At 29.8% G+C, this 115,343-nt stretch carries 111 protein-coding genes and 1 tRNA gene; 68 read left to right on the forward strand and 44 right to left on the reverse strand.

Translation table 11 applies throughout. The features are described 5' to 3' along the window. Positions 1-74: transfer RNA gene (locus tag Q0842_RS03745), tRNA-Thr, on the forward strand. A 70-nt stretch (positions 75-144) separates the two neighbouring features. Here Q0842_RS03745 and Q0842_RS03750 read toward each other — a convergent pair. Together Q0842_RS03750 and Q0842_RS03755 are read right to left on the reverse strand one after the other, a co-directional pair. Continuing rightward, positions 145-849 (reverse strand): DUF4369 domain-containing protein, encoded by a 705-nt coding sequence (locus Q0842_RS03750; RefSeq protein WP_298494487.1) that lies wholly within the window; start codon positions 847-849, stop codon positions 145-147. Positions 850-1,406: 557 nt separating this feature from the next. Next, the gene (locus Q0842_RS03755) at positions 1,407-2,000 is read right to left on the reverse strand and encodes an alpha-ketoglutarate-dependent dioxygenase AlkB (protein ID WP_298494489.1); all 594 of its coding nucleotides are present in this window, start codon (positions 1,998-2,000) and stop codon (positions 1,407-1,409) included. 39 nt (positions 2,001-2,039) lie between these two features. Here Q0842_RS03755 and Q0842_RS03760 point away from each other — a divergent pair, with 39 nt between their 5' ends. Continuing rightward, a complete protein-coding gene (locus tag Q0842_RS03760; RefSeq protein WP_298494491.1) occupies positions 2,040-2,705 on the forward strand; it encodes a M15 family metallopeptidase in 666 nt (221 codons plus the stop codon). A gap of 9 nt (positions 2,706-2,714) precedes the next feature. Here Q0842_RS03760 and Q0842_RS03765 read toward each other — a convergent pair whose 3' ends face one another. The 7 genes from Q0842_RS03765 to htpG form a co-directional block, all read right to left on the reverse strand. Beyond that, on the reverse strand, positions 2,715-3,956 hold the full coding sequence (locus Q0842_RS03765) for a DEAD/DEAH box helicase (RefSeq protein WP_298494493.1): 1,242 nt from the start codon (positions 3,954-3,956) through the stop codon (positions 2,715-2,717). A 44-nt stretch (positions 3,957-4,000) separates the two neighbouring features. Beyond that, complete coding sequence (locus tag Q0842_RS03770; protein ID WP_298494495.1) at positions 4,001-4,636, reverse strand: MOSC domain-containing protein; 636 nt, start codon at positions 4,634-4,636, stop codon at positions 4,001-4,003. 10 nt (positions 4,637-4,646) lie between these two features. Then, on the reverse strand, positions 4,647-5,042 hold the full coding sequence (locus tag Q0842_RS03775; protein WP_298494497.1) for a hypothetical protein: 396 nt from the start codon (positions 5,040-5,042) through the stop codon (positions 4,647-4,649). Positions 5,043-5,213: 171 nt separating this feature from the next. Then, positions 5,214-6,368: an iron-containing alcohol dehydrogenase gene (locus tag Q0842_RS03780; RefSeq protein WP_298494499.1), complete on the reverse strand. Its 1,155-nt coding sequence runs from the start codon at positions 6,366-6,368 to the stop codon at positions 5,214-5,216. A 279-nt stretch (positions 6,369-6,647) separates the two neighbouring features. Further along, positions 6,648-7,472: an FKBP-type peptidyl-prolyl cis-trans isomerase gene (locus tag Q0842_RS16375; protein WP_366941099.1), complete on the reverse strand. Its 825-nt coding sequence runs from the start codon at positions 7,470-7,472 to the stop codon at positions 6,648-6,650. Positions 7,473-7,528: 56 nt separating this feature from the next. After that, positions 7,529-8,488, reverse strand: coding sequence for a tRNA-dihydrouridine synthase family protein (locus tag Q0842_RS03795; RefSeq protein WP_298494501.1), 960 nt, complete (start codon positions 8,486-8,488; stop codon positions 7,529-7,531). A 218-nt stretch (positions 8,489-8,706) separates the two neighbouring features. Next, positions 8,707-10,620, reverse strand: coding sequence for a molecular chaperone HtpG (gene htpG, locus Q0842_RS03800; protein WP_298494503.1), 1,914 nt, complete (start codon positions 10,618-10,620; stop codon positions 8,707-8,709). 207 nt (positions 10,621-10,827) lie between these two features. On the opposite strand from htpG, the gene Q0842_RS03805 reads away from it, so the two are divergent. Then, positions 10,828-11,835 (forward strand): 3-oxoacyl-ACP synthase III family protein, encoded by a 1,008-nt coding sequence (locus Q0842_RS03805; protein ID WP_298494506.1) that lies wholly within the window; start codon positions 10,828-10,830, stop codon positions 11,833-11,835. A gap of 573 nt (positions 11,836-12,408) precedes the next feature. Here the strand turns inward: Q0842_RS03805 and Q0842_RS03810 are convergent. Then, entirely contained in the window at positions 12,409-14,883 is a 2,475-nt protein-coding gene (locus Q0842_RS03810) for an outer membrane beta-barrel protein (RefSeq protein WP_298494508.1), read from the reverse strand. Between the two features lie 105 nt (positions 14,884-14,988). Here Q0842_RS03810 and Q0842_RS03815 point away from each other — a divergent pair, with 105 nt between their 5' ends. Further along, positions 14,989-15,351, forward strand: a complete 363-nt coding sequence (locus tag Q0842_RS03815; RefSeq protein WP_298494509.1) for a CoA-binding protein — start codon at positions 14,989-14,991, stop codon at positions 15,349-15,351. Here Q0842_RS03815 and Q0842_RS03820 read toward each other — a convergent pair. Next, a complete protein-coding gene (locus Q0842_RS03820; protein WP_298494511.1) occupies positions 15,328-16,770 on the reverse strand; it encodes a sodium:solute symporter in 1,443 nt (480 codons plus the stop codon). The genes Q0842_RS03815 and Q0842_RS03820 overlap by 24 nt on opposite strands. Before the next feature lie 182 nt (positions 16,771-16,952). Here Q0842_RS03820 and recR point away from each other — a divergent pair, with 182 nt between their 5' ends. The 4 genes from recR (at position 16,953) to Q0842_RS03840 (ending at position 23,254) form a co-directional block, all read left to right on the forward strand. After that, positions 16,953-17,570: a recombination mediator RecR gene (gene recR / locus Q0842_RS03825; protein WP_298494513.1), complete on the forward strand. Its 618-nt coding sequence runs from the start codon at positions 16,953-16,955 to the stop codon at positions 17,568-17,570. A gap of 11 nt (positions 17,571-17,581) precedes the next feature. Further along, positions 17,582-18,673 (forward strand): glycosyltransferase family 2 protein, encoded by a 1,092-nt coding sequence (locus Q0842_RS03830; RefSeq protein WP_298494515.1) that lies wholly within the window; start codon positions 17,582-17,584, stop codon positions 18,671-18,673. 88 nt (positions 18,674-18,761) lie between these two features. Then, positions 18,762-20,090: a dihydrolipoamide acetyltransferase family protein gene (locus tag Q0842_RS03835; protein ID WP_298494517.1), complete on the forward strand. Its 1,329-nt coding sequence runs from the start codon at positions 18,762-18,764 to the stop codon at positions 20,088-20,090. Between the two features lie 233 nt (positions 20,091-20,323). Continuing rightward, complete coding sequence (locus Q0842_RS03840; protein WP_298494519.1) at positions 20,324-23,254, forward strand: hypothetical protein; 2,931 nt, start codon at positions 20,324-20,326, stop codon at positions 23,252-23,254. Between the two features lie 66 nt (positions 23,255-23,320). Here Q0842_RS03840 and Q0842_RS03845 read toward each other — a convergent pair whose 3' ends face one another. Then, positions 23,321-23,971 carry a hypothetical protein gene (locus Q0842_RS03845; RefSeq protein ID WP_298494521.1) on the reverse strand — a complete coding sequence of 217 codons (651 nt, stop codon included), beginning with the start codon at positions 23,969-23,971 and terminating at the stop codon, positions 23,321-23,323. A 60-nt stretch (positions 23,972-24,031) separates the two neighbouring features. On the opposite strand from Q0842_RS03845, the gene Q0842_RS03850 reads away from it, so the two are divergent. The 8 genes from Q0842_RS03850 (at position 24,032) to ftsY (ending at position 29,092) form a co-directional block, all read left to right on the forward strand. After that, a complete protein-coding gene (locus tag Q0842_RS03850; protein ID WP_298494523.1) occupies positions 24,032-24,808 on the forward strand; it encodes a 3'-5' exonuclease in 777 nt (258 codons plus the stop codon). 137 nt (positions 24,809-24,945) lie between these two features. Further along, the gene (locus tag Q0842_RS03855) at positions 24,946-25,557 is read left to right on the forward strand and encodes a fumarylacetoacetate hydrolase family protein (protein ID WP_298494525.1); all 612 of its coding nucleotides are present in this window, start codon (positions 24,946-24,948) and stop codon (positions 25,555-25,557) included. A gap of 1 nt (position 25,558) precedes the next feature. Continuing rightward, positions 25,559-25,900, forward strand: a complete 342-nt coding sequence (locus Q0842_RS03860) for an Hpt domain-containing protein (RefSeq protein WP_298494527.1) — start codon at positions 25,559-25,561, stop codon at positions 25,898-25,900. Further along, a complete protein-coding gene (locus tag Q0842_RS03865) occupies positions 25,900-27,150 on the forward strand; it encodes a competence/damage-inducible protein A (RefSeq protein WP_298494529.1) in 1,251 nt (416 codons plus the stop codon). The genes Q0842_RS03860 and Q0842_RS03865 overlap by 1 nt, the downstream gene beginning before the upstream one ends. 82 nt (positions 27,151-27,232) lie before the next feature. Next, the gene (gene rpmB, locus Q0842_RS03870; RefSeq protein ID WP_298494531.1) at positions 27,233-27,469 is read left to right on the forward strand and encodes a 50S ribosomal protein L28; all 237 of its coding nucleotides are present in this window, start codon (positions 27,233-27,235) and stop codon (positions 27,467-27,469) included. 25 nt (positions 27,470-27,494) lie between these two features. Further along, positions 27,495-27,677, forward strand: a complete 183-nt coding sequence (rpmG, locus tag Q0842_RS03875; protein WP_007648529.1) for a 50S ribosomal protein L33 — start codon at positions 27,495-27,497, stop codon at positions 27,675-27,677. A gap of 11 nt (positions 27,678-27,688) precedes the next feature. After that, on the forward strand, positions 27,689-27,841 hold the full coding sequence (locus Q0842_RS03880) for a DUF4295 domain-containing protein (RefSeq protein WP_092852940.1): 153 nt from the start codon (positions 27,689-27,691) through the stop codon (positions 27,839-27,841). A 276-nt stretch (positions 27,842-28,117) separates the two neighbouring features. After that, complete coding sequence (ftsY, locus tag Q0842_RS03885) at positions 28,118-29,092, forward strand: signal recognition particle-docking protein FtsY (RefSeq protein ID WP_298494536.1); 975 nt, start codon at positions 28,118-28,120, stop codon at positions 29,090-29,092. 93 nt (positions 29,093-29,185) lie between these two features. Here the strand turns inward: ftsY and Q0842_RS03890 are convergent, their stop codons facing one another. Beyond that, positions 29,186-30,259, reverse strand: coding sequence for a serine hydrolase (locus Q0842_RS03890; RefSeq protein WP_298494538.1), 1,074 nt, complete (start codon positions 30,257-30,259; stop codon positions 29,186-29,188). 82 nt (positions 30,260-30,341) lie between these two features. On the opposite strand from Q0842_RS03890, the gene rimO reads away from it, so the two are divergent. Then, positions 30,342-31,649, forward strand: coding sequence for a 30S ribosomal protein S12 methylthiotransferase RimO (gene rimO / locus Q0842_RS03895; RefSeq protein WP_298494540.1), 1,308 nt, complete (start codon positions 30,342-30,344; stop codon positions 31,647-31,649). 7 nt (positions 31,650-31,656) lie between these two features. Here the strand turns inward: rimO and ttcA are convergent, their stop codons facing one another. After that, positions 31,657-32,454 carry a tRNA 2-thiocytidine(32) synthetase TtcA gene (gene ttcA / locus Q0842_RS03900; protein WP_298494542.1) on the reverse strand — a complete coding sequence of 266 codons (798 nt, stop codon included), beginning with the start codon at positions 32,452-32,454 and terminating at the stop codon, positions 31,657-31,659. 78 nt (positions 32,455-32,532) lie between these two features. On the opposite strand from ttcA, the gene Q0842_RS03905 reads away from it, so the two are divergent. After that, on the forward strand, positions 32,533-33,213 hold the full coding sequence (locus Q0842_RS03905) for a peptidoglycan DD-metalloendopeptidase family protein (RefSeq protein ID WP_298494544.1): 681 nt from the start codon (positions 32,533-32,535) through the stop codon (positions 33,211-33,213). A 12-nt stretch (positions 33,214-33,225) separates the two neighbouring features. Here the strand turns inward: Q0842_RS03905 and Q0842_RS03910 are convergent, their stop codons facing one another. Together Q0842_RS03910 and Q0842_RS03915 are read right to left on the reverse strand one after the other, a co-directional pair. Beyond that, a complete protein-coding gene (locus Q0842_RS03910) occupies positions 33,226-33,648 on the reverse strand; it encodes a BLUF domain-containing protein (protein ID WP_298494546.1) in 423 nt (140 codons plus the stop codon). A gap of 511 nt (positions 33,649-34,159) precedes the next feature. After that, on the reverse strand, positions 34,160-35,062 hold the full coding sequence (locus Q0842_RS03915; RefSeq protein WP_298494548.1) for a LysR family transcriptional regulator: 903 nt from the start codon (positions 35,060-35,062) through the stop codon (positions 34,160-34,162). Positions 35,063-35,155: 93 nt separating this feature from the next. Between Q0842_RS03915 and Q0842_RS03920 the strand changes: the two genes are divergently transcribed. Further along, positions 35,156-35,752, forward strand: coding sequence for an NAD(P)H-dependent oxidoreductase (locus Q0842_RS03920; RefSeq protein ID WP_298494550.1), 597 nt, complete (start codon positions 35,156-35,158; stop codon positions 35,750-35,752). Positions 35,753-35,954: 202 nt separating this feature from the next. On the opposite strand, the gene secA is transcribed toward Q0842_RS03920, so the two are convergent. From secA to Q0842_RS03935, 3 genes are all read right to left on the reverse strand, one after another. Next, entirely contained in the window at positions 35,955-39,308 is a 3,354-nt protein-coding gene (gene secA, locus Q0842_RS03925) for a preprotein translocase subunit SecA (RefSeq protein WP_298494552.1), read from the reverse strand. A 168-nt stretch (positions 39,309-39,476) separates the two neighbouring features. Beyond that, positions 39,477-39,698, reverse strand: a complete 222-nt coding sequence (locus Q0842_RS03930) for a DUF2795 domain-containing protein (RefSeq protein WP_019387375.1) — start codon at positions 39,696-39,698, stop codon at positions 39,477-39,479. A 301-nt stretch (positions 39,699-39,999) separates the two neighbouring features. Beyond that, positions 40,000-40,575, reverse strand: a complete 576-nt coding sequence (locus Q0842_RS03935) for a cob(I)yrinic acid a,c-diamide adenosyltransferase (RefSeq protein ID WP_298494554.1) — start codon at positions 40,573-40,575, stop codon at positions 40,000-40,002. Positions 40,576-40,734: 159 nt separating this feature from the next. Between Q0842_RS03935 and Q0842_RS03940 the strand changes: the two genes are divergently transcribed. Beyond that, positions 40,735-42,822 carry a DUF5723 family protein gene (locus Q0842_RS03940; RefSeq protein WP_298494556.1) on the forward strand — a complete coding sequence of 696 codons (2,088 nt, stop codon included), beginning with the start codon at positions 40,735-40,737 and terminating at the stop codon, positions 42,820-42,822. A 75-nt stretch (positions 42,823-42,897) separates the two neighbouring features. On the opposite strand, the gene Q0842_RS03945 is transcribed toward Q0842_RS03940, so the two are convergent. Together Q0842_RS03945 and Q0842_RS03950 are read right to left on the reverse strand one after the other, a co-directional pair. Beyond that, positions 42,898-43,671, reverse strand: coding sequence for a class I SAM-dependent methyltransferase (locus Q0842_RS03945; RefSeq protein ID WP_298494558.1), 774 nt, complete (start codon positions 43,669-43,671; stop codon positions 42,898-42,900). Between the two features lie 2 nt (positions 43,672-43,673). Continuing rightward, positions 43,674-45,539 carry an ABC-F family ATP-binding cassette domain-containing protein gene (locus Q0842_RS03950; protein ID WP_298494560.1) on the reverse strand — a complete coding sequence of 622 codons (1,866 nt, stop codon included), beginning with the start codon at positions 45,537-45,539 and terminating at the stop codon, positions 43,674-43,676. Between the two features lie 106 nt (positions 45,540-45,645). Here Q0842_RS03950 and Q0842_RS03955 point away from each other — a divergent pair, with 106 nt between their 5' ends. The 19 genes from Q0842_RS03955 to Q0842_RS04045 all read left to right on the forward strand — a co-directional run bounded on the left by Q0842_RS03955 (position 45,646) and on the right by Q0842_RS04045 (position 67,480). After that, complete coding sequence (locus tag Q0842_RS03955) at positions 45,646-46,434, forward strand: polysaccharide biosynthesis/export family protein (protein ID WP_298494562.1); 789 nt, start codon at positions 45,646-45,648, stop codon at positions 46,432-46,434. A 7-nt stretch (positions 46,435-46,441) separates the two neighbouring features. Then, positions 46,442-48,904 carry an exopolysaccharide transport family protein gene (locus tag Q0842_RS03960; RefSeq protein ID WP_298494564.1) on the forward strand — a complete coding sequence of 821 codons (2,463 nt, stop codon included), beginning with the start codon at positions 46,442-46,444 and terminating at the stop codon, positions 48,902-48,904. 12 nt (positions 48,905-48,916) lie between these two features. Further along, positions 48,917-49,792, forward strand: a complete 876-nt coding sequence (locus Q0842_RS03965; RefSeq protein ID WP_298494948.1) for an ABC transporter permease — start codon at positions 48,917-48,919, stop codon at positions 49,790-49,792. After that, a complete protein-coding gene (locus Q0842_RS03970) occupies positions 49,792-51,063 on the forward strand; it encodes a polysaccharide ABC transporter ATP-binding protein (protein WP_298494566.1) in 1,272 nt (423 codons plus the stop codon). The genes Q0842_RS03965 and Q0842_RS03970 overlap by 1 nt, the downstream gene beginning before the upstream one ends. A gap of 34 nt (positions 51,064-51,097) precedes the next feature. Beyond that, on the forward strand, positions 51,098-53,278 hold the full coding sequence (locus tag Q0842_RS03975; RefSeq protein ID WP_298494567.1) for a polysaccharide pyruvyl transferase family protein: 2,181 nt from the start codon (positions 51,098-51,100) through the stop codon (positions 53,276-53,278). After that, positions 53,259-54,527, forward strand: coding sequence for a glycosyltransferase (locus Q0842_RS03980; protein ID WP_298494570.1), 1,269 nt, complete (start codon positions 53,259-53,261; stop codon positions 54,525-54,527). Before Q0842_RS03975 ends, Q0842_RS03980 begins: the two co-directional genes overlap by 20 nt. Before the next feature lie 6 nt (positions 54,528-54,533). Continuing rightward, the gene (locus Q0842_RS03985) at positions 54,534-55,310 is read left to right on the forward strand and encodes a glycosyltransferase family 2 protein (RefSeq protein WP_298494573.1); all 777 of its coding nucleotides are present in this window, start codon (positions 54,534-54,536) and stop codon (positions 55,308-55,310) included. Positions 55,311-55,338: 28 nt separating this feature from the next. Beyond that, on the forward strand, positions 55,339-56,286 hold the full coding sequence (locus Q0842_RS03990) for a glycosyltransferase family 2 protein (RefSeq protein WP_298494574.1): 948 nt from the start codon (positions 55,339-55,341) through the stop codon (positions 56,284-56,286). 91 nt (positions 56,287-56,377) lie between these two features. Next, positions 56,378-57,391: a hypothetical protein gene (locus Q0842_RS03995; RefSeq protein ID WP_298494577.1), complete on the forward strand. Its 1,014-nt coding sequence runs from the start codon at positions 56,378-56,380 to the stop codon at positions 57,389-57,391. Positions 57,392-57,474: 83 nt separating this feature from the next. Further along, positions 57,475-59,013 (forward strand): DapH/DapD/GlmU-related protein, encoded by a 1,539-nt coding sequence (locus Q0842_RS04000; protein ID WP_298494579.1) that lies wholly within the window; start codon positions 57,475-57,477, stop codon positions 59,011-59,013. Positions 59,014-59,024: 11 nt separating this feature from the next. Beyond that, the gene (locus tag Q0842_RS04005; RefSeq protein ID WP_298494581.1) at positions 59,025-59,807 is read left to right on the forward strand and encodes a glycosyltransferase family 2 protein; all 783 of its coding nucleotides are present in this window, start codon (positions 59,025-59,027) and stop codon (positions 59,805-59,807) included. A gap of 2 nt (positions 59,808-59,809) precedes the next feature. After that, a complete protein-coding gene (locus Q0842_RS04010) occupies positions 59,810-60,646 on the forward strand; it encodes a glycosyltransferase family A protein (protein WP_298494583.1) in 837 nt (278 codons plus the stop codon). A 3-nt stretch (positions 60,647-60,649) separates the two neighbouring features. Next, positions 60,650-61,429 carry a glycosyltransferase gene (locus Q0842_RS04015; protein WP_298494586.1) on the forward strand — a complete coding sequence of 260 codons (780 nt, stop codon included), beginning with the start codon at positions 60,650-60,652 and terminating at the stop codon, positions 61,427-61,429. Then, a complete protein-coding gene (locus tag Q0842_RS04020) occupies positions 61,426-62,286 on the forward strand; it encodes a glycosyltransferase family 2 protein (protein ID WP_298494588.1) in 861 nt (286 codons plus the stop codon). The genes Q0842_RS04015 and Q0842_RS04020 overlap by 4 nt, the downstream gene beginning before the upstream one ends. Beyond that, entirely contained in the window at positions 62,270-63,343 is a 1,074-nt protein-coding gene (locus Q0842_RS04025; RefSeq protein ID WP_298494590.1) for a glycoside hydrolase family 99-like domain-containing protein, read from the forward strand. Before Q0842_RS04020 ends, Q0842_RS04025 begins: the two co-directional genes overlap by 17 nt. Continuing rightward, positions 63,343-64,257 carry a glycosyltransferase gene (locus tag Q0842_RS04030; protein WP_298494592.1) on the forward strand — a complete coding sequence of 305 codons (915 nt, stop codon included), beginning with the start codon at positions 63,343-63,345 and terminating at the stop codon, positions 64,255-64,257. The genes Q0842_RS04025 and Q0842_RS04030 overlap by 1 nt, the downstream gene beginning before the upstream one ends. Positions 64,258-64,262: 5 nt before the next feature. Next, positions 64,263-65,330, forward strand: coding sequence for a galactosyltransferase-related protein (locus Q0842_RS04035; RefSeq protein ID WP_298494595.1), 1,068 nt, complete (start codon positions 64,263-64,265; stop codon positions 65,328-65,330). A gap of 10 nt (positions 65,331-65,340) precedes the next feature. Then, positions 65,341-66,489, forward strand: a complete 1,149-nt coding sequence (locus tag Q0842_RS04040) for a glycosyltransferase (RefSeq protein WP_298494597.1) — start codon at positions 65,341-65,343, stop codon at positions 66,487-66,489. A 37-nt stretch (positions 66,490-66,526) separates the two neighbouring features. Continuing rightward, positions 66,527-67,480: a glycosyltransferase family 10 gene (locus Q0842_RS04045; RefSeq protein WP_298494598.1), complete on the forward strand. Its 954-nt coding sequence runs from the start codon at positions 66,527-66,529 to the stop codon at positions 67,478-67,480. A 21-nt stretch (positions 67,481-67,501) separates the two neighbouring features. On the opposite strand, the gene Q0842_RS04050 is transcribed toward Q0842_RS04045, so the two are convergent. Further along, positions 67,502-68,455: a hypothetical protein gene (locus Q0842_RS04050; RefSeq protein WP_298494600.1), complete on the reverse strand. Its 954-nt coding sequence runs from the start codon at positions 68,453-68,455 to the stop codon at positions 67,502-67,504. 69 nt (positions 68,456-68,524) lie between these two features. On the opposite strand from Q0842_RS04050, the gene Q0842_RS04055 reads away from it, so the two are divergent. From Q0842_RS04055 to Q0842_RS04120, 14 genes are all read left to right on the forward strand, one after another. Continuing rightward, on the forward strand, positions 68,525-69,682 hold the full coding sequence (locus Q0842_RS04055; protein ID WP_298494602.1) for an acylneuraminate cytidylyltransferase: 1,158 nt from the start codon (positions 68,525-68,527) through the stop codon (positions 69,680-69,682). Positions 69,683-69,737: 55 nt separating this feature from the next. Continuing rightward, positions 69,738-70,523 (forward strand): FkbM family methyltransferase, encoded by a 786-nt coding sequence (locus Q0842_RS04060; RefSeq protein WP_298494604.1) that lies wholly within the window; start codon positions 69,738-69,740, stop codon positions 70,521-70,523. 191 nt (positions 70,524-70,714) lie between these two features. Next, positions 70,715-71,590, forward strand: a complete 876-nt coding sequence (locus tag Q0842_RS04065) for an N-acetylneuraminate synthase family protein (RefSeq protein ID WP_298494607.1) — start codon at positions 70,715-70,717, stop codon at positions 71,588-71,590. 2 nt (positions 71,591-71,592) lie between these two features. After that, the gene (locus tag Q0842_RS04070) at positions 71,593-72,414 is read left to right on the forward strand and encodes a polysaccharide pyruvyl transferase family protein (protein ID WP_298494609.1); all 822 of its coding nucleotides are present in this window, start codon (positions 71,593-71,595) and stop codon (positions 72,412-72,414) included. A gap of 9 nt (positions 72,415-72,423) precedes the next feature. Continuing rightward, positions 72,424-73,818, forward strand: a complete 1,395-nt coding sequence (locus Q0842_RS04075; RefSeq protein WP_298494611.1) for a CDP-glycerol glycerophosphotransferase family protein — start codon at positions 72,424-72,426, stop codon at positions 73,816-73,818. Further along, complete coding sequence (locus Q0842_RS04080; RefSeq protein WP_298494613.1) at positions 73,815-74,963, forward strand: glycosyltransferase family 4 protein; 1,149 nt, start codon at positions 73,815-73,817, stop codon at positions 74,961-74,963. The genes Q0842_RS04075 and Q0842_RS04080 overlap by 4 nt, the downstream gene beginning before the upstream one ends. Further along, positions 74,960-76,489 carry a glycosyltransferase family 2 protein gene (locus Q0842_RS04085; protein ID WP_298494615.1) on the forward strand — a complete coding sequence of 510 codons (1,530 nt, stop codon included), beginning with the start codon at positions 74,960-74,962 and terminating at the stop codon, positions 76,487-76,489. The genes Q0842_RS04080 and Q0842_RS04085 overlap by 4 nt, the downstream gene beginning before the upstream one ends. Positions 76,490-76,491: 2 nt before the next feature. After that, the gene (locus Q0842_RS04090) at positions 76,492-77,475 is read left to right on the forward strand and encodes a glycosyltransferase family 2 protein (RefSeq protein WP_298494617.1); all 984 of its coding nucleotides are present in this window, start codon (positions 76,492-76,494) and stop codon (positions 77,473-77,475) included. Between the two features lie 6 nt (positions 77,476-77,481). Next, positions 77,482-78,417, forward strand: coding sequence for a methyltransferase domain-containing protein (locus Q0842_RS04095; RefSeq protein WP_298494619.1), 936 nt, complete (start codon positions 77,482-77,484; stop codon positions 78,415-78,417). Continuing rightward, positions 78,414-79,535 carry a glycosyltransferase family 4 protein gene (locus tag Q0842_RS04100; RefSeq protein ID WP_298494620.1) on the forward strand — a complete coding sequence of 374 codons (1,122 nt, stop codon included), beginning with the start codon at positions 78,414-78,416 and terminating at the stop codon, positions 79,533-79,535. Before Q0842_RS04095 ends, Q0842_RS04100 begins: the two co-directional genes overlap by 4 nt. Then, positions 79,536-80,612 (forward strand): glycosyltransferase, encoded by a 1,077-nt coding sequence (locus Q0842_RS04105; RefSeq protein ID WP_298494622.1) that lies wholly within the window; start codon positions 79,536-79,538, stop codon positions 80,610-80,612. 2 nt (positions 80,613-80,614) lie between these two features. Next, positions 80,615-81,988 (forward strand): O-antigen ligase, encoded by a 1,374-nt coding sequence (locus Q0842_RS04110; RefSeq protein ID WP_298494624.1) that lies wholly within the window; start codon positions 80,615-80,617, stop codon positions 81,986-81,988. Positions 81,989-81,992: 4 nt separating this feature from the next. After that, positions 81,993-83,018, forward strand: coding sequence for a glycosyltransferase family 4 protein (locus Q0842_RS04115; protein WP_298494626.1), 1,026 nt, complete (start codon positions 81,993-81,995; stop codon positions 83,016-83,018). Between the two features lie 45 nt (positions 83,019-83,063). Beyond that, complete coding sequence (locus Q0842_RS04120; RefSeq protein ID WP_298494628.1) at positions 83,064-84,455, forward strand: exopolysaccharide biosynthesis polyprenyl glycosylphosphotransferase; 1,392 nt, start codon at positions 83,064-83,066, stop codon at positions 84,453-84,455. A 29-nt stretch (positions 84,456-84,484) separates the two neighbouring features. Here Q0842_RS04120 and Q0842_RS04125 read toward each other — a convergent pair whose 3' ends face one another. Further along, a complete protein-coding gene (locus tag Q0842_RS04125; RefSeq protein WP_298494630.1) occupies positions 84,485-85,660 on the reverse strand; it encodes a DUF4105 domain-containing protein in 1,176 nt (391 codons plus the stop codon). Next, entirely contained in the window at positions 85,660-86,646 is a 987-nt protein-coding gene (locus Q0842_RS04130) for a PorV/PorQ family protein (protein WP_298494950.1), read from the reverse strand. The genes Q0842_RS04125 and Q0842_RS04130 overlap by 1 nt, the downstream gene beginning before the upstream one ends. A gap of 200 nt (positions 86,647-86,846) precedes the next feature. Here Q0842_RS04130 and Q0842_RS04135 point away from each other — a divergent pair, with 200 nt between their 5' ends. Both Q0842_RS04135 and Q0842_RS04140 read left to right on the forward strand, forming a co-directional pair. After that, positions 86,847-87,593: a CDP-alcohol phosphatidyltransferase family protein gene (locus tag Q0842_RS04135; RefSeq protein ID WP_298494632.1), complete on the forward strand. Its 747-nt coding sequence runs from the start codon at positions 86,847-86,849 to the stop codon at positions 87,591-87,593. 10 nt (positions 87,594-87,603) lie between these two features. After that, positions 87,604-88,407: a tellurium resistance protein TerC gene (locus tag Q0842_RS04140; RefSeq protein WP_298494634.1), complete on the forward strand. Its 804-nt coding sequence runs from the start codon at positions 87,604-87,606 to the stop codon at positions 88,405-88,407. A 354-nt stretch (positions 88,408-88,761) separates the two neighbouring features. On the opposite strand, the gene lptB is transcribed toward Q0842_RS04140, so the two are convergent. The 3 genes from lptB to Q0842_RS04155 all read right to left on the reverse strand — a co-directional run bounded on the left by lptB (position 88,762) and on the right by Q0842_RS04155 (position 91,365). Continuing rightward, complete coding sequence (lptB, locus tag Q0842_RS04145; protein ID WP_298494636.1) at positions 88,762-89,502, reverse strand: LPS export ABC transporter ATP-binding protein; 741 nt, start codon at positions 89,500-89,502, stop codon at positions 88,762-88,764. A gap of 73 nt (positions 89,503-89,575) precedes the next feature. Beyond that, positions 89,576-90,400: a twin-arginine translocase subunit TatC gene (tatC, locus tag Q0842_RS04150; protein ID WP_298494638.1), complete on the reverse strand. Its 825-nt coding sequence runs from the start codon at positions 90,398-90,400 to the stop codon at positions 89,576-89,578. Then, positions 90,400-91,365 carry a KpsF/GutQ family sugar-phosphate isomerase gene (locus Q0842_RS04155; RefSeq protein ID WP_298494640.1) on the reverse strand — a complete coding sequence of 322 codons (966 nt, stop codon included), beginning with the start codon at positions 91,363-91,365 and terminating at the stop codon, positions 90,400-90,402. The genes tatC and Q0842_RS04155 overlap by 1 nt, the downstream gene beginning before the upstream one ends. Positions 91,366-91,562: 197 nt before the next feature. On the opposite strand from Q0842_RS04155, the gene Q0842_RS04160 reads away from it, so the two are divergent. Beyond that, positions 91,563-93,767, forward strand: a complete 2,205-nt coding sequence (locus tag Q0842_RS04160; protein ID WP_298494642.1) for an ATP-dependent DNA helicase RecQ — start codon at positions 91,563-91,565, stop codon at positions 93,765-93,767. A gap of 70 nt (positions 93,768-93,837) precedes the next feature. Here Q0842_RS04160 and arsB read toward each other — a convergent pair whose 3' ends face one another. Together arsB and Q0842_RS04170 are read right to left on the reverse strand one after the other, a co-directional pair. Beyond that, positions 93,838-94,884 (reverse strand): ACR3 family arsenite efflux transporter, encoded by a 1,047-nt coding sequence (gene arsB / locus Q0842_RS04165; protein ID WP_298494952.1) that lies wholly within the window; start codon positions 94,882-94,884, stop codon positions 93,838-93,840. Between the two features lie 61 nt (positions 94,885-94,945). Continuing rightward, positions 94,946-95,278, reverse strand: a complete 333-nt coding sequence (locus Q0842_RS04170; protein ID WP_298494644.1) for a metalloregulator ArsR/SmtB family transcription factor — start codon at positions 95,276-95,278, stop codon at positions 94,946-94,948. A 217-nt stretch (positions 95,279-95,495) separates the two neighbouring features. Between Q0842_RS04170 and Q0842_RS04175 the strand changes: the two genes are divergently transcribed. The 6 genes from Q0842_RS04175 to Q0842_RS04200 all read left to right on the forward strand — a co-directional run bounded on the left by Q0842_RS04175 (position 95,496) and on the right by Q0842_RS04200 (position 99,193). Then, positions 95,496-96,227 (forward strand): SOS response-associated peptidase, encoded by a 732-nt coding sequence (locus tag Q0842_RS04175; protein ID WP_298494646.1) that lies wholly within the window; start codon positions 95,496-95,498, stop codon positions 96,225-96,227. Continuing rightward, positions 96,228-96,524, forward strand: coding sequence for a hypothetical protein (locus Q0842_RS04180; protein WP_298494648.1), 297 nt, complete (start codon positions 96,228-96,230; stop codon positions 96,522-96,524). A 122-nt stretch (positions 96,525-96,646) separates the two neighbouring features. Next, on the forward strand, positions 96,647-97,579 hold the full coding sequence (locus tag Q0842_RS04185) for a peptidylprolyl isomerase (protein ID WP_298494650.1): 933 nt from the start codon (positions 96,647-96,649) through the stop codon (positions 97,577-97,579). Positions 97,580-97,717: 138 nt separating this feature from the next. Continuing rightward, positions 97,718-98,140, forward strand: coding sequence for a hypothetical protein (locus tag Q0842_RS04190; protein ID WP_298494652.1), 423 nt, complete (start codon positions 97,718-97,720; stop codon positions 98,138-98,140). 21 nt (positions 98,141-98,161) lie between these two features. Continuing rightward, positions 98,162-98,707, forward strand: a complete 546-nt coding sequence (locus Q0842_RS04195) for a YfiT family bacillithiol transferase (protein WP_298494654.1) — start codon at positions 98,162-98,164, stop codon at positions 98,705-98,707. Then, positions 98,708-99,193, forward strand: coding sequence for a GNAT family N-acetyltransferase (locus Q0842_RS04200; RefSeq protein ID WP_298494656.1), 486 nt, complete (start codon positions 98,708-98,710; stop codon positions 99,191-99,193). On the opposite strand, the gene Q0842_RS04205 is transcribed toward Q0842_RS04200, so the two are convergent. After that, complete coding sequence (locus Q0842_RS04205; protein WP_298494658.1) at positions 99,190-99,747, reverse strand: thioredoxin family protein; 558 nt, start codon at positions 99,745-99,747, stop codon at positions 99,190-99,192. The genes Q0842_RS04200 and Q0842_RS04205 overlap by 4 nt on opposite strands. Positions 99,748-99,793: 46 nt before the next feature. Between Q0842_RS04205 and Q0842_RS04210 the strand changes: the two genes are divergently transcribed. Genes Q0842_RS04210 through Q0842_RS04220 form a run of 3 tightly spaced genes read left to right on the forward strand, consistent with a single transcriptional unit; the run spans position 99,794 to position 102,063 of the window. Then, positions 99,794-100,129 carry a tRNA-binding protein gene (locus Q0842_RS04210; protein ID WP_298494660.1) on the forward strand — a complete coding sequence of 112 codons (336 nt, stop codon included), beginning with the start codon at positions 99,794-99,796 and terminating at the stop codon, positions 100,127-100,129. Positions 100,130-100,132: 3 nt separating this feature from the next. Beyond that, positions 100,133-101,035 (forward strand): bile acid:sodium symporter family protein, encoded by a 903-nt coding sequence (locus Q0842_RS04215; protein WP_298494662.1) that lies wholly within the window; start codon positions 100,133-100,135, stop codon positions 101,033-101,035. After that, positions 101,032-102,063, forward strand: coding sequence for a lysophospholipid acyltransferase family protein (locus Q0842_RS04220; protein WP_298494664.1), 1,032 nt, complete (start codon positions 101,032-101,034; stop codon positions 102,061-102,063). Before Q0842_RS04215 ends, Q0842_RS04220 begins: the two co-directional genes overlap by 4 nt. Before the next feature lie 49 nt (positions 102,064-102,112). On the opposite strand, the gene Q0842_RS04225 is transcribed toward Q0842_RS04220, so the two are convergent. Both Q0842_RS04225 and Q0842_RS04230 read right to left on the reverse strand, forming a co-directional pair. Next, positions 102,113-102,505 (reverse strand): PUR family DNA/RNA-binding protein, encoded by a 393-nt coding sequence (locus Q0842_RS04225; RefSeq protein WP_298494954.1) that lies wholly within the window; start codon positions 102,503-102,505, stop codon positions 102,113-102,115. A gap of 123 nt (positions 102,506-102,628) precedes the next feature. After that, positions 102,629-104,389, reverse strand: coding sequence for an ABC transporter ATP-binding protein (locus Q0842_RS04230; RefSeq protein WP_298494666.1), 1,761 nt, complete (start codon positions 104,387-104,389; stop codon positions 102,629-102,631). 203 nt (positions 104,390-104,592) lie between these two features. On the opposite strand from Q0842_RS04230, the gene nusB reads away from it, so the two are divergent. The 3 genes from nusB (at position 104,593) to yajC (ending at position 106,426) form a co-directional block, all read left to right on the forward strand. Continuing rightward, positions 104,593-105,540, forward strand: a complete 948-nt coding sequence (nusB, locus tag Q0842_RS04235; protein ID WP_298494668.1) for a transcription antitermination factor NusB — start codon at positions 104,593-104,595, stop codon at positions 105,538-105,540. A gap of 101 nt (positions 105,541-105,641) precedes the next feature. Beyond that, positions 105,642-106,121 carry a DUF1573 domain-containing protein gene (locus tag Q0842_RS04240; RefSeq protein WP_298494670.1) on the forward strand — a complete coding sequence of 160 codons (480 nt, stop codon included), beginning with the start codon at positions 105,642-105,644 and terminating at the stop codon, positions 106,119-106,121. An 11-nt stretch (positions 106,122-106,132) separates the two neighbouring features. Further along, the gene (yajC, locus tag Q0842_RS04245) at positions 106,133-106,426 is read left to right on the forward strand and encodes a preprotein translocase subunit YajC (protein ID WP_298494672.1); all 294 of its coding nucleotides are present in this window, start codon (positions 106,133-106,135) and stop codon (positions 106,424-106,426) included. Between the two features lie 92 nt (positions 106,427-106,518). On the opposite strand, the gene Q0842_RS04250 is transcribed toward yajC, so the two are convergent. From Q0842_RS04250 to Q0842_RS04305, 12 genes are all read right to left on the reverse strand, one after another. After that, a complete protein-coding gene (locus Q0842_RS04250) occupies positions 106,519-107,118 on the reverse strand; it encodes a DUF1801 domain-containing protein (RefSeq protein ID WP_298494674.1) in 600 nt (199 codons plus the stop codon). A 5-nt stretch (positions 107,119-107,123) separates the two neighbouring features. Then, the gene (locus Q0842_RS04255; protein WP_298494676.1) at positions 107,124-107,696 is read right to left on the reverse strand and encodes a pentapeptide repeat-containing protein; all 573 of its coding nucleotides are present in this window, start codon (positions 107,694-107,696) and stop codon (positions 107,124-107,126) included. Between the two features lie 33 nt (positions 107,697-107,729). Next, on the reverse strand, positions 107,730-109,397 hold the full coding sequence (locus Q0842_RS04260) for a formate--tetrahydrofolate ligase (protein ID WP_298494678.1): 1,668 nt from the start codon (positions 109,395-109,397) through the stop codon (positions 107,730-107,732). 162 nt (positions 109,398-109,559) lie between these two features. Continuing rightward, a complete protein-coding gene (locus tag Q0842_RS04265) occupies positions 109,560-109,922 on the reverse strand; it encodes a nuclear transport factor 2 family protein (protein WP_298494680.1) in 363 nt (120 codons plus the stop codon). A 202-nt stretch (positions 109,923-110,124) separates the two neighbouring features. Next, on the reverse strand, positions 110,125-111,234 hold the full coding sequence (locus tag Q0842_RS04270; RefSeq protein ID WP_298494682.1) for an alpha/beta hydrolase: 1,110 nt from the start codon (positions 111,232-111,234) through the stop codon (positions 110,125-110,127). A 134-nt stretch (positions 111,235-111,368) separates the two neighbouring features. After that, positions 111,369-112,673 (reverse strand): deoxyribodipyrimidine photo-lyase, encoded by a 1,305-nt coding sequence (locus Q0842_RS04275; protein WP_298494684.1) that lies wholly within the window; start codon positions 112,671-112,673, stop codon positions 111,369-111,371. Positions 112,674-112,702: 29 nt separating this feature from the next. Then, positions 112,703-113,164, reverse strand: coding sequence for an SRPBCC family protein (locus Q0842_RS04280; protein WP_298494686.1), 462 nt, complete (start codon positions 113,162-113,164; stop codon positions 112,703-112,705). Position 113,165: 1 nt separating this feature from the next. Beyond that, a complete protein-coding gene (locus Q0842_RS04285; protein WP_298494688.1) occupies positions 113,166-113,627 on the reverse strand; it encodes a TspO/MBR family protein in 462 nt (153 codons plus the stop codon). Beyond that, a complete protein-coding gene (locus Q0842_RS04290; RefSeq protein ID WP_298494690.1) occupies positions 113,614-113,790 on the reverse strand; it encodes a Lacal_2735 family protein in 177 nt (58 codons plus the stop codon). The genes Q0842_RS04285 and Q0842_RS04290 overlap by 14 nt, the downstream gene beginning before the upstream one ends. 6 nt (positions 113,791-113,796) lie before the next feature. Next, positions 113,797-114,333 carry a glutathione peroxidase gene (locus tag Q0842_RS04295; RefSeq protein ID WP_298494692.1) on the reverse strand — a complete coding sequence of 179 codons (537 nt, stop codon included), beginning with the start codon at positions 114,331-114,333 and terminating at the stop codon, positions 113,797-113,799. A 3-nt stretch (positions 114,334-114,336) separates the two neighbouring features. Further along, a complete protein-coding gene (locus Q0842_RS04300; protein ID WP_298494694.1) occupies positions 114,337-115,020 on the reverse strand; it encodes an SDR family oxidoreductase in 684 nt (227 codons plus the stop codon). 22 nt (positions 115,021-115,042) lie between these two features. Next, positions 115,043-115,258 carry a hypothetical protein gene (locus tag Q0842_RS04305; protein WP_144116908.1) on the reverse strand — a complete coding sequence of 72 codons (216 nt, stop codon included), beginning with the start codon at positions 115,256-115,258 and terminating at the stop codon, positions 115,043-115,045. Positions 115,259-115,343 lie beyond the last annotated feature (85 nt).

A 115,343-nucleotide genomic window follows, 5' to 3' on the forward strand; every position in this document is an offset into this window, starting at 1 on the left:
GCCGATGTAGCTCAGCTGGCTAGAGCAGCTGATTTGTAATCAGCAGGTCGTGGGTTCGAGTCCCTCCATCGGCTCAATAAAAAAACAAAAAACCTTTCCATTATGGAAAGGTTTTTTATGTTATATTATTTTGGTGATAATGAATTAGTTATTTGCTTCTGTACTTTTAATTTCTTTAATAAATGAAGCTAATTCTTTACCATATTTAGAAGCTTTAACTTTTGGCGTTAAAGATTTATTTATAGTATCTAATAAATCGATTTTTGCATTATAAATTTCTGTTAATGCTAAATATGGTGCTACTTCACTATTTTTATTGTTTAAAGCAAAGTTTACAGTATATAAGAATTTGCGTTTAATGGTATTATCTGCTACCTTTTTCAATCTTAAATATTCTGTAGTATCATTTTCTTTTTGAGCTTCAAATTGTTCTTTAATTGATTCTAAGTTTCTATTATTCATTTTAGAAATTAGTTCCTTATATTCATTTAGGACTTTTTGTTGATTAGAACCTTTAATTTTTGCATCGTAAGCAAAATTTTTCAAAGTAGTATTAATTTCGGTAATACCTTTATCGGCAAAAAAAGTAATTCTATCTTTTTCTGCACTATTTTTATCTAGATATAAATAGAAAACCTCTGGTTCAGCTATTGCACTATGTAATTCTATATTAGTATTTCCATTAATTAATAGTGAGTCTACTGTAACTAATAATGTGTCTTCAATCTTTTTTAGATAAAGCGATCCTTTTTTTAATCCTTTAATATTCACTTTTACAGTTAAATCATCTTGATTTTTACCACAAGCAATAATAAATATTGCCATTAATATGAATGCTATTTTTTTCATCGATATTTTAAATAATTATATAAATACAAATATTAAACAATTATATGGCTTTTACTAGTAGCTTAATATTAATTTACTTTGTTAAATATTTCATAAAATAGGGTGGGTGTGTTTTTTGGCACGAGGATTGATATATAATAATCGTGATTACATTCGTTTAAAAGTTTATTGAGTGGTTACTTTAAACTTAAGAATTGTAATTCATATTTTGGTTGGTTAGTTAGAAAAAAAGCATCCTGTTTCAGGGTGCTTTTTTTATTTTTAGTCTTATAAATAGCGATTTGTTATAACTGTTAAATATGTATTTCGTCGATATTATTGATATTTTCATCTATTAATGTTAAAATTTAATGTATTTCATCGATTTATAATGTATTTAATCGTTTTTATATGTTTCATAGTTATATATTTGGAGTGTACTAAATAACACACTTTTTAGTTCAATGGATTAATTAATTAATATTTGCATTATGTTGTTAAACAAGGAAACCCCAAATCTAGCATCATAATAAAAAAAGCAAATTAAAGAAAACCGAGTTTGAGGGAACTCGGTTTTTTTATGCAATAATTCTAAATGTTAAATTAATTCTATTTTTTATAGTTTTTTTTGTTTTAGGTAGTTGGTGTAACCAATTACTTTGTGTCTCTCCTTGCATTAATAAAAGGCTTCCATGTTTTAATATTAGTTTTGTTTTAAGCGATTTATCTGTTTTATGTTTAAAATGAAAAATTCTTTCTGCTCCTAACGATACAGAAGCTATAATAGGGTTTATACCAAGTTCTTTTTCATTATCAGCATGCCAACCATTACTATCATCTCCATTACGGTATAAATTTGCTAAACAGCTTGTGAAATTAATTTTTAGTGCTTCTTCAATTGTTTTTTTAATTTCCAATAAATCATTGTCAAAAGCATTTGGTTGCATTGTTATATTGCTATACTTATATGTGTTTTTATTAGTAGCATAAAAAGCTGTTAAACGTGGTTGTAAATATGTTTTTCCATAAACAGTTATGGTATCCTGTTTCCAATCAATGTTGTTAAGTAGGTTTTCAAAATATTTATTAGCTTTTATAGTATTAAAAAAATTAGGATAATAAATAACATTGGCACCTTTTAAGTTTAAATTTATGGCACTTTCAAAAAGCATATTCTTTTATTTTCTAAATTAGCATAATTCAAAATTAAAATGAAGTATACTCTAACTTTTTTATTCTGTTTGCTTTTTACCAATATTTATGCACAACTACCAAAAGGTTTTGTTTATGTTGAAGATGTTATTCCAGATATGGATGTCGAGTTACGCTATTTTACATCAAACAATTTTGTAGGTAAACCAATTAAAGGTTATTATTCTAACAAACTTATTTTAACTATTGAATCTGCAGAAGCACTAAAAAAGGTGCATGAAGCATTACAAGAGCAAAATTTATGTTTAAAAATTTATGATGGTTATAGGCCCCAAAAAGCTGTAAATCATTTTATAATATGGGCTAGAGATTTAAAAGATACTATTAACAAGCAAAGCTTCTATCCAGAAGTAAATAAAAGAAATTTATTTAAAGCCGGATATATTGCTTCTAGATCTGGACACAGTAGAGGCAGTACATTAGATTTAACAATAATTAATGCTAATACTGGAAAACCATTAGATATGGGAAGTCCATATGATTTTTTTGGAGAAGAATCTTGGGTTGATTTTGAGAGTATTACTGATAAACAAAAAGCTAATAGGCAATTGTTAAAATCATATATGCTAAAATTCGGTTTTAGAAATTATCCTAAAGAATGGTGGCATTTTACACTTCGTGGCGAGCCATTTCCAAATACTTATTTTGATTTTGATGTAAAATAAATTTCAAACCTAATACCAGCGTTTCTTTTTCTTTTTAGAAGCAACACTTTTACGTCCTTTTTTATGTTTGCTTCCTGTTTTATTTGATTTGTGAATAATAGGTTTTGCTTTTGGGTCAAGCGGATATGGGTGATCTTCAATAATATCCAATTGTAATTGAATAAGTTGTTGAATGGTTTTTATATAATCTTTTTCATCTGCAGAACAAAATGAATATGCAATCCCGGTATTTCCTGCTCTAGCTGTTCTGCCAATGCGGTGTACATAGGTTTCTGGTACGTTAGGTAAGTCAAAATTCACAACAGCATCCAAATCGGTTATATCAATTCCGCGAGCAGCAACATCGGTAGCAATTAAAATATTCACTTCCCCTTTTTTAAATCTCTTTAAAGCATCTTGTCTTGCAGTTTGACTTTTGTCACCATGAATACTATCTGCCTTGTAGCCGTTTTTTAAAAGTGTTTTTTCAAGCTTATCAACTCCAAACTTTGTGCGTCTAAAAATAATAATATTACCTTTTATAGTGTTTCTAAGTAAATGTAAACATAACTCAATTTTATTGCGTTTAGGAACATAATATAATACTTGAGCCACATTTTTAGATGTTGAAGAATTTTGAGCCACTTCAACACGTTCGGGCAAGTTTAATATGGAATTAGCTAATTGTTCTACTTTATGAGGAATAGTAGCCGAAAATAAAAGTATCTGTTTTTCTTTAGTACATAAACGTTCAATTTTTCTAACATCATCAATAAAACCCATATCTAGCATTAAATCGGCTTCATCTAATACTAAGGTTTCAACATAATCTAAATTAATAATATCTTGTTTATGTAAATCCAGTAAACGTCCAGGTGTTGCTATTAAAATATCAACACCTTTTTTTAAAACATCTTTTTGTGGTTCAATTGAGGTGCCACCATAAACTACCGTAGTTCTTAAATTAGTATAAGTGCTATAGGTTTTAAAATTATCTTCAATTTGAATAGCTAACTCTCTCGTGGGGCTAACAATTAAAGCTTTAATAGTTTTTCCTTTTTTAGGAGCGTCTTGTTGGTTTAATAACGTTTGTAAAATAGGAAGTGCAAATGCAGCTGTTTTACCGGTACCAGTTTGAGCAGAAACAATAACATCTTTTTTATCCAGAACAAGAGGTATTGTTTTTTCTTGAACTAAAGTTGGGTTATCGTATCCAGCTTCTGCAACAGCTCTTAAAATGGGCTTACTTATTTTTAAATCTTTAAAAGACATCTATTAATTTATTTGTCGCAAAGATATGATAAACAAGTTCAAAGCTACTTTAAAAAACGTTTCAGTTTATCTCTTTTTCGTTTTGGCAATGCATTATTATCAAGAATTAAATTTATATGCTCTTTGTTTTTTTCTTTACTGTATAGCAAATTAAAAAACTGCCATACAGTTAAGCTGTTTTTAGCTTTTTCTACCAATTCAAGACAATCACCAGTTTTAACAAAACCTGCTTCCAAAACGCGAACATAAGTCCCAGGAAAACCATGGTTAATAAATTGTTTTAAGATTTTTTGATTCCCAAACTTAACACCAAATTTAAAGCAAGGTTCTCTAGGTTGTGTAATTTGAACTAAAGCAGCACCTACTTTATAAATATCTCCAATATGAATATCTTTTTCATTTAAACCAGAAACAGTAAGATTTTCGCCAAACATACCATATTCCCAATCTAAATTTGGATAAAGATTTTTCCAATACCCATAATGGTTTTCTGAAAACAAATAGCAAGCTTTAAACTCTCCACCATGATGTTTTCTGTCTGATACTTCATCATTTCTAACAGCGTGTTTTTCTAGTAAAATAGGTTGGTTTTTAGGTTTTTTAAAGATGCCTGTTGTTACTTCTTTACCATCCCAAATAATGGTAGTTGGTTTAGCAATGTTGGTGGACATTATTTTCATGAAGGGAAAATTAGTTTTTATTAAACAATGCTTTTACTTCAGGCTTTGTTAATTCTACTAAAGTAAAAACGCCTAAAAGAATGCCAAGAATACCTGTTAGGCAATTTAAAATTGCAATAGCAAAAATGAAGTTGTAGTTTTTTACTTGCTTAAAATATTTTGACGCTAAAAGGGTAAGTATTCCGAAAGTGATGCAAAAAAATAAGCCTACACCTCCAATAATAACAAAAATCCAACCAAAATTAAATGGTAATTCTGTGTTGGTTTCAGTATTTTCTGCAATGGCACCAAAAATAAATCCCATAGCACCATATAAAATAAAAAATATTGAAAAGCATAAGGTTAAAATACCTTTTACTAAGTATAAAATTCTGAAGGTGTTAAGGTTGTTTGATGTTGATTCCAATTAAATTTTATTTAAAAGTTGTTTTGTAATATATAAAATTTTCGTTTCATTAAACTTTCTCTATTGTATAACGAATTTAGTTAATTTAATATCCAATTCTATATTCAGTTAAAACAAAAAACCACCTTGTTTTCACAAAGTGGTTATTTATTTAGTTTAGTTACTATTAATTTACATGGCTGCTTTGTAAATTGCAACTGTATCTTCTAGAGTTACTTCTCTAGGGTTTCCACCAGTACATACATCTGCTAAAGCATTTTTAGCCATTTCTTCAAAGTCTTTTTCTTTAACACCTAATTCTTTTAATCCTGAAGGAATACCAACAGATTTTGATAAGGCTTTTATTGCTTCAATAGCAGCATTAGCACCTTGTGTATCGCTCATTTCTAATACACCAACACCCATTGCTCTTGCCACTTTTTTAAGTTTATGTGCACATGCAGGAATATTAAACTGTTCTACGTGTGGTAGTAATATAGCATTAGCAACACCATGTGGTAAATCATACATACCTCCTAATTGATGTGCCATAGAATGTACATAACCTAGGCCAGCATTAGAGAATGCTTGTCCTGCAATAAATTGTCCCCAAGCCATTTTGCTTCTTGCTTCAAGATCTTTACCATCTACAACAGCTTTTTCTAAACTTTGCGAAATTAATTTAATGGCCTCTAAAGCTAAAGCGTCAGACCACCCAAAGGCACCTTTTGTAACATATGTTTCTATAGCGTGTGTTAAGGCATCCATTCCTGTTGCAGCGGTTAATGCTGCTGGTTTTCCTAACATTAATTTAGGGTCGTTTACAGCAATTTTTACTAAACAGTTTTTATCTACCATAACCATTTTTATATGGCGCTCTTCATCTGTAATAACATAATTAATAGTTACTTCACTTGCTGTTCCTGCTGTTGTATTTATAGCTATAATTGGTAATGAAGCATGTTTTGATAAATGAATACCTTCATAATCTCCTATATTACCTCCATTAGTCGCTAAAATACCAATTGCTTTACCGCAATCTTGTGGTGATCCGCCTCCAAGTGTTATAATAAAATCACAGTTGTTTTTTTCTAATAATTCTAACCCGTCGTTAACATTTTTAACTGTTGGGTTAGGGTGTACGTCATCAAATAATACAACTTCAATATTAGAAGATTTTATAACCTTTAAAACTTGTTCTGCAACTCCTAGTTTTACTAAAACTTTATCAGTTACAAATAATGCTTTTTTATAGGGTAGCGTTTTTAATTCTTCTCCTAAATCATCCAATGCGCTAGGCCCTATTAAGCTTAAAGGTGGTAAATATATTCTTCTGTTTTGTAACATGTCTATAAGTATTAAAAAGTTAATTAAAATTATAGGTATAAAGGACTAAAATAGTTGCTACTTTTTTTATGATTTTTATCATCTTACATATAGTGATAGGTTTATTGGAATAAATTAGAATTATTGTTTGTGCTTTTAAATGTTATTTTTAACTAATTAAATAAGGTTTTTAATTGAAATTGATGATACATTTTTGGAATGTGTGTTAAAAAGGTGAATTAATAAAAAAAACCACCTTGTTTACACAAAGTGGTTTTAATTTATAATTATTAATTATTATTAGTTAATAGTGATTAGTTCTACATCAAAAATTAAAACTGAACCACCAGGTATATTATAGCTGCCTGTATTGCCATAAGCTAAATGTGCGGGAATAAAGAAAGTAGCACTACCACCTTCATTTAAATATGTAATGCCTTCAGAAAAACCTTTAATTAAATTTTCTAAATTAAAGTTTACATTTTCTGTGCTTTCATCAAAAACATCGCCGTTTAAAAAGTATCCTTTGTAGGTTACAGTAACATTATCGGTTATTACAGGTTGCTCACCATCTCCAATAGTATTTATGGTATAATGTAAACCAGTTTCGGTTTGTTGAGTAATAATATTATTATCTGTTAAGTATGCTTGAATTTGCTCTTCGTTCTCGGTTTTATAATTCACATATATAAGTTCAATATCAAAAATAAGAACCGAACCACCAGGAATTTCTTTATAATCACTACTACCATAGGCTAAATGTGATGGAATTAATAATTTACCGGTACCACCTTCTTTAAAATATGATATTCCTTCTATCCAACCATTAATAACATTTTGTAAAAAAAATGAAGCACCTTCTGTATTATCATCAAAAACGGTTCCGTTCGTATAATAACCTTTATAAGCTACTTTTACTCTATCATTAGGTGTAGGGGTGTCTCCAGAGCCAGGATTATCAATGATATAATACAAACCAGAGTTGCTTTTTTCTGCAGTTAAGTTGTTTTCAGATAGGTAAGTAAGTATCTCTTGGTCATTTTGGGCAGTATAATCTTTTGGTGAATCATCAGAACTACAGGCCGATAAAAAAACTAATGCAAAAACTATTATTATATTTTTCATGATCTTATTTTTTTTGAAGCGTAAATATAGCAGATTTTAATGTACTCGATTTAAATTTAGTTATTTAGTTTACGTTCGTTATTTAAAATAGTCGTTACAGCTTGTTTATATTTAAAAGGGTTTGTAGCTTTTTTTATGGCTTTATACGTTTTTTGAGGATTATTACACGATTGTGAAAAGAATTCCCAGAAGCCTAACATTTTCATTTTAATAGGTGTAGGCCCAGAAAGATAATCGTCGTATTGTTTGTAAATTGTATTGTGGAATTCCTCAAAAATATCCCAACGATTTTTAGGGTATTCGGTGGTATTATTTTTTATCATTTGTGGTAAAAACGGGTCGGCAATTAACCCACGACCTATCATAAAATGATCTAAACTAGGAAAACGTGCTTGCATACTTTTAAAAGCCGCTACAGTTGTAATATCGCCGTTGTAATACAATTTGTGTTTGGTGCTTGTAATGCAACGCTCAAAAGCATCTAAATCTACAGGGCCTTTATAAAGTTGTTTACCTATTCTGGCATGAATAGCAATGTTTTTAAGTGGGTATTTATCTAAAATAGGGAATACGTCTAGAATTTCTTCAGCATTATCATAACCCATACGCATTTTCATAGAAACTAAAATATTGGTTTCTTTATGGGCGCTTTTTAAAATAGTGTCAATTTTTAAAGGATTACAAATTAAGCCAGAGCCCATTCCAGATTTAGCAACCATAGGGTATGGGCAACCTAAGTTCCAATTTAATTCTTTATAACCTAAACTTTGCACGTATTTGGCAACAAATAAAAACTCTTCGGCATCATTGGTTATAATTTGTGGTATTACCTCTAAGGTGGTATTGTTTTCTGGCAGTAAATCGTTTTGATAAGAAGTTTTAATTTTAAACTTACCGTTAAGCCTAATATAAGGCGAATAAAACGTATCGATACCACCAAAATAATGATGGAAAGCATTGCGAAATCTAAAATCTGTAAACCCTTGTAACGGTGAAGAGAGTAATGTAAAAGCCATTTATATTTTATATGGCGTAAAGATAGGGATATCTTTAATTGAAGTTGTGTTTTTTGGAAAGGTTCGTTTAACTTAGGCGGATATGAAACGTTTTTATCTTTTATATCCGAGGTTAAACGAAGGTAGTGGAAAACTTTTTTAAAGTCAAGTAGCAATAAAAGCAAAAAGCCACTCTGTTTATACAAAGTGGCTTTTAATATTTCTGCGAAAGCGAAAACTTATTTTATCATTTCGTAGCTACGTTTAATAAAGTTTGTAAGTTCTTCACCTTTTAATAAACCTTGAGATAATCGAGCTAAATCTAAACTTTGCGTAATTAAGCGCTCTTGTTTCTTTTTGGTTTTAGTACCAAGAATTTCGCCAACCAATTCAGAATTTGTATTAACAACTAGGTTGTACATTTCTGGCATGCTGCCAAACATATTCATGCCACCACCGCCTCCGGTAGCTTGCATTTCTTTCATTCTACGCATAAATTCTGGTTGCGTAATAGTAAATGGCGACTCGTTACTATCCATAGCTTCTAGTTGTACCATGAATTTATCAGAAGGAATAACTTCTTTTAATAATTCATCTAAAGCTTTAGTTTGGTCTTCATCTAATTTAGAAATAGTGTTTTCATCTTTTTTAATTAAATTATTAATATGATCACCATCTACACGAGCAAACGTTATGTTTTCTTTAGTGCTTTCTAATTTTTGAATTAAATGTGATACAATTGGAGAATCCAATAATAAAACCTCGTAATTTTTAGCTTTAGCAGATTCAATGTAGCTGTGTTGTGCATCTTTATCTGAGGTATAAAGAATCACTAATTTGCCATCTTTATCTGTTTGATTGGCTTTTATTTTGTTAAATAACTCATCGTAAGTATAATATTTACCATCAACAGTTGGGTATAAAGCGAAAGCATCTGCTTTTTCAAAGAATTTTTCTTCAGAAAGCATACCGTATTCAATCACAATTTTAATATCGTTCCATTTTGCTTCAAAATCTTCACGGTTATTATTAAATAACGATTTTAATTTGTCGGCTACTTTTCTTGTGATGTAAGATGAAATCTTTTTAACCGCACCATCAGCTTGTAAGTAAGAACGCGATACGTTTAATGGAATATCTGGAGAATCAATTACACCACGAAGCATGGTTAAAAACTCAGGTACAATACCTTCAACATTATCGGTTACAAATACTTGATTTTGGTATAATTGTATTTTATCTTTCTGCATTTGCATATCGTTCGACATTTTAGGGAAATATAAAATCCCAGTTAAGTTGAACGGATAATCTACATTTAAATGAATATTAAATAATGGCTCTTCAAATTGCATTGGGTACAATTCTCTATAAAAGCCGCTATAATCTTCATCTTTTAAATCAGCTGGTTGTTTTGTCCATGCTGGATTTGGATTGTTTATAATATTATCAACTGTTATTTTTTTGTGAGGTTCGGTGGTTTCTTTACCGTCTTTATCAGTTGTTGTTTTTGGTTCGTGCTCTGGGTCGTTAATTTCTTTTGTTCCAAATTTAATTGGAATAGGCATAAACTTGTTATACTTATTTAAAAGTTCGCCAATACGAGATTCTTCAAGAAACTCTGTAGAATCATCTGCAATATGAAGTATAATTTCTGTACCTCTATCTGTTTTGTCAGAAGCTTCTAATGTAAATTCTGGAGAGCCATCACAAGTCCAATGTGCAGCAGGTTCATCTTTAAAAGATTTAGTAATAATTTCAACTTTTTCTGCAACCATAAAAGCCGAATAGAAACCTAAACCAAAATGACCAATAATTCCAGAATCTTTAGCCGAATCTTTATATTTATCTAAAAATTCTTCAGCTCCAGAAAAAGCTACTTGGTTAATGTATTTTTCAACCTCTTCGGCTGTCATACCTAAACCTTGATCTATAATATGAAGTTTTTTACCTTCTTTGTCAATTTTAACTTCAATCTGTGGATTACCGTATTCAACTTTAGCATCACCAACATTAGTTAAATGTTTTAGTTTTAAAGTAGCATCTGTAGCATTACTAACTAACTCACGCAAAAATATTTCGTGGTCGCTGTATAAGAATTTTTTAATGAGTGGGAAGATGTTTTCTACCGATACATTAATGTTTCCTTTTGTCATGATATATAAGTTTTATTCAATTTATTATTATGGTTTAATGTTATTCAACAAAAATGCCAATTGATTAAAAGTGACAAACTGGCACGGTTTTTTTCAACAATTTAAAGTAAACTACTAAAAAAACAATGATCATTTTAGGTATTTGATAAAGTTGATTGAAATTTGAAAGGTAATTTTTGTATTTTGCTTATTCTAATTAAATAAAACATGTACAATTCAAAAATAATAGGACTTGGTAAATATGTGCCAGATAATGTAGTTACTAATCATGATTTATCTAAAATGATGGATACTAATGATGAGTGGATACAAGAAAGAACCGGTATTAAAGAACGTAGATGGATACCAGAAGGATCTAAAGATACATCGGCAGTTATGGGAGCCAAAGCAGCTAGAATAGCTATTGAACGTTCTGGGTTAACAAAAGATGATATTGACTTTATTGTATTCGCAACCTTGAGTCCAGATTTTTATTTTCCTGGTTGTGGTGTGCAAATTCAAGATATGCTTGAAATGCCAACCGTTGGTGCTTTGGATGTTCGTAATCAATGTTCTGGGTTTGTATATGCTATTTCTGTGGCCGATCAATTTATTAAAACAGGCATGTATAAAAACATACTTGTTATTGGTGCAGAATACCATAGTAACGGATTAGATAAAACAACACGTGGTAGGGGTGTAACTGTTATTTTTGGTGATGGGGCAGGAGCCTGTGTTCTTTCAAGAGAAGAGGATACTACAAAAGGTATACTATCAACTCATTTACATAGCGAAGGTAAATATGCAGATAAATTAATTGTAGAAGGGCCTAGTATAGCACATTGGGTTCCAGAAATTATTGAAGCAGGAGATAAAGATTTATCTTATTTTCCATACATGGATGGTACATTTGTTTTTAAACATGCTGTTGTACGTTTTAGCGAAGTGATTATGGAAGGATTAATGAAAAACGGTATGCAAAAAGAAAATATCGATATGCTAATCCCGCATCAAGCTAACCTAAGAATAGCTCAATTTATACAAAAGAAATTTGGGTTACGTGATGATCAAGTATTTAATAATATTATGAAATATGGTAACACAACTGCAGCTTCAGTTATTATTGCACTTACAGAAGCTTGGGAAGAAGGTAAAATAAAAGAAGGTGATAATGTCGTTTTAGCAGCCTTTGGTAGCGGATTTACTTGGGGAAGTGCCATTATTAAATGGGCTTAAAATAATAATTATTTGGGCGTTACCACAAGGGTCGGGCTTTCACTACTCGCTCCCTCCTAAGGTCGGGGAGCTTAAACAGGCCGTTCAATCCCTAACGCAAAAAAAACAAAAAACCCGAAACGTTTAAGTTTCGGGTTTTTCTAGCTATTAATCAACTTCAACTAACACTAATGTGAAGAATCTTAATACGTTAGACGGAATTTTTCGAGAAATATTACATAATCGAATCACATTTAACGTATTTTAACAAATATTAAAAACCCGAAAATGTTTCGAGTTTTTAATTATACGAATCTTAATAACGAATATGATTTGTGTAGATGACTAACTCTAAATAATTACGATTTCGTTTTTTGGTTAGATTGTATATTGCTTTATAAACGTATGTTTATTGTTGGTTATTGTGCTGAAAATCAAAATTTAACATTTTTTTTAACATTTAGAGTGTAATTCTTGATAATAAAAAAAGCAAAACCCTTAAACATTAAGCCTAAGGGTTTTTTTATTTAATAATCCTACTGAAACACTAACCATCAAATATTAAAAGTAGGATATTAAATAGTTGTTTGTTTTTTATATAAATCCACCACCACTAGATTTGGTGTTATTATCTCTTTGTTTTCTTTTTAATGCGCGATATTTTCCGCCACCAAATCGGTATGAAAGAGCAATATTCCATGTGTTACTTTCCCAGTTAAAACCACCAACAGAAGGAAAAGGAGTATCTCCTTCAAACTCAAATTTCATGGTGTTTAAAATATCACTATAATTAAAGCTAAATGTTGCTCTGTTATCATCCAAGAAGCTATAGCGCATACCCGTATTTAACATGAACATAGGTTTTCTTGTAAATTGAATACCTTCTTCTTCACCACGATACATAGCAAATACAGAGAAGCTTAATTTTTTTGATGCTTTAAAATTATTAAAAGCTCTTAAATTCCAAATAACATTATCAACTTCTGTGTCTTGTCTTACAATATCATTAATAGTTGCGTTTTGAATATCGTCTGTATCAATAATCTCAGTAATACCTTGTTGTGTTTGTGAGTATAAATCGAAACTAGCATTTAAGCTCCACCATTTAGTTGGACGATAGTTTGTTGAAAGCTCGATTCCAAAAGCAGAGGTGTTATCAAAATTATCATAAGATAAAATACTGTTTCCAGATGTAACATCTGTTCTGTCTATAGATACAAACCTACTTATGTTATCTTCAATAATTCTGTAAAAAACACCAGCAGTAATACTACCTTTTTTTAATTGTCTTGTATAATTAGTTTCTATAGAGTTTGTAAATTGTGGTTGTAATTCTGAGTTTCCAAAAGACGAAACTCTAGGTGTACTCCATTCTCTAATAGGATTAACTTGTTGCAATCCAGGTCTGTCAACACGACGACTAAAGCTTAATTGATAAGCATTTTTTTCTGAAGGATTGTAAGTTAAAAAAGCAGAAGGGTAAATTTGAAAATAATCATTTTCAAAAGGAATTAATTCTGTACTATTATTTTCATAAGTTCTTAAAGCATCTGCTGTAACATTTACCTGTTCGGCTCTTATTCCAAATTGATAATTCCATTTTTCAAGTGTTTTGCCATAGGTGAAATAAGCAGAGTAAATATCTCTATTATAATCAAAATCTGTGCTAGGTGTTGCTATTATATCTCCTTCACTTGAAAAAGTTTGCCCTGTAGACATGTAAGCAATATCAGATTTAAATAATAATGCCTGTACACCAGCTTCAATTTTTGTTTTTTCATTTATGGGTTTAACATAATCAACATTTATTGTTGTTTGATTACGTTCTGTACCTACATTATCAACATAATTAGGAGGGAAGTTAAAATTAAAGAAATCGAAATTCGCAATTTCATCATTTTCAAAATCGTTATAATCAACTTCAATATCTAGTGTTTCGTTTTCGTCAGTAAATTCATGTTTATAAGCTAAATTATATTGACCAGAATTGTTTTCAGATATATTGTTAAATAATTGACTTTGAATTAGCGATGGGTAATTTATTATAGTGCTTCCAAAACCATCACCATTAAAAATATTTTGGTTTGTAAAAAACGAAATAGTGTTTTTATCATTTATATAAAAATCAACACCTATTTTATATAAATGTGATTTGTTATTGTTGCCAAATTTAAATTCCTGTAAGGAGTTATCATCTAATCGAGTAATGTCTCCGTAGTTGTCATACTTTCCTATATTATTTCCGTAGTTACCGTAAAAATTGAATTTCCCATTTCGGTAATTCATATCAATAGAACTATTAAATTTTGCAAAAACTTCGTTTGTTACTCCAACATTTATATTACCATTAAAACCAACCTTGGTGTTTTTATGAAGTTTAATATTTATAATACCACTCATGCCTTCTGGGTTATATTTCGCAGAGGGGTTAGTTATTAATTCTATTTGTTTTATAGATGTTGAAGGTATTTGTTTTAATAGTTGAGCAATAGGTACGTTGCTTAATTTACCATCAACCATAACACGTACATTTTCATTTCCACGAAGACTAATATTTCCAGTTTGCTGGTCTACACTAACAGATGGAATATTATTCATGATATCACTAGCACTCGCACCTGCTGTTGTTAAGTCTTTTCCTATGGTAATAACCTTTCTGTCAACTTTTTGTTGAATGGTTGATACATCTGCAACTACAGTAACTTCATCTAATCCTTCTGCTTCTTCTTCAAGTAAAATGTTACCTAAATCAACTTTATAATTACCTCTGCCAATACTAACATTTTTGTTAGCTGTTTTGTAGCCTATGTATTGTATGCTTACAATTAAGTCACCCTCAGAAACTTTATCAATTGTAAAAGTTCCGTCATCTAGTGTAATACCACCTGTAAGAGTTTGTCCAGAATTATTTTTAATAATAATGTTAACGTAAGGTAAGGGTTCTTTTAAAGTTGCGTCTAAAACTTTACCTGATATAGTACCGGTTTTGTTTGCGTTGGGGTCTGGATCTGTAGCGTGTACTGTTGATATAGAAAATAAAATAGCACACAAATAGAGTAGTTTTCTCATGTGATTGGTTTGATTTTTTTGATTGATATTTATTAAGAGACGCAAAACTTAAACATCTGTTACTTTATTTAACTTATATTAACAGTCTTTTAACTTTTTTAACATATGAATAAAAAAACTTTAGTGCTTGGAGCATCCTTAAAATCAAATAGATATTCTAATTATGCTATACAGCGATTAGTTATTAATAAAATTGAAACCTTAGCTTTTGGTTTAAGAGCGGGTGAGGTATCTGGAGTGCAAATTGATACTGATTTATTACCTTATAATGGTGTACATACCGTAACATTATATTTAAACCCAAATAGGCAAAAAGAGTATTATAATTATATAATATCATTAAAACCTAAGCGCGTTATTTTTAATCCTGGTACAGAAAACCCCGAATTGTATGAAATTTTAAAAGAAAATAATATTGCTTTTGAAGCTGCTTGTACTTTAGTATTACTTTCTACGAATCAATATTAAGCCCAAGAAAGTTAGAATTCCGTTAATTATTAATATTTCAAAACCTATTTGATAACCATTTAATAAATCAACAGAATATTCGTTTATAAAATAAGATATAATAGGCGCAATAATAGCTACAATCCAAACATACTTATCTTTAAGTTGCGCTTTGGTATAAATTCCAAATGCAAATAAACCTAGTAAGGGGCCATACGTGTAGCCTGCAGCTTTAAATAATTCCCAAATTACAGATACGTCTTTAAAAATAGCGTCAAATAAAACAATAACAATTACTAAAACAATACTAATAAATACGTGCGTTTGTTTTCTAATTCTTTTTTGTGATGCCTTAGGTTTTTTGTCTAATTCAATAATATCAATACAAAATGATGTTGTAAGCGATGTTAATGCAGAATCTGCACTAGAGTAAGCTGCCGCAATTAATCCTAATAAAAAGAAAGCTGAGGTTAGTATGCCAATTTCTGGCAACATGGCTATAGTTGGAAATAAATCATCTTTTTTAGCAGTAATACCATGTTGGTTTGCATACTGTGTTAACATTAAACCTAAAACTAAAAACAAAATATTTACAAAAATTAATACCACACTAAAGGATACCATATTTTTTTGAGCCTCTTTTAAATTTTTGCAAGTCAGGTTTTTTTGCATCATATCTTGGTCTAAACCAGTCATGGTTATGGTAATAAACATACCTGCGAGAAAACTTTTAATAAAATATTGGGCATCATTAACATCTCCAAAGAAAAATGTTTTGCTCATGGCGCTTTCTTTAACATTTGTATAAACTTCAGAAATACTATTTAAATCTAAAGCAGATGCAAGAAATATAATTGTAATAATTACAGAAATCAACATAAACAAAGTTTGTAGTGTGTCTGTAAAAATTATAGTTTTAATACCGCCTTTAAAAGTATACAGCCAAATAAGCGCAATGGTAATTATTACAGTAATAGCGAAGGGGATATTAAATTGGTCAAATACCAGTAACTGTAAAACTTTAGCAACCAAAAATAATCTGAACGAGGCACCAACAACTCTTGAAATAAGAAAAGCGACAGAGCCTGTTTTATAGCTTACATTACCAAACCGGTCTTTTAAATAAGTGTAAATGGATGTTAAATTTAATTTGTAATAGATAGGAAGTAAAACATAAGCAATAACTAAATACCCAAAAAAGTAACCGAAAACAACTTGTAAATAACCAAACTGTTTAGTTTCAACAGCACCAGGAACTGATATAAAAGTAACACCAGAGAGTGATGCTCCAATCATTCCAAAAGCCACTAAATACCAGGGTGCAGATTTGTTAGCTTTAAAAAAAGCATCGTTACTGTCTTCTTTTCCAGTAAAATAAGAGATTAAAATTAAAACAACAAAATAAGCTAAGATTAATAGAATGATTTGTGTGGCTGTCATATAAAAGCTAATTTTTTAAGTTTTTGAATGTACAAATATAAATTGAAAAATGAAGCTTTAGTTTTTTATAAGAGACACCATTATTTTTCTGTGTAAATAATGAATTACTGTTTGGTTATTGATAAATAAAAGGATTGATTAAAAATTAGTGAAATTCGTCACTAAATAGTAATTTCGCCGTTATGGAATTTTCTTCAAAACTATTGGAGCGTGCCGTTAACGAAATGTCTCAATTACCAGGTATTGGTAAGCGAACAGCATTACGTTTAGTGTTACATATGTTAAGGCAACCAAAAGAACAAACTTTGGCTTTGTCTGAAGCTTTGCAAACTATGCGCAATGATGTAAAATTCTGTAAATCATGCCATAATATTAGTGATACAGAGCTTTGTGAAATATGTTCAAACCCTAAACGTAACGAAGGTATAATTTGTGTTGTTGAAGACGTAAGAGATGTTATGGCTATTGAAAACACAAGTTCTTTTAAAGGGTTGTATCATGTTTTAGGAGGTAAAATTTCACCTATGGATGGTATTGGACCACACGATTTAAATATTCAATCTTTAGTTAATAAAGTAAGAGAAGGTAAAGTTTCAGAACTTATTTTTGCTTTAAGCTCAACCATGGAGGGTGATACAACTAATTTTTACATTTTCAAACAAATTAAAGATTTCAGCGTTACTACATCAACTATTGCAAGAGGGATTTCTGTTGGTGATGAGTTAGAATATGCAGATGAAATTACATTAGGAAGAAGTATTATTAATAGAATACCGTTTGAATCATCCATAAAACTATAAAGTATTAAAATTTGAAACTCTCAATAATTATATTAAATTATAATGTTCAATACTTTTTAGAATTATGTCTAAGAAGTGTTGAAGCAGCTATTAAAAACCTTGAAGCAGAAATTATTGTTGTAGATAATGACTCTGAAGATAATAGTTGTGAGATGGTTAAAAAGTTATTTCCAAAAGTTAAACTAATAGAAAATAAAGAGAATTTCGGATTTTCAAAAGGTAATAATATTGGTGTTTTACAAGCAAAAGGCGAGTATTTATGTATTTTAAATCCAGATACTGTTGTTGCCGAAGATACGTTTGTAAAACTTTTAGAATTCGCTAAAAATAAAAATAAATTAGGTATTGTAGGCTGTCGTTTAAAAAATGGAAGTGGTTTGTTTTTACCAGAAAGTAAAAGAAACATTCCAAGAGTAAATGTTGCGTTAAGAAAAATACTTGGCTATTCTAAATCCTATTACGCGACTCATTTATCAAAAAAGGATATTGGCGAAGTAGCTATTTTAGTTGGCGCATTTATGCTAATAAAAAAAGAGGTTTATAACGCTGTTAAGGGTTTTGATGAAGATTATTTTATGTATGGTGAAGATATCGATTTGTCATATAAAATTCTTAAAGCAGGATATAAAAACTATTATTACGGCGATACTACAGCTATTCACTTTAAAGGAGAAAGTACATTAAGAGACAAAAATTACGCACGCCGTTTTTTTGGTGCTATGCAAATATTTTACGAAAAACATTTTAAGCAAAATTTGTTTTTTGATATGGTTGTTTGGTTAGGTATAAAATTGGCATTTTTACTTAGGCGAATACGTAAAATGAAGATTAATGAAGTTTCAGAATATGTTTTTGTTTCAGATAAAAGAAACCAAAAATTAGAAAAAGTATTAAATAAAAAGATGTTTTTACAATCAAAATTAGATTCTGTAAAACCAAATTCAGAAATTATTTTAGATGCTAACATGCTTAGTTATAAAGAAATAATTGAGTTAATAACCTATTCTGATAAGGAATTGACTTATAAAATATTACCTAATAATTCTGATTTTATCATTGGTAGTAATGATGGTTTTAGTCAAGGTAAAGTTATTTTCTTTTGATAGTATTGTTGAATATAATAAGGCATTATAGTAGTTTATTTATTAATTTTGTAAAATAAAATTAAAAAACAAGCATTACGTTATTGATATGGCAAAGTTTGAGCTTAGATTACCTAAAATGGGAGAGAGTGTAGCAGAGGCAACCATTACAACTTGGTTAAAAGATGTTGGCGATACTATTGAAATGGATGATCCTATATTGGAAATAGCTACAGATAAAGTAGATAGCGAGGTACCTAGTGAAGTAGATGGTGTTCTGGTAGAGCGCCTTTTTAATGTTGATGATGTGGTACAAGTAGGCCAAGTATTAGCAATTATTGAAGTTGAAGGTGATAATAAATCTAGTACCGATTTAAGCAATGAAGTTTCAATTAAAACTGAAGATGATACCATTGAAGCTGTTAAGTATGTAGAGCAATCTGTTATTAGTGCGAAAGAAGCTTTTGCTCCTGTTAACTCAAGTGGAGATCGTTTTTACTCACCTTTAGTTAAAAATATTGCCAAAACAGAGGGTATTTCTCAACAAGAACTCGACGGAATTTCTGGAACAGGAAAAGATGGACGTGTTACTAAAAATGACATTTTAGTTTTTATTAAAAATAGAGGTAATGTCCAACAACATTTAGAAGCTAAAGCTGATACACCAATTGCTCAACCAAAAACTATTGAAAAACCAATAATTGAAAAGCCAGCAATTATTTCTAGTGGTGAAGATGAAATAATAGAAATGACTAGAATGGGTAAGCTTATTGCTCATCATATGGTTGAGTCTGTACAAACATCGGCACATGTACAAAGTTTTATTGAAGCAGATGTTACTAATATTTGGAACTGGCGCAAGAAAGTTAAAGATGCTTTTATGAAACGCGAAGGCGAAAATTTAACCTTTACACCCATATTTATGGAGGCTATCGCAAAAGCATTGCGAGATTTTCCAATGATGAACATTTCTCTACAAGGTGATACTATTGTAAAAAAGAAAAATATAAATCTAGGTATGGCGGCAGCTTTACCAGATGGTAATTTAATTGTGCCTGTTATAAAAAATGCAGACCAATTAAATTTAGTTGGTATGACTAAGCAGGTTAACGATTTGGCTAACCGCGCCAGAACAGGTAAATTAAAACCAGACGATACTCAAGGAGGTACTTATACAGTTACTAATGTTGGTACATTTGGAAGTATCATGGGAACACCAATAATTAATCAGCCGCAAGTTGGTATTTTAGCACTTGGAGCCATAAGAAAAGTCCCTGCAGTAATTGAAACTCCAGATGGCGATTTTATAGGTATTCGTTATAAAATGTTTTTATCACATTCTTACGACCACCGTGTAGTTAATGGTGCGTTGGGTGGTATGTTTGTAAAAGCTGTTACAGATTACCTTGAGGCTTGGGATATAAACAGAGAGATATAAATTGAATATTATTCATAGCATTCCGATTATATTAGGGGTCAAAGAATCTTAATTATTATATATAAACAAAAAACACAGTTCTAAAACTGTGTTTTTTTATGAACTACCTCGACTCAAGGGTGCGAGGTAATAAGTAGGAATATTTTTTTTATTTCGACTCAAGCGTCGGGAATTAACCCTAAAAATAATTAATTGATAATTACTATATTCGTTAGTTGAAAAACCTACTTATTATGAATAAATATATATTTTATTATTTAGTTGTCTTTTTATTTACATTGCAAAGTTGTGATAATGATGATGATGTAAATACCCAAACAAAAGAACCTATTTCAGAAACTGAAAAAGACATCATTTTTCAAACAGAAAATTTTGGCGATTTAAAGAATTCAGATTTTTTAGGAATAATTTCTGATGAAGAAGGCAATGCGATATCAGATGTTCAAATTGCAATTGGTAATTCTGTTGCAGTAACAGATATAAATGGTGTTTTTATAATAAATAGTGCTTCCGTATTTGAGAAATTCGCACATATAAAAGCGGAAAAAGAAGGCTATATTATAGGGTCTAGAGTTATTGTTCCGAAGGAGGAAGGAGTTAATCAAATTAGAATTACACTTCTTGAAAAAACAGTTATTGGGAGTGTTAATTCAGGTGAATCTTCAGAAATAAGTTTACCTAACGGTTCTAAGGTCAGTTTTGAAGGGGGGTTTACAGATAGTAATAATAATCCGTATAGTGGTCAAGTCAATGTGTCTATGCATTATTTAGAACCAAATTCGAGGCATATTTTTAGTGAAATGCCTGGAAGCCTATATGCGCAAAATGAAAATAATGATCCTCGAAATTTAGAAACCTATGGGATGTTATCCGTTAATTTATTTAGTCCTTCAGGTGAGCAATTAAATATTGCAGAAAACAGTTTATCTATGTTAGAGTTTCCAATTGCAGATTCTCAATTAAATAGTGCACCAGACACCATTGAACTTTGGTATTTTGATGAAGAACAAGGGTATTGGAAAGAAGATGGCATTGCTGTTAGAACAGGTAATAAATATAGAGCAGAAGTATCTCATTTTACTTGGTGGAATTGTGATATACCTTACGAATCTGTATATTTTTGTTTTACAACAGATTTAGCATCTGCCTCGTCTCATTATGTAGAGATTAGAAGAGGTTTGACCGATCAATTTATTTTTTCAGGGGAAATCGATTTCAATGATGGTTTAGATTTTGAGTGTGGTTTAATACCATTAAATGAAGAGATTGAAATATCTATTTACGGAACGGGAGCATGCGAGAATATATTAATAGATCAAGCTATTTATGGGCCTTATAGTTCTGATACTTCAATCACTATTACGTTGCCACCTTTAGTCGATGAAATTTCGACTACTTTAATAACAGGTAACGCATTTAATTGTTTAGGGAACCCAATTACAAATGGCTATTTGTTAATAGATTTTGAAACCGTCGTAAGTATTACTAATGGACTCATAAATTTTAGCCTTCAACATTGCTCTTTTGATACTAAGGAGCTTATGATTTATGACTTAGATTTCAATCAATTTTCTGAAATAATAACGATAACTCCAAATGGGACTTCTGTAGATTTAGGAACTAAAAGTTCTTGTAATATGCTTGGTGGAACATACACAGGTGATGTATTTTTAGAGTCGCAAGAACAAGTGGATGCGTTTAGTTTATTCGGATACAAAGATATTATTGGCAACCTAACTATTGGTTTAGAATCCGAATCTACAAATATTGATGATATTTCTGCGTTGGCCTCAATTGAAACAATTTCGGGTTATATTGTTGTTAAAAATACAGAGCTCTTAAATTTACAAGGTGTAGAAAATATAAATACTATTTCTGGAGGGTTTTGGATTTATAAGAATAACAATCTATTAACAGTAACTGAGTTTACAAGTTTAACTAATTTTTCAGGTGGTTTTCATATCCAAGACAATCCTAATTTAGTAACCATTAGTTTTTCAGGATTTGATACTGTTGAATATCTTTTTATAGGCTTTAATGCCAACTTAACGACTGTCGTGTTAAATGATTTGGTAACTGTTAACGACTTGTTTAGATATTTAGTTAATCCTAGCTTAACTTCATTAGGTGAGTTTAATAATTTCACAAATGTTGGTGGAAACCTTATGGTTAGATTTGCAGATCAACTCATAAATTTACAAGGGTTAAATAATTTGCAAAGTGTTGGTAGTATTACAATAGATGACAATCAAGCATTATCGTCTTTAGAAGGCTTAGATTCATTAACAGAAATTGTTGACGAAGCCGTCTTTTTTAACAACTCACAATTGGCAGATTTTCAAGGGTTTAATAGTGTTACTACTATTGGAGGAGATTTACATATTACTAATAACCTATCATTAAGTGCGATGAATGGCCTAAATAGTTTAACAACTATCGGAGGCGACGTTCTTATAGATACCAATACAGATTTAACGAGTATTGATGGTCTAAGTAATCTTCAATCTATTAGTGGTGGTTTAACCATAAGCAATAATGATCAACTTACATCTTTAGCTGGATTGTCTAATTTAACATCTATCTCTAATTTAGAGGTAGAGAATAATGATGCATTATCTTCTTTAATTGATTTAAATGCTGTAACCAACTTAGGTCGTTTAGTTGTAGAAGATAATGACTCTTTATTAATGCTTTCGGCTTTTAGTAATCTTACTGTTCTCAATAAAATTGCAATTAAAGATAATTTGATGTTGACTAGTATTCAAGGATTTGAAAACATAACAACTATTGCAGATTATTTTACCTTAGATAATAACCCTTTAGTTACGAGTATTCAACCTTTATCAAATGTTTCAGGTCAAGTAGATGTGATATTAATTAGAAATAATGATAGTTTAACAGATTTAACCGGATTAGAAAATATAACAAGTGTTGGTACAGGTGTAGGGGATATTCTTTATATATGGAATAATGATGGTTTAGTCTCTATTAATGGTTTGCAAGGAATAGATAGAGCTAACGTGGCAAATAACATAAATTTAACTGATTTTTGCGGGTTTCAAGCAGGTTTTATAAGTGGTGTAGATGCTAGTACTATTACAATATCAGGTAATGCTTTCAACCCGAGTGTTCAAGATATAATTGATGGTAATTGCTCGCAATAAACAAAGTGTTTAAAAATCATCAAGGAGTAATTATACTTAAACTCATGATTATTATACTTTAAGTTTTTATTCAATATGCTTTTTTAACACCTCTAAAAGTTGTTTTTTGTTGGTAATTCCTCTATATATTTCAGATTCAATTTCGATTAGAAGTAATTCTTTATCTAAGTTTTCAATGGATTTGCCAGATTTATTTAATTTTTCAATCAAAATATCTTGGTCTTTATCTATGTGTTTTTCTTTAAACGCTATTTTGTTGTCGTTAAATAGCGTTTCGGTTTCATCACAAAAATCACAATTATCAGATTTGTAAAGGGTAATATTGGCAGTTTTTAAAGCATCGTCAAAATTTATCTGCATATCATCATAATCTTTTCTAAATTTAAGATTAGCGCTAACTTCATTAACAATAAATTGCTGCTCATATTCACCAGCAGTACCTGCTAACTTTATAAGGGTAAGTAAGTGGGTTTCGCTATTAGGCTCAATAGGTTTTAAAACCGGACGATTGCTGCTCCTTCTAAAATCTTTGGTGGTAACTCTTAAAAACACAACATAACTTATGGTGTCTGTATTTTTAGCATAAAGTTCTAGGCGCTTACCGTTTTGTTTTTCTATAAGCTTTACTTTTTCAGTATTAGCATTTTGAGAAAAGCTAAACAATGAAGATAAAAATAAAAGAAAAAAGAAAAATAAAAGTTTTAAGTTTGAAATCATAAGTACTGCAAATTTAAACAAATTTTAAAAGTATATTTGCAATAAACATACCATAAAGTAATGCAATTAAACCTAACAAAACCCATCTGTTTTTTCGATTTAGAAACTACAGGAATAAGTATAACAAAAGATAGAATTGTTGAAATTTCAATTTTAAAAGTATTTCCTAACGGTACGGAAGAAAGTAAAACATGGTTGGTAAATCCAGAAATGGTAATTCCTGATGAGGTTATTGCAATTCATGGGATTTCCAACGAAAAAGTAGCAAACGAACCTACTTTTAAAGAGTTGGCTAAGGATATTTATAATATGATTAAAGATGCAGATTTAGGAGGATTTAATTCTAACCGGTTTGATATTCCTTTATTGGCTGAAGAAATGCTGCGTGCAGATGTTGATTTTGATATGAAAAACACTTTGGCTATTGATGTGCAAACCATTTTCCATAAAATGGAGCAACGCACATTAAGTGCTGCATACAAGTTTTATTGTGATAAAAATTTAGATGGCGCACATAGTGCAGAAGCCGATACTAATGCAACGTATCAAGTATTGAAAGCCCAATTAGATAAATATGAAGAATTAGAAAACGATACAAAGTTTTTAGCAGAGTTTAGCTCTCGCAAGAAATTTGCAGATTTTGCAGGTTTTATTGCTTACAATAAAGATGGTGTGGAATGTTTCTCTTTTGGTAAGCATAAAGGAAAGTTAGTTACAGAGGTTTTAGAAAAAGAACCGGGATATTTTGGTTGGTTGTTAAATGCAGATTTTCCATTGTATACTAAAAAGGTGTTAACGGCTATAAAATTAAGGAGTTTTAATAATAAATTGGGTTAAAAGAGAGCCTTTGTTACAGGTTTTGGCAGTTAGTTGCGTTAGGGATAGAACGGTTTGTTTGAGCTCCTCGACAAAGGAGGGAGCGAGTAGTGAAAGCCCGACCCTTGTGGTAACGCCCAAATTAAATATATTAAGAAATGAAATTGATTTGTATAGGTAGAAATTATACCGAACATATTAAAGAGCTGCAAAACGAAAAACCAACAGATCCAGTAGTTTTTTTAAAACCAGATACAGCCATTTTATTAAAAAAGCAACCTTTTTTTATTCCAGATTTTTCTGACGATGTACATTATGAAGTTGAGGTTTTGGTTAAAATAAATAGAGTAGGTAAGCATATAGATAAAAAATTTGCTCATAAATACTATAGTGAAATTGGACTTGGAATTGATTTTACAGCTCGCGACTTACAAAGTGCTTTAAAAGCGAAAGGTTTGCCATGGGAAAAGGCAAAATCGTTTGATGGTGCAGCAGTAATTGGTAATTGGTTAGATAAAAAGGAACTTGGTGATATTAATGATTTTGAATTTTCTTTAAAAAATAATGAGGAAATTGTACAAAATGGAAATACAAGCCACATGCTTTGGAAAATTGATGAATTAATAGAATATGTGTCAAAATATTTTACTTTAAAGATAGGAGATGTTATATTTACAGGCACACCAGCTGGAGTTGGCAAAGTTGTTGCAAACGATAAACTAAAAGGTTTTATAGAAAACAGGGAAATGTTTTCAATAACAGTAAAATAAAATGGAATTACATTATAAATTATTTAGAGTTCGTGAATTGGCAGATAATGATGAAGATTTTATAGCATCATTAGCCGAAGCTTTTTTAGAAGAAGTACCTGAAGATGCAGAGCGTTTGATTAAAGCAGTAGCTGATAAAAATTATCAAGAAGCTTATCAAGCGGCTCATAAAATGAAGCCAACAATCGATTTGTTTGAATTAGGTGTGCTTGATAAATTAATAGAAGTACAAGATTGGGGAAAGTTTACACAAACAGATGTAGATATTTCTGAGCAGTTAGATATCGTTGTTACAGCAATAAGTAAAGCTAGTGCTGAAATGAAGTCAGATTTTAAATTATAATGTTAGCAGAAATAATAACCATTGGCGACGAATTACTTATTGGTCAAGTTGTAGATACCAATTCTGCTTTTATTGCTAAGGAACTTAATAAAATTGGTGTTTCTGTTTATCAAATTACATCTATTCAAGATGATAAGGCGCATATTCTTCAAGCTCTAAAAGAAGCTGAAAGCCGCGTGGATATTATTATTTGTACTGGAGGCTTGGGGCCTACAAAAGATGATATTACCAAAAAAACTTTTGCAGAATATTTTAATGACACACTTGTAAAAAACGAATCTGTACTTGAAAATATTGAAACCATCTGGAAACAACATGTTAGAACAGAGTTATTACAGGTTAATAAAGACCAAGCTTTAATACCTTCAAAATCAAAACCACTTATGAATAAATTGGGGACAGCCCCAGGTATGTGGATTGAAAAAGATAATAAAGTTTTTATATCGCTTCCTGGTGTTCCATATGAAATGGAGGCATTAATAAAGTATCAAGTTGTACCTCAATTAAAAGAAAAATACAATTGCCCATTTATTCTTCATAAAACCTTACTTGTTTATGGTTTAGGTGAAAGTGCTTTAGCAGCTAGAATTGAAGATTGGGAAGATGCCTTACCAAAACATATTAAATTAGCTTACTTACCCAATTTAGGTAAAATGCGTTTGCGCTTATCTTCAAAAGGTTTTGATGAAGTATTATTAAATAAAGAGGTTCAAGAACAAATAGATCAAGTAATACCTTTAATAAAAGAAGAGTATGCTGGTTTAGAAGATGAAGACGGTTCTGTAGAAGTTGTTATAGCAAAAAGACTAACTAAAATTGATAAAACATTAGCTATTGCAGAAAGTTGTACAGGAGGCGCAGTTGCTGAACGTTTTACGGTACATTCTGGTGCATCTGCATTTTTTAAAGGTGGATTGGTAACATATTCAACACAATCTAAAATTAACGTTTTAAAGGTTTCAAAAGAAGAAATTGATGCTTTTTCTGTAGTAAGTTCTCAAGTAGCAGAAGCTATGGCGAAGAATGCACAGCAATTATTTCAGTCTGATTATGCTATTGCTACAACCGGAAATGCAGGGCCAACTAAAGGTGATTCTGATGCCGAGGTAGGAACAGTTTTTATTGCTATTGCTACAAAAACAGGCGTTTATTCGCAAGAATTTAACTTCGGAAATTCTCGAATAAAAGTGATAAATAAAGCCGTAAATAAGGCGCTAGAATTGTTGTTAAAAGAAATTTTTAAAAATTGATAAAATTTAGGTTGTCATAATATAAAGATTTTATATATTTGCACCTCGATTTTAAGCAACAACGAAATTAAAGTTATATAGAATGTCAAGAGTTTGTGAACTTACAGGAAAGAAGGCCATGGTTGGTAACAATGTGTCTCATGCAATGAACAGAACTAAACGCAAATTTCATGCGAATTTAGTAAAGAAACGTTTTTACATTCCAGAAGAAGATAACTGGATAACTTTAAAAGTTTCTACATCTGCTTTAAAAACTATCAACAAAATAGGAATTTCTGCAGCAATTAAAGAAGCAAAATCTAAAGGGTTTTTAAAATAATAGCTGTATTTAATAAGAAAAAGACATGGCAAAGAAAGGCAATAGAATACAAGTAATCTTAGAGTGCACAGAGCACAAAGAGTCTGGACAACCAGGAACTTCAAGATACATTACAACCAAAAACAAAAAGAATACGCCAGATAGAATGGAGATTAAGAAATTTAATCCTATCCTTAAGCGTATGACAGTTCATAAAGAAATCAAGTAAAAAAATAGATCATGGCAAAGAAATCAGTAGCATCATTACAAACAGGGTCTAAAAGATTAACAAAAGCAATAAAAATGGTTAAGTCTCCAAAAACAGGAGCTTACATGTTTGTTGAATCTATTATGAATCCAGAACAAGTTAATGACTTTTTAGCTAAAAAGTAATTAACATAGTTTCAAGATATTATAAGCTGCTTTCTATACGAAAGCGGCTTTTTTATTTTATATTTATCTGCCATAATAACAGTTGTTAGATTGTGGTAAGATAATTGACAACAATAAATTGGGCGTTTCCACATGAGATAGGCTTTTATTTATGATAATAAATGTTTTAATTTATACATAATTAGAGCATAAGTATAGAGTTTATACTTAGTATTTTAAATAAGTTAGAGTCCTTAACGCAGATTAAAGTTTAAATTAAACCAACCAATAAGTAAAATGAGTTTTTTTAAAAAAATATTTTCTTCAGAAAAAAAAGAAACCCTAGATAAAGGATTAGAGAAAACTAAAACAAGTTTTTTAGGTAAACTAAGTAAAGCTGTTGCAGGAAAATCTAAAGTAGATGATGATGTTTTAGATAATCTTGAAGAAGTTTTAGTATCTAGTGATGTGGGTGTAAATACTACATTAAAAGTTATTGAACGAATTGAAGCTCGTGTTTCAAAAGATAAATACTTAGGTACTGATGAGCTTAATAAAATTCTTCGGGAAGAAATTGCGGCATTATTAAGTGAAACAAACTCCGGAGAAGAAACAGAATACACGATTCCTGATTTACCAAAACAAGCTAACGGAACCAAAACACCTTATGTATTAATGGTGGTTGGGGTTAATGGTGTTGGAAAAACAACAACTATAGGAAAGTTGGCCTACCAATTTAAAAAACAAGGACTAAAAGTTGTACTTGGTGCTGCAGATACCTTTAGAGCCGCTGCTATAGATCAGCTTCAAGTATGGGCAGATCGCGTAGACGTGCCAATGGTTCGACAAGATATGGGTAGTGACCCTGCATCTGTTGCTTTTGATGCTTTAGAGTCTGGTGTTAATCAAAACGCAGATGTAATTATTATTGATACTGCAGGTAGATTGCATAATAAAATAAACCTAATGAACGAGCTTACAAAAGTAAAGCGCGTTATGCAAAAAGTTGTTGGCGATGCACCTCACGATGTTTTATTAGTTTTAGATGGATCAACAGGTCAAAATGCATTCGAGCAAGCTAAACAGTTTACAGCAGCAACAGAAGTAACATCATTAGCTGTTACAAAACTAGATGGTACTGCAAAAGGTGGTGTAGTAATTGGAATTTCAGACCAGTTTCAAATTCCTGTAAAATATATTGGAGTAGGCGAAGGCATTGAAGACTTACAAGTTTTTAATAAATACGAGTTTGTAGATTCTTTTTTTAAATAGCTAGTATTTTTTTCTTTTGTCTTAAATATAATAACCATTAAATAGTCATTTGTTGTTGTTTTATAGGTTTTTAAATGATTTTTAAAAAACAAACTAATTAATTACAGCATTAATTTTTGCCCATAAATCATTATCAAAAGAGGATAATGCAAAATTATCACCATCAGCAGCGTTACCCATTCTTATTATTATAAGGTCTTTGCTAGGAACTACGTATATTTTCTGGTCATTCTTTCCTAATGCAGCATACATGTCATCAGGTGCATTTGGAACTAATTTCCCATTAAATTTAAATTGACTTTGTGGTAAATGATAACTCGATTTTCCATTAAGCCACCATAAATAACCGTAAGCTTCATTAATATTTTGTGAAGTATTGGTGGCTTCCCTTAAAAAGGCTTCAGGTATAATTTGTGTGTTTTCCCATTTTCCTTTTGCAGCTATTAATAAACCAAAACGCGCCATACTACGTGTATTGCTCCAATAAACACTTAAATCGCCTAAATTTATCCATTGCCCAGTCATGCCTATTTTATCTCTTAACTTGGTGTTAAAATAATTAGTCCAATTTTGGTTACTAGCTTCAACAATAACATCTTGCATTTTTACATAAACATTATGATAAGCCCAACGGGTTCCAGAATCGGCAATATATTGTAAATTTGATGGTGATACATCATCACCCAAAGTATCATCCAAACCAGAATTCATAGATAATAAATTCTTGCATGTAATTAAGTTTTCTTTTTCTAGTGATGCACTAGTCCAACCAGTCCCTAAATAATCAGATGCTTTATTATTAATATCTAGCAACCCTTCTTCTTGAGCAATTCCAGAAACAGCAGTTGTTAATGTTTTTCCAGCACTTGCCCAATACCAAGTTTTATTTGCATCATGGTCATTCATGTAGGCTTCTATAACTATTTTGCCTTTATGCAGCATTATAAAGCTTTTAGTGTTTTTTTCTTCTAAATAATCAAGTAAAACTTGTGTTTCACTTTCGTTCCAGTTTAACTCGCTGATAGACTTGGTATCCCAAGTGTCAGAAATTAAAGAAGGGAAGTATAATGTGTCAAGAACTGGTTCCTGTTTAACAGTTGAATCATCAGAAGAACAATTAAAGATTAAAATAAGAAATGGAATTATGATATAAAAGTGGGATTTCATAACTAAGGTTTTCAATTTAGGACTATCAAATATATGAAAGGTTTAATTAAGTTGTATCTTTGCGCCCTGATTTATAGATAGTATGCGCACAAAGACTTTAAAGAAAAATAAGATTAATGTAGTAACACTTGGTTGTAGTAAAAATGTTTACGACAGCGAGGTATTAATGGGTCAGTTAAAGGCCAATGGAAAAGATGTTGCACATGAAGAGGAAGGCAATATTGTAGTAATAAATACCTGCGGTTTCATAAACAATGCTAAAGAGGAGAGTGTGAATACTATTTTAGAGTATGTTAAAAAGAAGGATGAAGGTGATGTCGATAAAGTATTTGTAACAGGTTGTTTAAGTGAACGCTATAAACCAGATTTGATAAAAGAAATACCAAATGTAGATGAGTATTTTGGTACCACAGAGTTGCCAGGATTATTAAAAGCATTGGGAGCAGATTACAAGCATGAATTGATTGGCGAACGTTTAACAACAACACCAAAAAACTATGCCTACTTAAAAATTGCAGAAGGTTGTGACAGACCATGTTCGTTTTGTGCCATTCCAATAATGCGAGGCAAACATAGGAGTACACCTATTGAAGAAATTGTTATTGAAGCAGAAAAACTAGCTGCAAACGGTGTAAAAGAATTGATTCTTATTGCTCAAGATTTAACTTATTACGGACTCGATTTATATAAAAAACGAAACCTAGCAGAATTACTTGAAGCTTTAGTAAAAGTTGAAGGTGTAGAATGGATTCGTTTGCATTATGCGTTTCCAACAGGATTTCCGTTGGATGTTTTAGATGTTATGAAACGTGAAGCTAAAGTTTGTAACTATCTAGATATTCCGTTGCAACATATCTCTGATGATATTTTAAAAAGTATGCGTCGTGGAACTACTAAAGAAAAAACAACTAAATTAATATCTCAATTTAGAGAAGCAGTTCCAGAAATGACTATTAGAACAACGCTAATAGTTGGGTATCCTGGAGAAACAGAAGCACATTTTCAAGAATTAAAGCAATGGGTTAAAGATATGCGTTTTGAACGTTTAGGCTGTTTTACCTATTCTCATGAAGAAAACACACACGCTTATAATTTAGAAGATGATGTTCCCCAAGACGTTAAAATTGACAGAGCCAACCAAATTATGGAAATTCAGTCGCAGATTTCTTGGGAATTAAACCAGCAAAAAATAGGGCAGGAGTTTAAAGTGGTTATTGATAGAAAAGAGGGTAATTACTTTGTTGGAAGAACAGAATTTGATTCGCCAGATGTGGATAACGAAGTTTTAATTGATGCTACTAAAACCTATTTAAAAACAGGCGAGTACACAACCGTAAAAATTATAGAAGCGGAAGATTTTGATTTATATGCCGAAGTAGTAACAGCGTAAAAACACTCTAAACATAGGTGTCATCTTTTACCGTGGTGTCTTCAAGTGTATCAAAATTATAAAGGTTTCTGTCTAGTAAGTGTGAAGGATATACATTTTGTAAAGCATTCATCATAACAGAGCTTCTGTCTGGAAAATCGGTTTCCCAATCTGCAATCATTTGTTTTACTTTTTTGCGTTGTAAATTCTCTTGAGAACCACACAAATTACATGGTATTATTGGGAAATTCATGTGTTTTGCATAATCTTCAATGTCGCTTTCTTTACATAAAGCTAAGGGTCTTAAAACAACTAAATCGCCTGAATCATTTTTAAATTTAGGAGGCATAGTTTCAAGTTTTCCTGCAAAAAAGAAGTTTAATAAAAAAGTTTCTATAATGTCATTTCTATGATGTCCTAAGGCAAGTTTATTACAACCTAAATCTTTAGCTGCTTTATACAAAGTACCACGTCTTAATCTAGAACAAAGACTACATGTGGTTTTACCTTCGGGTGTTTTTTCAATAACAACCTTATACGTGTTTTTTTCTATAATTTTATAAGTTACACCCAATTGGTTTAGGTAATTAGGAAGCACATCTTCAGGAAAACCAGGTTGCTTTTGGTTAAGGTTAACGGCTATAATTTTAAAAGAAATAGGCGCTACTTTTTGAAAGTGCAGCATCATTTGCAACAAGGTATAACTGTCTTTTCCTCCAGAAAGGCAAACCATAATACTATCACCTTCTTCAATCATTGTGAATTGTTTAATGGCTTCGCCAACTGCACGATGTAATTTTTTTGTAGTTTGTTCTATATATTCCATGAGTGCAAAAATATTATTTAATCGGATAAAATATAATATTTTAATACTTTTGGGTAAATACTTTTAAATGGTTTGCCCTTGAATTTTTCAAACGTTCTTTTTAAACTTAATAATTCCCCGATTCGGGTTATAGATGCATCTATAAATACATCTAAATATGTGCCATTAGATTTGTCTGAAACTAACGAAAACCTTAATAAAATTGATGTGTCATCAGCTTTAAAATTAGGTGGATATGTTAATAATTTTATCTCTAAGCATAAAGCCGAAGTGGCTTATGGTGGTTATTTAGAAGTTAGGAATATTTATAAAAGGAGTAGTCATTTTAACAATCAAGCCAAAGAGGAGCGTAATATTCATTTAGGTGTTGATATATGGTGTGCTGCTAAAAAACCAATTTTTGCACCGCTAGAGGGTATTGTACATAGTTTTAAAAACAACACTAATTACGGCGATTACGGACCAACCATAATTTTAAAACATACTATTAAAGGTTATGAGTTTTATACGCTCTATGGGCATTTAAGTTTAGATTCTATAGCAAACTTAAAAGTTGGAACATTGATTAAACAAGGCGAAAAAATGGCGGCTTTAGGTGATGCTTCGGTAAATGGTAATTATCCGCCGCATTTACATTTTCAAATAATAAGAGATATTCAAGATTATGTTGGAGATTATCCTGGTGTTTGTTCTAAAACAGACTTAATGTTTTATAAAAATAATTGTCCAGATCCAAACCTGTTATTAAAGCTACAATAGTTAAAAAGTAGTTTATTGTTGCACAAAATTTTTGCGTAAAAGTGTTGCAACTTCTGGAAGATTAGTTATTAATTCTTCAATCACTTCAGGGTTGGTTAAATCGGTTCTAAAACCAGGTAGCATGCCTAATTCGGCATCATCAAAGTCTGCACAACCCATAGCCCAATTAGTAAAAAGACGTTCTTTTACTGTGCTATCGTGTATAATTTTTAAGTCTTTATGTCGTGTGTCTTTTCTTAATCTAACTAATAGATCGTCTATCATTTCTGGTTGACCTTCTATAATTTGAAGAAAATAACCATTCTTGTGCATTAAAACACCACTAATATTATCAATGGTATTAAAACCACGAGAATCATGTAGTAGGTCTAGTAATTGGCGCTTAGTAAATTGCTCTACAGCTTGGCTAGAGTAGATAAGGCGGCGAAGTGTCATATTTGTTATATATGAAAGTTTTAATCTCTTATGTATATATGGAATATCGTTTAGGGCAGTTAAACCACATCTATACAAAAGTATCTTTTTTTTCTTACAATATCTAGATTCAATTTCTTTTTTAGATGAATGGTATATAGTCTTTAATGTGTTAGTTCTCTTTGGTTAAAACAAATTGTTACTTGCTATTTTGCCACTTTTTTTAATTGATATATAAATTTAAGTAAGCTGTTGTATTAAACATTTCAAGGAAGCTTTACGCTATATAATTATCAAACATGTCGTGTTTTTAGTTTAATTGAAACTATGTAATAATTAATTTGACTAATATTATCGCTATGTTATTATTATTATAAGAGGAATTTGGAGTCATAGAGCGTTTACTTTTCGGGTTTTTAAACAGACTTTTAAAAAACGGAACATTAATATCTTTGATTAAGTTTTACTATGGTTGGATAAGATAATGAGGTTAATAAAACAAGAATGTTAGTATTACGTTATTATGCGACGTTTATTTCATTTTTGATGTAAATATATTCTTAATTGTATCTAATTCTTTTTTGTATTTCAAATCTGTTCTTGATGCAAAATATAGGGTGTTTTCCGTTTTAACTTTTCCTTCCCAAACTAAATTTATTTCATTGCTTAAAATTTGTTCTTGACATAAAAAATCCGGCACTAATGCAAGTCCGTTTCCATTCTTTAAACATCTTATAATAGAAGTAATATTCGGTAAAATATAGTTTGGTTTAAAAGCAGGTTTCTTATTAAAATTCTCAAACCAAAAACGCCTAAAATGTTCCATTTCGTTTGATGAACTATACCAAATATTTTGAAGTAGTTCGTCTTCTAACTCGTTTAAGTTGTTAGATTTTAGGTGTTTTTGTATTTTAGTTATGTTCGTTTTATTTCCTGCGATTAAAACGATTCTTTCTTTTGAAAACGGAACATACTCAACCAATGATTTTTTTTCATTCTGTTTTTTAGGTGTTATTACTAAATCTAAAATGCCATTGTTAAGGTCTTTGATTAAATCTGTATGTGCTCCAAATCTTGCGACTAGGTCAAAGTCTAGCTTGGAAATTTCGGGTTCAATAATAAGTTGAAACATTTCAGAACACATTCCAATGTTTAGGGATGGATTTTTTTCTTGCGTTGTTTTTTTAAAATGCTGTTCTGCAATTTCAAGTTTTTTTAAAGATTCAATAATATATTCGTATAAAAATTTTCCATCCTCTGTTGGAATCATTTTTCTAGAAGTACGTTCAAATAGTTTTTTGCCAACATAAGCTTCTAAAGCATTCAAGTGTACACTAACTCCGGGTTGGGAAGCAAATAAAGCAATAGACGCTTTAGTTAAAGTTCCGTTTTCATATATTTCTTTAAATGTTCTGTACCATTCTAAATTTACCATAGCTATTAAAATATTTATACAAATGTATGATTTGTATTATTTTTACAATAATAAATATTGCTATAATTTTGCCTCAAATAAAATAAGAGACAAATGAAAAATATATTTATAATTAATGGAAGTCATCCATTTGCACATTCTGGTGGACGATTTAACGAAACACTTTTCACTAATACGATTTCATATTTTGAATCTTTAAAAGGATTTGAAGTTAAGGCTACACAAGTAGGTGACAGTTATAATACAAAAGAAGAAGTAGAAAAATTTAAGTGGGCAGATATAGTGATTTATCATACGCCAATTTGGTGGTTTCAAATACCTTTTGGATTTAAAAAATATATAGATGAAGTTTTTACGGAAGGTCATCAAAATGGAATTTATGCAAGTGATGGAAGAAGTAGAAAAAATCCAAATATCAATTATGGGACTGGTGGTTTAATGCACGGAAAAAAATATATACTTACCACAAGTTGGAATGCACCTAAAACCGCATTTACTTTAGAAAATGAATTTTTTAATCAAAAAAGTGTAGATGAAGGTGCTATGTTTGGGTTTCATAGAATGAATGCTTTTACAGGAATGGAATTATTGGCAACACATCATTTTCACGATATGGAAAAAAATGCGGATGTTCCTTTTGAGTTGAATAATTATAATACTTTTTTAAATGATTTAGTGACTAATTTGTAATTATCTGGTTTCATTTCGAAAACGCAGCGCAACTTAAGCAGATATGAAAACTTTTTTAATGTTTTAAATCTGACGTTAAATCAATTTAGTTGAAATTTTACAAAGTCAAGTATTTGTATAATATTAAGACATAAAAAATCCCGATAGTTTCTATCGGGATTTTTTATATTATAAGAGTCCTTTTTTTTTAAAGGAATTGAGATTATTCCTCAATTAAAACCCATTCGCCTTTGGCAAGTAAAGGTTCTGCTTGTTTATATTTTAAGGTTTTGTTTTCACCATTTATTACGTGTTTTATAGTAACACGATCGTTACGGCCAATTTTTGGCTTATCTCGTACAATGGTTTCAACTACTTCTTGTTGGCGTTGAGTATTTCCTGCAGCTCTATTTTGTGCAGAACGCTCATCTAAATTAGGAATTTCTTCTTTTTGTACATTAAGCTTTTCTTGTTTTCTGGCTCTTGCTTCTTGAATAGTGTCTTGCGTTTCTTGAGGTAATTCACCTTTAAATAAGAATGAAATTACATCTTTATTCACTTGATCAATCATGGCTTTAAATAACTCAAAAGCTTCAAACTTATAAATTAAAAGCGGGTCTTTTTGCTCATGCACCGCTAATTGAACAGATTGTTTTAACTCGTCCATTTTACGTAAATGCGTTTTCCAAGCATCATCAATAATGGCAAGTGTAATGTTCTTTTCAAAATCTGTAATTAATTGTTTACCATTAGTTTCATAAGCTTTTTCAAGGTCTGTAACAACGTTTAAACTTTTAACACCATCTGTAAAAGGAACAACAATACGTTTAAATTTATCGCGTTGTGTTTCGTATACATTTTTAATAACAGGGAAAGCAATGTCTGCATTACGCGCCATTTTATCTCTGTAATGCTCGAAAGCGGCTTTGTAAATTTTCGATGTAATATCTGTAGCAGACAGTTTTCCAAATCCTGCTTCAGTAATTGGCGAACTCATAGAGAAATAGCGAATTAACTCAAACTCGAAATTTTTATAATCATTAGCACCTTTGTTAGTTTCAGATATACCTTCGGATGTATCAAAAATCATATTTGCTAAATCTACACGTAAACGTTCACCATTTAAAGCATTGTAACGACGTTTGTAAACAACTTCACGTTGTGCGTTCATAACATCATCATACTCTAATAATCGCTTACGAACACCAAACTGGTTTTCTTCAACTTTTTTCTGTGCACGTTCAATAGATTTTGAGATCATAGAATGCTGAATCACTTCACCTTCTTTTAACCCCATTTTATCCATCATTTTAGCAATACGCTCTGAACCAAATAAGCGCATTAAGTTATCTTCAAGCGATACATAAAATTGTGAACTTCCTGGGTCTCCTTGACGACCAGCACGACCGCGTAACTGCCTGTCTACACGACGCGAGTCATGACGTTCTGTACCTACGATGGCTAAACCACCGGCGGCTTTAACGGCATCTGATAATTTAATATCGGTACCACGACCTGCCATATTGGTTGCAATAGTTACTTGACCTGCATTTCCTGCTTCGGCAACAATATCGGCTTCGCGTTTGTGTTGTTTTGCGTTTAGTACATTGTGTGGTATTTTACGTATGCTTAGCATTTTACCAAGTAATTCGGAAATTTCTACCGATGTGGTTCCAATTAATACCGGACGACCAGCGCCAGATAATCTGGTTACCTCCTCAATTACTGCATTATATTTTTCGCGTTTTGTTTTGTAAACTAAATCTTCTTTATCATCTCTAGCAATTGGGCGGTTTGTTGGTATTTCAACTACATCTAATTTATAGATTTCCCAGAATTCGCCAGCTTCTGTAACCGCTGTACCCGTCATACCAGACAGTTTACGGTACATTCTAAAATAATTCTGTAATGTTACGGTTGCAAAAGTTTGTGTAGCATCTTCAATCTTTACATTTTCTTTAGCTTCAATGGCTTGGTGTAATCCATCAGAGTAACGACGACCATCCATAATACGCCCTGTTTGCTCATCAACAATCATTACTTTATTTTCCATTACCACATATTGTGTGTCTTTTTCAAATAAAGCATAAGCTTTTAGTAATTGATTTAGCGTGTGTATACGCTCAGATTTTACTCCAAACTCTTTAAATAAATCTTCTTTTAGCGTAGCTTCCTCTTCAGCCGAAAGGCCTTGTTCTTCAATTTTGGCAACTTCAATACCAATTTCTGGTAAGATGAAGAAGTCTGGATTATCTTTTCCAGAAATGTATTCTACACCTTTATCAGTAAGTTCAACTTGATTGTTTTTTTCTTCGATAACATAGTATAATTCCGCATCAATTTTTGGCATTTCGCGGTTATTATCTTGCATGTAAAAGTTTTCTGTTTTTTGAAGTAATTGTTTAACACCTTCTTCAGATAAAAACTTAATTAATGCTTTGTTTTTAGGAATACCTCTGTATACACGTAGTAATAGTATGCCACCTTCTTTGGTGTCTCCTGCTGCAATTAGTTTTTTAGCTTCTGCTAAAACCCCTGTTAAGTATTTACGTTGTACAGTAACAATATCGTCTACTTTTGGTTTTAATTCTGTAAACTCATGGCGATCTCCTTTTGGTATAGGACCCGAGATAATTAGTGGTGTACGTGCATCATCAACTAATACAGAATCGACTTCATCGACAATAGCATAATGGTGTGGTCGTTGCACTAAATCTTCTGGAGCATGCGACATATTATCACGTAAGTAATCAAAACCAAATTCGTTGTTTGTACCGTAAGTTATATCTGCGTTGTAAGCTTTTCTACGTGCTGCCGAGTTTGGTTGGTGGTAATCAATACAATCAACACTCATTCCATGAAACTCAAAAATAGGTGCCATCCAAGCACTATCACGTTTTGCTAAGTAATCGTTTACAGTTACTAAATGCACTCCTTTTCCTGCTAAAGCATTTAAGTACACCGGTAAGGTTGCAACAAGTGTTTTACCCTCACCTGTTTGCATTTCGGCAATTTTACCCTGGTGCATGGCAATACCACCTATTAATTGAACATCGTAATGTATCATGTCCCAAGTAATTGGTTTTCCTGCTGCATCCCAAGAATTTGCCCAAACTGCTTTATCATCTTCTAAAACCACATAGTCTTTTTCGCCAGAAATCATTCTATCAAACTCATTAGCAGAAACTGTTATTGAGGTATTGTGTACAAAACGTTTTGCTGTTTCTTTAACCACAGCAAAAGCTTCTGGTAAAATATCGTTTAAAACATCTTCGGTAATTTTATAAGCATCATCTTTTAAACGGTCAATTTGCTCATAAATATCTTCACGTTTATCAATATCTTCAGTAGTTTCAGCCTCATGTGTTAAATCGGCAATTTGTTTATCTATTTCAGCATTTGCTTCAGCTATTTTAGCTTTAAATTCGGCTGTTTTAGCTCTTAAATCGTCATGACTTAAAGCTTCTAAGGCAGTTTCAAACGAATTAATTTTTCCAACGAGTGGTGTAATAGCTTTAACATCTTGTTTTGACTTATCGCCTACAAATATTTTAAGTACAGAATTTAAAAAACTCATGAGTGTAATTTTATATGTTTTATCTAGGTTTGTCCTAGGTTAATGTCGTAATTATATATGTACCTTTAAAAGGTATTCAAAGATACATTTTGTTATGCATCCTTGCACAATTTAGAACAAAAAAAAAGCCTCAAATCGAGACTTTTTAACTATTCTTTATGCTTTTATTTAATATTCATCTTCATTCCAGAGGTAATCCTCATCGGTAGGGTAATCAGACCAGATTTCTTCAATAGAGTCGTAAGAGTCTCCTTCATCTTCTATAGATTGTAAATTTTCAACAACCTCCAAAGGCGCTCCAGTTCTAATAGCGTAATCTATTAATTCGTCCTTTGTTGCTGGCCAAGGTGCATCACTTAAATAAGATGCTAATTCTAATGTCCAATACATTTCTTTGTGTTTAATTTTTTGCAAAAATAATTTTTTAGTTTAAACACACAAGAAAAAAATGAATTATTTAATCATTAATTTTAAGAACGTATCTTTTTGTACTCTAAACCCTTGCAAATTATTTCTGCTAGGTTAATAATAATGTAGCAAATAAATTAGATAAGTTTTTTTTTTTTTGAATTTTATCAATTAGAGCGTTACCACAAGGGTCGGGCTTTTGGCAGTCGCTTTTTTGTGTTGCATATGTGCAACAACACAAAAAGAGCTTCAACAAATGCCTCAATCCCTAACGCTATAAAATTTATGATGTCTTTTCAGGAATCCACTTAATTTCATTCGCTTGCAAATCAAATGACAACTTTCGTGCCAATACAAAAAGATAGTCAGAAAGACGGTTTAAATACGTTAGGGCATTTGCTTCAAAAGGTTCTAAATCATTAAGTGCAGATGCTAAACGTTCGGCTCTGCGGCATACACAACGTGCTATGTGACAGAATGACACCGTTTGGTGTCCGCCAGGAAGCACAAAATGCGTCATTGGTGGCAAGGCTTCGTTCATGGTATCCATTTCATGCTCTAACCTTTCAATGTGTTTTATAGATATTTTTTCAATATTTAAACGCTCCTTCCCGTTTTTTAAAGTAGCCTTTTCAGGATCGGTAGCTAAAATAGCACCAATTATAAATAGTTTATCTTGTATGTTAATAATAGAATTTTTGTAAACCTCATGTATATCTTGATCGCGAATTAAACCCATGTGCGAGTTTAGTTCATCAATAGTGCCATAACTCTCAATTCTAATATGATGTTTAGGAACTCGTGTGCCGCCAAATAGCGCTGTAGTACCTTTGTCTCCTGTTTTAGTGTAAATTTTCATACTACGAAGTTATAGTATTTTTAAGAGTTTTACAAAGTAACTAAGTTGTAAGTTTATGTTTATATCTTTTTATAAATTAAGGGTTGTTACGCTATAATGTAAGTAATTTATTAAAGAAAAAAATTACTTTTGTAACTGCTATATCAACACTCTCTTATTATGAAAAAAAATACTTTGTTTTTCTTGTTTTTTGCAATATCGTTTATTGTTAAAGCGCAATCTTACATGGGGTTTCTTACCGACAATTATAGTGGTGTTCATGCTGTGATTTCAAACCCAGCAAATATTTATGGAACTCCTTACAAAACAGATGTAAATCTTGTTGGTGTAAGCGTATTTACAAATAATGATTATTATGGTGTTAATTTATTTGATGTCACTAAAAGCAGTTATAGCTTTGATTTAGAAGCGAAAACACATCCAAAAGATATTAATAGTGGATCCCTAAATACTGATGTTCTTGGCCCATCTTTTATGTTTAACCTTACTAAAAATAGTTCTTTAGCCGTTTTTTCTAGAGGTAGAGCTTTTGTAAATGTTAATAATGTTAAAGGGTCTACTATAGAAGTTATTGACGATGATACTTCAGATGATTTTATTTTAAATGATGAAAACATGAATGTTCTAGGGCATTCATGGGCAGAATTGGGTATAACTTATGCTAGAACTATTTTTAATAATAATCAGCATTTTTTAAAAGGAGGTGTGTCTTTAAAATATTTGCAAGGCCTTGGTAGTGTTTTTGCTTTAGGAAGAGATGTTTCAATTGATTATGATGCAGACGGTACAGATTTAGGTGGTGGAGAAACTACAGGAAGTATAAATTCTAGCGGTAATTTAACTTTTGCACGATTTGCCGATTTTGATAATGATAATTACGATTATAAAACTCCAGATAATGCAAGCGGATTTGGAGTCGATGTAGGTTTTGTTTATGAGTGGAGACCTAACCACAATCGTTACAAAGTAAATGATTCTACTACTTATAAATTTAAAGATAAAAATAAATACAAATTAAAAATAGGTGTATCGGTATCAGATATTGGATATATAAACTATAAAGATGGTATAAAAGAAGCTTATAATATTACAAATACAGATGTAAACCAAAATCAATTTGAAGCCGCAGAAGATTTTAGTACTGCTTTAAATACTTTTTATACGCTTACTAATACAGCTACAGGTTATAAAATTGATTTGCCAACAGCTTTGCATGTTAATGTAGATTGGAGCTTAAATAATAAATTGTATGTAAATTTAAATACAGATTTCACATTAATGTCTAAGGACAGAATAACTGCAAATAGAATTTCGAATACGGTGTCTTTAACACCACGTTATGAAAGTAAATGGTTTAGTTTTTATATGCCTTTAAGTGTCATGGAGAATAGTGGTTTTAGAGTGGGGGCTGGGTTTAGAGCAGGGCCATTATATGTTGGGTCTGGGTCTCTAATTTCTGCATTTACGAGTAATAATAATAGAGAGGCAGATGCTTATGCTGGTTTAAAAATCCCAGTTTTTAAAAATAGCCCTAAAGATAAAGATGGTGATGGTGTTTTTGATAAATTAGACGATTGTCCTAAAATACCAGGGCCAATATCAAATAATGGTTGCCCTGTTGAAGACCAAGATGAGGATGGAATACTAGATGATGTTGATGAGTGCCCAGAAGTAGCCGGCCCTGAAGAAAATAAAGGATGTCCGTGGGGTGATAAAGATGAGGATGGAATGCTAGATAATGTTGATGAATGTCCAGAAAAAGCAGGTCCTGAAGAGAATAAAGGGTGTCCATGGCCAGATAGTGATGGTGATGGCGTTTTAGATAAAGATGATGATTGTATAGATGCTGTTGGTACTGTAGTTAATAATGGTTGCCCAGAGGAAGTTATTTTAAAACTTCAAAAAACATTAAATGATTATGCTAAAACGATATTATTTAATTCTGGGAAATCTACAATAAAAACAGAGTCTTATGATGTGTTGTCTGATATTGTAATTGTTTTAAATGAATACATTAATGCAACGTTTGTTATAGAAGGGCATACAGATAGTATTGGAAGTTACGAATTAAACCAAAAACTATCGGAAGCAAGAGCTAATGCTGTTAAAAATTATTTAATTGAGAAAGGGATAGATTCAACTAGATTATCAGCTGTAGGTTATGGTGAAAGAAAACCAATTGCAACCAATATGTATAAAGCTGGTAGAGCCCAAAATAGACGAGTAGAAATTAATTTAGTAAAATAGAAAACAATATGTAATTTGATTAAAAAAACCAACATACAATATGTTGGTTTTTTTTTTTGATTTTAAAAATAACAGTTATACTCTTATTTTAAAATGTTCTTTAACCTGTTCTTTTCTAAAAAAAACGAAACCCCAGAAAAAGGTATCTATAGTAACAGTTACTTTAGGGTGAGCTTTAATTGTCTCCCAAGCTTCGGTCATGCCTTTAGACCAATAAATGTCATCAAAAATAAAAACAGAGGTATTGTTTGTGGTTTTTAATAAGGTTTCAAAATAGTTTAAAGTTGCTTCCTTTTGGTGGTTGCCATCAAAGAAAATTAGATTATAATTATTTGAACTTAACCTTTTTGTTTCATCGTTAAAATTACCAGTTAATAATGATATGTTTTCAATATTTAGAGTTTTTAAATACGCTTTTGTAAATGCCGAGGTTTCTGTGCAACCTTCTATAGTCGTAATATTAGCTTTTTTGTTTCCTAGCCTAAAGGCATGTGTTGCAATACCTAATGATGTACCAAGTTCTAAAATATTATTAGGTTTAAAATATCTTGTAACTCTATAAAGTAGTTTTGTTCTTTTTAATGTTGTACCGGCATTTTTTGTAATGTTAGAAACTAAACGATCTTGTTGTTTCATAACTTGTGATCCTGCACCTAAATCTGAAACTTTTATTTTTGAGTTATTTTTAAGTAACGTTTTTCTATATTTTAAAATAGTATTATACGCTTCGTACTTGTTTTTGTTATAAAAGCATTTGGTTATTAAATCATACACAAAAGGGGAGTGTACACCGTGTTGGTTTTTAGATTTAATAATAAATTTTATGTATTGAACAACTTGATAATACATGATTATTCTTCAAGTTTAGAAGATAACTCAAACCAACGTTCTTCCTTTGTTTCTATGGTGTCGATTATTACTTGAAGCTTGTCTGAGAGTTTATTAATATCATCTTGAGTTAAATCTGGATTATTAAATTTGCTTTCAAGTTCTTTTTTATCAAAGGCCAAAGAGTTTAATTTACTTTCTATGTTTCTTAATTCTTTTTCTTCGTTAAAAGATAGTTTTGAAGCTTCATTTTGTTTCCAAGATTGTTTATCTTTTTTGTCTTGCGTTGTTGTATTTTCAATTACAGGCTGGCTATCTTCATATACTCTGTAGTCTGTATAGTTACCTGGAAAATCTTCAATAACGCCTTCGCCTCTAAAAACAAATAGGTGGTCAATGACTTTATCCATAAAATACCGATCGTGAGATACGACTATTATACACCCAGGGAAATCTAATAGAAAACTTTCAAGAACGTTAAGTGTTACTATATCCAAATCGTTGGTAGGCTCATCAAGTATTAAAAAATTTGGATTCTGAATTAAAATGGTACACAAATACAATCGTTTACGTTCACCACCACTTAGTTTTTCAACAAAATCGTATTGTTTTTTTCTACTAAATAAAAAACGTTCTAAAAGTTGCTGTGCACTAATTTGACGTCCTTTTTTTAATGGAATATAATCACCAAATTCTCTAATAACATCAATAACTTTTTGTTCTGGTTTTATGGTAATACCGTTTTGAGTGTAATAGCCAAATTTAACGGTGTCTCCCTTAATAACTTTTCCAGAATCGGGTAAAGCGGTTTGGGTTAATATATTTAAGAAAGTTGTTTTTCCCGTTCCGTTTTTACCTATAATTCCAACACGTTCTCCTTTCTTAAACGTATATTCAAATGCATCAAGAATGGTTTTGTCTTTAAAAGATTTAGATACTTTATGGAACTCTAGAATTTTGCTTCCTAAACGCTCCATATTTAATTCTAACTGCACTTCATGGTCGTTTCTGCGTTGATGAGCGCGGTGTTTTATATCTGCAAAATCATCAATACGAGATTTAGATTTTGTAGTTCTAGCCTTAGGTTGTCGGCGCATCCAAGTTAACTCCTTTTTAAAAAGTTGCTTAGCTTTTCCTGTTTCTACAGCTTCTCGCTCAATTCTAGCATCTCTTTTTTCAAGATAATAAGAGTAGTTGCCTTTGTAGCTGTAAAGTTGGCCTTCGTCTAATTCAATAATTTCATTGCATACACGCTCTAAAAAATAGCGGTCGTGTGTTACCATGAATAAGGTAATGTTTTCTTTAGCAAAAAAGGCTTCAAGCCATTCAATCATTTCTAAGTCTAGATGGTTTGTAGGCTCATCTAAAATTAATAGATCTGGTTTGTTAATTAAAGCATTTGCTAGAGCTAAACGCTTTTTTTGACCACCAGAAAGCACACTTACTTTTTGATTTAAATCGTCTAGTTTTAATTTAAAAAGTATTTGTTTGTATAGTGTTTCAAAATCCCATGCTTGGTGGCGTTCCATAGCATCAAAAGCTGTTTGGTAGGTTTCAGTATCTTCAGGGTTTAAAAGTGCTTTTTCGTAATTCGAAATAATTTTTAAAATAGGATTGTCACTAGCAAAAATAGTTTCTTCAACAGTTAAAGAATTATCAAATTTTGGATCTTGTGATAGAAAAGATACTTTTATATCTTTTCTATAAATGACTTCTCCAGAATCAGCAACATCATCACCCGACAAAATATTTAAAATAGAGGTTTTTCCAGTACCATTTTTTGCTACGAAAGCAATTTTCTGATCTTTATGAACGCTAAAGGAGATGTTTTCAAACAGAGTAAGTTCTCCGTAAGATTTCGATATATTTTCAACAGTTAAATAATTCAAAAGCAAATGTTTTTTGCAAATAACGTACAAAAAACCAAAAAACTTGTCATAAGTTTTATTCTTCAATGCGAAAACTTATATTTGTGATAAATCAATTTGCCTCAATATGAAGCCTAATTTCCTGGTTATTATTTTAGTTTTTAGTGTGTTACTTACATCTTGTATTACTAATAAAGATCTTGTTTATTTACAGGATAAAGGAGACGGAACTAATAATGACCTTGTAATAACAGAATTACCAAAACCTTACAAGGTTCAAATCAATGATATTTTAAGCATTAACGTAAAAGCTTTGGATCCAGAGCTTGTAGATATATTTAATCCTGTAGGAACTTCTAATTCAGGATCTGGGGGAGGTGGACTATACTTTAATGGTTTTACGGTTGATCTACATGGTAATATTGAGTTTCCTATTTTAGGAAAAATAAATGTATTAGGCTACACAATTGATGAGGTAAAAACTAAAGTTAAAAATGAGTTATTAAAGCAATATTTTAAAGAAACAGCAGAAATATTTGTAACCGTAAAATTATCAGGTTTGAAATATACAGTAACAGGAGAAGGAGGTGCAGGTGTTTATACAATATTTCAAGACCGTGTAAATATTATTGAAGCACTAGCAAATGCAGGAGATTTGCCACCTACAGCAGATAGAACAGATATTTTGATAATTAGGCAATATCCAGGCGGACAAAAAATTCATCATATTGATTTAACAGATATTAAGGCTTTGCAATCGCCTTTTTATTATATACAATCTAATGATATTATTTTAGTGAAGTCTTTAAAGAGAAAGTCTTTAGGAATGGGGCAAACAGCATTACAAAATTTAACAACTATTGCTTCGATTTTATCTGTACTAGTTTCTACTTATTTTTTAACAAAGAATCTTTAAAATACATATGGAAGAAGAATTCGATGTTTCAGAAGCACAAGCCCAAAGGCCTTCATTTGATTTAAAGGCATTTCTAATTCGTGTAATTAGTTATTGGAAATTATTTGTTTTGTTTATTGGCGTTGGAGTATTTATTGTTTACCAGCAAAATATTAGAAAACAACAGTCGTATAGATTAGGAACTCAAATTACAATTGAAGAAGAATCAAACCCATTATTTACTTCAACTACAAGTTTAACATTTAATTGGGGTGGTGTTTCAGGAAAAGCACAAACTTTAATGACTTCTTTAAGATCTCGTTCTATTCATGAAAAGGTAGTTCGCAATCTAGAATATTATACAACGTACTTAAAACAATCAAGATTTAGAAAAGACGATATATACAATAATGCACCATTTAGGATTAGTTTAACACCTGACACATATCAATTATTAGATATACCAATAAGAATAACATTTCTTCAAGATGGCAAATTTGAATTATACATCAATTTTGAAAATACATTAGTTAGAACTCAAAATTTTTCTAATCAGAAAAAAATAAACAAAGATGTTGCATTAGGTGAGTTCAAAAAAGTTTTTAATCTTGGTGATAACATTGTTTTACCTTATATAAATGGCATTATATACTTAGCCGAAGAGCGAGTAGTTAAACCTAATGATGAGTATTTTATACAGTTTAGTGATTTTGATGCTGTAGTTTCAAAATACAGAAATAAATTAGCTATTAATAATCCCAGAAACTCAGCTATTTTAAATTTAAGTATGGTTGATGTAAATAAAGGGAAAATTGTAGATTATTTAAATGAAACAGTAAGAGTTTTAAGTGAAGAACAATTAAATAGGAAAAACCAATTTGTTAGTAACACAATTGCATTTATTGATGGACAATTAAGTCGTGTTAAGAATCAATTAAGTTTAAACGCAGATTCTTTAAATAGATACAGACAAAAAAACAGGATTTATAATTTAGATGATAAAAGTACTTTGATAAATAGTAAATTATCAGACTTAGATTTAAATAAAGATAACATTAATAGAAAGTTAGCCTATTATTCAAGTTTAAAAAATTATTTAATTACAAGTAATAATTTTACAGAGGTACCGGCACCAGCCGTAACAGGTATAGATGAAGGTAATATACTATCAAATGTATCTAAAATTAATGCTCTGTCTGTACAAAAATCAAAATATGGATCTACGGTAAGAAAAGATGCAACTATTTTTGCAGATTTAAATAGGCAGATTGAAGGATTAAAAACGGTACTTCTAGAAAACATTAGTTCTGTAACTAAAGAGTTAAAACGCGAGCTACAAACTATAAATAATAAAATAGCAATTGAAGATGCCAAAATAAGGAAACTACCAGTTGCTCAACAAAAGTTATTTGATATACAAAGGCAATATGCTTTAAGCGAGAAAACGTATAATGTATTTTTGGCAAAACGAGGTGAGGCAGATATTATAAAATCTGCAAGTGTTTCAGATATATTAGTTATAGATCCAGCTAAAGATACTGGCGCAGCTCCCATAGATTTAAAATTAAGCTCCAGATATTTATTTGCAATTATTGGCGGATTATTACCACCACTTATTCTTGCTTTTTTACTAACATTTTTTGATAATAAGATACATAACCCTCAAGTACTTGAAAGTTTATCTAATATACCTATGTTAGGTGTTGTAGGGAATAATAATTTAGATAATAATTTAGCAGTTCATTTAAAACCAAAATCTACAATAGCAGAGGCTTTTAGGTCTATACGTTCCAGTTTACAATATTTCTATAAAAAGCGCAACTTAGAAGGCACTAAAACAGTTATGGTAACATCTTCAGTTAGTGGAGAGGGAAAAACGTTTTGCTCTATCAATATAGCCACCGTTTTTGCCATGAGTGGTAAGAAAACAATATTGGTAGGATTAGATTTAAGAAAGCCTAAAATATTTGGTGATTTTGATATTAAAAATGAAATTGGTGTTGTGAATTATTTAATTGGCCAAAAAGGGGTTGATGAAGTAGTTTTAAATACAAAAGTACCAAACCTAGATGTCATTACATCTGGACCAATACCACCAAATCCATCAGAACTGTTAATAGGAGAAAGAATGGATGAATTAATAACGATTCTGAAAAAATCTTATGATTATATTGTGTTAGATACACCTCCTATAGGACTTGTGGCAGATGCACTAGAACTAACTCAATATGCCGATGCTACTGTATATGTAGTTAGACAAGATTATACAAAAAAAGGAATGTTAAGCCTTATTAATGCAAAGTACAATAAGGGTGAAATTCAAAATTTAAGTTTTGTGTACAATGGGTATAACCAAAAAGGGAAATATGGCTATGGTTATGGATACGGTTATGGCTATGGTTATGGCTATGGTAGTTATGGAAATGGGTATAATGATGATGAACCAACAAAAAATAAATTTTTAACAAGAGTTAAATCTTTTTTTAAATAACTAAACAAAAAAATATTGTCTAATAAAAACGATAATTGGCTCTATATAATTTCGCCAAAAAAAAAGTTAATAGATTTAAATCTTAAAGAGATTTGGTACTACCGTGACTTGCTTATATTATTTGTAAAACGAAATGTAATAACGGTATACAAACAAACCATACTTGGGCCCTTATGGTATTTTATACAGCCTCTTTTTACTTCTATAATTTTTACTTTAATTTTTAATAATATGGCCAACATTCCAACAGGAGAAGGTGTGCCATCATTTTTATTTAACCTTGCAGGAATTACAAGTTGGAATTATTTTAAAGAGTGTTTAACAGGTACAAGTAACACTTTTGCACAAAATCAAGGATTGTTTGGTAAAGTCTATTTTCCAAGAGTTATTGTTCCTTTATCTGTTGTTTTAACAAATTTGGTTAAATATGCAATTCAACTATTAGTATTTATAGGTTTTTATATTTATTACGTATTTTTTTCTGAAACTCTTGTAACAGCTAAACCACAAAGTGCTATCGTTTTTTTACCAATTTTAATAATAATAATGGGTTTTTTAGGTTTAGGATTAGGTATGATAATATCTTCGATGACCACTAAATATAGAGATTTAAAGTTTTTAATAAGTTTTGGTGTACAATTACTTATGTATGGTTCTGCAGTTATGTATCCATTATCGTATTTTAAAGAAAAATTGCCAAACATATCTTGGGTGGTTGAGTATAACCCAATGACCACTATTATTGAAGCATTTAGGTATATGACCCTAGGTGTTGGAGATTTTTCACTAGTAAAAATGCTTTATACCACTTTAATATGCATATTGATTTTTCTAATAGGATTAATTGTATTTAACAAAACAGAAAAGAGTTTTATAGACACTATTTAATGGAAAAAGATATTATTTTAAAAGTTGAAAATCTTTCAAAACAATACCGATTAGGTTTAGTGGGAACAGGTACTCTTGGTCATGACTTAAATAGGTGGTGGAGTAGAATTAGAGGAAAAGAAGATCCATATTTAAAAATAGGAGAAAGTAACGATAGAAGCACGAAAGGAAATTCAGATTATGTTTGGGCACTAAAGGATATTAATTTTGAAGTTAAGCAAGGCGAAGTCTTGGGTATTATTGGTAAAAATGGTGCTGGTAAATCAACATTATTAAAAATTCTTTCTAAAGTTACAGGGCCAACAACAGGAGAAATAAAAACTAAAGGTAGAATAGCATCATTATTAGAAGTAGGTACTGGGTTTCATCCAGAAATGACTGGTAAAGAAAATGTGTTTTTAAACGGAGCAATTTTAGGAATGACCAAAATGGAAATTCAATCTAAAATGGACGAAATTGTTAAGTTTTCAGGTTGCGAACGTTATATTGATACACCCGTTAAGCGTTATTCTTCTGGTATGACAGTGCGTTTAGCATTCGCAGTAGCTGCACATCTAGATCCCGATATATTAGTAATTGATGAGGTATTGGCTGTTGGTGATGCAGAATTTCAGAAAAAAGCTATTGGTAAAATGCAAGATATTAGCAATAGCGACGGAAGAACTGTTTTGTTTGTGAGCCATAATATGGCAGCAGTTAAAAGTTTATGTTCAAGAGCAATTGTATTACAGCATGGAACAACAATTTTTGAGGGTGATACACATGATGCTGTAGATTTTTACTTAAAAAGCGATGTTGCTAATGATATTGCTCACTATGTAAATGAAACTCCAGAGAGTGGGTCAGATATTTTGGAGGTATCAATGCGAGATAAGAATAATAATATAACAGGCTTATTCGGTTTTGATGATCAAATAACTTTACAAGTAAAATTAAGAATTACAGAGGATATTTTAGAATATGGCTCTTTAGGTTTTAGGATAAAAGATAAAAATGAACGAACTGTTTTTTCTTCAGAAATAAATTTAAATGAATTTGTAAAAAAAGACGGCGTTTATTTTTCGAATATTGAATTTCCAAAATCAGTATTATTACCCAATGATTACAGAGTTATAATAGGTTATCATGTGCCTAACAAGAAAAAGATTAGAAGCTTATTTGATGTCATAAATTTTAGAATTGAAGAAACTGGAACTATTTTTCACAAATATAAAGGTGTAGATTTTGGATGCGTAGTATTAGATTGTAAATGGAGTATGATAGCTGATTAATACCATTTTTATTATTTGGATTAGCAAATTTTCTATGTGGAAAAAAATAAACATACTATCTCAAAAAATCAAAACGCTTTTGCGGTTAAAACTTAATGAGATAAGCTTTATTAACAAGGTTGAAAAGCCAGTTATTATAAATCTTAATGCTAATGATATTTGTAATTCTAAATGTACTATGTGTAATATTTGGAAAAACAAACAAGAAAAAGAGGTTACTTATAACGATTTAAAAAATATTTTTTCCGATCCACTTTATACAAATGTAACAGGCGTTGGTATTACAGGAGGCGAACCTACATTAAGAGAAGACTTAGAAGACTTATATAAAGCTTGTATAGATTTTCTTCCTAATCTTAAGCACTTAAGTATTATAACTAATTGTATAAATGTTAAAGATGTTAAAAACCAGCTATATAAAGTAAACGAGCTTTGTAAAACACATAATAAAGCTTTTAGTGTTATGGTCTCTTTAGATGGTTATGAAGAGGTACATGATAAAATTAGAGGGCGAGAAGGAAATTTTAAAAAAGCAATAGAAGTTATTGATTATGTAAAATCTGAATTAAAAATTCCAATTTCATTTGGTGCTACAATTTCCAAAACTAATTTATGGGACATTGACGAGTTATTGGATTTCGCTAAAGCAAATAAAATTTATGGTCGTTTCAGGGTTGCAGAGTTTATTAAAAGACTATATAATGAAGATCGTACAGAAGATATTAGAAATTTTACAAATGATGAAAGTTATCATCTAGCTCTTTTTTTTGAAAAACTTAAAAGAACTTACGAAACCAATAAAACTTATAAAAGAACCTATTCTAGTATTCAAAATATTTTATTGGGCGGTAAGCGAACTATTGGTTGTCCATACCATAAAAAAGGTATAAACATAAATGCAAAAGGAGAATTAGCTTATTGTGCACCAAAATCTAAAATTATTGGTAATGGCATTGAAGAATCCTCAATGGCCATATATAATTCTAATTTAGATGAGAAAAAGAGAATTATCGCATCAGAGTGTGAAAACTGTATTCATGATTATCATGCAGAAATAACTTATTCTGAACAGATGAAAATTTACAAGGATACGTTTCAAAAGAAATTTTTAAAACCTAATAATGAACATAGAGTTTTAAACCTATCAACCTTATTAAAGTCTCCTAAACTCCCAAAAAATAAGTATAGCATATTAATTATGGGTTGGTATGGAACTGAGACTGTAGGTGATAAAGCTATTTTGGAAAGTATAATTAAATCTTATCAATCTAAGTACGGCGATCAATTAAATGTAATTATTGGCAGTTTATATCCCTTTATTACTAATCAAACTATTAAAGAGCTTAAAATAAAAGCTAGGGTGGTAAATACAAGCAATTTTGAGTTTTTAAGATATTCAAAAAAATGCGATGAGGTAATTATGGGAGGCGGCCCTTTAATGGATTTAAACGAGCTTTATGTACCATTATTATCATTTAGTATTGCAAAGAAAAATAATAAAAAAAGAACAATATATGGTTGTGGATTAGGGCCTATTAATCAAGATAGATATAAAATAGCTATAAAGAAAATATTAGAATTAGCAAGTGTAATAAAATTAAGAGATATTAAAAGTCAAGAATATGCTTTAAAACATTTTAATATCAATAATACTGAAATGATAGGAGATCCAGCTAAAACTTATATAAAGGAATTAGCAAAAAATAAAGTACCAAATAAGCAAAGAGTTATGTCTTTATTTTTAAGAGATTGGGAATACCTATATGCAAAAGGTAGCATGTCTGAAAATGAATTTACTGTTGTTAAAATTAATTTTGAAAAAGCTTTAGCCGTATTAATTAAAAAGAAAGCTGAAGAATATAAGATTGAAAAAATCGTTTTTAATCATATGCATAATTTTGTTTTAGGAGGCGATGATAGAGATTTTTCAAGACGATTTATTAAAACGTATTTCATTAATGATTCAAGGGTAAGTTATAACAAAAAATTATCTACTATAGAATCTGTTGTAGAGAGTATGCAACAATCAGAATTAAATATTTGTATGCGTTTTCATTCTGTTTTATTTGCAGAAACATTAAATACCAATTTCGTAGCTATTGATTATACAATGGGAGGCAAGATAGCTTCATATATTTCAGAAAATAGTAAGCCTCAACACTTGTTAACTATAAATCAATTAATAGAAAATTATAATGAAGTTACTATTAATTAATACAAGTGATATAGGAGGTGCAGGAAAAGCTTGTGTAAGATTGCATCAAGGGCTGCTTTCTATGAATGTAGACGCCAAATTATTATTAGCAAAGAAAACTGCTAATCATGAAAATTCTTTTTTGTTAAAACCTAAAGAAGACCACTCTCTTAAAAATAAAATTAAAAAAAAATCAATAAAAATACTTCGAGAACTCAAACTTTTAAAAACTCCAAAAAAAACAAAAGAGCAATTATTTGTTGAAAACAGAGCTTTGGGTTTAGAGCTTTATTCATTCCCGAATTCAAATTACGACATTACAGAGTCTCCATTATATAAGCAGGCAGATATTATAAATTTACATTGGGTATCTGGCTTTATTGATTATGAAAGTTTTTTTAAAAAAAACACTAAGCCAGTTGTCTGGACACTACATGATATGAATCCTTTTACAGGTGGCGAGCATTATAAAGAAACGTTTTTAGGAATTGATGAAAATGGTTTCCCCAAAAAAAGAGTTTTGACTAATGAAGAGATTTTGCAGTTTAAAAAAATACTTAATTTAAAAAAAGAAGCACTATCTCAAGTTAAAAACTTACATTTTGTAACCTTGTCTGATTGGATGACTTACGAATTACAACAAAGTGATTTTTTTGGTAAATTTCCAGTTCATAAAATACCAAACGGCATCAGTTCTAAAGTTTTTAAGCCAAGAGATAAAAGATACTCAAGAGAATTATTAAATATCCCTTTAGATAAAAAAGTAATACTTTTTGTTGCAGATTTAATTCATGCTAACAGAAAAGGATTTAAATTTCTTGTTGAAGCTATTAATAAGTTAGAGCAAGAAAATGTTCAGCTTTTTGTTATTGGCAACAAGAATGAAAGCTTATATAATTTCAAAAATATAATTCAATACGGAGTTGTTAAAGATGATAGGTTATTAAGTTCAATATATTCAGCAGCAGATGTTTTTGTTATTCCATCATTAATGGATAATTTGCCAAATACAGTATTAGAATCATTACTTTGTGGAACTCCGGTAATTGGATATCCTATAGGTGGCATACCAGATATGGTATCTCATGGTGAGAATGGATTAATTTCAGAATCAGTAAGTGTTGATGCTTTAGCAAATTCAATTAATCAATTTCTAAGTAATGGAGTTTTGTTTTCAACTGAAGAAATAAGAAAACAGGCTGTAATTAAGTATGATGATAAAGTTCAAGCTAAGAACTACATGAGATTATTTAAAAGTTTAGTTAACTAGAATTTTATGTTACTTTCAATAATTACCATAAACTATAATGATAAATCAGGGTTAGAACGCACAATACATAGTGTGATGAATCAATCTTACACTAATTTTGAGCATATTATAATCGATGGTGGTTCTAACGACGGTAGTAGACAAGTTATTGAAGCAAACCAACAAAAATTTAGTTATTGGGTAAGTGAACCAGATAATGGTATTTATCATGCTATGAACAAAGGTATTAAAGCCGCTAAAGGTTCATATTTATTATTTTTAAATGGAGGCGATCATTTTATTGATAATAATGCTTTAAATAAAGTTTACAGCTTTTTAAAAGATGTCGATATTGTATATTTCAATATTAATGTTGTTGCAGAAAATAAAACACATGTTAAAACATGTCCTAAAAACTTGACTTTTAAATATTTACACGAAAATTTACCTGCGCATCAAGCCACATTTATTAAGAAAAGTTTGTTTAATAAATTAGGGTATTACGATGAAAATCTGAAAATTGTATCAGACTGGAAGTTTTTAATTTTAGCAATTTGTAAGCATAACGCAACTTATAAGTATATTGAAGATACATTTTCAACATATTATAGTGATGGACTTAGTTCTTTAAACGAAAACCAAGCACTTGTAAAAGCTGAAAGAGAACAAGTTTTAAATACAGATTTTAAGCCTTTTATGAACGATTTAAAAGCTCGTTATATGTTAGAAAGAACAATAAGAACCTTAAGAAAATCCAATATAATTAAACTACTAATTAAGCTAAGATTAATTCATGAATTTTAACATCATTGCTATTTTGAAGTAATATAATATGAGTTTTTCAGTATCTGTAATCATACCAGTTTTTAATACAGAACGCTTTGTTGAAAAAGCAATAACATCTGTGTTGCAACAACCAGAAGTGGTTGAGGTTGTTATCGTAAATGATGGCAGTACAGACAACTCGTTAAAAATAATTAAGAGTTTACAGATAAAAGATTCAAGAGTTAAAGTATACCACCATCTAAACAAAAAAAATAAAGGAAGGTCTGCAAGTAGAAATTTAGGAATTAAAAACGCTTCTAGTAACTATATAGCATTTTTGGATTCAGATGATTTTTATTTAGAAAATAGATTTGAAAACGACAAAATAATATTTTGTAAAGATGATAGTGTTGATGGTGTTTATAATGCCATAGGAGCTCACTTTTATCGAGCATCTAAAGAATTTGAAAGGACTGCATTAAAATTAACTACCATTAGCGAAAAGGTAGCGCCTGAAAATCTTTTTGAAGAATTACTGTATTATAAAAAGGGACATTTTTCTATTGATGGTTTAACTTTAAAAAAATCGATTTTCGATAAGGTTGGTTTCTTTAACGAATTACTATTAGTTGATGAAGACACACATATGTTTTTAAAAATGGCTTTAAAAACTAAGTTAATAGGCGGTGTTTTAGATAAACCTGTTGCCATGAGAGGTGTACATGAAGCCAATGTATTTAATAATGCAAACTTATACAAAAAGGCAAAAGTTTATGAGTTGCTTGTTACTTGGAGTTGCAAAAATAAAATGCCATTAAAAAAAATAGATGCACTTTTAAATAAATATTGGATGTTTATCTTGCAAGAAGGTAAGGGACTATATAAATATATTAGCTGTTGGGGAAATATTTTTTTTAAAAATAAGAGGATACTTTTTTCAATATTAAGTGTTAAATATTTTCCAATAATAATGCTTAGAAAAAGAATTTTTCCATTTTTTTACAAAAATAGATAGGAAAATTTAATAGATATTTTTTTGTTAAATTAAATGTAATTTAAGGGAGATTTGTTCAACATTAATGGTGTAAACGAATAGAAAAGTTAAAATGAAAATTGAAGATATTAAAAAGCCTATAATATTTTGCCATTATGGTAACTCTCCATATTTGTATTATACTTTAAAGCAAGTAAAATTAAGTAACCCAAAGAATAGAATTATTTTACTTGGTGATCAGGATAATAAAAAAGTAGCTAATAAGGCTAAAATAGAGCATTATTGTTTTAAAGATTACGATGAAAGTGATGAGATAAAAATATTTAATCAAGTTTACAAGCACGTTGCTGGGGTTAACCATAAAAAAGAATTTTGGACAAATTTTGTATTTAAAAGATGGTTTTATGTACATAATTTTATTAAAAAAAATGAAATTAATGCTTTCTGGCATTTTGACTCTGATAATATGATTTTATCAGATTTAAACAATCAAGAAGAAAAATTTAAAGATTATGATTGTACAGAGCAATGCAACGGTATTTGTATGAATGGTTACATATCTTCTTTTAAAATTGTTGAAGGATATGTAAATAAAATAAATAAATTATTTAAAGACGAGATTTATTTAAATGAACAAAAACAAGATTTTATAACTCATCCTGATTATGCTTTTACAGAAATGAGAGCATATAAAGCATATAGAGATCAAGAAGGTATAAAAAGCATAAGGTTAAATGCAATAATTAATAATGAATCTTTTGATGATTGTATTTGTATGGATCATGGCTATGAAAGGTATGAGTCTGTTTTGAATAATCAGTATTTAAAAAAAATATATTTTGATACAAATGGCAATTTTTATTGTTACCATATAGAATCATCAAAATATATAAAAATGAATACCCTTAACCTTAGTTGGGTTCCAATAAGCTTGTTTAAGTTAGTTTACAAAACCTATAAAAATAATATTAAAAATCCCAAAGAAGTATTAAATAAGGAGTTACAATTATTAGATGTTTTTCAAAATAAAACTTTTAAAGCCAAGGTGTTAAGATTTATACCAAAGTCCATAAAAAGTAAAATTAAGTTATTTATAAAAAAATATAATATGGCATTGATTTACTAATCTAAATAGAATTGGGTATGAATACATGCCAATAGTTAGGCTTAAACAGAAACTTTTCCCATTTTTGTATAAACAATAATATTATGAACTTTTCACCCATTGTGCTTTTTGCTTACAATAGGCCAACCCATACTCAAAGAACGTTGGATGCTTTAGCTGCAAATCCAGAGGCTAAGGATAGTGAATTGATTATATTTTGTGATGGACCAAAAATTAAATTAACAGATACTGACTTAAATAGGATTAATCAAGTTGTTGCCATTGCAAATTCCGAAAAAAGATTTAAAAAGGTTGAAGTAAGGGTTGCATCAACCAATAAAGGTTTAGCCCAATCAATCATTGATGGTGTTTCAGAAATAGTTGAGAAATATAAAAGTGTAATTGTTCTTGAAGACGATATTGAAACATCTTCTGGGTTTTTAAAATATATGAATGATGCATTAACTACTTACAAGGATAATGAAAGTGTTATGCATATTTCAGGCTATATGTATCCTAATAATCAAAATTTACCCGAAACCTTTTTTTATAATGTACCATTATGCTGGGGTTGGGCAACTTGGAGTCGTTCATGGAAGCATTTTAATAGCGACGGCATTTTTCTTTGGAATCAATTAAAAAACAAACACTTATTAAGTAATTTAGATAAATTTGGTAGTGATTATTTAAGTAGTCAATTAGCAGATAATATTACAGGGAAACTTCAAACTTGGTTTGTAAAATGGCATGCATCAGTAGTGCTTCAAAATGGATATACATTATTTCCAAAACAATCTTTGGTACAAAATTTCGGATTTGATAATACTGGCGAACATAATGGTGTTCATACCGAATTTACCCATAAAAATTTACTCGATAATATTAATGTAAAGCCAATTGAATTGGCTGAAAATAAAAATGCAGAATTAATTATAACCAATTTTTATAAGTCTGTAAAAGAAAAACCGGTTCCTAAAAGCATAAAAAGAGCTTTAAAAAATAAGCTTAGAAGTGCTTCTTTTTTAATTTTTCCTGAATTTAAAAATGTGTTGAAGTATAGCCATAACATAGTTAAATCTAAAACATATTTGGGTAAGCATTGCAAGGTTTATCCCACTTCAAGACTCTCTAATACTTTAATTGGCAATTACACGTATGTTTCAGAAAACTCTGTAATTAATAACACTATAATTGGTAAATTTTGTTCTATAGGTGCCAATTTTATGGCTGGTCGTGGTTTGCATCCAATTAATGGCATTTCAACTCATCCTATGTTTTACTCTACAGCAAAACAAAATGGTAAATCAATAACTATTAATAACAAAATTGAAGAGTTTAAACCAATTACCATAGGGAATGATGTGTTTATTGGAATGAATGTCACGGTTTTAGATGGTGTTTCAATAGGAGATGGGGCTATTATTGGTGCAGGAGCTGTAGTTTCAAAAGATATTCCTCCTTATGCAATAGCCGTTGGCAATCCAATAGAAATTAAAAAATATAGATTCTCTCCAGATACTATTCAAAAGCTTTTAAATATAAAATGGTGGAATTTTAACGACCATGATTTGGCAATGGTAGAAAAGCATTTTTTCAATACAGAAGAATTTATAAGTATAATTGAAGAAAATAATAAAAGCTAATTAAATAATTTTTGAAACCTAAAATTTCCATAATAACCGTTAATTATAACAATCTTGAAGGTTTGAAACTAACCGTTGAAAGTGTTAAAAGTCAGGTTTTTAAGGATTTTGAGCATGTAATTATTGATGGAGGCTCTACTGATGGAAGTGTTAGTTTTATAGAGAAAAACAAAAGCCTTTTTGATTATTGTATAAGTGAGCCAGATAGTGGTGTATATCAAGCCATGAACAAAGGCATTAAAAATGCAAAAGGAGCATATGTTTTATTTTTAAATAGTGGAGATCATTTTGTAGACAATCAAGTGCTAGAAAAGCATTATCATGAAGTAGAAAATGTAGATTTGATTTATTTTGATTTAAAAGTTATTGAAAACAATAAACCTTTTACAAAAACATATCCAGATGAACTTTCTTTTTCATACTTTGTTGAAGATACTTTACCACACCCTGCAACATTCATTAAAAAAGAAGCGTTTTTGAAGACAAATTTGTATCAAGAAGATTTTAAAATAGTATCCGATTGGAAGTTCTTTATAGATGCTATTTGTAAATATAATTTAAGTTATAAGAGAATAGCAGATACATTATCTGTTTTTTATATTGGAGGACTCAGTTCAAACCCTAAAAATCAAAGTATTAAATTTAAAGAAAAAGAAAGCGTACTTTATGGTGATTATTCTATTTATATGAATGATATTCAAGAAGTGGTTTCTTATAAAAAAACAGTAAATAATTTAAGACAATCTAGAATTATTAATCTCTTGGTAAAACTTGGTTTTCTAAATAAATTTTAATGATGAGTGAGTTGGTCTCCATAATAGTACCTTGTTATAATCATGCTCAATTTCTCGATGAAGCATTACAATCGGTATTAAACCAAACTTACAATAATTGGGAATGCATTATAGTTAATGACGGAAGTCCAGATAACACTAAAGAGGTAGCCTCTAGGTGGTGTAAAAACGACAATAGATTTTTATATTTAGAAAAGCAAAATGGTGGATTAAGTAGTGCTAGAAATGCCGGAATAACTATAAGTAAAGGCAAATATATTTTGCCATTAGATGCAGACGATATACTTCATGAATCTTATTTGTCTAAACTTGTTCCCGAACTAAATCAAGATAAAACTTTAGCTATAGTGTCCTGTTATAGTAAGTTTTTTTTAAAAAATAAAGAAAATATCATTCATGAGTTAAAACCCGTTGGTACAACTTACCACGCCTTGCTTTTTGAGAATTGCTTAATTGCTACTTCTTTATATAGAAAAGTTTGCTGGGAAGAGGTAGGTGGCTACGATGAAAATATGAAACATGGTTTTGAAGATTGGGAGTTTTGGATAGCAATAACTAAATCTGGTTGGACGTTTAAAGTCGTAGAAGCGTTTTTGTTTTTCTACAGAAAACAAAAACAATCCATGTTAATTGATACACTACAAAATCATAGAATTTCTAACATGGAATATGTTTTTAAAAAGCATAAAGATTTGTATTTAAAGCATCATGATAATACTATTGATTACTTATTGTACTTATTAAAGGAGAATGAAAAAACAACTTCTAAAATTAAGAACAAGAGTACTTATAAAATTGTGAAAATTTTAGAAAAACCTTTAAATCTATTTAAAAAATAGTTTATGATATCGGTAGTAATAAGAAATAAGAATCAAGATAAAGCACTCACTTTTTTACTTAAAAATTTAACTGAACGCTATATAAATGATATTGGTGAAATTATTGTAATTGATAATTTGTCAACAGATAGAAGTGAGGAGGTTTCTAAAAAATATAACGCAAAATTTATTACCATAAAAGAGTTTAGTTATGGCGGCAGCGCTAATTTTGCAGCTAAACAAACTAAATTCCCTATAGTGGTTATGTTTAGTGCTCATTCGTATCCAGTTAGTCACGATTTTTTTAAATTGATAAAACAAAAGTTTGATTTAAATCCTAAACTGGCGGGCTTACGGTGTTTACATAACGCAAGTGATTATCAAAATTATATTAATAAAATACCAGCATCTATAGATCCTAATAAATCTGGATTAATTTTTTCTGGATCAGCTTTTAGCAGAGCTGTTTGGGAAAAAATATCATTTAAAGAAGACGTTGCAACCTTTGAAGATAAAGAATGGACTAAACGTGTTTTAAAAGCTGGATATGAGATTGATTTTGTTCCAGCTATATTTTGTTATCAAATAAGCAGAACTAAAAAGCAACTCTTTTTCCGTTTTAAAAGTGATTTAGTTGGTAACTATCAGCTATGGCATCAAGACGTTAATTTTAAAAATGCTGTTAAAGGTTTAGTAATGTCAATTGTTAGATTATTTAAAGGTTTTTTTATAGACTTTTGGTACATTATTAAACGATTTGTTCATCAAGTAAAATTTATATTTAATAAACCAGAAAAGTTTTGAGTATTAAGGTTTCTGTAATCATTCCATGTTATAATCAAGCCCAATATCTGGATGAAACACTTGTTTCTGTTTTAAATCAAACATACTCAAATTGGGAATGTATTATAGTAAATGATGGAAGTACAGACCATTCAGAGTGTGTTGCAAAAAATAGATGCAACTTAGATTCAAGGTTTATTTATCTATACAAGGATAATGGCGGGTTAAGTAGCGCTAGAAATTTTGGTTTGAAACATGCTAACGGCGATTTTATTCAGTTTTTAGATTCAGACGATTTAATTAAACCTGAGAAATTTATTGAGCAGATAAAAAATTTACAAGAAAGTGATATAAGTATTTCAGATTATTATTCATTTATTGATGGTAGTAATGAAGAAGCTCCACATCGATATTTATCACCTTTTTTGTCTGAAACAAATTATAAAAAAGAAATTATTTTAGATTGGGAATACAGAAAATCTATACCTTGCCACTCAGTATTATTTAGTAGAAAACTTATTATAGAAAATAACTTGAGTTTTAACGAAAGATTGCTTAATCATGAAGATTGGGTGTTTTGGGTACAATTATTCTATTATTCAAATTCAATAAAAAATAATAAAAATAAATTGGCTTTATATAGAATTCATAACCGTTCTATGAGTACGGATTTTAAGTTAATGAAAAAGGGTTTTTTACAAGCTGCTAAAATATTACAAACATTTTTTAAAAATGAAGGGAGTGATGAGTTATATAAGCTCACAAAAAAAAAATATAAAGAAATTTATCATAAAAATAGAGCACCATTTTTTAAACGAATAAAATCTAAAATCTATTCTAAACTAGCTTTTTATTACCATTATGTCAGAAAGAATTAAACCCATAGCGATACATCTTCCCCAATTTCATCCTGTGCCAGAAAATGATGAGTGGTGGGGTAAAGGCTTTACAGAATGGACAAATGTTACCAAAACAACTCCAAGATTTAAGGGGCATTACCAACCACAACTGCCAGCAGATTTAGGGTTTTATGATTTACGTTTAGAAGAAGCTAGATTAGCACAAGAAGCATTGGCTAACGCTTATGGGATTCATGGATTTTGCTATTATCATTATTGGTTTAATGGAAAAAAAATGTTGTTTGAACCTTTAGAAAGAAAACTAAAAAACCCAAAAGAAGATTTACCTTTTATGATGTGTTGGGCTAATGAAGATTGGACTCGAGCATGGGAAGCTTCAGAGAACAAAATGTTATTAAAACAAGATTATAGTTTTGAAGATGATGTAAACCACATTAAGCATCTTATAAGTTATTTTAAAGATTCTCGATATATAAGAGTTCAAGAAAAACCAGTATTTATTGTGTATCGTCCAGAATTATTCCCAGATATTAATAAAACATTACAAATTTGGCGAGATGAAGCCAAGAAAGCTGGATTCCCAGATTTATACTTAGGGTACGCACAAAAATCTCAAAAAGAATTTTTGTCTGCTGGTTTTGATTTTGCTTTCGAATTTCAACCTAATTTCGGGAAGTTGCCCAAACCAATGGGTAATCATACAATAAAAAGAATAAAGAATAAGGTTTTTGCTAAAATGGGCATAAAAAATAATGGTATATCATCTGTTTATGATTACGAAGCTTATGTTAATGTTCAGAAAAACGAAGGTTTTAATTCAAATGTATATCCTGGTATTACACCTATGTGGGACAATTCAGCTAGAAAAAACAAAGCATTTATTCTGCATAATTCTACACCAGAAAAATATAAAAACTGGTTAACCTATATTAAAGAAAATTACCCATGGAGTAAAGTTCCAGAAAAGTTTGTTTTTATAAATGCTTGGAATGAATGGGCAGAAGGTAATCACCTTGAACCTTGCCACAAGTGGGGCACAAAGTATTTGGAAATGACTAAAGAAGCTTTAAAATAATGGCTCCAATTACGGTTAGTATTTTTATGCTTACATATAATCAAGAACATTATATAGCACAAGCTATAGATAGTGTTTTGATGCAAAAAACTAACTTTAATTATCAATTAGTAATAGGTGAAGATTGCAGTACAGATAAAACCAGAAGTGTTTGTGAGTTTTTTGAAAAACAATATCCTAATAAAGTAAAGCTATTACCTAAATTAAATAAAAATATAGGATTAATTAATAATTATATAAGAACATTAAAAGCGTGTAATGGTAAGTATATTGCTATTTGCGATGGAGATGATTATTGGATAGACGAGTTGAAATTACAAAAACAGGTAGATTTTTTAGATAAGAATTCAGATTATTCGATTGTTGGTACTAACTACAAAAAGCTTTTTAGTAATGGCAAATTTGAAATTGTAAAAAAAGATAGATTAAAATCAAATTACTCTTTTGAAGATTTAATATTAAAAAATAGTATTACATCTGTAACTGTCATGTTTAAAAATATTCAAAAGGATTACCAATTACCAAATTGGATAGATAAATACCCATATGGAGATTGGCCTACATACCTTTGGACTATTAATAAAAATGGGAAAATCCATTTTTTAGAAGATGTAACGGCGGTTTATAGAATAGATATTGGAATTTCGGCTAAAATTAGAAATAAACATAGTGATATAACTAGCGTTAATTTAAAAATTGTTGAAAGTATAGCTGCAGATTCTAACTTCTCCAACAATAAAGAAGTAATTACAAAAAGTATATTTGAGCACAAAAAAAGCTTAATAGCTTGTTATAACAGAGAAAAACAATATTTTAAAGCTTTAAATGTTTTATTGAAAATGATTTTAACGAGTAAAAACACATGGCATTTAGTTGAATTTTACGGGTATTCATTAAAACAATCTATAAAATAAAAATCATGGTAACGATTGTTTTAACAAATAGAAATCGAGATTTACAATTAGTGAAGCGTTGTTTAGATTCATTAGTTAATCAGACAAATAAAGATTTTAAAATAGAACTTGTAGATTATGGTTCAAGAGAAAATAATCTAAAAGAATTAAAAGGACTAATTGATAAATACTCTGCTATTAACCTAATTTCATGTAATAACGCAAATGAGTTATGGTGCAAGTCTAGGGCCATTAATATTGTTTTAAAGCAATGTGAAACATCTCATTTTTTTGTTGGCGATATTGATATGATGTATCATCCAGAATGTATAAATAAACTTTATGAGTTAAAAAGTAAGGCAGATGCTGTTTATTTTCAAGTTGGATTTTTAAGTGAAGCAGAATCTAAAAACAATAAATCATATAAGGATTACAACATAAATTTTAAGTCTACAAATGAGGCCACAGGTATAACACTATACAATACCAAAGTTTTGAAATCTATTAATGGATATGATGAGTTTTACCATGGCTGGGGAAGTGAAGATACCGATGTACATGTAAGATTAAAAAACTTAAACAAAAGCGTTCTGTTTTATGATGAATCTATTTTAATGCTTCATCAATGGCATCCAAAAACCTATAGGAGTAAAGATAGTTTAGAGCCATTTCACTCTAACCTAGAAAAAATAAATCAAGAGTATTTAATATACACAGCAAAAAATAATAAAACTGTGGCTAATACAAAATTTGATTGGGGTTATTTTGATGCAGAATCTTATAATAGCCTTCATAATATAGAAGTTGAATTTGAAGTAACAAATGAGTTGTCTGATTTTAAAGGGTTTTTGAATAATATTTTGTTGAATACTACAGATAAAGTCATATCTGTTTCAATAAATGAACATGAAGAATATAAAAAGATTAAAGATGTCGTTAAAAAAATTTTAAACAAAAAAGTTAGAACGTATATAAGCATGCAAGATATAAATGATTGTTTATTAGAAACTATAATAACTAATTGTAAAAATGCACCTTATAAGTATACTTTTGATAGTTTGTCGCAACGTATATCATTAATAATTAAACTTTAAAAAAAGCCTCATGAAAATATTAATGGTATCCATGAATTCCATTCATTTTCAAAGATGGACAGAGCAATTAAAAAGCTCTGGACATGAGATTCATTGGTTTAATGTAAGAGATGGTGGGTATTCTAAAAAATTATCATGGGTAAATCAAATTGTAGGTTGGAAACAGAAATTCTCAAATTTAAAAGGACGATCTTTTCTTAAAAAAAATTATCCATGGTTTTATAAAAAAATAAGTGTTTTAATAGAAAACAATACAGCTAAAGCCTTTGAGAAGGCCTTACTAGAAATAAAACCAGATGTGGTACATAGTTTTGTACTATATGTTTCTTGTGTACCAATTTTAAGTGTCATGAAAAAGTATCCAAATATTAAATGGATATATTCATCTTGGGGTAGTGATTTGTTTTATTATCAGCATCAAGTAGATTATTTAAAAAACATAAAAAACGTTTTACCAAGAGTTAATTATTTATTTGCAGATTGTAGACGAGATGTAGATTTAGCTAAAAAATATGGTTTTAATGGCGAATTGTTGGGGGTTTACCCAGGTGGTGGTGGATATGAACTTAAAACTTTTGAAGCACATGTATTACCAGTTAATCAACGTAAAATAATTCTTGTAAAAGGTTATCAAGGACGTTCGGGAAGAGCGATTACGGTGCTTAAAGCTATTAATAATATTTCTGATATACTTAAACCCTTTTCTGTTGTTGTTTTTGGAGCTGATAAAGAGGTTGAAGATTATATAAATTCAAACAAGCTTGATAGTAAATTGCAATTAAGCATTTTTACAAAAGCTAAGTTTTTGCCACACACAGAAATTATTAAACTTATGGGAAAAGCTTTAATTTACATAGGTAATAGTAATTCTGATGGTATGCCAAATACATTGCTTGAAGCTATAATTATGGGCGCTTTTCCTATACAATCAAATCCGGGAGGTGCTAGTGCAGAAATTATTGAACATGATAAAAACGGTTTATTGATTAATGATTGTGAAGATGTTGATCATGTTAAAAAGCTAATAGTTAAAGCAATTAATGAAAATAATTTGATAGCTGATGCTTTTAACTTTAATCAAGACAAAGTAAAACCAAATTTAAGTAGAGCATCTATTGCTAAAGAAGTAATTTCAAAGTATAACAAAGTAGTAAATTGATAATTTTTAAATAAAAACTAAATAATTAAAATAATAAATGCCCAAACTTTATAAAGCTTCAAGTTTTAAATATACACCCTTTGATAATTTTGTTGATGGAGATTTAGAATATTTAAATAACAACAATATAACTTTTGTAGATAAAGCAAAAGATGCAGATATTATTATTTCACAAAATTTAAAATATTTAAAACCTCATTTCTGGAGAGCTCTATTTGGTAAGAAGTTTCTAATTTGGACTATAGAGCCTAGATTTGATACCCATTTTACTTCAGAAGTAAAAGTGCTTTTTGGATTAATAAAATGCCATATCATGAACATTTACACCAGAGATGTTTTTGTTTCAAATGTTACTTTTTTTACAGGCATATTTGGTGAACACCTTCATATCTTACCCCAAGATTTTAAATTAAAAACAAAAAAAACAATCGCATTAATGTCTTATTATAAAGGCCTAAATTCTGAGCCACTTATTAAAAATGGTGTAAATATCGATTTAATTGGTTTGAGATCTAAAATATGTATTGAAGGCAATAAGTTAGGAGCTATAGACGTATTTGGTAAAGGCTGGCCAGATGGTATTTCTAAAGAAGATTCTAGAGATGGTGTCTATTTTTATCGTAAAAAAGAATTGATGGCAGATTATCAATTCAATTTATGTTTTGAAAATACAGCTACCCATAACTACATGACAGAAAAAATATGGGATAGTATACTAACCTATTGTTTACCCATTTATTACGGAAAGCATACGAATGCTTATGAGCTATTTCCTGAAAACAGTTTTATTGATTACTCTAAATTTGATAGCCCTGAAGCGTTATTTCAATTTATTGATAATATGTCTGATGCAGAATATATTGAACGTATGAATAAATGTATAACCGTTTATAATACCTTATGCGATAAAAGAGAAGAATTAATAAAAAACGGAAGAGGAAAAGTTCTTGAAAACATTGTAGCAAAAGCTAATGCGATAGTTGCAAACTAATAAGTAAATAGTATTTATAAATTATCCAGGATACCATGTTTTATCCATAGAATAGCAGTTTTTATTATTTCTAACAAGCGTTACAAATCTAGATAAGTTGCTAGAGTTAGTACCAATAAAGTATTTTGAGTTGCTTAACAAAATGGCATCATTTAGTACGTCTAAAACCTCTTTACTTTTTAAATTTTTGTCTTTTAAATTGTTATAAGTTGTTTGGTCGTATCCACTCTTTGTTGGTGCACATAAAGTTTTAAAAACAAACTCAGGATATTTAAATTTAATAGATTCAATAAGGCTATAATCATCAGTACAAACAATAAAACTGTTTATTGAATTGTCTATTTCAATTGCTTTTTCAATGTAATCTGTAAATTGAATTTCTTCTGCTTCTTTATTATTTCCAAAAACTTTATCACCTCTTCTTATATGCAATCCAAAACTGTTTTTTGAAAATTCTACAGTTTCTTTATTAGAAACAATTAAATTGTTTTTAGTCAGTTTATTAAAATCTAAAATAATGGGGTAGATGTTTTGTAATGCATGAAATATATCACCATCAATATTTAATTCTGGAATTAAAAAAGTTTTATTTAAAAAGCTAGGATGCTTTATTTTTTTCCAATAACGAGTTTGAACTAAATCTATTTTTTTTACATTTTTAAAGTAAAGTGCTGCTATTTTTTCAACTCTGGTTAAATTAAAAATTGATTTTGAAGGTAAGTTTACAAGTCCATTGTATTCTTTAATAATAGGATTAAAATAATCTTTCCAATTGCCACTTGCCCAATTTTTTGAAGAGAGTTTAATATTAATATTATTATCTATACAATAGAGAACTGCTAAAGCTAAATTGTTTATTTCAGAAAAGAAACCACGATTTGTAAGCGGAAAAATTAATTCTTGGTTATTATGCTTTTTGTTTAGTGTAAGAAAGGATTTTATAAGTTCGTTACTAGTAAAATTATCAAATAGCATGGTGTATATTTTATGGGTAAAAATAAGTTAATTACACTTAAAATAAATAAATTGCAAAAAATAAGATTAATGTCTAGAAAAATAGGATTTATTCCACTACGTAAAGGATCAAAAGGTATATCTAACAAGAATAAAAGAAAAATGGTTGGGAGACCATTATTTACTTGGGTTTTAGGTGAAGCTATTTTTTCTAATCTTGACGAAGTTGTAGTTTACACCGATGATGAAGGCATTATTGATTTTATTAAAAAAGAATATCATTGGACTAATAAGGTAAGAGCTTTAAAGCGTAGTGATGTAAGTGCTACGGATACGGCATCAACAGAATCAGCTATTATTGAGTATTGCGAGTCTATTAATTATGATTTTGATGCATTTTGTTTATTACAAGCAACATCTCCTTTTACCAAAAAGGAAGATATTAACTCATGTTTGTCTAAGCTTGATGGTAATATAGATTCTGCATTAACCGTTGTTAATACACATCGTTTTTTATGGGGTAAAAATGGTAAACCATTAAATTACAATCCTTTACAAAGACCAAGGCGTCAAGATTTTGAAGGATTGTTAATTGAAAATGGTGCTGTTTATACCATTACCAAGCAAGCATTAAAAAAACATCAAAATAGATTAGGTGATAATACAGCTGTTGTGAAAATGCCAGAAGATTCATTATTAGAAATAGATAGTGAATCTGATTGGATTGCGGTTGAAAGTTTATTAATAGAAAGGCAAAAACGAGAAAAAAAATCAGACAAAATCACACATGTAGTTTTAGATGTTGATGGTGTTTTTACTGATGGCACTATAACTTATACAAAAGAAGGCGAACATACCAAAAGCTTTGATATGCGTGATGGTATGGGACTTGAGATTTTAAGACAGTTTAATGTTACAGTTATGATTATGACTTCAGAAAACTCCCAATTAGTAGCTAGACGCATGGAAAAACTAAAGCTAAATCACGTGTTTCTTGGTGTAAAAGATAAACATACCTTATTAAAAAATATTGTTGCTAATGCTGGTATATCTTTAAGTAATGTGGCTTATGTTGGTGATGATGTTAACGATTTAACAAATATTTGCAGCGTAGGTTGGTCTTTAGCTCCAAATAATGCTACAGATATAGTTAAAACACATGCCGATATTGTACTATCAAAAAATTCTGGAGCAGGTGCTATACGCGAAGCTTGTGAGTTTGTTATGAATTACAATAAAAGATTTTAATTTAATCATAACCTTTAAAAGTCTTAAATTTTATTACTAGTTTGTAATCATACGTATGAAGAAGATCTTTAGAAATACAATAAATTGGGTATTAAGAAAATTTGGATTCACAACTTTATCAATTAAGAATCTTGATATGTTAGTTTCAAAAAGAAAGATAGCCGAAGAGTATCTATTTTTACAAAAATACCCTGTTTCACTTATTGAAAAATATTTAAAGTACAAGACGTTATCAAATGCACAATTAAAACAGGATTTATTCGCTTTAATGGAGTCTAAATTCAAACAAGATGGATATTTTGTTGAATTTGGAGCTACTAATGGAATTTCATTAAGCAATACTTATCTATTAGAAAAAGAATTCAATTGGACAGGTATTTTGGCAGAGCCATCAAAATGTTGGCATGAAGAATTAGCTTTAAATAGACAATCAATAATAGATAAAAGATGTGTATGGAAAGATAGTGGCGAAAAATTATCTTTTGTTGAGGTTGAAAACGCTATTTTATCAACCGTAAAAGGGTTTGGCGAAGATGATGCCCATAGTGAAAGACGAAAAGACAGTATAAGTTATACAGTAGAATCTATTTCTTTAAATGATTTACTTGACTATCATAAAGCACCAAAAATAATAGATTATTTATCAATTGATACCGAGGGAAGTGAATTAGTAATTCTTGAAGGATTTGATTTTACTAAGTACAAATTTAGATCTATTACTGTTGAACATAATTTTTCTAAAAACAGAGAAGGAATTTATAAATTATTAACAAATGCTGGCTATGAACGTGTTTTTGAAGATTTTTCTAGCTATGATGATTGGTATAAACTAAGAGAATAATTTTTTTAATGCTAAATTATAGCATCAAACCACTATAATTTTTAAACATTTTAAGTGTTCAAATATTAATATATTGCTTGAAACCTCATTCATTTAAAATTCAATTTTTCTATATCCTTTTTTGATTTTTAAAAATGTATTTTAGCTGAAATAATTAACTTTTGATTGCTAGATTAAAATAAATAATTACAATGAATTCGTATAAAAAACCATATATCATTGCAGAAATTGGTTGCAATCATAAAGGTGATATAGAAATAGCGAAAGAGCTTATTAAAGTAGCTAAAATATTTTGCAATGTAGATGCTGTGAAATTTCAAAAGAGAAATAATAAAGAATTATTAACCGAAGATCAATACAATAAGCCGCATCCTAATCCAATTAATTCTTATGGAGATACTTATGGGGCACATAGAGAATATCTGGAGTTTAATGTTAATCAACATCAAGAACTAAAATTGTATTGTGAAGAAATTGGTATTACATATTCAACTTCTGTTTGGGATTTAACATCAGCTAAAGAAATAACATCGTTAAACCCAAGTTTTATTAAAATTCCATCTGCGTGTAATAATAATATTGAAATGTTAGAGTGGTTATGTGATAACTATCAAGGAGAATTACATATATCAACAGGAATGACTACTAAATCTGAAATTGAAAATTTAGTAAACCTTTTTAAAAATAAAAATAGAAATAAAGATTTAGTACTTTATAACTGCACATCGGGTTACCCTGTACCGTTTGAAGATGTATGTCTTTTAGATATAAATATTCTTAATGATAAATATAGCAATGACGTTAAACATATTGGATTTTCAGGCCATCATTTAGGAATTGCTGTAGATGTAGCTGCTTATACCTTAGGCGCAAATATTATAGAACGCCATTACACTATAGATAGAACTTGGAAAGGAACAGACCATGCCGCGTCTTTAGAGCCTATGGGATTACGCAAACTATCAAGAGATGTAAATGCCGTTTACAAGGCATTGCAGTATAAAAATCAAGATATTTTGCCTATTGAGCAAGTACAGCGCGACAAATTGAAAAACCAAAAAGGATAAGCATGTTCTCATCTAATATAATTAGGTTATTTTGGTGGAATGAAATTAAATTACAAGGAAAATCAAAAGAAAATTATGGTGATTTACTTGGTAAATATTTAGTTGAAAAAATATCTCAAAAAAAAGTGGTTTGGAGTAAACCATCAAAATTTTCAATCTATAATTTTTTTAGCCCTATATATGTTACAATAGGTAGTATTTTAACGAATGTAAATAGTAAATGTATTGTTTGGGGTAGTGGTATAATTTCAAAATCAGATACAATTAAAAAGGCTAAGTTTTTAGCTGTAAGAGGACCACAAACAAGAAATTATTTAATAAGTCAAGGGTATAGTGTTCCTGAGGTTTATGGAGATCCAGCATTATTGTTGCCAAAATTTTATAATCCTAAAATCGATAAAGAATATGCCATTGGAATAATTCCACATTACAGCGATTTTAAAAAAGTAAAATCGTTTTATAAAAATGAGGACTCAATTTTATTAATAGATTTAATGACCAATAATATTGAGGAAACCACAAACTATTTTTTAAAATGTGATAAGATAGTATCTTCTTCACTTCATGGAGTTATTATTGCGCATGCTTATGGAATTCCTGCTGTATGGCAAAAATTTTCTGATGATGTTTTTGGAGACGATATTAAATATCAAGATTATTTTGAATCGGTAAATATACCTAGTTATAAATCAAATATAATTGATAATAAGATGGGAATTAATGAATTAGATCATCTTTTTAAAGATAAGGTAGCACTCCCTGAAACCGATATTATAAACAAAATATGTAGTGGGCTTATGGAAGTTTGTCCTTTTAAAAATTAATTAGAATAAATGAAAAAAAAAGTATTTGTTTTTTTTCCTGATGGTGTTGGTTTAAGAAATTTCGCCTTTACAGATTTTAAGAGTATTGGTGAGCATATGGGTTTTGATATTACTTATTGGAATAATACCATTTTCTCATTAAATGACAATTTAGGGTTTAATGAAGTTAAAATTGAAAATAATTCTGCACATCCTTTATTACCAATTTATTCTAGAGCTAGAAAACGGGCAGAATTAAATGTGTCTAGAGATAAATTTAATGATGATGTTTATCCTACTTACAAATTCCCATTTAATTATAAAGGCATAAAAAATAGCCTTAAAAGTTTATTTACTAAATGGCTAATTGGTTTATACTCTTCAGAAAAAGGAGTCGTAAAATTAAGAGCTAAAATAAATAAATTAGAGCGCTCAACTTCAAAATATAAGTATTGTAAAGCGCAGTTAGAGACACATAAACCAAATTTGGTGTTTTGTACAACACAACGAGCAACTCAGTCTATAAGTGCATTATTAGCAGCAAAAGATTTAGGAATTCCAACAGTAGCATTTGTATATTCTTGGGATAATGTACCTAAAGCAATGCAGGTGGTAGAAACAGATTATTATTTTGTTTGGAGTGACTTAATGAAAAAGGAATTACTACAATACTATCCGTTTGTAAAAGAAAACCAGATATTTGTAACAGGAACACCACAATTTGAGCCACATTATAATGCCGATTTAAAAGAAACAAGAGAAACTTTTTTTAAAGCGAATGGGCTAGATATTAATAAAAAATACATCTGTTATTCTGGTGATGATGAAACAACCTCACCACTAGATCAATATTATTTAGAAGATTTAGCAAATGCTGTTAGAAACTTAAATAGTAAAGGTGAAAATTTAGGAATAATTTATAGAAAATGCCCTGTAGATTTTACTTCAAGATACAATGCCGTTATTGAAGCTAATAAAGATATTATTAAAGTTATAGATCCTATTTGGAAACAAGTAGGTAATCAATGGAATCAAGTGCTACCTGCACCAGAAGATTTTAAAATGTTGTATAATGTTTGCGAGCATAGTGAGTTTGTAACTAATGTTTGTTCATCAACAGTATTCGATTTTGTAGCTCATAATAAGCCTTGTATATATTATAACTACGAACAGCCACAGCTAAAAAAAGGTATTCGAGATATAGGGCAGAATTACAAGTATGTTCACTTTAGGAGCATGCCAAGCCAAGAAGCAGCCGTATTTTGTAGAGATAAAAAAGATTTAGAAGGACTGGTAAAACAGATTTTAAATGGAAAACTATCAAATGTTGAAACTTGTAAAAAATGGTATGAGATTGTTGCAGGAACGGCACCAACTCAAGCTTCTAAAAATATTTGGAAAACTATAGATTTAATTTTGAAATGAAAATAGGATTTATCACATCAGAGTATCCACATCCACAGGTTAAATTTGCTGCAGGAATTGCAACCAGTATTAAAAACTTAGCAGTAGCACTTGTAAAAAAAGGAATTGATGTTACGGTGTTTGTTTATCATCAAAATGAATCATGTGTTGTTTATGATGAGGGTGTTGAAATTCATCTTATAAAAAAAGAAAATTACAATTTCTTTACTTGGTATTTATACAGAAAACATATTCAGAAGTATGTTAATGATTTGGTTGTTAAAAAAGATTTAGAAATTCTTGAAGCACCAGATTGGACTGGTATTACAGCGTTTATGAAATTTAAGGTGCCCTTGGTAATTAGATTTCATGGTAGTGATGCATATTTTTGCAAACTTGATGGTAGAAAGCAAAAATTTAAAAATTTTATGTTTGAAAAATTAGCTTTAAAAAAAGCTTCAGCATATGTAGCTCCTACAACTTATGCAGGTTTAGAAACTCAAAAAATATTCGGATTAAACAAGAAGAAAATAAAAACCATTCATTACGGATTAGAATTAAAGCATTTTGAAAACCATAGTCCACATCAATACGACAAAAATGTAATACTATACATTGGTACAATTATTAGAAAAAAAGGGGTTTTAGAATTAGCCCATATTTTTAATAAAGTGATAAATGAAAAGCCTGATGCTCAATTAATTTTAATTGGTGGGGATTCATCTGATATTAAAACGGGAGAAGTTTCTACTTATAAATTAATGGAACAAATTTTTACTAAAGAAGCTAAAAAGCAAGTAAAATATTTAGGAAAAATACCATACGAAGATGTAAAAACACATATCAAAAAGGCGCATGTTTGCGCTTATCCTTCTTTTGCTGAAACTTTGGGCATGGTAACAATAGAATCTATGGCTATGCAAAAACCTGTTGTAAACACTAGTATAGGTTGGGCACAAGAGTTAATAGACGATGGTGTTAATGGCTATTTAGTACACCCAACAAATATTGAAGGCTATGCAAGTACAATACTTAAACTATTAAATAACGAAAAGCTTTGTGAGCAAATTGGTAAAGCAGCAAGATTAAAAGTTGAGGATGCTTTTGATATTGAAAAAAATGTAGATATTAATATTAAATATTATAAATCTATTTTGAACAGATGATTCTATTAACTCACAATAATGAAGCTGTTATAGAAATTATTGATTTAAAGACTAATCAATTGATTGAAAATACCATAAAAAATCCTTTAAAAGCTTTGTTTAGTGTTGCTAATTATAATCAAAACACAATACTAGTGTGGTGTCATGAATCGTTAAAAGCGTCTTTAGATATTGATGCTATTAAATCGACATTTCATCTTAAAAACATGATGGTATCTTTTAGTCAGAATCAATATTTACCAGAGCAGATTGGTTATGTTGAAGATTCACCGTTTTTAAAAGTAAACAAGCGCGTTAAATACCCTACGTGGCTAATGAGTAGTCAGGTAGGAGCTATTTATGCATCACAATTATTAAAGTTTGAAAGTAAAATTAATTTAAATAATACATTTGATTTTGCTTTAAATGTTATTGCAAAAAAAGGAATGAGTAAAGGCTTGTTTTGTTATTCTGAACCTAATTTACTTAAACAATACAATTCAGTTAATCAAGCTTCAGCTTCTGTTAGTGAGTTGTTTAAGTTTGTAAAGCTTAATTATAAAGCTGTTTGGAGTATTTTATTGCTAATTAATTTTATTATTTATGAGCGTAAATTTCCATTAATAGCTTTTCTAAAAACATTTTTTATAAAGAAAAATAGTGTCACTATTAATTTTGAACTAGAGCCAATTAGTAACTTTTCAATTGATTTAAATAAAACTATTGATGTTATTATTCCAACATTAGGAAGAAAAAAATATTTATATGATGTTTTAATAGATCTTTCAAATCAAACCATTTTACCAAAACAAGTTATAGTTGTAGAACAGAATAATGATAAAACATCGAAATCTGAGTTGGACTATATTAAAAATAAGGATTGGCCATTTAAAATAATTCATGAGTTTATCCATCAAACTGGTGTTTGTAATGCAAGAAATCTGGCATTGCAAAAAGTAACAGCTAATTTCGTTTACCTTGCAGACGATGATAATAAATTTGGTAAAAACTTACTAAAAGACGTCATCATTAAAATGCAACGTTATAAATTTGATGCTATCAGCATGAGCTATTTACAAGAAAATGAAATAGAAAAACATAAAACACCCCTACAATGGAGTGCCTTTGGAGGTGGTAGTAGTATAATGTCTACTAAGTTTTTAAAAAAAGTTGCCTTTAGGAATGCATTGGAATTTGGTTATGGAGAAGATTCAGATTTTGGTATGCAATTACGAAATCTAGGTGCAGATGTAATTTACTCACCCGATATTAAGATTTTACATTTAAAAGCACCTATCGGTGGGTTTAGAACGCAATTTAAGCATCCATGGGAAGATGATTTAATTCAGCCAAAACCTTCACCAACAGTAATGTTTTACAGAAAAATAAATTCAACTAAGTATCAATTGTTAGGTTATAAAACCACATTGTTTTTAAAGTTTTACAAAGATCAGTCAATTAAAAACCCGTTTAAATATATTTCAATATTTAAAAAACAATGGCAAGTAAGTAACAAGTGGGCTAACTATTTAAGTAATACTGTGTGAATATGAAATTTACATTAATTATTTGTACTTACATGCGGGATGAGCCACTAATTAAGTTGCTAAAATCGGTGCAAAATCAAACATCTTATCCTGATGAAATACTTATTGTAGATGGTTCTACCAATCAAAAAACAAAAGTTTCTTTAGAGCAAAATAAATTTAATAACTTAAAGTATTTTAGAGTTGAAGAAGCCCAAAGAGGATTAACAAAACAACGAAATTTTGGTATTAATTTGGTTTCAAATATTTCTGAAATTGTGTTTTTTTTAGATGATGATACGGTTTTAGAACCAGATTATTTTGAAAGCATATTAAAGACTTATAGTGAAAACCCTGATGCTTTAGGGGTTGGTGGTTATATTGTAAATGAGACTAATTTTGAGTTTGTTGGAGATAACTACAAACCTAAAATTGATGAGTTTTATTTTGACGGTTGGAAACGTAAAGACAGTAAGCGTTTTATACTTCGAAAAAAGTTTGGATTAGATTGTGATTGTTCACCAGGTATTTTGCCATTATTTTCTCATGCAAGAAGTGTTAGTTTTTTGCCGCCAAGTAATAAAGTTTATCAAGTTGAATTATTAATGGGAGGTGTGTCGTCTTTTAAAAAGGAAGTTTTTGAAAAACATCAATTCTCTACTTTTTTTCAAGGCTATGGATTATATGAAGATGCCGATTTTTCAATACGTGTTGCAAAAACAGGTAAATTATTTTTAAATACCGCAGCAAAGGTATACCATTACCATGAAGCTTCAGGCAGACCAAATTTATATAAATATGGTAAAATGGTTGTTAGGAATGGCTTCCATATATGGCGAACTAAAAACCCAAAGCCAACTTTAAAAGTAAAAGTAAAATGGCATGCCATTACGCTATTATTAATTTTAATTAGATTTAGTAATACGATTACAACACCAAAAAAAAAGGAAGCATTTAGTGAAGCTTTAGGGCGGACAGTAAGTTGGATTAAAGTTTTAATATCTTAATAAATTATGATGTTTAATAATATTATTCACCCAGATACACACTCAAAACTAACTGAGATTACAGATAGTTATTATCTATTTGAAGACCAATCAAAATTACCTGTGTTTAATGGAACACCTATATTATTAAGTAGAGAGTCTATTTTTGATGAATCGGATATTATTAAAGCAAAAGCAACAACACAGGATAAAGCGCACCTAGATAAATCTAATCTTAAAAACTATATTAGAAGGCAATTATTACCATCATTAAATAAAGATTTTTATATAGACAGTAGGTATACAGCTCTAGCTAAATCTTTACCAGATAAAAGTAAAATGCTTATTGTTGGTGTAGGAGAGAAAAGTGATTATTATAAAAAAATGTTTCCTAATTGTGATATTGTAACTTCAGATGTTCATAATCAATTCAAACCGGATTATATTTTTGATGGACATTTTATTCCTATTAAAAATGATTGTTTTGATATGGTTTTAGCTGCACAAGTTATAGAGCATACAATCAATCCATGGCTATTTTGCTCAGAATTACAGCGTGTAACAAAGGTTGGAGGCATTATTCAAATTGAAGCGCCTCAAAATTTTCCTTATCATGCAGAACCTTATGATTTTTTTAGATTTACCTATACAGGCTTAAGGAGTTTATTCCCTCAATGCGAAGTTGTAGAAAGTGAAATTACAGAAGGTAGTGCCTCTTTAGTTGCAGTTGCAATTTCTAATTATTTAGTAAACCTTAGTTCTAAAAGAATTATAAGAAGTGCTTTATTATTTATAACTAGATTTTTATTTGGGTGGTTAAAATATTTAGATAAAATAAGAGGTTTAAAACCAAGTAAGAGAACTGTATCCATGCCAGTTGGTAATGCTTTTACTTTTAAAAAAGATACTATTAAAAGAACACCAAAAGATTTATTAAAAGTATTCTATACCTTGAAAAAATGAATTTTGTAATTATAACTCATGTTAAGCATATTAAGCAAAATGAAGATTTTTTTGCCTATGCGCCTTATGTTCGAGAAATGAATATCTGGCTTAAACATGTTAGTAAAGTTACCATTGTTGCTCCTTTAGTAAATTATAAAAAAAGCGAAATAGATATAGCTTATCAGCATAATAACATACAATTTAAAAGCATACCAGAAATTGTTTTTAAATCTTTTTATGGAATTATTACTTCAATTTTCAAAATACCATTAATTTGTTTTTCAATTTTTAAGGCATGCCGAGAAGCAGATCATATTCACTTAAGATGTCCTGGGAATATTGGATTGCTAGGTTGTTTTATTCAGATATTTTTTCCAAATAAAGTTAAAACGGCAAAATATGCAGGCAACTGGAATCCAAATGCTTCAAATCAACCAAAAAGTTATAAACTTCAAAAGTGGTTGCTCTCAAATACTTTTTTAACAAGAAACATGACTGCTTTAGTTTATGGCAATTGGAAAAATCAAACTAAAAACATAAAAGCGTTTTTTACGGCCACTTTTTCAAATCAAGAAAAAGAGGTTCCTGTAAATCGAAACTATTCTGGGGATTTAAGATTTGTTTTTCTTGGTAGTTTGGTAGAAGGGAAGCGTCCATTATTAGCAATTCAAATTGTAGAAGCCTTGATAAAAAAGGGGAGTAATATTAAATTTGATATTTATGGCGAAGGTGTTTTAAAAAACGATTTACAGAATTATATCGTAGATAATAATCTTCAAAATAAAGTTAGAATATTAGGAAACAGAAACCAAGCTGAAATTAAACTAGCTCTTAAAGAAAGTCATTTCTTAATTTTACCATCAAAATCTGAAGGTTGGCCAAAGGCTGTTGCTGAAGCAATGTTTTTTGGAGTAATACCTATTGTTACATCAATTTCATGTGTGCCCTTTATGCTAGATAATGGAAATAGAGGTGTTTTAATAGCTCCTAGTTTAGAAAAGGCAGTTGTAACTATTAATGAATATTTAAAAGATACTAAGCGTTTAAAAATAGTGTCAAATAACGCTAGTGATTGGTCTCAAAAGTATACTTTAGATGTTTTTGAAACAGAAATAATTAAATTATTAAAACCTTAAATGCGCGTATTACAATTAATAGATTCTTTGGATGCTGGTGGAGCAGAACGTGTTGCAGTAAATATTGCTAACGCGCTATCTGATCAGACTGAAGGTTCATTTTTGTGTACAACTCGTAAAGAAGGCCTTTTAAAAGAAAGCTTGTCCCAAAATGTTGGCTATTTGTTTTTGAATAAAACAAAAACCATCGATTTAGGAGCAATAAAAAAATTGCGAAACTTTATTAAAAAAAATAGTATAAATATTATTCATGCGCATTCTAGCTCATTCTTTTTAGCAACAATCATTAGAGTATTGAATCCAAAAATTATTATTATATGGCATGATCATTATGGTAATAGTGAGTTTTTAGAAAATAGAAAGTTTGGCGCTTTAAAGTGGTGTTCAAAATACTTTTCACATGTTTTTAGTGTAAATAAACCACTTCAAAAATGGGCAAAAAACGTATTAAAATTTAAAAATTCATCATACTTACCAAACTTTGCAGTTGCTAACAAAACTTTATCTGTTACAAGTGTTAAAGGTATAGATGGTAAACGAATTGTTTGTTTAGCAAATTTAAGACCTCAAAAAGACCATATAACATTATTGTTGGCATTTAAAGAGGTGTTAAAAACATTTCCAGACTGGACATTACATTGTGTTGGTAAAGATTTTAACGATGTTTATTCTAAGCTAATAAAAGAGAAAATAGAAGAATTTAAATTATATAATTCTGTTTATCTATATGGAAGTAAACCAGATGTGTTTAATATTTTAAGCCAATGTGATGTTGGAGTTCTTTCTTCTAAATCTGAAGGTTTACCTTTGGCATTACTAGAATATGGTTTTGCTAAGTTACCAGTTGTTTCAACAAATGTAGGTGAGTGTGTAAATGTAATTTCAAACGCTAAAAACGGTTTTTTGGTGGAAGCTTCATCAGTACCAGAATTAGCCAATGCTTTAAAATATTTAATTAAAAATAAAGATTTAAGGCACACTTTTGCAAAAGTTTTCAATAAACATGTTGAAAAGTGCTATTCGAAAAATGCACAAATTGAAACTATTATAAAAGTATATAAGGCCTATTATAAATAAAATTGAAAGACGTAAACTACATAAAAGCTATACTTTTGCACTTCCTTATTGGGTTTGGTGTTTATAACTTTAAAGTACTATCTAAGGTATATTTAATTGTAATTTTTATTTATTTTACTAATCAGATTTTTAAAGCTAGTCCATCTCAAAAAGCTACAAAAGTTTTAATGGCCTGTAGTTATATTGTAGGAGCAGAGGTGTTTTTAAGAATGACAGGTGGTAGTTTACTTTATGAAACATCTAAGTATTTAGTTATTCTTTTTACTCTCATGGGACTTTTTACTGTAAAATTAAATAAGCAACCAATACCTTATATTCTTTATGTTTTTTTATTAATTCCAGGGATTTTAGTGGCTGGGTTTACTGCTACAGAACAAACAACATTAAGAACCGCCATTGCCTTTAATTTAAGTGGGCCAGTTTGTTTAGGTATTGTATCTATTTTTTGTTACAAGCTTAAAATAAGTTACAAGAATATCCATGAAATATTGTTATATATGGCTTTGCCGCTAATCGCTATAACAACATATTTATTTCTTTATACTCCAGACATTAGGGAAACAATTACTGGTACTGGTTCTAATTTTGCAGCATCAGGAGGGTTTGGTCCTAATCAAGTATCAACAGTATTAGGGTTGGGTATGTTTGTGTTTTCTGCACGTTTTTTTATGCTTTCTCCTACTTTATTTCTAAAATTACTAAATGGCTTTTTATTGGCAATTATAAGTTTTAGAGGTATAGTAACTTTTAGTAGAGGAGGCATAATTACAGCATTGTTTATGATAGCTGCATTTATTTATTTTTATTTTAGAAAAGTGAATACTAAAGCCAAATTTAGAATTAGCAGGCTGGTAATTGTTTTTGCTAGTTTAGGTTTATTAATTTGGTTGTTTTCATCCATTCAAACTAGTGGGTTAATTGAAAATAGATATGCAAATCAAGATGCTTTAGGTCGAGAAAAGGCAGATATTTCAACTGGTCGTTCTGATTTAATCTCATTTGAATTAGAAGAGTTTTTTAAAAACCCAGTTTTAGGTGTTGGAGTTGGTAAAATAAAAGAGTTAAGACAAATAGCCGAAGGTATAGAGGCTGCATCACATAATGAAATGAGTCGTATTTTATCTGAACATGGTTTATTTGGCTTGGTAGCAATTTTAATTTTATTAATCACTCCTTTACTGATTCGTATAAAAACTAAATCAAATATCTTTTTTTATTCATGTTATATTTTTTGGTTTTTAACCATAAATCATTCCTCAATGCGAATCGCGGCACCAGCATTTGTGTATGGCTTATGCTTATTAGATATTAAATATAAAACAAATCGTATCAAAAAAACACAACAAATAAAGAGTATAAACTCATCAACTTTATAAGTCATTGAAAACCTTAATATACATTGGTAATAAATCTGGTATAAGTAAACGCGCTAATATATCGTCTATAGATGTGTTGGCTCCATTATTTGAGAAAACCGGTTACAAGGTTTATACTGCATCTAATAAGAAAAATATTCTCTTAAGATTGTTAGATATGTTATGGGTGTGTTTTAAATATAGAAACAAAGTAGATGTTGTTCTAATTGATACTTATAGCACATTAAATTTTTATTATGCTTATTTTGTAAGCAAGTTGTGTAGGGTTTTAAAGTTAAAATATATTCCAATTCTTCATGGAGGTAATTTGCCTGAAAGACTTAATTCTTCACTAAAATTATCAAAATCTATTTTTAGTAATGCATTTGTAAATGTAGCGCCATCATTATATATTAAATCTAGTTTTGAGGCATTCGGTTATAACAACATTATTAACATACCAAATTCAATTGAACTAAAAAAATACCCAATTAGAAAGAAAACGTATAATATTATTAAATTACTTTGGGTACGTTCATTTTCAAAAATTTATAATCCTTTGTTGGCAATTAATATATTGAAAGCACTTAAAGATGAAAACTTTGAAGCTAAGCTTTGTATGATAGGGCCTGATAGTGATGGAAGTCTAAAAGCATCAAAAGATCATGCACAAAAGCTAGGGTTAGATGTTCGTTTTACAGGAAAATTATCTAAACAAGAATGGATTAAACTATCAGAAGACTATAATATTTTTATAAATACAACGAACTTTGATAATATGCCTATTAGCGTTATTGAAGCTATGGCTTTAGGACTACCTGTAGTATCAACAAATGTTGGTGGAATGCCTTTTTTAATTAAAAATAATGTAAATGGTTTATTGGTAAACCCAAATTCAGTTAACGAATTTGTTGCTTCTATTAAAAATTTAATTGCTAATCCAAATTCTACAAGTAAGATTGTTAAAGAAGCTCGAATTAGTGCAGAAAACCTTGATTGGCAAGTTGTAGAAAAACAATGGATTAAAGTTTTCAATAATTTACCCTTATAAGAATTAACTTGCTATATTTATGGTCTCTCAATTATTCCTTTAATAATGTCGAAAAGTAGTATCCATTTTAATATATCAGAACGAAAAATACTTCTGCGTATTTTTGATGTTTTATCAATACTATTGGTGTTATATTTAGTTAGTAACTTCTTTGAGTTTGATTATTTTACACTTACAAAAGAAAAATGGGCATGGGTATTTGTACTTATATTGTACGTGTCTATTTTTGGAACTGTATTCGAATTATATGATTTGCAAAAGTCAAGTAAGATAGAAAGTATATCCACAGGTATAGTACTTACAGTATCTACAACTGTTTTGTTTTATCTGTTAACACCATTTTTTACTCCTGTATTACCAGATAATAGGTTGCAAATTCTATTCTTTTATTTTGCTATACTTATAGCTTTATTTTTATGGCGTTTGGCTTATGTAAGCTTTATTGTGTCTCCCAGATTTTATAAAAAAGTATTATTAATTGGGGAAACTTCAAATATTGAAACTATAGTTGATACTTTTAAAAGCTCTGATCCTAATTATAAAATAATTGGCTTTGTAAATTGTGAAATGGATAAAATTGAAGCTGTAAAATTTAATGCCATTAAAGAATATAGTCCAAAGCAGATACGTGAAGTCATAAAAAAAGAAAACATATCAGAAATAGTTGTAGCAAGTTATAAATCTGAAAATATAACTTCAGAAATATATTATACTTTAATTAAATTACTTGAAGAGGGGTTTCCAATTAATGAATATACTCAAGTGTACGAAGAAATGGCACAACGTGTTCCAGTACAATTTGTAGGTAAAGATTTTTATAAATATTTTCCATTTAGTAGAAGTAATCAAAACAAATTATATTTATTTTTTCATCGTGTATTTGATGTTATAATTTCGATAGTTGGAATTTTAATTGGGGCTTTGTTTTTACCAATTATTATTTTAGGAAATATTATTGGAAATAGAGGTTCTCTTTTCTACTCACAAGATAGAATAGGAAAAAACGGAAAGGTTTTTAGAATTATAAAGTATAGAACCATGATTAAGAATGCTGAAAAATCTGGTGCTGTTTGGGCAAAAAAAGGTGATGTTAGAATAACGCCTTTTGGGAAATTTTTAAGGCATTCTAGATTGGATGAAATCCCTCAATTTATTAATATTTTAAAAGGTGATATGAGCTTAATTGGCCCAAGGCCAGAACGTCCTTTTTTTGTTAAAGAACTCTCACAAATGCTTCCTTTTTATGAAACTAGACATATTGTAAAGCCAGGGCTTACAGGATGGGCACAGGTAAATACAAGATATGCCGCATCAATTGATGATAGCCTATTAAAACTTCAGTATGATTTGTATTATATAAAACATAGAAGTTTTTTTCTAGATATGAATGTTATGATAAAAACGTTGAGTACAATTATCTTCTTTAGGGGGCAGTAATTATTTTGTTAATTGCATGATATTTAAATTTACTGCTTGTTAAAATACGTCACTAAGAAGATATATCTTGCAAACAATGCAATTAATAATGGTATTAGTCCTATAGCAAAAACTTGTACACCAATAATCCAATGGAGCGTTAATAGGCAAAGTAGAATAATTAAAAGTTTAATGTACTTTATAAACCAAGTACCTACTTTCTTTTTAAAAAATTGACCAACAAAAAACAGATTAAGAACAAAAGCCCAAAGTAAATTATAGTTTTGATGTGTTCCTGTATGATCTGTAGCAAACCAAAGTAATAAAATCACTAAACCTATTATTCCTGTTAAACTAAAAAGTGTAATATCAAGCCATTTTGTTAGTCTTTCATTCTTGTAATCTTTATAAGTGATATAAAGAATAAATAATGCGATTAGTCCTAAAATAAAAAGCGGACTTGTTAAAAACTCGCTAGGAGTAGTAGTTTTCTTTTTAGAATATATTACATGGCTTTTTTTAACTAAAGGTTCTATTGTGTTTCCTATGGTAGCATTTTCAAAGAACTTATAAATGTTTTTAGGTAAAAACATATGGTCTTCTGGCGTTGCTTTTCTGTCAATTACAGACCCTAATGCTAAATCAATTCCAAAACTTCCCCAAGAATTTCTATTTAAGTTATTTTGAATTAAAGTTCTAAACGTGGCATCTTCAAAATCATTGGGTTTATTAAATTTAACGGTATTATTTGATGCAATATTAATTACATCTTTAATTTTTGTTGCGCAATTATTATAAAAAAACTCGTATAAATAGCGTCTGTTTTCTGGTTTGTAATTAGTTATTAAATAGTCGTATAACTTTTGTTTTTCAACTTGCGAAAGGTTTAAAACTTGCTCTTTTATTGTGCGATTATAATATTGGTAAATTTGATAAAACCTATTAAAATTAGTTTTGCTTATTAAATAATTAAGCTTGCCTTGTGCAAACTTTAAATAAAAGTTTGGTGCATCAAAATCATATTCTCCATAGCCATAAGTTATATCAATTTTGTTATCAATATCTTTAATCCTGAATGCGCTATGTCCAAAAGCATCATTTAAAGATGTTCCGGGACCAACTGTAAGAACACTAATTTCTGCATTAGGAGATAATTGATTGTGTTGAGCAAAAGCAATTTTTACAACAATAAAAAGAAATAGGAAAAGTTTATAACTAAGTTTCATTATCTAAAAATGCTAAAATCAAGTTTTAAAGAAAATACATTGGAGTAAAGAGCTGCACTTTGGTCGCCAATATCGGTAAAAGCATAATCAATTTGAATGCCATTGTATTTAAAACCTAATCCAAAACTTGGTTGAAAACTTAGTTGTTCGCTATTGTCAAGCTGTAATTCATTTTGAAAATTACCTAAACCTGCCCTTAAATAAACCATATCAATATACCCAAACTCAAAACCTAAAGCAGGATTTATACTTGCAACAGATGTAGAGATAATATCATTATTTTCTTCAAATCTAACATTTAAATTAACCGAAGTTAATAAAGTGTAATCATAATTAAAGTCTACTAATTTAGATATTCCAATTTGTAATTTCGGAATTGTTATTTCTGTGCTTTCTGGTAATTCTTGGTTTTGTCCTTCTACGGCATCACTTATGGTTGCAAATTCGTCTTCGTCAATAGCCCAAGCATTAAAGGTTGTTGTAATATCTCTGGCCATAATCCCGAATTTCCAATCATTATCGGTTTCAAACTGAATTCCAACATCTAAGCCAAAACCCCAAGATGAAGCAAAATCTCCAATAACTCTTCTAATTACTTTTGCATTTACACCATAGTTTAAACCTTGTACAGGTAATTGTCTTGCATAAGAAAATGTTAAGCCATAATCTGCAGTAGAAAACAAACTTATTCTATCGTAATTCACATTACCATCAGCATCAATAAGTTGCGTGGTGTTTAAAATATCGTCAACAGCAAAACGAATTATAGAAATACCAATGGCGCTATTTCTATCTAAGGGCATTCCAAAAGCAGCATAATCATAATTTGCAATATTTGCAAAATAGCTAGAGTGCATTAATGATAATTGATTGTCTTCTAATTTTAGTAGTCCTGCAGGGTTCCAATAACCAGAATTTACATCAGCTGTATGAGATGTAACTGCGCTACTCATACCCAATGCAGCAGCATCTACACCAATATTCATAAACTCATTAGAATATTTTCTAACAGTTTGGCTAAATAAAGAAGCAGATATAACACAAAATAATGTCGTAATGTAAAGTCTCAATCGCAATTTTTTACAAAGATGCACATAATTTACATTCTTTAAAACTTCAAATTATAATAGATATTGCTTTAGACTCATTTTGTTTGTTATTTTTACAAAATCAAAATTAAGTCAAAATGAAAAAACATATACCAAATGCTCTTACACTTTTAAATTTATTGAGCGGTAGTATTGCTACAATTTTTGCTGTAAATAACAATTTTGTAGTTGCTGCTTTTTTTGTGTTTTTAGGTATATTTTTTGATTTTTTTGATGGCTTTGCTGCAAGAAAGCTAAAAGTTCAAAGCGAATTAGGATTACAATTGGATTCGCTTGCAGATATGGTAACTAGCGGATTAGTGCCAGGAATAATTATGTATAAATTATTGAGTTTGACAATTGGTACAGAAACTGTTACTAGTAATAGCTGGACTTCAAGCGCTATTGGTTTAGATTTTAATTTGCCATTATTACCATTTTTAGGATTATTTATTACGTTAGCTTCAGCATACAGACTCGCTCAGTTTAATATTGATGAAGATCAACAAACTTACTTTAAAGGTTTACCAACACCTGCAAATACGCTATTAATTATGTCGTTGCCTTTAATTATTGAATTTCAAAATAATGATGCTATAAATACCATTATTTTAAATAAATGGTTTTTAATAGCGCTAACTCTTTTAAGTTGCTACATACTTAATTCTGGAATTAAGCTTTTTGCATTAAAATTTAAAAATTATGGTTTTAAAGATAATGTAACTCGCTATATCTTTATAATTTTGTGTATTGTACTTCTAATTGTATTACAATTTGCAGCAATTCCAATCATTATATTACTTTATATACTCATGTCTGTTTTAGACAATTTAACTTCAAAATAAGTTTTTACTCATGTTAGAAAACATTTTCACACTATTAATGTTAGTGCTTTTACAAGCCGTTTTAGGATTTGATAACCTTTTATATATTTCGTTAGAAAGTAAAAAAGCACCAATTTCTGATCAAAAAAGAGTTAGAAAAGTAGGTATTTTAATAGCTATAGCTTTAAGAATTGTGTTGCTTTTTGTTTTAGTATCTATTATTGATTTTTTTCAAGAACCTTTTTCTTTTTTAACAGGAGGCATTGAGGATGTTTTAAAATTTGCATTTAACGGACACAGTTTAATTGTATTAGCGGGTGGTGGCTTTATTATTTATACTGCTATAAAAGAAATTTGGCATATGATTTCTATAAAAGATTTAGATTACGATGTAGAAGGAGATTCTTCGCGTAAAAAGTCTGCAAATGCTGTAGTAACTAGTATTGTTATTATGAATTTGGTATTTTCTTTTGATTCTATTTTAGCTGCAATTGGACTTACTAACGAAATTGAAAACTCAACAACAGCTTTTATTATAATGGCTATTGCTATTGTTTGTAGTGGATTGTTAATGTTAATTTTAGCAGATAGGATTTCTGTATTTTTAGCTAAAAATAGAATGTATGAAGTATTAGGATTATTTATCTTATTTATAGTTGGTATTATGCTAGTAACAGAAGGAGGGCATTTAGCACATTTAAAAATATTTGGAAACGAAATTGTGCCTATGAGTAAAACAACGTTCTATTTTGTAATAGTAGTTTTAGTTATTGTAGATATAGTACAAGGGCGTTATCAAAAGAAATTAATTAACGAGCAGAATAAACAAGTTTAGCAATAAACTTTAATATTTTTTTACTTAAAAATGTTTAAAGTGCTTTTATAATTAAATATGTTTATTACATGTTTAGGAGGTATTAGCGCAAACACAAAATTTAAGAATACTTCTTAAACTCCTTAATTGCTTCAAGTATATAGTGTTTATTTCAACACATAATCAATTATGCTTTTAAAAGTAATATGCTAGATTGAGAAAACAATTTAGGATAAAGCAGATGTTGGTGACTTTGGAGTATTAAATGGAAGAAATCTTGTTTGGATTTTTTGTCTTTAGATAAAGCTATTTCAAATAAAAAACAGAATTTTTAATTTTAAATAACATCTATTATTCGTAGATAATTTATTAAAATTATTCTCTAATTTTCTTTTTACGTAGCTCAAAATTCTGACCCAAATACACTTTACGTACCATTTCATCATTAGCTAAATCTTCAGGAATACCATGTTTTAAAATACCACCTTCAAACATTAGGTAAGTCCTATCTGTAATAGCTAGTGTTTCTTGAACGTTGTGATCGGTAATTAGTATACCAATATTCTTTTTGGTAAGTTGTGCTACAATACGTTGAATATCTTCTACTGCAACAGGATCTACACCTGCAAAAGGTTCATCTAAAAGAATAAAACTAGGGTCTGTAGCTAAAGCACGAGCAATCTCTGTACGGCGACGTTCTCCACCAGATAATAAGTCACCACGACTTTTTCTAATGTGTTCTAAACCAAACTCTTCAATAAGAGATTCCATTTTTTCGTGTTGCTGTTTCTTACTTAATTTAGTAAGTTGTAACACACTTAAAATATTGTCTTCAATACTCAATTTTCTAAAAACAGAAGCTTCTTGTGCCAAATAACCAATTCCGTTTTGTGCACGTTTGTACATTGGGTATTTAGTTATTTCTGTATTATCTAAGTAAATATGACCGCCATTTGGTTTTATTAAACCAACAATCATGTAGAAAGATGTTGTTTTACCGGCACCATTTGGTCCTAATAATCCAACAATTTCACCTTGGTTTACTTCAAGAGAAACATCTTTTACTACTTTTCGTCCGCTATAGGACTTCATTAAATTTTCGGCTCTTAAAATCATATTTTTATATACTGAACGCTAAAAATAGTAAAATCATATACACTATTATAACGTTATGTTTAATTATTCAAAATCAAGCTAGATGCTTTTCTTTTTTATTTTGGTTTCTTATAACTACTTTAGAAATATAGATACTTACTTGGTATAAAACTAAAATAGGTATGGCTACAATAACTTGACTTGCTATATCTGGTGGTGTAATTATTGCAGATAGTATAAGAACAACTACAAGTGCATATTTTCTATATTTTCTTAATATTTCGGGTGTTACTAATCCAATTTTGGTTAAAAAATAAATAATAATTGGTAGCTCAAAAATTAGCCCAGATGCTAAAGCAGAAGACCTAACTAAAGCTATGTAAGAGCTTATATCTATTTGGTTATCAACTCGTGTTGATATGCTATAATTAGCTAAAAAATTAAGCGATAAAGGTGTTACAATATAATATCCAAACAATACACCTATAAAAAACAGTATAGAGGATATAATAATAAAACCGCGAGAATGTTTACGTTCACTACTATGTAATCCAGGACTTATAAATTTCCAGAGTTGATAAATAACGTAAGGAAAAGAAATTATAAACCCACCTAAAATTGCTGTCCAGATATCTGCCGAAAATTGTCCAGCCATAGTTCTGTTTTGTAATATCATAGGCATTTCTTCGGCACAGAAAGTAGTGTTTACGCCAATAAAATTAGCGGTTTGGCACAACATATTATATGTTGGAAAACTCATTTCTAGTGGAGCGAATATTATTTGGTCAAAAATAAAACGACTAAATATAAAGGCTATTGTTGCTACAATAACAACGGCTAAACATATTCTAATTAAATGCCAACGTAAGTCTTCAAGATGATCTAAAAAAGACATCTCATTAATATCTTTTTTCCCCATTAGATAATTCCTTCTTTTATTAAATCATGTAAATGTACAACACCAGCATATTTACCATTTTTTTCTACTAATAATTGCGAAATACCATTAACTTCCATAAGATCTAAAGCATCAATAGCCATAGCTTCAGATTTAATGTGTTTTGGGTTAGTACTCATAATATCTTTAGCCGATAAATTTGAAAAATCATCAACCTTACTTAACATTCTTCGTAAATCTCCGTCTGTAATTATTCCAATAATTTTATCATCTTCAACAACTGCTGTAACACCTAACATTTTTTCTGTTATTTCAACGATTATATCTTTAATATTTGTAGTTGGAGAAACTTTAGGTTTTTCATTAACAGAAGAAATATCTTGTACTCGTAAATATAATTTTTTCCCTAAAGCGCCACCTGGATGGTATTTAGCAAAATCGTTACTAGAAAAACCACGTAATTCTAATAAAGAAACAGCAAGTGCATCACCCATAACAAGTTGAGCTGTTGTACTAGTGGTTGGTGCTAAATTATTTGGGCAAGCTTCCTTCTCAACATATGTATTAAGTATATAATTGGCTTGTTGCCCTAGAAATGAATCTTTATTACCAGTAATTGCAATCATTTTATTGTTTGCACTTTTTATTAATGGAATTAAGACTTTAATTTCAGGTGTATTTCCACTTTTTGAAATACAAATTACGACATCATCTTTAAGAATTAAACCTAAGTCTCCATGAATTGCATCTGCAGCATGCATAAAAATTGCAGGTGTCCCTGTAGAGTTTAATGTTGCTACTATTTTATTAGCAATAATGGCACTTTTACCAATACCAGTTATAATTACTCGCCCTTTTGAATTGTAAATGAGCTGTGTAGCCTCTGCAAAATCATCTGTTATTAAGCTAGACAAGTTAAAAATGGCTTTGCTTTCCATCTCTATGGTTTGCTTCGCTATGTTAATAATAGAACTTTTGTCTTTCAAAATTTGTTATTTTTTGAGTTGATATTTAAAGATTTTGTTATCTTTAGTCATAATCAAATTTGTAACCTTGTTGTAATTTGATAATTCGTTACAAAACTAACGAAAAAAATATGAGGGTTCTCTATATGTAATATGAAATTAATTAACCCATTTTTAATTACTTTAGAGATATAAATAAAAATAATTTTAAATATTTCATGTCAATACCAAAAAGTGACTTGCATGCAGATCTAAAAAAATATTTTGGATTTAATAAATTCAAAGGACTTCAAGAAGATGTTATAGAAAGCTTATTATCAGGTAATCATACATTCGTTATCATGCCAACAGGTGGTGGTAAATCAATGTGTTATCAATTGCCAGCCTTAATGCAAGAAGGTACAGCCATAGTAGTTTCTCCTTTAATAGCCTTAATGAAAAACCAAGTAGATGCTATTCGTGGTATCTCAAAAGAAGATGGTGTAGCGCACGTATTAAATTCTTCATTAAATAAAACAGAGATTAAACAGGTTAAAGAAGATATTGTTAATGGCGTTACAAAATTACTTTATGTTGCTCCAGAATCTCTTACTAAAGAAGAAAACGTTGAGTTTTTAAGGACTGTTAAAATATCTTTCATGGCCATTGATGAGGCGCATTGTATTAGTGAATGGGGGCATGATTTTAGACCAGAATATAGAAACCTTCGACATATTATAAAGCGTATTGGAGATAACATTCCAATTATAGGTTTAACAGCTACTGCCACTCCTAAAGTTCAAGAAGATATTATAAAGAATTTAGGTATTGGAGATGCTAAAACGTTTAAGGCGTCATTTAATAGGCCTAATTTATATTATGAAGTACGTCCAAAAACAAAAAATGTAGATGTAGATATCATAAAATTTATAAAAAAGAATGAAGGTAAATCAGGTATTGTTTATTGTTTAAGCAGAAAACGAGTAGAAGAATTAGCACAAGTTTTACAAGTAAATGGCATAAATGCTGTACCATATCATGCAGGGTTAGATGCTAAAACTAGATCAAGTCATCAAGATAAATTTTTAATGGAAGATGTAGATGTAGTTGTAGCCACAATTGCATTTGGTATGGGAATTGATAAACCCGATGTGCGTTTCGTAATCCATCATGATATTCCAAAAAGTATAGAAAGTTATTATCAAGAAACAGGTAGAGCTGGTCGTGATGGTGGCGAAGGACATTGTTTAGCTTATTATGCATACAAAGACATTGAAAAGCTTGAAAAATTTATGTCTGGTAAACCTGTTGCAGAACAAGAAATAGGACAGGCTTTATTACAAGAGGTAGTTGCTTTCGCAGAAACTTCAATATCTAGAAGAAAATTTATTCTTCACTACTTTGGGGAGGAGTTTGATAATAAAACTGGTGAAGGTGGAGATATGGATGATAATGTAAGGCATCCTAAAAGTAAAGTTGAAGCTAAAGAAGAGGTTAAATTACTTCTTGAAACTATACATAATACCAATGAAAAGTATAAATCAAAAGATTTAGTAAATGTTTTAATTGGTAAAGAAAATGCCTTAATAAACTCGCACAAAACAAATACACAGCCATTTTTTGGAAAAGGGAAAAATAAAGCCAATAAATATTGGATGGCACTTCTTAGGCAAGTTTTGGTTGCAGGTTTTCTTAAAAAAGATATTGAAACCTATGGTGTTATTAAATTAACTGATGCTGGTACAAATTATATGAAAAAGCCAGTTTCATTTATGATGACCGAAGATCATATTTATGAAGGAGAACAAGAAGATGGTACTGTAATTACAGCATCTAAAGGTTCTGGCGCAGTTGCAGATACTGTTTTAATGGGTATGCTTAAAGATTTAAGAAAAAAGAATGCTAAAAAACTAGGTGTACCGCCTTTCGTAATTTTTCAAGACCCTTCTTTAGAAGATATGGCGCTAAAATATCCTATAAATTTAACCGAGCTTGCTAATGTACATGGTGTAGGAGATGGAAAGGCTAAAAAATATGGAAAAGATTTTGTCGCATTTATTGAAAAATATGTTGAAGAAAATGATATTGTACGCCCAGACGATTTAGTTGTAAAATCGACAGGAACAAACTCTGCCAATAAACTTTATATTATTCAAAATATAGACAGGAAATTACCTTTAGATGATATTTCTTCATCAAAAGGTATGTCAATGGCCGATTTTATAAAAGAAATGGAAGCTATCGTGTATTCAGGTACTAAGTTAAATATTGATTATTGGTTAAACGATATTTTAGATGAAGACCAACAAGAAGAAATTCATGATTACTTTATGGAATCTGAAACCGATAATATAGACGCAGCAATCGATGAATTTGATGGTGATTATGATGATGAAGAACTTCGTCTATATCGTATAAAATTTATAAGTGAAGTAGCAAATTAGAAACTATTTTATAACTTGATTATGAGTTAATTTTGTTAACTCATAATCAAGTTTTTTTATTCACATATAACTATACTAAAGCTTTTTTGTAATATTTTTTTCGTAACCAAAAAGACACACGAACTAATAAAATTAAAGCAGGAACTTCTACTAAAGGACCAATAACTCCAGTAAATGCTTGCCCAGAGTTTAGCCCGAAAACTGCAATTGCAACTGCAATAGCTAATTCAAAATTATTTCCTGCGGCTGTAAATGCTACAGCTGTTGTTTTATCGTATTCTGCCCCTGTTGATTTAGTAACGAAAAAACCAATTATAAACATTAATGTAAAATAGATTAGTAAGGGTACTGCAATAATTAAAACATCTATAGGTATTTCTAAAATCAATTCTCCTTTTAATGAGAACATAACCACAATAGTAAACAATAGTGCAATCAATGTTATTGGCGAAATAGTAGGTATAAATTTTTTTGTATACCAACTCTCTCCTTTTAGTTTTACTAATACAAGTCTACTTAAAATACCCATAGCAAATGGAATACCTAAATAAATAGCTACACTTTCAGCAATAGTTACAATTGAAATATCAACAATAGTACCCTCAAACCCAAAATACGGAGGGAGAACAGTTATAAAGATCCAAGCATAAAAACTATAAGCAAAAACTTGAAAAATACTATTTAATGCTACTAAACCTGCTCCGTATTCGCTACTTCCTTCTGCTAGATCATTCCATACTAAAACCATAGCAATACATCTGGCTAAACCTATTAATATGAGTCCAACCATATATTCAGGATAATCTCTTAAAAAAATAATTGCCAATAAAAACATTAAAACGGGACCAATAATCCAATTAAGAATTAATGAAATGGTAAGTATTTTTGTGTTTTTAAAAACCTTAGGCAATAGAGAATAATTAACCTTTGCTAAAGGCGGATACATCATTAATATTAACCCAATTGCAATAGGAATATTTGTTGAGCCTCTATTAAATGAGTTTATTATATTAGGGAATGTTGGAAAAAAATTTCCAATTCCAACACCAATTACCATAGCCACAAAAATCCAGAGTGTTAGATTTCTATCTAGAAAACTTAATTTTTTCATAATTATATGTAGTAATTAAAACTTAATTGATTTAGTGCAAAAGAGTAATTAATTATTTTGATTTTTTTTAACAACAAGTATCTCCTTTAGGAATATCTTGATTTAAAAACTGAAACATAACTTCCTTCATTTTAAACCAGTTTTCTTTGTTAATACAATAACATACGCTTGTTCCTTCTACATTTCCCTTAATTAAACCTAAATGTTTTAATTCTTTTAGGTGTTGCGAAATAGTAGGTTGAGCCAGTCCAATTTCATTAACTAAATCACCACAATAGCAAGTGTCAATTTCAAAGAGTTTTTGTAAAATTGCAACCCTTGCAGGATGCCCAAATACCTTTGCAAACAATGCAATTTGGTTTTGTGTATCTGTAAACATTTCTGTTTTTGCTAACCCCATTTTATTTTTTTAATTATATTATTGCAATATTACGATTAATAGTTGTTTTGAGCAAATATTTTTAAATACTGTATAAAAAATCTCTATACTGTATTATTAAATATTTTTTTTTGCTACAGTTTGTTTTATGAGATGGGTTTAACAAGTATGATTTTGTTAATATTTTTATTAAAAACATCTTGTATTATTTTATAAATTAGAGTTTAAGTTTTAAATTATGTGTTACTCAACATCATTACGTAAAGACAGAAAAGAAGTAGAAAAAAAGTTGCTTAGTTTAATGCCAGGTAACTTTAAAATACCAGAAGAATTTCAAAAATACTACCATTTAAATGGGTTTACTCATGGTAATTTATACATTATAAAAATGGATAAGAAAGATGAGGTTTATCCAGCAAGCTGGGGTTTGGTTCCCGAATGGGCAAATAAAAACCCTGATGCTTTTTTAAAAAAGAGTAATACTTTAAATGCTAGGAGCGAAACTATTTTTGAAACCCCTTCATTTAAAAAAAGCGCCAATAATAAAAGATGCTTAATATTGGCAGATGGCTTTTATGAACCACACCATGAAAACGGAATCGCAATGCCATATTTTTGTTACCAACCAACAAAAGCATATACAGAAGGCGATTTATTTATGTTTGCTGGACTATATTCAGAATTAGAAAATAAGACATTTACTGCAACTATAATAACCACCAAAGCAAATGAATTTTTTGCAGAGGTTCACAATAAAAGAAAAAGAATGCCATTAGTCTTAGCAGAACATTTATATCAAGATTGGTTAGATGATGCTTTGAGCGTTCAATCATTAAAAGAGTTAATGTTTAAGGGATTCTCTAAAAATGAATTTAAAGCACATCCAGTAAGTCGAGACTTTTTTAAGAAAGATAAAAATACAAACAAACCTTATATAGTAGAACCAGTTGAAAATTATAAACTTTTTTAAATGAATTTAGAAATATTACATTTTAAATGTCAAACCGAAGTTAAACAAGCATACCAAGACTACAGACAGTATATTGAAAATGCCATTTTTGATGTAGATGATTCTATTATTGAACTTGAAATGAAAGTGATGAAACAAAAAATTGGTATAAAAATGAACACTTGGTTTTATGATTGTAATTTTACTGAAATGCAATATGATTATATGCAACATGTAATTAAATACTATTTAAATATAGTTAATAATAAGGCTATTTGTTTTGCTAATAAACATCGTAAAAGTGATAAAAGTAATTAGTTGTTTGTTTCGTAAATAACCCATTTCCCAAAGCTTTATAAATTGTTTTAAAAACTATAACCCTTAATTATTAACTTTTTAACTTACTTTCCTATCTTTGCACCTTATTAAAAAATAGAACAATGCAAGACGGATTATACGCAAAATTTAATACAACAAAAGGAGAGATTCTAGTTGCTTTAGAGTACAAAAAAACACCAGGAACAGTTGGTCATTTTGTAGCTTTAGCTGAAGGGAATTTAGAAAACAAAGTAAAACCTCAAGGTACACCTTATTATGATGGTTTAAAATTCCATAGAGTTATTCCAGATTTTATGATTCAAGGTGGATGCCCACAAGGTTCTGGTGCTGGAAACCCCGGGTATCAGTTTGATGATGAGTTTCATCCAGACTTAAAACATGACGGGCCAGGTGTATTGTCAATGGCAAATGCAGGACCAGGAACTAACGGAAGTCAGTTTTTTATAACTCATGTTGAAACTGCTTGGTTAGATGGTAAGCATACTGTTTTTGGTAAAGTTGAACACGGACAAGAAGTTGTAGACGCCATTGCTCAAGGAGATAAAATAGAAAGTTTAGAAATAGTAAGAGTAGGAGCAGAAGCAGAAGCTTTTAATCCTGTAGAAGCTTTTAGAACTTTTGAAGGATCAAGAGAAAAAAGATTAGCAGAAGCTAAAGCAGAAGCAGAAGCAGAATTAGATAAAATTGCAGCTGGTTTTGATAAAACTGAAAGCGGTCTTCGTTACCAAATTATTCAAAAAGGTGATGGAGTAAAGGCAGAAAAAGGACAAACAGTTTCTGTACATTACAAAGGACAATTATCTGACGGAACTGTTTTTGATTCTTCATACAAACGTAATGCGCCTATTGATTTTCCTTTAGGTGTTGGACAAGTAATTCCAGGATGGGATGAAGGTATTAGCCTATTAAAAGTTGGAGATAAAGCTAGATTGGTAATTCCAAGCCATTTAGGATACGGAAGTGCTGGGGCAGGTGGTGTTATTCCACCAGATGCAACTTTAATTTTTGATGTAGAATTAATGGACGTTAAATAATATATTTTATATAGATAAAATGCATAAAAAAGCACCTTAATAGAGGTGCTTTTTTTGTGCCTATTTTTTTGACTAATTTAATGATTAGCTTAACGATTATTTTCAAAAAGCTAATAGCATAATCATAATTTTGCATTTATGATTAGTCTAAAAGACACAGAACTATATAACGAAGTACTTAAAGAGTATAATTATGCTTTTGGCAATGTTTATATGTTTAAAGAATTTGTTATTTCTGAATTCCATCCTGAAGTTGTAATAACTTGGGATAACCATGCAAAAATCATGGTTAATGATATAGTGTCGTTTTATAATACAGATGGTTCAAATATTATCTATATTTCAAATAGAATTCACTCGTATTCAGTTGTAGCATCAGATTGGTTAAAGTTTTTCAAAACAAGTTATGCTATTAAAGCATATTGTATAGTGTCTGAAAATAAAGCAGGGCTTTTAAACTCAATGATAGAAAAGCTATTCTTTAAAAAAAAGATAACACACTTTTCTAATCTGTATGAAGCAGTTAATTTTGTTAAAAAAGGTTTGGTAGAAATTTCTTAACATTTAGCTATATTTGTTTTTATGACAAAACAAGATCTACAAAATTTAAAATACCCTATTGGTCAATTTGATTATCCAAATAATATTTCCCATAAACATATTGAAAACTGGATAAAAACATTAGAGCAATTTCCAATTCGTTTTGAAGCTCTGGTAAAACACCTTTCTAAAAACCAATTAGATACACCTTACAGACCTGGTGGATGGACAATTAGACAGGTGGTGCATCATGTTGCAGATAGTCATCATCATAGCTATACAAGATTTAAATGGGCATTAACTGAAGATAAACCTATTATTAAAGCCTATGATGAAAAGCTTTGGGCCGAATTAAATGATAGTAAATCTGATCCTATCCAAATGTCAATAGAGCATATAAAGGCAATACACTATAAATTGGTAAACTTATTAAAATCTTTATCTGAAAAAGATTTAAAAAAAAGTTTTATACATCCTGAAACAAATACCGAGGTACTACTTAGTTATAATATTGGAAACTATGCTTGGCATAGTAACCATCATTATGCGCATATTGAAAATATAATGAAACATAAAGGTTGGTTATAAATGATTAGAGCATTACAAATAGATGATGCACCAGCATTACTAGATATTTATAATTATTATGTTTTAAATACAACAGTAACTTTTGATATTGATCCTATATCAATTGAAGCGTTTGTGAATAAACTTAACTTAATAACTAAAAATTACCCTTTTATAGTTTATGAAGAAGATAATGAAATATTGGGTTATGCTTATGGTAGCCAGTTTAGGCCAAAACCAGCTTATAACTATGTGGTAGAGTCTACGGTTTATGTAACGCATACGGCACAAGGAAAACAAATAGGAACAAAACTATATAAAGAGTTAATTAGGTTATTAAAACAAACTAATTTACATACAGTATTAGGTGTGTTAACTATACCAAATGATGCAAGCATAAAACTCCATGAAAAATTTGGGTTCGAGCAAGTAGCAAACTTAAAAGAAGTTGGATTTAAATTTGGCGAATGGCAAAATGTTGGTATTTGGCAATTAAAACTAGTTTAGCTTTTCCATTTAATACTGCACCCAATACTTGGTTTTTGTAATTCCAAATTCACCTTATTCTCAACTAAACAATCTAAGGCATGTCTTATGTCTTTACCTGTAATTTGCTGGTTGTTTCCGGGTCTAGAGTCATCTAATTGACCTCTGTAAGTTAGTTTTAATTTTTTGTCAAAAACATAAAAATCTGGAGTACAAGCAGCATCGTAAGCTTTTGCTACTTCTTGAGTTTCGTCATATAGATAAGGAAAAGGGTAGTGCTCATTTTTTGCATGAATTTTCATTTTTTCTGGTGAGTCCATTGGGTATTTAACCACATCGTTACTAGAAATAGCTATAAAGTTTATTCCTTTATCAACATATTCATTAGCTATAGAAATAATTTCATTATTAATATGAATTACAAAAGGACAATGGTTACAAATAAACATAATCAAAGTGCCAATTTCACCTTTTAGTTTGCTTAAATGCAATGTAGTTTCTGAAACCGTATCAAAAAGAGAAAAGTCTGGTGCTTTAGTTCCTAAAGGAAGCATATTTGAAGGTGTATCTGCCATAATCTAGTTTTTTATCAAAGTTCGTTAAAATTTGTATTTTTAAAAAATGGATAACACAATTACTTTTGATGACTTTACTAAAGTAGACTTACGAGTAGGAACAATAATTGAAGTTAAAGATTTTCCTGAAGCCAAAAATCCAGCCTATAAGCTTACTATAGATTTTGGAGATTTGGGTACTAAAAAATCTTCTGCTCAAATAACAACGCTTTATAAAAAAGAAGATTTAATAAACAAGCAAATTGTAGCAGTTGTTAATTTCCCAAAAAAGCAAATTGCTAAATTTATGAGTGAGTGTTTAGTTTTAGGTGCCGTTAATGGTAAAGATGTTATAATTTTGAACCCAGATTTAAGAGTAAAAAACGGGACACCCGTAAATTAATATATGCAAGACTTAGATACGGTTCAAATTAATTTTGATAGTAAAGGATTATGGGTTTTAAACATAGCGCTTGCGGTGGTTATGTTTGGTGTTGCACTAGGTATTACAATTAATGATTTTAAAACATTATTAAAGCAACCTAAACTGGTTTTAATTGGGGTTTTATCTCAATTTATTTTACTACCATTAGTAACTTTTTTTCTGGTATTAATAATAAAACCACAACCTAGTATTGCATTAGGAATGTTTATGGTAGCTGCCTGTCCTGGAGGAAATATTTCAAATTTTATGACTCATTTAGCTAAAGGAAATACGGCTCTTTCTGTGAGTTTAACTGCTTTTGCTACTTTTTTAGCTGTGTTTATGACGCCGTTTAACTTTAGTTTTTATAGTGGGTTATATAAGCCAACCGCCCTTATTCTAAATACAGTAGAACTAGATTCTTTTGAGTTAATAAAGTTGGTTTTATTAATACTTGGAGTGCCTTTGTTATTTGGTATGTTATTAAGACATAAGAAACCAATTTTGGCTTTAAAATGTTCTAATTTTTTAAAACCATTATCAATTGTTGTTTTTGCTGCAATAGTTATCATTGCTTTTTCAAAAAATATTGATGTTTTTAATAAGTATATCCATTATGTCTTAACCATTGGGATTGCTCATAATATAATAGCTATTCTGTTAGGTTTTTTTGTTGCTAAATTATTTAGATTATCATTTAAAAACCAGAAAACTTTAGCTATTGAAACCGGTATACAAAACTCAGGTTTAGGATTATTATTAATATTTTCTTTCTTCAATGGGTTAGGAGGTATGGCCATTTTAGCTGCTTTTTGGGGTATTTGGCATATTATATCTGGATTAGTATTAGCATTTTTTTGGTCTAGAAAAAACGAAGAACTTTGAAGCACATTTGGTTATTATTGGTAAGAGGGTATATAAGTGTAGGCATGTTTTTCTATTTTAGAAAAATAAAAATTCACAATATTCAAAATGTTCCAAAGAACAAACCCGTTTTATTGTTAAGTAATCACCAAAACGCACTTTTAGATGCCTTATTAATAGCAACTAAGTGTGGTAGGTTTTCATACTTTTTAACAAGAGCATCTGTTTTTAATAAGCCATTAATTGCTAAAATTTTAAAAAGCTTACAAATGTTACCTGTTTATAGAATTAGAGATGGATGGGGTAATTTAGCAAACAATAATGCTATTTTTGAGACCTGTTCTAGTCTATTAAATAAAAGTGCAAGTATTGTTATATTTCCAGAGGGTAATCATAGCTTGAAAAGAACAGTAAGACCTTTAAGTAAAGGATTTACTAGAATAGTACTGGAAACTTTAGATAAAAACCCAAAACTCGACTTACAATTACTTCCCGTTGGTTTAAATTATTTACATGCAGATAAATTTCCAGATAGTACATCTATTTATTTTGGAGAACCTATAGAAGCTAAAACTTATATTTCTGAAAATAGAAATGAAACTGTTTTAAATCTTAAAATTAAAATACAGACAGAGATAGCTAATTTAACAACAAATATATCTAAAGATAATTATGATGATACTTTAAAACAATTAAATAAGCTAGATGTAGATTTTTTAAATCCTATAGTTGTAAATAATTGTGTTGCATCAGGATTTAGTGATTGTGAATCAATTAAAACAAATAATCTAAAATTCTTAAAGCAAGTATTTAAAGTTTTACTAGTAATTATTTTTATTTTGCCTTTTATAGTTTGGAAGTGTTTTGTTAAACCTAAAATAAAGGACATAGAGTTTTTATCTACTTTTAGGTTCGCTATTGTTGTTACATTGGCACCCTTATGGCTAATTAGTGTGTCTTTTGTATTAGCAATAACATTTGGTTGGCAATTGGCAATTAGCTATATATTAGCCAGTTTATGTATAACCTTATTGGCAGTTAAGCTATAAAAAAAACCGCAACGATTAATTGCGGTTTTTGATTTATATTGTTTGAAGACTAAATATCATCAAAATCTATATTTGTAAAACTTTCAGGAGACTGAGTTTTTAAATCTGCTTCGGTAACTCTAGATCCATCGTCTTCATATTCTTTTTTAAAGTCTTTTTGATGACGCTCACTTATTACTTCATCTCCTTTTTCACTAATAATATAATCAGTCATTTCAGCAAGAATTTCTTTGAACTCAGCAAAGTCTTCTTTGTAAATGTATATTTTGTGTTTTTTGTAATGAAACGACCCATCGTCATTAGTGAATTTTTTACTTTCTGTAATAGTTAAGTAATAGTCTTCAGCTTTAGTAGCTCTTACATCAAAAAAGTAGGTTCTTCTACCTGCCCTTAATACTTTTGAAAAAATTTCCTCTTTCTCCATCATACCGTTATTCATAATTTGGTTATCTAATTATAGTATCAAAAATCTAAAAAAAAACGTTAATAACCAATTGATTTTAAATATTCTTTTTAAAACATTGGAATCCATTGAATTTAATTAAATAAAAATACACTTATGGTATTATTTATTGGAAGTGGTTTCGCTTAATTGTTTTAAGTATAGGTGTTTATAATAACCATCAACATTTATAAGACTATCATGATTTCCTTTTTGAACAATTTCACCATCGTCTAAAACAATAATATTATCAGCATTTTTAGCCGAAGAAACCCTGTGACTAACAATAATAGAAGTTTTTCCTTTTGAAATTTTGTTGAGGTTTTTTAAAATTTTCTCCTCTGTTTCGGTATCAACAGCAGATAAACAATCGTCTAATAATAAAATTTTAGGCGATTTTATAATCGCTCTGGCAATAGATACACGTTGTTTTTGCCCTCCAGACAATGTAATACCTCGTTCTCCTAAAATGGTATCGTAGCCTTTTTTAAACTTAATAATGTTTTTATGTACTTGTGCGTTTTTAGCAGCTTCAATTACATCGTTGTCAGTCGCATCTTGTTTACCAAATTTAATATTGGTTTTTATTGTGTCAGAAAATAAAAAGGCATCTTGAGGTACATAGCCAATACTATTTCGTAAATCGTTTAAATTTAACTGGCTTATTTCAATATTATTAATGGTTATAGATCCTTTGTCTATATCATAAAGCCTACCTATTAAATCTAAAATAGTCGATTTTCCAGATCCTGTTTTACCAAGTATAGCAAGAGTTTCTCCTTCTTTAATTTTAAAATTTATATTTTTTAGTGCTTGAATGTTGGTGTCCTCATAAGTAAATGATACATTTTCAAAATGAATATCTCCTAAAATGTCAGTATGCCTTTCTATCGTATTTTTAATTACAGGTTCAATTTTTAAAAACTCGTTAATTCGTTTTTGAGAAGCTTCGGCTTGTTGCACTATTGAAGTAACCCAGCCAACAGTTGCTACTGGCCAAGTAAGCATGTTTACATATATTATAAACTCTGCAATGGTTCCAATACTTTCAATTTCACCATTAATGTATTGTATCCCACCAATGTAAATAACTAATAAGTTACTGGTTCCTATTAGTAATATCATCATAGGGAAAAACCAAGCTTGAACTTTAGCTAGGTTTATTTGTTTTTCTTTACTTTCTGCGGCTAGCGATTTAAAGTTTACCGAGGTTTGTGGCTCAATTCCATAAGCTTTTATTACAGAAATACCACTAAAAGACTCTTGTGTAAATGTAGATAGTTTAGATAAATACTCCTGTACAATAGTGCTTCGCTTATGTATTTCTTTACTTAATTTATAAATAATAATAGATAGAATTGGTAGTGGAACAATGGTATATAGCGTCAATTTTGGCGAGGCATTTACCATGTAAATAATAACAATTACAAAAAGGGCAAGCGTGTTAATACTATACATTAAAGCCGGGCCTGCGTACATGCGTACTCGCGTTACATCTTCGGTGATTCTATTCATTAAATCGCCGGTTCTATTGCTTTTGTAAAAATTTAACGATAATTTTTGGTATTGTTCATAAATTTCATTTTTCAAATCAAACTCAATGTAACGAGACACATTTATGATAGTTTGCCTCATAAAAAAAGTAAGAATAGCAGCAATAATGGCAGCTCCTATAATATATAGAATGGCTTCTAACAAATCGGCTTTAAATACCTCTTTGTTAATGGAGTTATCAAAATATTTTTCAATAGCTACAAATATTTTTTTCACATACCGTGGTGTGTAAAGCAAAAACAATCTGGCTACAATAGTAATCATAGAACCAATTATTAGATGCGATCTGTATTTAAAAAAATATTTATTTAAGTGTTTTAATTCTTTCATTTACCTAATAAGGAATAGGATAGCAAATATAATGTATTAAAGCTAATTTAGTTTGTTAGTAACACCAGCTAATTGTTAAATATAGCTTAAAATAAAGCTTGTAATATTTAAAAAATAAGTGGTGTTTATTTTAAATATAGTGTTATTTTTGCGGCACTAAAAACAATGAAAAGTATTCATATTTTTAATTAAAGTTCTTTGTAATGATGTTAAATAGAAGACATATACGTGTAAAAGTCATGCAAACCATGTATGCCTTTAAAGGTAGTGAAAGTGATGATTTTAGTAAAGATCAAAAGTTTTTACTTTTTAGTATAGATAATATGTACAATTTATATTTGCTATTAATATCTTTATTAATTGAAGTTCAAAAAAGAGCTGAAAGCGATTTACAAAAGAAACAGAATAAACATCTTGCCACAAAAGAAGACAAAGATCCTAATAGAAAGTTTGTTAATAACCAGTTATTAAAACTTTTAAAAGAAAACCTGCCATTAAAAGATCAATTTGACGCTAACAAAATTACCAATTGGGAGTTGGATGGCGAATACATTGATATTATTTTTAAAGATATTATTTCTAGTGATTTATATAAAGAATATATGAAAACTAGAGTGTCTGATTTTAAAGAAGACAAAGATTTTATAGTTGATATTTTTAAAGATATTATTGCACCAAACGATAAGTTATACGATTATATGGAAGATAAGAATCTAACTTGGTTAGACGATCTTCCAACAGTAAATACCACCATTTTAAAATTACTTAGAAAAGTTAAAGAAACATCTCCTGAAAATTATTTTACACCAAAGTTGTATAAAGATATTGAAGACAAACAGTTTGCAATAAACTTATTTAAGAAAACTCTTTTAAATGCAACAGATATTAATGGCGAGATTGATAAGAAAACCAAAAACTGGGATTCTGATAGAATTGCAACTGTTGATTATGTTTTGCTGCAAATGGCTATTTGTGAATTAAATAACTTTCCTTCAATACCAGTAAAAGTAACTATTAATGAGTATTTAGAAATATCAAAAGAATATTCTACACCAAAAAGCAGCATTTTTATTAATGGTATTTTAGATAAACTTGTTAAAGAATATGAAGCTTCTGGCGATCTTAAAAAAGTAGGCCGAGGTTTAATGTAAGACCATATAATTGTAAATTATTGTTAAGACCAATACAAAAATTTTTAATCGATTAAATAATTGCTATTTTTGCACATCTAAAAAATTTAAATAAATCTATCATGAAGAAAGTAATATTAGGACTTAGCGCTATGTGTTTAGTCGCATTTACATCTTGTAAAGAGAATGCTGCCCAAAAAATTGATGAAGCTAATGTAGCTGTTGCTGCAGAAAGAGATGCGGTTGCTTCAAAATTCCCAGTACTAGAATTTGATAAAAAAGAACACGATTTTGGTGAAATTGAAGCTAAAACAGCAGTTGAAACTACTTTTAAGTACACAAATAAAGGTGAGGCGCCTTTAGTAATTACAAACATTAAAAGTTCTTGTGGTTGTACTGTACCTGAAAACTGGAGTAGAGAACCTTTATTGCCAGGTGATTCAGGTGAGTTTTCTGTTAAATTTAACGGAAGCGGTGCTAATAAAATAAGTAAAACAATAACGGTAACTGCTAATACAGAAGCTGGATCTGAAACTGTAAAAATTACAGCATTTGTAAAACCAGATCCTAACAAAGCTAAACCAGTACCAGCTAAAAGCTAAATAAATTTATAATGGGAGAAGGAATAGGTAGTTTATTACCATTTGTATTAATGTTTGTTGTTGTGTATTTCTTTATGATTGCACCACAAATGAAACGTGCAAAAAAGGAAAAGAAATTTGCAGCCGAGTTAAAGCGTGGTGATAAAGTAATCACTAAAAGCGGTTTACACGGTAAAATTTCTGATTTAAATGACAAAGACAATAGTTGTGTTATAGAAACTATGGCTGGGAAACTAAAGTTTGATAGATCTGCAATTTCTATGGAAATGAGTTCTAAACTTAATGCACCTGCTACAGTTAAGTAATTTAGCTTGCTTTATAATATTATAAAAGCTTCCATTAGGAAGCTTTTTTTATGATTTTATAATTTTTTAAAACCTAACTTTGTAGCTACAAATTAACAGTTTTTATACTTATCATGTAATCCCATACCTTTTAATATCATAGGCGTGATTTTTTCTAATCTTGTTTGTTTGGTAGCGGCTCTTTTGGCTGTACCTATATACTCACAATATTCACGTTGTTTATAAGGAGATAAGTTATTAAAGGCTAATTTTAACTCATTCTTAGAGTCTAAAACAGTTTCAAGCTCGTCAGGAATAATTGTTTTCTTTTTTTTACGATCGGGTTTAATTTCTTTACCTAGCTTTTGGTTTTCAATAGCCTCTTTTACATATAATAAAACAATGTTTTTGTTTATATCTTTAATCGATTCAAAACGCATTTGTCTTAATGCCTTTGTTTTGTTTTCTTGGGCATTAACAAGTAAATTGTGTTCATCTTTCAAAAAAACACCATTAAAAAACCAAATTCCAAAATGCTTTTTAAAAGCACCTAAACCTAATACATTTTTACCGTTAACGGTATAAATTGGTGCACTCCATTTTATAGTTTCTTCAACCTCAGTTGTGTTTATTATGTCTCTAAGAATTGTAAGAGCTTCCCTGAAATATTGATGTTCCTCAATGTATTCTTCTACCGAAAAAATCTTTTTCATAAATTTTATTCAATTTGTATTTTATATTTACTTAGCAAGCCCTCAACAGATTGTAATGAAAACTTAGCACCTTTTATGCGATTGTTTTCGGGATCAATAGTGTAGTTTATAGAAGTTCTAAAATCGGCTTTTTCTAAATTAGATTTAAAAAAACTGGTATTTAGTAAATTACAATTATCAAAAACACATAAGCTTAAATCACTTTCTGAAAAATCTACACCTTCCATTTTAGACGCTTTAAATACCGTTTTTGATAAATTCATCTTATAAAATGAAGCATGATTTAATTGACAGTTGTTTACTTTAATATGAAAAGCAAAATGACTACTTTTTTCAAAATCTATACCTAGCATTTTACAATCTTTAAAAAGTACGTCTTGAAACCCTGTATTATATACATTAGCAGAGCTTAAGTTACAATCATAAAACTCACACTCGATAAAGCGTGTTTCGGATAAATTTGTATTCGAAAAATCGCAGTTTATAAAAGTACATATCTCATAATTACCATTTTCAAATTCGTTTTTAGAAAAGAATTTGTTTTCAAAAGTTTGTTCTTCTATAAAGTTTAGACTCATAAAGTTTTAATTTTGTTTACTCAGAAAATATAATTAAAATAATCCAGTTATTTCACCATGTTCATCAATATCTATTCCTTCTGACGATGGATGAGTAGGAAGCCCTGGCATACGCATAATATCACCAGTTATAGGAATTAGAAATCCTGCTCCTGATGCAATTTCTATTTCTCTTACGGTTATAATAAAATCTTTAGGCCTACCAAGTAACTTGGGGTTATCGGATAAAGATTTTTGAGTTTTGGCGATACATATCGGTAAATGCTCTAAACCTAAATTAGTTATTTTGTTTAACTGAGACTTGGCTTTAGATGTGTAATCTACATGTTCAGCACCATAAATTTCGGTAGCAATAGTTTCAATTTTATCTTTTATACTTGATGTCCATTTATATAGTGGTTTAAAGTTAGATTTATCTTCTTCTATAACTTCAATAACCTGTTTTGCTAGTTCAATAGCACCTTCACCACCTTTAGCCCAAACATTGGCAAGCGCAATTCTAATACCTTTAGATTTTGCATAATTCATAATCAGTTCAATTTCAGCATCACTATCAGATACAAATTTGTTAATTGCTATTATAGGTGCTACATGAAACTTACTAATATTTTCTAGATGCTTTTCTAAATTAGGAATGCCTTTTTCTAAAGCTTCTAAATTTTCTACGGTAAGTGATTTTAAATCGGCACCACCATGATATTTAAGTGCACGTATTGTAGTGGTTAAAACAACAGCTTTGGGATTTATATTAGCACTTTGGCATTTTATATCAAAGAATTTTTCGGCACCCAAATCAAATCCAAAACCAGCTTCTGTTACTGTATATTCAGAATGAGACATCCCCATTAATGTGGCTATTACAGAATTAGTTCCTTGAGCAATATTAGCAAAAGGACCACCATGAATTATGGCTGGATTACCTTCAATTGTTTGAACCAAATTTGGTTTTATAGCATCTTTTAATAGTGCAGTCATGGCACCTTGCGCTTTTAAATCTCTGGCGTAAATAGGTTTTTTATTAAATGTATAGCCAATAAAAATATTACCTAATCGTGTTTTTAAATCTATTAAAGATTTTGCTAGACAAAGAATAGCCATAATTTCTGAAGCTGCTGTAATATCAAATCCAGTTTCTCTGGGAACACCTGATGTTGTTCCACCTAAACCAACAATAACTCGTCTTAACGCTCTGTCATTTATATCTACTACACGTTTCCAGCTTATTGTTCTTGGGTCAATATGTAACGAATTTGTTTTGCTTTGAATATTATTGTCAATTATTGCAGCCAGTAGGTTGTGAGCCTTTTCTATAGCAGAAAAGTCGCCAGTAAAGTGTAGATTAATATCTTCCATAGGAAGCACTTGTGAATACCCACCACCAGTTGCGCCACCCTTAATTCCAAATACGGGCCCTAATGATGGTTCTCTTAGCACCACTGTTGTCTTTTTCTTTAAACGATTTAACCCTTCAGATAACCCTATAGACATGGTTGTTTTTCCTTCACCTGCAGGAGTGGGAGAAATAGCCGATACAAGTATAAGGTTACTCTTGTCTGCCTTTTTTTTATCAATATAATTTAATGGTATTTTGGCTTTGTATTTCCCATACATTTCAATGCTATTGCTATCAATTCCAAATTTATCAGCAATTTTAGTTATGGGTTTTAGCGTTATCGTTTTGGCAATTTGAATATCTGTCATTAATTGTGAATTTAGATTAAATAAATTAACAATTTTAAAAGTATGAAATTTAGATTTGAGATTTAGTGATTTTTATCATGCTCAAAACCATTATGTTACTAAAACAAAAACCCCAATAAAGATTGGGGTTTTATGTATACATATATATAATGCATTAAATTTTTACATGGTATAAAAAAACTGTTCATTCACAATTTTTCCGTCATTTACTTCAAATACACATACCTCTTCCATTTGTTGCCTACCTCGATCTTTAAACGTAACATCAAAGCTCATTTTAGCAGTAAAATGGTTGCCTGCAACTAACGGGTCTGATATGTCTCCACTATGAAACTCTACTACATTATCTAACCATTGTTTACTTTTTTCCCAAACGTTTTGTTTACCTGTTACTACTTCGCCATATGGTACACCTGGCATTTCTTTACTTGTTACATGTTCGCCATAAAGTTCTTCAATACATTCCATGTTTTTACCTTCACGACACATTTGTGTCCACTTATTTGCTACTTCTTGTGTATTCATTATTTTAGGTTGTTTTGTTGAGTTATAAATATAACAAAATTATAAATATGCTAATCTTAATAAAATGTTATGACTTTACTTGATAAGTATTTGGTGAATTTTTTATTTACCTACAAAATTTGGCGGTCTTAGCAAATACACACATACTCTTTTCAAAAATTCAATGTTAGCTGTATTTTATGTACATTTTTGGCCGTAATAATTATTTACCCAGTATTTCATTGATATATATAGAACGATATTTTTCAGGATATTCAATTTGTACTCCGTGCGTTCCATTTTCAAATAAAAACCATTTTTTTGAAGGCGCAATAATTGAATCAAAATACGCTTTTGCTACAGGCGTTTCGGTAAAATGATCGTTGTCTCCTTGTAATATGTAAACTGGCACTTTCAATTCGGGAATATCACGCATTAAATTCATATTGATAGCAGTAGGTTCTAAAATCTTAGCTGCAGGATAGTAGGATTCAGGACTATTTATCATATCTGTAAATTTTTCCTTAAACGTTAACCCATTATCTAAAAACATACTTTTAATAAAATTAAAATCGGTATCTAATTTTATCGGTGCATACTTCATTACAATCTTTCGTTCTATTTCAAAGGCTTCGGTTACTGAATTTTTTGAGTTTTTAACATAAGGTGGTCTTCCAATTTGTTTTAATTGATTGATTGAAATGGTATCATTATGTTTTTGCGATTCAGACATTGCAAATTCATAAGATAATTCTTCCGATAGTGGTAGGTTAGCCATCAGACCACTACCAATATAGGCGTGATATAATTCAGGTTTTTTTTGAACCATATAAGCTGCTACAGCTGTTCCCCAAGATAAACCTTCAATATAAATTTTATCTTTTTTGAAAGTCTTTTTTAAGTGATTTGATAGTTCCAAACCATCATCTACTATATGGTTTAAGGTAATAGAAGAATCTGGTATGCTATCATTATAAGCTAGTCCAGAGCCTCTTTGTTCCCAATAACAAACCGTAAATATATCTTCCAAATCAACTCCTGTGAGTTTGTAAATTACAGGTAAAATTGGTGCTCCTGGCCCTCCGTGAACTATTAGTAGTACAGGATTATTTTTGTCTTTTCCTCTAATGGTAATTCTTTGTGGTACTCCATTTATTGTCATATCCTCATGCATAGCGATACTATTCGGAAGAATATTACCCTTTTCGTCTAAAAAAGGTTCTTCGATTCCAGAACTATTGATTCGAATTATTAGTAATGCAACTAAAATAAATGCTACAATTGCTCCCAGTAAAATCAAAAACCACTTTCCTATTTTCTTTAAAATTATCATATGTTTTTAATTTGTTCTATGGTTTTTTCTTATTACCGTCTATCCTCCTCTTGAAAAAAAATGCTTCAATGTTTTTTATCAAGGGCTAAACGAAGTTAGCTATTTTTTCTGACACAATCAAGTGAGAATTTAGCTTAGTTTAAAGCAGCTTTATAAGTCTCTAAACAACGTTCGCGAGCAAATTTATGGTCAACAATAGGTTTTGGGTAAGTTAGTTCTTGAAAATCTGGAACCCATTGTTTAATGTAGTTTAAATCTTTATCAAATTTCTGTATTTGCGTTGTAGGATTAAAAATTCTAAAATATGGTGCAGCATCAACACCACAGCCAGCAACCCATTGCCAATTACCAACGTTGCTTGCCATATCATAATCGTGTAGTTTTTCGGCAAAATAAGCCTCACCCCAACGCCAATCAATTAATAAATGTTTGCAAAGAAAACTGCCAACTAGCATTCTAACACGATTATGCATAAAACCTGTTTGGTTAAGTTGGCGCATACCAGCATCAACTAAAGGGTATCCTGTTTTGCCTTCACACCAAGATTTAAATTCGACTTCGTTATTACGCCACTCTATACGGTCGTATTTAGGTTTAAAACTCGAATCTTTGGTATGTGGAAAGTGCCAAAGGATTTGAGTAAAAAATTCGCGCCAAATAAGTTCTTGCCAAAATATTTCGTTGTCTTCAGCTATCGCTTTATTAACCATTTTACGAATACTTACCGTACCAAAACGTAAATGAGGCCCTAGTCTAGATGTGCTATCTTTTGCTGGGAAGTTTCTCGTATTTTCGTATTGTTGTATTAATGTTGGAGTAACCTTATAAGGTGCTATATGTTGATTTGATTTTATAAAACCAATATCTGATAAACTTAAATCTGGCAAACCTGTACTAGGTATTAAATTACCTAGTAATGTTTCAGATGGGTAACTTTTAAAATCAAGTGTTTTAAATGTTTCTTTCCAGCGTTTCATGTAAGGTGTGTACACCAAATAGGGTTTACCATCACTTTTTGTAACATTATCTTTTTCAAAAATTACTTGATCTTTAAAAGTTTGAAATTCTATATTATTTTCAGATAAAAATCTTTTTATTTCAGCATCACGTGTCTTAGCATAAGGTTCGTAATCATGATTCGTATAAACAGTATCAATAGTATAATCTTTAATTAATTGCTTATAAATATTAATAGGTTTACCAAAATATATAGCTACGCTAGATTTAAAGTCTGACTTTAATGTATTATTTATTTGTTGAAGTGTTTCATGAATAAAAGTTACTCTAGCATCATTTTTTGGGAGTTTAATCAGAATATCAGAGTCAAAAATAAAAATTGGTAGTACGGTATTTTTACTTTTTAAGGCCTGGTATAGCCCAACATTATCATTTAACCGTAAGTCGCGTCTAAACCAAAAAATATTAACTGTTTGCTTCATTTAAGAATATAAATTTAGTGCCAATAATATTAATATTTACCAAAAAGGGCTTCTAACTTTTCTGTTCTATAGTTAAAAATCTCTTCTAGTTTTGGTTTTACTAAAATAGGATGTACAAGTTGACCAAGCAAACCAAAAGGGACTTTGTAATCTATAATATCTTCCATTTCTACACCACCTTCAATCTCTTTTATAAAATGTTTATGATGCCATAAAGCATAAGGACCAAAACGTTGCTCGTCAACAAAATATTTTTTATCAATGCTATGTGTAATTTCAGTAACCCATTTTGTTTTAATGCCTAAAACAGGTGTAACAATATATTGTATAATTTGACCAGCAAACATAGGTCTGTCTGCACCAGATAAAATATGAAAACCCATATAATCTGGTGTAATGGTTTTTAAGTTTCTTGGGTCTGATAAAAAATCCCAAGCTTGATCTATAGTAATTGGTAATTTTTGTTTTTTATGAAGTGTATAAATTTTCATCTTAGTTGTTTAGTAAAATATAGCCATTTAATGAGGTTGCGATACAAAGCCAAATTAAATAGGGGAGTATGAGTAATGTTTTTGCATTCATATCTTTTAAAAATGAAAGCGTAATGGTTGCTATAATAAATGTTAGTAATAGTATGACTGTAAAACCTACGCCTACGAGATGTTGATTAAAAAATATATAATTCCAGATTACATTTAAAACAAATTGTACAGCAAATAAAGTAATAACTTTTGTTGTTGGTAGTAATTTATATAAATAGGCCATGTATATAGAAAAGCAAACCATAATTGTTGTCCAAGCTACTCCAAAAACCCAACCTGGTGGCGTCCAAGGCGCTTGATTTAAACTAGTATACCATTCGGTTTGTGGGCCATTATTCATAAGCCAACTACCAATAGCTAAAGCACCAAAATTAATAACCAGAAATATGATTATATTTTTAAGCAACTTCATTTCTTAAAGTGTTTATTAGTTCTGCAACAGCTTGAGCTTCTGCATATTTTTCATCGCTTGCAGACCTGTTAATGGAAGATAGCGCATGCCATTCTGTCATCAATTTTTTAAATTTCTCTTCTAATTTTTCTACTTGTGATTTTTTTTTAAATAATCCGAACATAGCTTTTTAATTTAAATGTTTTATGATTTTTGAACTCAATGGGTTTGTTGTTGATAGATAATAATCAATTAAAATGCCATCAGGGTTCACTAAATATTTTTGAAAATTCCACTTTACTGTAGAATTTTTAACACCATTGTTAATACTTTTTGTTAACCAAGTGTATAATGGATGTTGGTTTTTTCCTTTAACATCTACTTTTTCTGTGATTAGAAATGTTACTCCATAATTAATTTCACAGAATGATGTTATTGTTTCTTCGTTCCCAGGTTCTTGATTCCCAAATTGATTGCATGGCACACCTATAATTTGAATTTTATCTTGATACTGATTGTATAGCTCTTGTAAGTCTTTATATTGAGGCGTAAAACCGCATTTTGAAGCAACATTTACAAACAGAATATGTTTGCCTTTAAATTGCGATAAGTTTATTGGTTTTCCGTTTATGGCATTAATTTTAATATCATAAATAGAATTAATATTCATTTTATCTTGGCTACTCTTAGTACTTAAAGTAGTTAGAAATGCTTTAAAGGGATTCATATATTATATTTTAAAACTAACAATACCACAATCCATTTCGAATATTTGTCCTGAAATAGAAGCGCAACTATCTGATAATAAAAATGCTGCCATATCTGCTACCTCACTTGGAGACAAAAACTTTTTTAATGGATGTCTCTCAGTAATATTTTCAATCATTTTCTCGTTTCGTAATAATTTTGAAGCGAGTTCTGTATCTGTAACGGTAGGAGCTATAGCGTTTATGCGCAATGTAGGAGCTAACTCCGCACCTAGAGACTTTACTAAACCTTCAACACCAGATTTTGATACGGCAATACTTGCGTGATAAGGCATACCAAGTTTAGCAGCAACAGTACTAAAAAGTACAATAGCAGGATTGTTACCTTTTTTTAAAGCTGGAAGGTATTTTTGTATCACTTTTACAGCACCAAGTACGTTAATTTCAAAATCATTTTTAAAATCATCAATACTTAATCTGGTAATAGGTTTTAAATTGATACTGCCTGGACAATAAACTAATCCGTCAGCCGTATCAATTTCAGGTAATTCGTTTTGTGTAACATCGCAGTAATGGTGAGTTAGGTTACTGTGCGATATTTCAGGAATACTTCTGCTAATGTTTATAACATTGCAATAGGCTAAAAGCTTTTCGATTAAAGCTTTTCCAATACCCTTACTTCCACCAACAACTATTATTGTTTTCATAGGTTTCAGGGCATTTTATTTGTTATGGCCTGCCCTTTAGCCTTTTTTCAATTTTTTGTTTTATAACAGTCAATCGTTTCATAAGATCCATAATCTCTGGATCCTTTTTCTCTTTATAAATGTCATTTAAACCTAATATTAAACTTTTTACTTCTCTAGACGATTCGATGCGCTCACTTGTAGTTTTAAAAGTGTGTCTACGCTGCTCAAATTCTAAAGCTTTATCAATAATCTCCATAATTCTTTTTTAATCTTTAATCTAACTTGTTTAATGCAAATTGCATACCAATTTGGCAATATAATAAATTATGTCAGATTAACTA

Origin of the sequence: uncultured Algibacter sp., assembly GCF_947495675.1 — a bacterium.
Taxonomy (GTDB): Bacteria; Bacteroidota; Bacteroidia; order Flavobacteriales; family Flavobacteriaceae; genus Algibacter_B.

Excerpts from the sequence above, each read along its gene's own strand:
- Q0842_RS03770 (WP_298494495.1), bottom strand. The coding sequence starts at position 4,636 with ATGAAAATAATGTCCACCAACATTGCTAAACCAACTACCATTATTTGG.
- Q0842_RS03820 (WP_298494511.1), bottom strand. The coding sequence starts at position 16,770 with ATGACAGCCACACAAATCATTCTATTAATCTTAGCTTATTTTGTTGTT.
- Q0842_RS03815 (WP_298494509.1), top strand. The coding sequence starts at position 14,989 with ATGAATAAAAAAACTTTAGTGCTTGGAGCATCCTTAAAATCAAATAGA.
- Q0842_RS03855 (WP_298494525.1), top strand. The coding sequence starts at position 24,946 with ATGAAATTGATTTGTATAGGTAGAAATTATACCGAACATATTAAAGAG.
- Q0842_RS04030 (WP_298494592.1), top strand. The coding sequence starts at position 63,343 with ATGGCTCCAATTACGGTTAGTATTTTTATGCTTACATATAATCAAGAA.
- Q0842_RS04215 (WP_298494662.1), top strand. The coding sequence starts at position 100,133 with ATGCAAGACTTAGATACGGTTCAAATTAATTTTGATAGTAAAGGATTA.
- Q0842_RS03860 (WP_298494527.1), top strand. The coding sequence starts at position 25,559 with ATGGAATTACATTATAAATTATTTAGAGTTCGTGAATTGGCAGATAAT.
- Q0842_RS03880 (WP_092852940.1), top strand. The coding sequence starts at position 27,689 with ATGGCAAAGAAATCAGTAGCATCATTACAAACAGGGTCTAAAAGATTA.
- Q0842_RS04290 (WP_298494690.1), bottom strand. The coding sequence starts at position 113,790 with ATGTTCGGATTATTTAAAAAAAAATCACAAGTAGAAAAATTAGAAGAG.
- Q0842_RS04195 (WP_298494654.1), top strand. The coding sequence starts at position 98,162 with ATGACAAAACAAGATCTACAAAATTTAAAATACCCTATTGGTCAATTT.
- Q0842_RS03975 (WP_298494567.1), top strand. The coding sequence starts at position 51,098 with ATGTGGAAAAAAATAAACATACTATCTCAAAAAATCAAAACGCTTTTG.
- Q0842_RS03920 (WP_298494550.1), top strand. The coding sequence starts at position 35,156 with ATGAAAAATATATTTATAATTAATGGAAGTCATCCATTTGCACATTCT.
- Q0842_RS03915 (WP_298494548.1), bottom strand. The coding sequence starts at position 35,062 with ATGGTAAATTTAGAATGGTACAGAACATTTAAAGAAATATATGAAAAC.
- Q0842_RS04305 (WP_144116908.1), bottom strand. The coding sequence starts at position 115,258 with ATGGAGATTATTGATAAAGCTTTAGAATTTGAGCAGCGTAGACACACT.
- Q0842_RS04255 (WP_298494676.1), bottom strand. The coding sequence starts at position 107,696 with ATGAGTCTAAACTTTATAGAAGAACAAACTTTTGAAAACAAATTCTTT.
- Q0842_RS04010 (WP_298494583.1), top strand. The coding sequence starts at position 59,810 with ATGAGTGAGTTGGTCTCCATAATAGTACCTTGTTATAATCATGCTCAA.
- ftsY (WP_298494536.1), top strand. The coding sequence starts at position 28,118 with ATGAGTTTTTTTAAAAAAATATTTTCTTCAGAAAAAAAAGAAACCCTA.
- Q0842_RS03760 (WP_298494491.1), top strand. The coding sequence starts at position 2,040 with ATGAAGTATACTCTAACTTTTTTATTCTGTTTGCTTTTTACCAATATT.
- Q0842_RS04280 (WP_298494686.1), bottom strand. The coding sequence starts at position 113,164 with ATGAAAATTTATACACTTCATAAAAAACAAAAATTACCAATTACTATA.
- Q0842_RS03865 (WP_298494529.1), top strand. The coding sequence starts at position 25,900 with ATGTTAGCAGAAATAATAACCATTGGCGACGAATTACTTATTGGTCAA.
- Q0842_RS03835 (WP_298494517.1), top strand. The coding sequence starts at position 18,762 with ATGGCAAAGTTTGAGCTTAGATTACCTAAAATGGGAGAGAGTGTAGCA.
- Q0842_RS04205 (WP_298494658.1), bottom strand. The coding sequence starts at position 99,747 with ATGGCAGATACACCTTCAAATATGCTTCCTTTAGGAACTAAAGCACCA.
- rimO (WP_298494540.1), top strand. The coding sequence starts at position 30,342 with ATGCGCACAAAGACTTTAAAGAAAAATAAGATTAATGTAGTAACACTT.
- recR (WP_298494513.1), top strand. The coding sequence starts at position 16,953 with ATGGAATTTTCTTCAAAACTATTGGAGCGTGCCGTTAACGAAATGTCT.
- Q0842_RS03810 (WP_298494508.1), bottom strand. The coding sequence starts at position 14,883 with ATGAGAAAACTACTCTATTTGTGTGCTATTTTATTTTCTATATCAACA.
- Q0842_RS04240 (WP_298494670.1), top strand. The coding sequence starts at position 105,642 with ATGAAGAAAGTAATATTAGGACTTAGCGCTATGTGTTTAGTCGCATTT.
- Q0842_RS04190 (WP_298494652.1), top strand. The coding sequence starts at position 97,718 with ATGATTAGTCTAAAAGACACAGAACTATATAACGAAGTACTTAAAGAG.
- Q0842_RS03795 (WP_298494501.1), bottom strand. The coding sequence starts at position 8,488 with ATGGCTTTTACATTACTCTCTTCACCGTTACAAGGGTTTACAGATTTT.
- Q0842_RS04130 (WP_298494950.1), bottom strand. The coding sequence starts at position 86,646 with ATGAATATTGGTGTAGATGCTGCTGCATTGGGTATGAGTAGCGCAGTT.
- nusB (WP_298494668.1), top strand. The coding sequence starts at position 104,593 with ATGATGTTAAATAGAAGACATATACGTGTAAAAGTCATGCAAACCATG.
- Q0842_RS04135 (WP_298494632.1), top strand. The coding sequence starts at position 86,847 with ATGAAAAAACATATACCAAATGCTCTTACACTTTTAAATTTATTGAGC.
- ttcA (WP_298494542.1), bottom strand. The coding sequence starts at position 32,454 with ATGGAATATATAGAACAAACTACAAAAAAATTACATCGTGCAGTTGGC.
- Q0842_RS04140 (WP_298494634.1), top strand. The coding sequence starts at position 87,604 with ATGTTAGAAAACATTTTCACACTATTAATGTTAGTGCTTTTACAAGCC.
- Q0842_RS04265 (WP_298494680.1), bottom strand. The coding sequence starts at position 109,922 with ATGAATACACAAGAAGTAGCAAATAAGTGGACACAAATGTGTCGTGAA.
- Q0842_RS03780 (WP_298494499.1), bottom strand. The coding sequence starts at position 6,368 with ATGTTACAAAACAGAAGAATATATTTACCACCTTTAAGCTTAATAGGG.
- Q0842_RS04250 (WP_298494674.1), bottom strand. The coding sequence starts at position 107,118 with ATGAAAAAGATTTTTTCGGTAGAAGAATACATTGAGGAACATCAATAT.
- Q0842_RS04125 (WP_298494630.1), bottom strand. The coding sequence starts at position 85,660 with ATGAAACTTAGTTATAAACTTTTCCTATTTCTTTTTATTGTTGTAAAA.
- Q0842_RS04045 (WP_298494598.1), top strand. The coding sequence starts at position 66,527 with ATGCCCAAACTTTATAAAGCTTCAAGTTTTAAATATACACCCTTTGAT.
- Q0842_RS03845 (WP_298494521.1), bottom strand. The coding sequence starts at position 23,971 with ATGATTTCAAACTTAAAACTTTTATTTTTCTTTTTTCTTTTATTTTTA.
- Q0842_RS04175 (WP_298494646.1), top strand. The coding sequence starts at position 95,496 with ATGTGTTACTCAACATCATTACGTAAAGACAGAAAAGAAGTAGAAAAA.
- Q0842_RS04200 (WP_298494656.1), top strand. The coding sequence starts at position 98,708 with ATGATTAGAGCATTACAAATAGATGATGCACCAGCATTACTAGATATT.
- Q0842_RS04075 (WP_298494611.1), top strand. The coding sequence starts at position 72,424 with ATGAAAAAAAAAGTATTTGTTTTTTTTCCTGATGGTGTTGGTTTAAGA.
- Q0842_RS04185 (WP_298494650.1), top strand. The coding sequence starts at position 96,647 with ATGCAAGACGGATTATACGCAAAATTTAATACAACAAAAGGAGAGATT.
- Q0842_RS03910 (WP_298494546.1), bottom strand. The coding sequence starts at position 33,648 with ATGACACTTCGCCGCCTTATCTACTCTAGCCAAGCTGTAGAGCAATTT.
- Q0842_RS04085 (WP_298494615.1), top strand. The coding sequence starts at position 74,960 with ATGATTCTATTAACTCACAATAATGAAGCTGTTATAGAAATTATTGAT.
- yajC (WP_298494672.1), top strand. The coding sequence starts at position 106,133 with ATGGGAGAAGGAATAGGTAGTTTATTACCATTTGTATTAATGTTTGTT.
- Q0842_RS04040 (WP_298494597.1), top strand. The coding sequence starts at position 65,341 with ATGAAAATATTAATGGTATCCATGAATTCCATTCATTTTCAAAGATGG.
- Q0842_RS04100 (WP_298494620.1), top strand. The coding sequence starts at position 78,414 with ATGAATTTTGTAATTATAACTCATGTTAAGCATATTAAGCAAAATGAA.
- Q0842_RS04070 (WP_298494609.1), top strand. The coding sequence starts at position 71,593 with ATGTTCTCATCTAATATAATTAGGTTATTTTGGTGGAATGAAATTAAA.
- Q0842_RS04035 (WP_298494595.1), top strand. The coding sequence starts at position 64,263 with ATGGTAACGATTGTTTTAACAAATAGAAATCGAGATTTACAATTAGTG.
- Q0842_RS04105 (WP_298494622.1), top strand. The coding sequence starts at position 79,536 with ATGCGCGTATTACAATTAATAGATTCTTTGGATGCTGGTGGAGCAGAA.
- Q0842_RS04120 (WP_298494628.1), top strand. The coding sequence starts at position 83,064 with ATGTCGAAAAGTAGTATCCATTTTAATATATCAGAACGAAAAATACTT.
- rpmB (WP_298494531.1), top strand. The coding sequence starts at position 27,233 with ATGTCAAGAGTTTGTGAACTTACAGGAAAGAAGGCCATGGTTGGTAAC.
- Q0842_RS04170 (WP_298494644.1), bottom strand. The coding sequence starts at position 95,278 with ATGGGGTTAGCAAAAACAGAAATGTTTACAGATACACAAAACCAAATT.
- Q0842_RS04090 (WP_298494617.1), top strand. The coding sequence starts at position 76,492 with ATGAAATTTACATTAATTATTTGTACTTACATGCGGGATGAGCCACTA.
- Q0842_RS03960 (WP_298494564.1), top strand. The coding sequence starts at position 46,442 with ATGGAAGAAGAATTCGATGTTTCAGAAGCACAAGCCCAAAGGCCTTCA.
- Q0842_RS04230 (WP_298494666.1), bottom strand. The coding sequence starts at position 104,389 with ATGAAAGAATTAAAACACTTAAATAAATATTTTTTTAAATACAGATCG.
- Q0842_RS04055 (WP_298494602.1), top strand. The coding sequence starts at position 68,525 with ATGTCTAGAAAAATAGGATTTATTCCACTACGTAAAGGATCAAAAGGT.
- Q0842_RS03940 (WP_298494556.1), top strand. The coding sequence starts at position 40,735 with ATGAAAAAAAATACTTTGTTTTTCTTGTTTTTTGCAATATCGTTTATT.
- Q0842_RS03755 (WP_298494489.1), bottom strand. The coding sequence starts at position 2,000 with ATGCTTTTTGAAAGTGCCATAAATTTAAACTTAAAAGGTGCCAATGTT.
- Q0842_RS04160 (WP_298494642.1), top strand. The coding sequence starts at position 91,563 with ATGTCAATACCAAAAAGTGACTTGCATGCAGATCTAAAAAAATATTTT.
- Q0842_RS03955 (WP_298494562.1), top strand. The coding sequence starts at position 45,646 with ATGAAGCCTAATTTCCTGGTTATTATTTTAGTTTTTAGTGTGTTACTT.
- secA (WP_298494552.1), bottom strand. The coding sequence starts at position 39,308 with ATGAGTTTTTTAAATTCTGTACTTAAAATATTTGTAGGCGATAAGTCA.
- Q0842_RS04095 (WP_298494619.1), top strand. The coding sequence starts at position 77,482 with ATGATGTTTAATAATATTATTCACCCAGATACACACTCAAAACTAACT.
- Q0842_RS16375 (WP_366941099.1), bottom strand. The coding sequence starts at position 7,472 with ATGAAAAATATAATAATAGTTTTTGCATTAGTTTTTTTATCGGCCTGT.
- Q0842_RS04210 (WP_298494660.1), top strand. The coding sequence starts at position 99,794 with ATGGATAACACAATTACTTTTGATGACTTTACTAAAGTAGACTTACGA.
- Q0842_RS04015 (WP_298494586.1), top strand. The coding sequence starts at position 60,650 with ATGATATCGGTAGTAATAAGAAATAAGAATCAAGATAAAGCACTCACT.
- Q0842_RS03935 (WP_298494554.1), bottom strand. The coding sequence starts at position 40,575 with ATGAAAATTTACACTAAAACAGGAGACAAAGGTACTACAGCGCTATTT.
- Q0842_RS03945 (WP_298494558.1), bottom strand. The coding sequence starts at position 43,671 with ATGTATTATCAAGTTGTTCAATACATAAAATTTATTATTAAATCTAAA.
- Q0842_RS04285 (WP_298494688.1), bottom strand. The coding sequence starts at position 113,627 with ATGAAGTTGCTTAAAAATATAATCATATTTCTGGTTATTAATTTTGGT.
- Q0842_RS04080 (WP_298494613.1), top strand. The coding sequence starts at position 73,815 with ATGAAAATAGGATTTATCACATCAGAGTATCCACATCCACAGGTTAAA.
- Q0842_RS04275 (WP_298494684.1), bottom strand. The coding sequence starts at position 112,673 with ATGAAGCAAACAGTTAATATTTTTTGGTTTAGACGCGACTTACGGTTA.
- tatC (WP_298494638.1), bottom strand. The coding sequence starts at position 90,400 with ATGGGGAAAAAAGATATTAATGAGATGTCTTTTTTAGATCATCTTGAA.
- Q0842_RS03970 (WP_298494566.1), top strand. The coding sequence starts at position 49,792 with ATGGAAAAAGATATTATTTTAAAAGTTGAAAATCTTTCAAAACAATAC.
- rpmG (WP_007648529.1), top strand. The coding sequence starts at position 27,495 with ATGGCAAAGAAAGGCAATAGAATACAAGTAATCTTAGAGTGCACAGAG.
- lptB (WP_298494636.1), bottom strand. The coding sequence starts at position 89,502 with ATGATTTTAAGAGCCGAAAATTTAATGAAGTCCTATAGCGGACGAAAA.
- Q0842_RS03930 (WP_019387375.1), bottom strand. The coding sequence starts at position 39,698 with ATGTATTGGACATTAGAATTAGCATCTTATTTAAGTGATGCACCTTGG.
- Q0842_RS03750 (WP_298494487.1), bottom strand. The coding sequence starts at position 849 with ATGAAAAAAATAGCATTCATATTAATGGCAATATTTATTATTGCTTGT.
- Q0842_RS03805 (WP_298494506.1), top strand. The coding sequence starts at position 10,828 with ATGTACAATTCAAAAATAATAGGACTTGGTAAATATGTGCCAGATAAT.
- Q0842_RS04050 (WP_298494600.1), bottom strand. The coding sequence starts at position 68,455 with ATGCTATTTGATAATTTTACTAGTAACGAACTTATAAAATCCTTTCTT.
- Q0842_RS03990 (WP_298494574.1), top strand. The coding sequence starts at position 55,339 with ATGAGTTTTTCAGTATCTGTAATCATACCAGTTTTTAATACAGAACGC.
- Q0842_RS03890 (WP_298494538.1), bottom strand. The coding sequence starts at position 30,259 with ATGAAATCCCACTTTTATATCATAATTCCATTTCTTATTTTAATCTTT.
- Q0842_RS04260 (WP_298494678.1), bottom strand. The coding sequence starts at position 109,397 with ATGACAGATATTCAAATTGCCAAAACGATAACGCTAAAACCCATAACT.
- Q0842_RS04000 (WP_298494579.1), top strand. The coding sequence starts at position 57,475 with ATGAACTTTTCACCCATTGTGCTTTTTGCTTACAATAGGCCAACCCAT.
- Q0842_RS04270 (WP_298494682.1), bottom strand. The coding sequence starts at position 111,234 with ATGATAATTTTAAAGAAAATAGGAAAGTGGTTTTTGATTTTACTGGGA.
- htpG (WP_298494503.1), bottom strand. The coding sequence starts at position 10,620 with ATGACAAAAGGAAACATTAATGTATCGGTAGAAAACATCTTCCCACTC.
- Q0842_RS04300 (WP_298494694.1), bottom strand. The coding sequence starts at position 115,020 with ATGAAAACAATAATAGTTGTTGGTGGAAGTAAGGGTATTGGAAAAGCT.
- Q0842_RS04060 (WP_298494604.1), top strand. The coding sequence starts at position 69,738 with ATGAAGAAGATCTTTAGAAATACAATAAATTGGGTATTAAGAAAATTT.
- Q0842_RS04295 (WP_298494692.1), bottom strand. The coding sequence starts at position 114,333 with ATGAATCCCTTTAAAGCATTTCTAACTACTTTAAGTACTAAGAGTAGC.
- Q0842_RS03840 (WP_298494519.1), top strand. The coding sequence starts at position 20,324 with ATGAATAAATATATATTTTATTATTTAGTTGTCTTTTTATTTACATTG.
- Q0842_RS03995 (WP_298494577.1), top strand. The coding sequence starts at position 56,378 with ATGAAAATTGAAGATATTAAAAAGCCTATAATATTTTGCCATTATGGT.
- Q0842_RS03850 (WP_298494523.1), top strand. The coding sequence starts at position 24,032 with ATGCAATTAAACCTAACAAAACCCATCTGTTTTTTCGATTTAGAAACT.
- Q0842_RS04065 (WP_298494607.1), top strand. The coding sequence starts at position 70,715 with ATGAATTCGTATAAAAAACCATATATCATTGCAGAAATTGGTTGCAAT.
- Q0842_RS03765 (WP_298494493.1), bottom strand. The coding sequence starts at position 3,956 with ATGTCTTTTAAAGATTTAAAAATAAGTAAGCCCATTTTAAGAGCTGTT.
- Q0842_RS04025 (WP_298494590.1), top strand. The coding sequence starts at position 62,270 with ATGTCAGAAAGAATTAAACCCATAGCGATACATCTTCCCCAATTTCAT.
- Q0842_RS03980 (WP_298494570.1), top strand. The coding sequence starts at position 53,259 with ATGAAGTTACTATTAATTAATACAAGTGATATAGGAGGTGCAGGAAAA.
- Q0842_RS04180 (WP_298494648.1), top strand. The coding sequence starts at position 96,228 with ATGAATTTAGAAATATTACATTTTAAATGTCAAACCGAAGTTAAACAA.
- Q0842_RS03985 (WP_298494573.1), top strand. The coding sequence starts at position 54,534 with ATGTTACTTTCAATAATTACCATAAACTATAATGATAAATCAGGGTTA.